The sequence below is a fragment of the Kitasatospora sp. NPDC034023 genome (genome assembly GCF_055575795.1).
In genome coordinates, this window is the sequence record NZ_JBVIRY010000005.1 from 245,345 (window position 1) to 355,203 (window position 109,859).

Annotated in this window: 109 protein-coding genes, 1 tRNA gene and 4 pseudogenes (1 of these 114 cut by a window edge); 57 read left to right on the forward strand and 57 right to left on the reverse strand. The window is 74.3% G+C overall.

The genetic code is table 11. The features are described 5' to 3' along the window. Positions 1-71 precede the first annotated feature (71 nt). Positions 72-1,292: a PP2C family protein-serine/threonine phosphatase gene (locus ACZ52R_RS10260; protein WP_465615050.1), complete on the reverse strand. Its 1,221-nt coding sequence runs from the start codon at positions 1,290-1,292 to the stop codon at positions 72-74. 116 nt (positions 1,293-1,408) lie between these two features. On the opposite strand from ACZ52R_RS10260, the gene ACZ52R_RS10265 reads away from it, so the two are divergent. Beyond that, positions 1,409-1,834 (forward strand): helix-turn-helix transcriptional regulator, encoded by a 426-nt coding sequence (locus ACZ52R_RS10265; RefSeq protein ID WP_360497804.1) that lies wholly within the window; start codon positions 1,409-1,411, stop codon positions 1,832-1,834. 5 nt (positions 1,835-1,839) lie between these two features. Further along, a complete protein-coding gene (locus tag ACZ52R_RS10270; protein WP_360497648.1) occupies positions 1,840-2,256 on the forward strand; it encodes a VOC family protein in 417 nt (138 codons plus the stop codon). 99 nt (positions 2,257-2,355) lie between these two features. Here the strand turns inward: ACZ52R_RS10270 and ACZ52R_RS10275 are convergent, their stop codons facing one another. The 3 genes from ACZ52R_RS10275 to ACZ52R_RS10285 all read right to left on the reverse strand — a co-directional run bounded on the left by ACZ52R_RS10275 (position 2,356) and on the right by ACZ52R_RS10285 (position 4,690). Next, positions 2,356-2,577 carry a hypothetical protein gene (locus ACZ52R_RS10275; RefSeq protein WP_465753301.1) on the reverse strand — a complete coding sequence of 74 codons (222 nt, stop codon included), beginning with the start codon at positions 2,575-2,577 and terminating at the stop codon, positions 2,356-2,358. Further along, positions 2,574-3,347: a MerR family transcriptional regulator gene (locus tag ACZ52R_RS10280; protein ID WP_465753302.1), complete on the reverse strand. Its 774-nt coding sequence runs from the start codon at positions 3,345-3,347 to the stop codon at positions 2,574-2,576. The genes ACZ52R_RS10275 and ACZ52R_RS10280 overlap by 4 nt, the downstream gene beginning before the upstream one ends. Before the next feature lie 107 nt (positions 3,348-3,454). Next, the gene (locus ACZ52R_RS10285; protein WP_465753303.1) at positions 3,455-4,690 is read right to left on the reverse strand and encodes an FAD-dependent monooxygenase; all 1,236 of its coding nucleotides are present in this window, start codon (positions 4,688-4,690) and stop codon (positions 3,455-3,457) included. A gap of 266 nt (positions 4,691-4,956) precedes the next feature. On the opposite strand from ACZ52R_RS10285, the gene ACZ52R_RS10290 reads away from it, so the two are divergent. Then, complete coding sequence (locus tag ACZ52R_RS10290; RefSeq protein WP_465615055.1) at positions 4,957-5,367, forward strand: RidA family protein; 411 nt, start codon at positions 4,957-4,959, stop codon at positions 5,365-5,367. Between the two features lie 42 nt (positions 5,368-5,409). On the opposite strand, the gene ACZ52R_RS10295 is transcribed toward ACZ52R_RS10290, so the two are convergent. Continuing rightward, positions 5,410-6,708: a hypothetical protein gene (locus tag ACZ52R_RS10295; protein ID WP_465753304.1), complete on the reverse strand. Its 1,299-nt coding sequence runs from the start codon at positions 6,706-6,708 to the stop codon at positions 5,410-5,412. A 234-nt stretch (positions 6,709-6,942) separates the two neighbouring features. Next, the gene (locus tag ACZ52R_RS10300; RefSeq protein WP_465663681.1) at positions 6,943-7,752 is read right to left on the reverse strand and encodes an NAD(P)-dependent oxidoreductase; all 810 of its coding nucleotides are present in this window, start codon (positions 7,750-7,752) and stop codon (positions 6,943-6,945) included. A 65-nt stretch (positions 7,753-7,817) separates the two neighbouring features. On the opposite strand from ACZ52R_RS10300, the gene ACZ52R_RS10305 reads away from it, so the two are divergent. Beyond that, the gene (locus ACZ52R_RS10305; protein WP_465615058.1) at positions 7,818-8,726 is read left to right on the forward strand and encodes a LysR family transcriptional regulator; all 909 of its coding nucleotides are present in this window, start codon (positions 7,818-7,820) and stop codon (positions 8,724-8,726) included. Between the two features lie 110 nt (positions 8,727-8,836). On the opposite strand, the gene ACZ52R_RS10310 is transcribed toward ACZ52R_RS10305, so the two are convergent. Further along, the gene (locus tag ACZ52R_RS10310) at positions 8,837-9,685 is read right to left on the reverse strand and encodes an HNH endonuclease (RefSeq protein ID WP_465615059.1); all 849 of its coding nucleotides are present in this window, start codon (positions 9,683-9,685) and stop codon (positions 8,837-8,839) included. Positions 9,686-9,843: 158 nt separating this feature from the next. Between ACZ52R_RS10310 and ACZ52R_RS10315 the strand changes: the two genes are divergently transcribed. The 3 genes from ACZ52R_RS10315 (at position 9,844) to ACZ52R_RS10325 (ending at position 10,826) form a co-directional block, all read left to right on the forward strand. Next, positions 9,844-10,011 (forward strand): hypothetical protein, encoded by a 168-nt coding sequence (locus ACZ52R_RS10315; RefSeq protein WP_360497621.1) that lies wholly within the window; start codon positions 9,844-9,846, stop codon positions 10,009-10,011. Positions 10,012-10,124: 113 nt separating this feature from the next. Beyond that, positions 10,125-10,649 carry a cupin domain-containing protein gene (locus tag ACZ52R_RS10320; RefSeq protein ID WP_465753305.1) on the forward strand — a complete coding sequence of 175 codons (525 nt, stop codon included), beginning with the start codon at positions 10,125-10,127 and terminating at the stop codon, positions 10,647-10,649. 99 nt (positions 10,650-10,748) lie between these two features. Beyond that, complete coding sequence (locus tag ACZ52R_RS10325) at positions 10,749-10,826, forward strand: hypothetical protein (RefSeq protein ID WP_464336931.1); 78 nt, start codon at positions 10,749-10,751, stop codon at positions 10,824-10,826. A 793-nt stretch (positions 10,827-11,619) separates the two neighbouring features. On the opposite strand, the gene ACZ52R_RS10330 is transcribed toward ACZ52R_RS10325, so the two are convergent. Next, complete coding sequence (locus tag ACZ52R_RS10330) at positions 11,620-12,477, reverse strand: hypothetical protein (protein ID WP_465615062.1); 858 nt, start codon at positions 12,475-12,477, stop codon at positions 11,620-11,622. A 427-nt stretch (positions 12,478-12,904) separates the two neighbouring features. On the opposite strand from ACZ52R_RS10330, the gene ACZ52R_RS10335 reads away from it, so the two are divergent. From ACZ52R_RS10335 to ACZ52R_RS10345, 3 genes are all read left to right on the forward strand, one after another. Further along, positions 12,905-13,393: a hypothetical protein gene (locus ACZ52R_RS10335; RefSeq protein WP_465753306.1), complete on the forward strand. Its 489-nt coding sequence runs from the start codon at positions 12,905-12,907 to the stop codon at positions 13,391-13,393. Positions 13,394-13,467: 74 nt separating this feature from the next. Then, positions 13,468-14,448 (forward strand): aldo/keto reductase, encoded by a 981-nt coding sequence (locus tag ACZ52R_RS10340; protein WP_465615064.1) that lies wholly within the window; start codon positions 13,468-13,470, stop codon positions 14,446-14,448. A gap of 148 nt (positions 14,449-14,596) precedes the next feature. Next, positions 14,597-15,493 (forward strand): DUF4253 domain-containing protein, encoded by an 897-nt coding sequence (locus ACZ52R_RS10345; RefSeq protein ID WP_465753307.1) that lies wholly within the window; start codon positions 14,597-14,599, stop codon positions 15,491-15,493. A 32-nt stretch (positions 15,494-15,525) separates the two neighbouring features. Here ACZ52R_RS10345 and ACZ52R_RS10350 read toward each other — a convergent pair whose 3' ends face one another. Next, positions 15,526-17,394: a glycoside hydrolase family 35 protein gene (locus ACZ52R_RS10350; protein ID WP_465753308.1), complete on the reverse strand. Its 1,869-nt coding sequence runs from the start codon at positions 17,392-17,394 to the stop codon at positions 15,526-15,528. A 274-nt stretch (positions 17,395-17,668) separates the two neighbouring features. Here ACZ52R_RS10350 and ACZ52R_RS10355 point away from each other — a divergent pair, with 274 nt between their 5' ends. After that, positions 17,669-17,998, forward strand: coding sequence for a DUF1330 domain-containing protein (locus tag ACZ52R_RS10355; RefSeq protein ID WP_465615067.1), 330 nt, complete (start codon positions 17,669-17,671; stop codon positions 17,996-17,998). Between the two features lie 7 nt (positions 17,999-18,005). On the opposite strand, the gene ACZ52R_RS10360 is transcribed toward ACZ52R_RS10355, so the two are convergent. The 3 genes from ACZ52R_RS10360 to ACZ52R_RS10370 form a co-directional block, all read right to left on the reverse strand. Beyond that, a complete protein-coding gene (locus ACZ52R_RS10360; RefSeq protein WP_465753309.1) occupies positions 18,006-18,995 on the reverse strand; it encodes an NAD-dependent epimerase/dehydratase family protein in 990 nt (329 codons plus the stop codon). 99 nt (positions 18,996-19,094) lie between these two features. Continuing rightward, a complete protein-coding gene (locus ACZ52R_RS10365) occupies positions 19,095-19,391 on the reverse strand; it encodes a hypothetical protein (protein WP_465753310.1) in 297 nt (98 codons plus the stop codon). After that, on the reverse strand, positions 19,384-19,584 hold the full coding sequence (locus ACZ52R_RS10370; protein ID WP_465663691.1) for a hypothetical protein: 201 nt from the start codon (positions 19,582-19,584) through the stop codon (positions 19,384-19,386). The genes ACZ52R_RS10365 and ACZ52R_RS10370 overlap by 8 nt, the downstream gene beginning before the upstream one ends. Before the next feature lie 208 nt (positions 19,585-19,792). Here ACZ52R_RS10370 and ACZ52R_RS10375 point away from each other — a divergent pair, with 208 nt between their 5' ends. Beyond that, positions 19,793-20,314 carry a peptidylprolyl isomerase gene (locus ACZ52R_RS10375; RefSeq protein ID WP_465753311.1) on the forward strand — a complete coding sequence of 174 codons (522 nt, stop codon included), beginning with the start codon at positions 19,793-19,795 and terminating at the stop codon, positions 20,312-20,314. Positions 20,315-20,336: 22 nt separating this feature from the next. Continuing rightward, positions 20,337-20,774: a hypothetical protein gene (locus ACZ52R_RS10380; RefSeq protein WP_465615070.1), complete on the forward strand. Its 438-nt coding sequence runs from the start codon at positions 20,337-20,339 to the stop codon at positions 20,772-20,774. A 10-nt stretch (positions 20,775-20,784) separates the two neighbouring features. On the opposite strand, the gene ACZ52R_RS10385 is transcribed toward ACZ52R_RS10380, so the two are convergent. Further along, the gene (locus ACZ52R_RS10385) at positions 20,785-21,891 is read right to left on the reverse strand and encodes an RICIN domain-containing protein (protein ID WP_465663692.1); all 1,107 of its coding nucleotides are present in this window, start codon (positions 21,889-21,891) and stop codon (positions 20,785-20,787) included. A 54-nt stretch (positions 21,892-21,945) separates the two neighbouring features. Next, complete coding sequence (locus tag ACZ52R_RS10390; protein WP_465663693.1) at positions 21,946-23,112, reverse strand: alpha/beta hydrolase; 1,167 nt, start codon at positions 23,110-23,112, stop codon at positions 21,946-21,948. Positions 23,113-23,366: 254 nt separating this feature from the next. On the opposite strand from ACZ52R_RS10390, the gene ACZ52R_RS10395 reads away from it, so the two are divergent. After that, positions 23,367-24,350 carry a hypothetical protein gene (locus ACZ52R_RS10395; protein WP_465663694.1) on the forward strand — a complete coding sequence of 328 codons (984 nt, stop codon included), beginning with the start codon at positions 23,367-23,369 and terminating at the stop codon, positions 24,348-24,350. Between the two features lie 140 nt (positions 24,351-24,490). Here the strand turns inward: ACZ52R_RS10395 and ACZ52R_RS10400 are convergent, their stop codons facing one another. From ACZ52R_RS10400 to ACZ52R_RS10410, 3 genes are all read right to left on the reverse strand, one after another. Beyond that, complete coding sequence (locus ACZ52R_RS10400; RefSeq protein WP_465663695.1) at positions 24,491-27,262, reverse strand: M4 family metallopeptidase; 2,772 nt, start codon at positions 27,260-27,262, stop codon at positions 24,491-24,493. A gap of 81 nt (positions 27,263-27,343) precedes the next feature. Next, on the reverse strand, positions 27,344-27,997 hold the full coding sequence (locus tag ACZ52R_RS10405; protein WP_465663696.1) for a hypothetical protein: 654 nt from the start codon (positions 27,995-27,997) through the stop codon (positions 27,344-27,346). 166 nt (positions 27,998-28,163) lie between these two features. Continuing rightward, positions 28,164-28,490 carry a cupin domain-containing protein gene (locus ACZ52R_RS10410; RefSeq protein ID WP_465615076.1) on the reverse strand — a complete coding sequence of 109 codons (327 nt, stop codon included), beginning with the start codon at positions 28,488-28,490 and terminating at the stop codon, positions 28,164-28,166. A gap of 71 nt (positions 28,491-28,561) precedes the next feature. Here ACZ52R_RS10410 and ACZ52R_RS10415 point away from each other — a divergent pair, with 71 nt between their 5' ends. From ACZ52R_RS10415 to ACZ52R_RS10440, 6 genes are all read left to right on the forward strand, one after another. Then, on the forward strand, positions 28,562-29,554 hold the full coding sequence (locus ACZ52R_RS10415) for a helix-turn-helix domain-containing protein (protein WP_465615077.1): 993 nt from the start codon (positions 28,562-28,564) through the stop codon (positions 29,552-29,554). A gap of 440 nt (positions 29,555-29,994) precedes the next feature. Next, positions 29,995-30,486, forward strand: a complete 492-nt coding sequence (locus ACZ52R_RS10420; protein WP_465663697.1) for an RNA-guided endonuclease InsQ/TnpB family protein — start codon at positions 29,995-29,997, stop codon at positions 30,484-30,486. A 188-nt stretch (positions 30,487-30,674) separates the two neighbouring features. Then, complete coding sequence (locus ACZ52R_RS10425; protein WP_465753312.1) at positions 30,675-31,607, forward strand: hypothetical protein; 933 nt, start codon at positions 30,675-30,677, stop codon at positions 31,605-31,607. Between the two features lie 71 nt (positions 31,608-31,678). Further along, entirely contained in the window at positions 31,679-32,542 is an 864-nt protein-coding gene (locus ACZ52R_RS10430; protein ID WP_465753313.1) for a hypothetical protein, read from the forward strand. Beyond that, the gene (locus ACZ52R_RS10435; protein WP_465753314.1) at positions 32,539-33,399 is read left to right on the forward strand and encodes a hypothetical protein; all 861 of its coding nucleotides are present in this window, start codon (positions 32,539-32,541) and stop codon (positions 33,397-33,399) included. Before ACZ52R_RS10430 ends, ACZ52R_RS10435 begins: the two co-directional genes overlap by 4 nt. Beyond that, positions 33,396-34,469, forward strand: coding sequence for a hypothetical protein (locus tag ACZ52R_RS10440; RefSeq protein WP_465615082.1), 1,074 nt, complete (start codon positions 33,396-33,398; stop codon positions 34,467-34,469). The genes ACZ52R_RS10435 and ACZ52R_RS10440 overlap by 4 nt, the downstream gene beginning before the upstream one ends. A gap of 49 nt (positions 34,470-34,518) precedes the next feature. Here the strand turns inward: ACZ52R_RS10440 and ACZ52R_RS10445 are convergent, their stop codons facing one another. The 5 genes from ACZ52R_RS10445 to ACZ52R_RS10465 all read right to left on the reverse strand — a co-directional run bounded on the left by ACZ52R_RS10445 (position 34,519) and on the right by ACZ52R_RS10465 (position 41,502). Beyond that, on the reverse strand, positions 34,519-35,064 hold the full coding sequence (locus tag ACZ52R_RS10445) for a hypothetical protein (RefSeq protein WP_465615083.1): 546 nt from the start codon (positions 35,062-35,064) through the stop codon (positions 34,519-34,521). A gap of 47 nt (positions 35,065-35,111) precedes the next feature. After that, positions 35,112-35,534, reverse strand: a complete 423-nt coding sequence (locus ACZ52R_RS10450) for a carboxymuconolactone decarboxylase family protein (RefSeq protein WP_465615084.1) — start codon at positions 35,532-35,534, stop codon at positions 35,112-35,114. A 162-nt stretch (positions 35,535-35,696) separates the two neighbouring features. Then, positions 35,697-36,800 carry an NADH:flavin oxidoreductase/NADH oxidase gene (locus tag ACZ52R_RS10455; protein ID WP_360497544.1) on the reverse strand — a complete coding sequence of 368 codons (1,104 nt, stop codon included), beginning with the start codon at positions 36,798-36,800 and terminating at the stop codon, positions 35,697-35,699. A 144-nt stretch (positions 36,801-36,944) separates the two neighbouring features. Further along, positions 36,945-39,722 carry an ATP-binding protein gene (locus tag ACZ52R_RS10460; protein WP_465753315.1) on the reverse strand — a complete coding sequence of 926 codons (2,778 nt, stop codon included), beginning with the start codon at positions 39,720-39,722 and terminating at the stop codon, positions 36,945-36,947. Between the two features lie 361 nt (positions 39,723-40,083). After that, entirely contained in the window at positions 40,084-41,502 is a 1,419-nt protein-coding gene (locus ACZ52R_RS10465; RefSeq protein ID WP_465753316.1) for an MFS transporter, read from the reverse strand. 457 nt (positions 41,503-41,959) lie between these two features. On the opposite strand from ACZ52R_RS10465, the gene ACZ52R_RS10470 reads away from it, so the two are divergent. The 4 genes from ACZ52R_RS10470 to ACZ52R_RS10485 all read left to right on the forward strand — a co-directional run bounded on the left by ACZ52R_RS10470 (position 41,960) and on the right by ACZ52R_RS10485 (position 46,122). Then, a complete protein-coding gene (locus ACZ52R_RS10470; protein ID WP_465753317.1) occupies positions 41,960-42,751 on the forward strand; it encodes an alpha/beta fold hydrolase in 792 nt (263 codons plus the stop codon). 399 nt (positions 42,752-43,150) lie between these two features. Further along, positions 43,151-44,404 (forward strand): RNA-guided endonuclease InsQ/TnpB family protein, encoded by a 1,254-nt coding sequence (locus tag ACZ52R_RS10475; RefSeq protein WP_465753318.1) that lies wholly within the window; start codon positions 43,151-43,153, stop codon positions 44,402-44,404. Positions 44,405-44,511: 107 nt separating this feature from the next. Further along, the gene (locus ACZ52R_RS10480; RefSeq protein WP_465753319.1) at positions 44,512-44,871 is read left to right on the forward strand and encodes a hypothetical protein; all 360 of its coding nucleotides are present in this window, start codon (positions 44,512-44,514) and stop codon (positions 44,869-44,871) included. Positions 44,872-44,925: 54 nt separating this feature from the next. Then, positions 44,926-46,122, forward strand: a complete 1,197-nt coding sequence (locus ACZ52R_RS10485) for an erythromycin esterase family protein (RefSeq protein WP_465753320.1) — start codon at positions 44,926-44,928, stop codon at positions 46,120-46,122. Positions 46,123-46,357: 235 nt separating this feature from the next. Here the strand turns inward: ACZ52R_RS10485 and ACZ52R_RS10490 are convergent, their stop codons facing one another. Then, the gene (locus ACZ52R_RS10490) at positions 46,358-46,573 is read right to left on the reverse strand and encodes a hypothetical protein (RefSeq protein WP_465753321.1); all 216 of its coding nucleotides are present in this window, start codon (positions 46,571-46,573) and stop codon (positions 46,358-46,360) included. A 300-nt stretch (positions 46,574-46,873) separates the two neighbouring features. On the opposite strand from ACZ52R_RS10490, the gene ACZ52R_RS10495 reads away from it, so the two are divergent. After that, positions 46,874-47,083: a DUF397 domain-containing protein gene (locus ACZ52R_RS10495; RefSeq protein WP_465615092.1), complete on the forward strand. Its 210-nt coding sequence runs from the start codon at positions 46,874-46,876 to the stop codon at positions 47,081-47,083. Positions 47,084-47,093: 10 nt separating this feature from the next. Next, positions 47,094-47,306 carry a DUF397 domain-containing protein gene (locus ACZ52R_RS10500; protein WP_465615093.1) on the forward strand — a complete coding sequence of 71 codons (213 nt, stop codon included), beginning with the start codon at positions 47,094-47,096 and terminating at the stop codon, positions 47,304-47,306. A 61-nt stretch (positions 47,307-47,367) separates the two neighbouring features. Here ACZ52R_RS10500 and ACZ52R_RS10505 read toward each other — a convergent pair whose 3' ends face one another. Next, positions 47,368-47,874, reverse strand: coding sequence for an NUDIX domain-containing protein (locus ACZ52R_RS10505; RefSeq protein WP_465753322.1), 507 nt, complete (start codon positions 47,872-47,874; stop codon positions 47,368-47,370). Then, entirely contained in the window at positions 47,871-48,167 is a 297-nt protein-coding gene (locus ACZ52R_RS10510; protein ID WP_465753323.1) for a hypothetical protein, read from the reverse strand. Before ACZ52R_RS10510 ends, ACZ52R_RS10505 begins: the two co-directional genes overlap by 4 nt. Before the next feature lie 128 nt (positions 48,168-48,295). On the opposite strand from ACZ52R_RS10510, the gene ACZ52R_RS10515 reads away from it, so the two are divergent. The 3 genes from ACZ52R_RS10515 to ACZ52R_RS10525 all read left to right on the forward strand — a co-directional run bounded on the left by ACZ52R_RS10515 (position 48,296) and on the right by ACZ52R_RS10525 (position 49,707). After that, complete coding sequence (locus ACZ52R_RS10515; RefSeq protein WP_465753324.1) at positions 48,296-49,129, forward strand: helix-turn-helix domain-containing protein; 834 nt, start codon at positions 48,296-48,298, stop codon at positions 49,127-49,129. After that, positions 49,129-49,338, forward strand: a complete 210-nt coding sequence (locus ACZ52R_RS10520; RefSeq protein WP_465663711.1) for a DUF397 domain-containing protein — start codon at positions 49,129-49,131, stop codon at positions 49,336-49,338. Before ACZ52R_RS10515 ends, ACZ52R_RS10520 begins: the two co-directional genes overlap by 1 nt. A gap of 147 nt (positions 49,339-49,485) precedes the next feature. After that, a complete protein-coding gene (locus ACZ52R_RS10525) occupies positions 49,486-49,707 on the forward strand; it encodes a DUF397 domain-containing protein (RefSeq protein ID WP_465753325.1) in 222 nt (73 codons plus the stop codon). A 62-nt stretch (positions 49,708-49,769) separates the two neighbouring features. Here the strand turns inward: ACZ52R_RS10525 and ACZ52R_RS10530 are convergent, their stop codons facing one another. From ACZ52R_RS10530 to ACZ52R_RS10540, 3 genes and pseudogenes are all read right to left on the reverse strand, one after another. Then, on the reverse strand, positions 49,770-50,492 hold the full coding sequence (locus ACZ52R_RS10530; RefSeq protein ID WP_465615098.1) for a heparin lyase I family protein: 723 nt from the start codon (positions 50,490-50,492) through the stop codon (positions 49,770-49,772). A 136-nt stretch (positions 50,493-50,628) separates the two neighbouring features. Then, positions 50,629-51,783: pseudogene (locus ACZ52R_RS10535) on the reverse strand (uracil-xanthine permease family protein); the annotation flags it as partial. 13 nt (positions 51,784-51,796) lie between these two features. Continuing rightward, the gene (locus tag ACZ52R_RS10540; RefSeq protein WP_465615099.1) at positions 51,797-53,032 is read right to left on the reverse strand and encodes an RNA-guided endonuclease InsQ/TnpB family protein; all 1,236 of its coding nucleotides are present in this window, start codon (positions 53,030-53,032) and stop codon (positions 51,797-51,799) included. An 85-nt stretch (positions 53,033-53,117) separates the two neighbouring features. Between ACZ52R_RS10540 and tnpA the strand changes: the two are divergent. After that, a pseudogene (gene tnpA / locus ACZ52R_RS10545) lies at positions 53,118-53,428 on the forward strand (IS200/IS605 family transposase). Between the two features lie 101 nt (positions 53,429-53,529). Here the strand turns inward: tnpA and ACZ52R_RS10550 are convergent. Next, positions 53,530-53,781 (reverse strand): annotated as a pseudogene (locus ACZ52R_RS10550) (solute carrier family 23 protein); the annotation flags it as partial. Positions 53,782-54,148: 367 nt separating this feature from the next. Between ACZ52R_RS10550 and ACZ52R_RS10555 the strand changes: the two are divergent. The 6 genes from ACZ52R_RS10555 to ACZ52R_RS10580 all read left to right on the forward strand — a co-directional run bounded on the left by ACZ52R_RS10555 (position 54,149) and on the right by ACZ52R_RS10580 (position 60,401). Further along, positions 54,149-57,073 carry an AfsR/SARP family transcriptional regulator gene (locus ACZ52R_RS10555; protein WP_465753326.1) on the forward strand — a complete coding sequence of 975 codons (2,925 nt, stop codon included), beginning with the start codon at positions 54,149-54,151 and terminating at the stop codon, positions 57,071-57,073. A gap of 130 nt (positions 57,074-57,203) precedes the next feature. Beyond that, on the forward strand, positions 57,204-57,734 hold the full coding sequence (locus tag ACZ52R_RS10560; RefSeq protein ID WP_465663713.1) for a RipA family octameric membrane protein: 531 nt from the start codon (positions 57,204-57,206) through the stop codon (positions 57,732-57,734). Further along, entirely contained in the window at positions 57,734-58,036 is a 303-nt protein-coding gene (locus ACZ52R_RS10565) for a DUF7701 domain-containing protein (RefSeq protein ID WP_465615102.1), read from the forward strand. Before ACZ52R_RS10560 ends, ACZ52R_RS10565 begins: the two co-directional genes overlap by 1 nt. A gap of 170 nt (positions 58,037-58,206) precedes the next feature. Then, positions 58,207-59,109, forward strand: coding sequence for an RNA polymerase sigma factor SigF (locus ACZ52R_RS10570; RefSeq protein WP_465615103.1), 903 nt, complete (start codon positions 58,207-58,209; stop codon positions 59,107-59,109). A gap of 128 nt (positions 59,110-59,237) precedes the next feature. Then, positions 59,238-59,630, forward strand: a complete 393-nt coding sequence (locus ACZ52R_RS10575) for an STAS domain-containing protein (protein WP_465615104.1) — start codon at positions 59,238-59,240, stop codon at positions 59,628-59,630. A gap of 312 nt (positions 59,631-59,942) precedes the next feature. Further along, complete coding sequence (locus ACZ52R_RS10580; protein ID WP_465615105.1) at positions 59,943-60,401, forward strand: ATP-binding protein; 459 nt, start codon at positions 59,943-59,945, stop codon at positions 60,399-60,401. A gap of 76 nt (positions 60,402-60,477) precedes the next feature. Here the strand turns inward: ACZ52R_RS10580 and ACZ52R_RS10585 are convergent, their stop codons facing one another. Then, the gene (locus tag ACZ52R_RS10585) at positions 60,478-60,846 is read right to left on the reverse strand and encodes a PRC-barrel domain-containing protein (RefSeq protein ID WP_465615106.1); all 369 of its coding nucleotides are present in this window, start codon (positions 60,844-60,846) and stop codon (positions 60,478-60,480) included. A 254-nt stretch (positions 60,847-61,100) separates the two neighbouring features. Here ACZ52R_RS10585 and ACZ52R_RS10590 point away from each other — a divergent pair, with 254 nt between their 5' ends. After that, entirely contained in the window at positions 61,101-62,204 is a 1,104-nt protein-coding gene (locus ACZ52R_RS10590) for a mechanosensitive ion channel family protein (RefSeq protein ID WP_465753327.1), read from the forward strand. A gap of 37 nt (positions 62,205-62,241) precedes the next feature. On the opposite strand, the gene ACZ52R_RS10595 is transcribed toward ACZ52R_RS10590, so the two are convergent. Next, positions 62,242-62,865 (reverse strand): TetR/AcrR family transcriptional regulator, encoded by a 624-nt coding sequence (locus tag ACZ52R_RS10595; protein WP_360497478.1) that lies wholly within the window; start codon positions 62,863-62,865, stop codon positions 62,242-62,244. Positions 62,866-62,997: 132 nt separating this feature from the next. Here ACZ52R_RS10595 and ACZ52R_RS10600 point away from each other — a divergent pair, with 132 nt between their 5' ends. Next, the gene (locus tag ACZ52R_RS10600; RefSeq protein ID WP_465753328.1) at positions 62,998-65,196 is read left to right on the forward strand and encodes an MMPL family transporter; all 2,199 of its coding nucleotides are present in this window, start codon (positions 62,998-63,000) and stop codon (positions 65,194-65,196) included. A 42-nt stretch (positions 65,197-65,238) separates the two neighbouring features. Here the strand turns inward: ACZ52R_RS10600 and ACZ52R_RS10605 are convergent, their stop codons facing one another. Beyond that, on the reverse strand, positions 65,239-65,922 hold the full coding sequence (locus ACZ52R_RS10605) for a hypothetical protein (protein WP_465753329.1): 684 nt from the start codon (positions 65,920-65,922) through the stop codon (positions 65,239-65,241). A 97-nt stretch (positions 65,923-66,019) separates the two neighbouring features. Here ACZ52R_RS10605 and ACZ52R_RS10610 point away from each other — a divergent pair, with 97 nt between their 5' ends. Further along, positions 66,020-67,357, forward strand: a complete 1,338-nt coding sequence (locus tag ACZ52R_RS10610; RefSeq protein WP_465753330.1) for a M14 family zinc carboxypeptidase — start codon at positions 66,020-66,022, stop codon at positions 67,355-67,357. 58 nt (positions 67,358-67,415) lie between these two features. Here ACZ52R_RS10610 and ACZ52R_RS10615 read toward each other — a convergent pair whose 3' ends face one another. After that, the gene (locus ACZ52R_RS10615; protein WP_465615112.1) at positions 67,416-68,000 is read right to left on the reverse strand and encodes a TetR/AcrR family transcriptional regulator; all 585 of its coding nucleotides are present in this window, start codon (positions 67,998-68,000) and stop codon (positions 67,416-67,418) included. A 95-nt stretch (positions 68,001-68,095) separates the two neighbouring features. Between ACZ52R_RS10615 and ACZ52R_RS10620 the strand changes: the two genes are divergently transcribed. Beyond that, positions 68,096-68,986: a class I SAM-dependent methyltransferase gene (locus tag ACZ52R_RS10620; protein ID WP_465615113.1), complete on the forward strand. Its 891-nt coding sequence runs from the start codon at positions 68,096-68,098 to the stop codon at positions 68,984-68,986. A gap of 14 nt (positions 68,987-69,000) precedes the next feature. Here the strand turns inward: ACZ52R_RS10620 and ACZ52R_RS10625 are convergent, their stop codons facing one another. The 3 genes from ACZ52R_RS10625 to ACZ52R_RS10635 form a co-directional block, all read right to left on the reverse strand. Next, positions 69,001-71,232, reverse strand: coding sequence for an MMPL family transporter (locus ACZ52R_RS10625; protein ID WP_465615114.1), 2,232 nt, complete (start codon positions 71,230-71,232; stop codon positions 69,001-69,003). A gap of 155 nt (positions 71,233-71,387) precedes the next feature. After that, positions 71,388-73,406 (reverse strand): NHL repeat-containing protein, encoded by a 2,019-nt coding sequence (locus tag ACZ52R_RS10630; protein ID WP_465663716.1) that lies wholly within the window; start codon positions 73,404-73,406, stop codon positions 71,388-71,390. 176 nt (positions 73,407-73,582) lie between these two features. Beyond that, complete coding sequence (locus ACZ52R_RS10635) at positions 73,583-74,803, reverse strand: MFS transporter (RefSeq protein ID WP_465663717.1); 1,221 nt, start codon at positions 74,801-74,803, stop codon at positions 73,583-73,585. A gap of 240 nt (positions 74,804-75,043) precedes the next feature. Between ACZ52R_RS10635 and ACZ52R_RS10640 the strand changes: the two genes are divergently transcribed. Further along, a complete protein-coding gene (locus ACZ52R_RS10640; protein ID WP_465663718.1) occupies positions 75,044-76,141 on the forward strand; it encodes a baeRF3 domain-containing protein in 1,098 nt (365 codons plus the stop codon). Between the two features lie 98 nt (positions 76,142-76,239). Here ACZ52R_RS10640 and ACZ52R_RS10645 read toward each other — a convergent pair whose 3' ends face one another. Beyond that, positions 76,240-76,530 (reverse strand): hypothetical protein, encoded by a 291-nt coding sequence (locus ACZ52R_RS10645; protein WP_465753331.1) that lies wholly within the window; start codon positions 76,528-76,530, stop codon positions 76,240-76,242. Positions 76,531-77,031: 501 nt separating this feature from the next. On the opposite strand from ACZ52R_RS10645, the gene ACZ52R_RS10650 reads away from it, so the two are divergent. The 3 genes from ACZ52R_RS10650 to ACZ52R_RS10660 all read left to right on the forward strand — a co-directional run bounded on the left by ACZ52R_RS10650 (position 77,032) and on the right by ACZ52R_RS10660 (position 79,331). Then, the gene (locus tag ACZ52R_RS10650) at positions 77,032-77,844 is read left to right on the forward strand and encodes a GNAT family N-acetyltransferase (RefSeq protein WP_465753332.1); all 813 of its coding nucleotides are present in this window, start codon (positions 77,032-77,034) and stop codon (positions 77,842-77,844) included. A 31-nt stretch (positions 77,845-77,875) separates the two neighbouring features. After that, positions 77,876-78,100, forward strand: a complete 225-nt coding sequence (infA, locus tag ACZ52R_RS10655) for a translation initiation factor IF-1 (protein WP_360497441.1) — start codon at positions 77,876-77,878, stop codon at positions 78,098-78,100. Between the two features lie 178 nt (positions 78,101-78,278). Then, a complete protein-coding gene (locus ACZ52R_RS10660) occupies positions 78,279-79,331 on the forward strand; it encodes an alpha/beta fold hydrolase (protein ID WP_465615126.1) in 1,053 nt (350 codons plus the stop codon). A gap of 55 nt (positions 79,332-79,386) precedes the next feature. Here ACZ52R_RS10660 and ACZ52R_RS10665 read toward each other — a convergent pair whose 3' ends face one another. Next, the gene (locus ACZ52R_RS10665; protein ID WP_360497435.1) at positions 79,387-80,058 is read right to left on the reverse strand and encodes a TetR/AcrR family transcriptional regulator; all 672 of its coding nucleotides are present in this window, start codon (positions 80,056-80,058) and stop codon (positions 79,387-79,389) included. Positions 80,059-80,337: 279 nt separating this feature from the next. On the opposite strand from ACZ52R_RS10665, the gene ACZ52R_RS10670 reads away from it, so the two are divergent. Together ACZ52R_RS10670 and ACZ52R_RS10675 are read left to right on the forward strand one after the other, a co-directional pair. Next, positions 80,338-80,907, forward strand: a complete 570-nt coding sequence (locus ACZ52R_RS10670) for an NADPH-dependent FMN reductase (protein ID WP_360497432.1) — start codon at positions 80,338-80,340, stop codon at positions 80,905-80,907. Between the two features lie 264 nt (positions 80,908-81,171). Then, positions 81,172-82,164 carry a DUF4232 domain-containing protein gene (locus ACZ52R_RS10675; RefSeq protein WP_465753333.1) on the forward strand — a complete coding sequence of 331 codons (993 nt, stop codon included), beginning with the start codon at positions 81,172-81,174 and terminating at the stop codon, positions 82,162-82,164. A 189-nt stretch (positions 82,165-82,353) separates the two neighbouring features. On the opposite strand, the gene ACZ52R_RS10680 is transcribed toward ACZ52R_RS10675, so the two are convergent. After that, positions 82,354-83,388 (reverse strand): AraC-like ligand-binding domain-containing protein, encoded by a 1,035-nt coding sequence (locus ACZ52R_RS10680; RefSeq protein WP_465753334.1) that lies wholly within the window; start codon positions 83,386-83,388, stop codon positions 82,354-82,356. Positions 83,389-83,646: 258 nt separating this feature from the next. Between ACZ52R_RS10680 and ACZ52R_RS10685 the strand changes: the two genes are divergently transcribed. Next, positions 83,647-83,715: transfer RNA gene (locus ACZ52R_RS10685), tRNA-Glu, on the forward strand. 85 nt (positions 83,716-83,800) lie between these two features. Here ACZ52R_RS10685 and ACZ52R_RS10690 read toward each other — a convergent pair. The 5 genes from ACZ52R_RS10690 to ACZ52R_RS10710 form a co-directional block, all read right to left on the reverse strand. Beyond that, entirely contained in the window at positions 83,801-84,979 is a 1,179-nt protein-coding gene (locus ACZ52R_RS10690) for a serine hydrolase domain-containing protein (protein ID WP_465753335.1), read from the reverse strand. A gap of 180 nt (positions 84,980-85,159) precedes the next feature. Continuing rightward, positions 85,160-87,220, reverse strand: coding sequence for an NAD-dependent DNA ligase LigA (gene ligA / locus ACZ52R_RS10695; protein ID WP_465753336.1), 2,061 nt, complete (start codon positions 87,218-87,220; stop codon positions 85,160-85,162). 224 nt (positions 87,221-87,444) lie between these two features. Then, a complete protein-coding gene (locus tag ACZ52R_RS10700; RefSeq protein ID WP_360497798.1) occupies positions 87,445-87,633 on the reverse strand; it encodes a hypothetical protein in 189 nt (62 codons plus the stop codon). 203 nt (positions 87,634-87,836) lie between these two features. Beyond that, a complete protein-coding gene (locus ACZ52R_RS10705) occupies positions 87,837-88,655 on the reverse strand; it encodes a methyltransferase domain-containing protein (protein ID WP_465753337.1) in 819 nt (272 codons plus the stop codon). A gap of 71 nt (positions 88,656-88,726) precedes the next feature. Next, positions 88,727-90,376, reverse strand: coding sequence for an FAD-dependent monooxygenase (locus tag ACZ52R_RS10710; protein WP_465615140.1), 1,650 nt, complete (start codon positions 90,374-90,376; stop codon positions 88,727-88,729). Between the two features lie 371 nt (positions 90,377-90,747). On the opposite strand from ACZ52R_RS10710, the gene ACZ52R_RS10715 reads away from it, so the two are divergent. Next, positions 90,748-91,779: a glycosyltransferase family 2 protein gene (locus ACZ52R_RS10715; RefSeq protein ID WP_360497411.1), complete on the forward strand. Its 1,032-nt coding sequence runs from the start codon at positions 90,748-90,750 to the stop codon at positions 91,777-91,779. A gap of 56 nt (positions 91,780-91,835) precedes the next feature. Here the strand turns inward: ACZ52R_RS10715 and ACZ52R_RS10720 are convergent, their stop codons facing one another. After that, positions 91,836-92,306, reverse strand: coding sequence for a MarR family winged helix-turn-helix transcriptional regulator (locus tag ACZ52R_RS10720; protein WP_465753338.1), 471 nt, complete (start codon positions 92,304-92,306; stop codon positions 91,836-91,838). 89 nt (positions 92,307-92,395) lie between these two features. On the opposite strand from ACZ52R_RS10720, the gene ACZ52R_RS10725 reads away from it, so the two are divergent. Next, entirely contained in the window at positions 92,396-93,325 is a 930-nt protein-coding gene (locus ACZ52R_RS10725; RefSeq protein WP_465753339.1) for an LLM class flavin-dependent oxidoreductase, read from the forward strand. A 91-nt stretch (positions 93,326-93,416) separates the two neighbouring features. On the opposite strand, the gene ACZ52R_RS10730 is transcribed toward ACZ52R_RS10725, so the two are convergent. Continuing rightward, on the reverse strand, positions 93,417-93,689 hold the full coding sequence (locus ACZ52R_RS10730; protein WP_465615146.1) for a hypothetical protein: 273 nt from the start codon (positions 93,687-93,689) through the stop codon (positions 93,417-93,419). Positions 93,690-93,791: 102 nt separating this feature from the next. On the opposite strand from ACZ52R_RS10730, the gene ACZ52R_RS10735 reads away from it, so the two are divergent. Further along, positions 93,792-94,526, forward strand: coding sequence for a hypothetical protein (locus tag ACZ52R_RS10735; RefSeq protein WP_465615148.1), 735 nt, complete (start codon positions 93,792-93,794; stop codon positions 94,524-94,526). A gap of 112 nt (positions 94,527-94,638) precedes the next feature. Here the strand turns inward: ACZ52R_RS10735 and ACZ52R_RS10740 are convergent, their stop codons facing one another. Beyond that, positions 94,639-95,022, reverse strand: coding sequence for a ribosomal protein L7/L12 (locus ACZ52R_RS10740; RefSeq protein WP_465753340.1), 384 nt, complete (start codon positions 95,020-95,022; stop codon positions 94,639-94,641). A gap of 392 nt (positions 95,023-95,414) precedes the next feature. Between ACZ52R_RS10740 and ACZ52R_RS10745 the strand changes: the two genes are divergently transcribed. Beyond that, the gene (locus ACZ52R_RS10745) at positions 95,415-96,137 is read left to right on the forward strand and encodes a hypothetical protein (protein WP_465753341.1); all 723 of its coding nucleotides are present in this window, start codon (positions 95,415-95,417) and stop codon (positions 96,135-96,137) included. Between the two features lie 152 nt (positions 96,138-96,289). Here the strand turns inward: ACZ52R_RS10745 and ACZ52R_RS10750 are convergent, their stop codons facing one another. Together ACZ52R_RS10750 and ACZ52R_RS10755 are read right to left on the reverse strand one after the other, a co-directional pair. After that, complete coding sequence (locus ACZ52R_RS10750) at positions 96,290-96,988, reverse strand: response regulator transcription factor (protein WP_465615154.1); 699 nt, start codon at positions 96,986-96,988, stop codon at positions 96,290-96,292. Continuing rightward, a complete protein-coding gene (locus ACZ52R_RS10755) occupies positions 96,985-98,259 on the reverse strand; it encodes a sensor histidine kinase (RefSeq protein WP_465615156.1) in 1,275 nt (424 codons plus the stop codon). The genes ACZ52R_RS10750 and ACZ52R_RS10755 overlap by 4 nt, the downstream gene beginning before the upstream one ends. Positions 98,260-98,610: 351 nt before the next feature. On the opposite strand from ACZ52R_RS10755, the gene ACZ52R_RS10760 reads away from it, so the two are divergent. Next, positions 98,611-100,803, forward strand: coding sequence for an MMPL family transporter (locus ACZ52R_RS10760; RefSeq protein WP_465615158.1), 2,193 nt, complete (start codon positions 98,611-98,613; stop codon positions 100,801-100,803). An 81-nt stretch (positions 100,804-100,884) separates the two neighbouring features. On the opposite strand, the pseudogene ACZ52R_RS10765 reads toward ACZ52R_RS10760, so the two are convergent. Further along, a pseudogene (locus tag ACZ52R_RS10765) lies at positions 100,885-101,280 on the reverse strand (pyridoxamine 5'-phosphate oxidase family protein); the annotation flags it as partial. 129 nt (positions 101,281-101,409) lie between these two features. Here ACZ52R_RS10765 and ACZ52R_RS10770 point away from each other — a divergent pair. Next, entirely contained in the window at positions 101,410-101,820 is a 411-nt protein-coding gene (locus tag ACZ52R_RS10770; RefSeq protein WP_465615160.1) for a PPOX class F420-dependent oxidoreductase, read from the forward strand. 110 nt (positions 101,821-101,930) lie between these two features. On the opposite strand, the gene ACZ52R_RS10775 is transcribed toward ACZ52R_RS10770, so the two are convergent. Then, positions 101,931-102,890, reverse strand: a complete 960-nt coding sequence (locus ACZ52R_RS10775; RefSeq protein WP_465615162.1) for an AraC family transcriptional regulator — start codon at positions 102,888-102,890, stop codon at positions 101,931-101,933. A gap of 153 nt (positions 102,891-103,043) precedes the next feature. Here ACZ52R_RS10775 and ACZ52R_RS10780 point away from each other — a divergent pair, with 153 nt between their 5' ends. From ACZ52R_RS10780 to ACZ52R_RS10790, 3 genes are all read left to right on the forward strand, one after another. Next, positions 103,044-103,976: an MBL fold metallo-hydrolase gene (locus tag ACZ52R_RS10780; protein WP_465615164.1), complete on the forward strand. Its 933-nt coding sequence runs from the start codon at positions 103,044-103,046 to the stop codon at positions 103,974-103,976. A gap of 213 nt (positions 103,977-104,189) precedes the next feature. Then, a complete protein-coding gene (locus ACZ52R_RS10785) occupies positions 104,190-104,789 on the forward strand; it encodes a TetR/AcrR family transcriptional regulator (RefSeq protein ID WP_360497380.1) in 600 nt (199 codons plus the stop codon). Positions 104,790-104,890: 101 nt separating this feature from the next. Then, positions 104,891-105,631, forward strand: a complete 741-nt coding sequence (locus tag ACZ52R_RS10790) for a VC0807 family protein (RefSeq protein ID WP_465615166.1) — start codon at positions 104,891-104,893, stop codon at positions 105,629-105,631. A 180-nt stretch (positions 105,632-105,811) separates the two neighbouring features. Here the strand turns inward: ACZ52R_RS10790 and ACZ52R_RS10795 are convergent, their stop codons facing one another. Next, on the reverse strand, positions 105,812-106,081 hold the full coding sequence (locus ACZ52R_RS10795; protein ID WP_465615168.1) for a hypothetical protein: 270 nt from the start codon (positions 106,079-106,081) through the stop codon (positions 105,812-105,814). 440 nt (positions 106,082-106,521) lie between these two features. Here ACZ52R_RS10795 and ACZ52R_RS10800 point away from each other — a divergent pair, with 440 nt between their 5' ends. Next, on the forward strand, positions 106,522-106,770 hold the full coding sequence (locus ACZ52R_RS10800) for a hypothetical protein (RefSeq protein ID WP_465615170.1): 249 nt from the start codon (positions 106,522-106,524) through the stop codon (positions 106,768-106,770). Positions 106,771-106,804: 34 nt separating this feature from the next. Here the strand turns inward: ACZ52R_RS10800 and ACZ52R_RS10805 are convergent, their stop codons facing one another. The 5 genes from ACZ52R_RS10805 to ACZ52R_RS10825 form a co-directional block, all read right to left on the reverse strand. Then, positions 106,805-107,017: a cold-shock protein gene (locus ACZ52R_RS10805; RefSeq protein ID WP_360497374.1), complete on the reverse strand. Its 213-nt coding sequence runs from the start codon at positions 107,015-107,017 to the stop codon at positions 106,805-106,807. Positions 107,018-107,411: 394 nt separating this feature from the next. Beyond that, positions 107,412-107,705 carry a DUF1330 domain-containing protein gene (locus ACZ52R_RS10810; RefSeq protein ID WP_465615172.1) on the reverse strand — a complete coding sequence of 98 codons (294 nt, stop codon included), beginning with the start codon at positions 107,703-107,705 and terminating at the stop codon, positions 107,412-107,414. Positions 107,706-107,896: 191 nt separating this feature from the next. After that, positions 107,897-108,457 carry a carboxymuconolactone decarboxylase family protein gene (locus ACZ52R_RS10815; protein WP_465615174.1) on the reverse strand — a complete coding sequence of 187 codons (561 nt, stop codon included), beginning with the start codon at positions 108,455-108,457 and terminating at the stop codon, positions 107,897-107,899. Between the two features lie 389 nt (positions 108,458-108,846). After that, positions 108,847-109,272 carry a winged helix-turn-helix transcriptional regulator gene (locus tag ACZ52R_RS10820; RefSeq protein ID WP_465615176.1) on the reverse strand — a complete coding sequence of 142 codons (426 nt, stop codon included), beginning with the start codon at positions 109,270-109,272 and terminating at the stop codon, positions 108,847-108,849. Between the two features lie 291 nt (positions 109,273-109,563). Then, positions 109,564-109,859, reverse strand: the 3' portion of a protein-coding gene (locus ACZ52R_RS10825) for a GOLPH3/VPS74 family protein (RefSeq protein ID WP_465615178.1). 358 nt of this gene lie beyond the right edge of the window; the window shows 296 of its 654 coding nt (coding positions 359-654); its start codon lies beyond the right edge, outside the window; it ends in the stop codon at positions 109,564-109,566.

Sequence of the window (109,859 nt, forward strand, 5' to 3'; positions counted from 1 at the left end):
GCATGCACGCCACCGGCTGACGGGCGGGCCCGAGCCCCGGGCGCCACCCGGCCCACCGCGAGCGCCGCGCCCTACGAAGCGCCGCGCAGGGCCAGGACCGTGACGTCGTCGCGGCTGCGCCCGCCGCTCCAGCGCCGGGCCCGCCGGTCGAGGGCCTCGGGCAGGGCGTCGGCGGCCGTCGCGGCGAGCTCGGCCAGACCCCGCTCGACCGGGTAGAACACGCCGGAGGCGTCCTGCGCCTCGGTGATGCCGTCGGTGAGCAGCACCAGCACCCCGTCGGCGGGCAGCGCGAAACGCCGGACCGTGCGCGGCCGCGCCCCGCCGGTCAGCTCGGCCAGCGACGCCAGGCCCAGCGGGATCCCGGCGGGCAGCGCGACGGGCTCCACCCGGCCGTCGGCGCGCAGCAGGTACGGGGCGAGGTGGCCGCAGTTGACGGCCCGCACGTCCTCGGCGCCGCGCAGGCCCAGCACGGTCGCAGTGACGAAACGCTCCTGCTCGCCGCTCTGCACCGCGTACGCGTTGTGCCGCTCCACCGCCGCCTCCAGGGCGTCGGCGACGGCGGTCAGCTCCGCCTCGCGAAACGCCGCCTCCCGGAAGGCGCTCAGCACCGCGAAGCCCGTACCGATCGCGGGCAGGCCCTTGCCCTGCACGTCGCCCACCAGCACCCGGGTGCCGTGCGGGGTCTCGGCGATGTCGTACAGGTCACCGCCCACCAGGGCGTCCTCCTCCACCGGTCGGTACAGCCCGTCCAGGCGCACGTCCGCGGTGGTCACCGGCAGCGGACGCAGCAACTGGCGCTGCAGCGCCACCGCGCTCTGCCGCATCCGCGACAGCTGCCGTTCCCGCCGCACCCGCCGCGCGCACAGCCCGACCACGGCGGCCTCGGCACCGACCACCGCCACCAGGGTGCCCACCCGCGCCTCCACGGACACCGGCGGCCACAGCACCGTGCTGACCACCACCACACCCGCCACCCACACCGAGACGGCCACCGTCTGCGCGACCGTGCCCAGCCCCGCCAGCAGCGCGGGCAGGAACACCAGCAGCAGCACCAGCCGGGCACTGGTACCACTGGCCGCCTGCGCCAGCAGCACGACCGCCGTCGCCGCCAGCACCCCCAGTACCACCGCCCGGTGGCCGGGTGCCCGCGGGACGGTGCCGTTGGTCTCCACCCCGCCGCCCTCTCCGCCGTCCGTCGCGCCCCGGTCCTCGCCCGACCGTCCCCCCAGGGTGGTCGGCCCGGCGGCGCGGGCGCCAACGGGCCGCGCCGGACGGGGGAAGCCGCTTGTCACCGGCGGTCGGTACGGTGGCAGGTGTGTCCTCCCCAGAACCCCGTACGAGCGGTGCGCCCCGTGAGAGCAGCCCGAGCAGTGCGGCCCGAGCGAGCAGCCCGGCCCGTACGGGCCGGGTGCCCCTGGCCGACCTCGTCCGGCTGCGCCAGGCCCGCGACCGGATGGACCGCGACTACGACCAGCCCCTGGACGTGCCCGCGCTCGCCCGCACCGCCCTGATGTCCCCCGGCCACTTCTCGCGCAGCTTCCGCACCGCCTACGGCGAGACCCCGTACAGCTACCTCATGACCCGCCGCATCGAACGGGCCAAGGCGCTGCTGCGGCGCGGGGACCTGAGCGTCACCGATGTGTGCATGGCCGTCGGCTGTACCTCGCTGGGCTCCTTCAGCACCCGCTTCACCGAACTCGTCGGCGAAAGCCCCAGCGCCTACCGCGCCCGCGACCACGAGGACGGCGCCCCGATCCCCGCCTGCATCGCCAAGATCCGCACCCGCCCGGTCCGGCGAACCGAAGCGAAGGGCGGGACCACTCCCGTAGCGTGACCGGCATGAGCATCGAACTCGCCCAGTGCTTCATCGCCGTCGACGACCACGACAAGGCCCTCGCCTTCTACCGCGACGTCCTCGGCTTCGAGGTACGCAACGACGTCGGCTTCGAGGGCATGCGCTGGGTCACCGTCGGCTCACCCGACCAGCCCGACGTCGAGATCGTCCTGGAACCCCCGCTGGCCGACCCGCACGCCTCCGAGGACGACCGCCACGCCGCCGCCGAACTCCTCGCCAAGGGCCTGCTGCGCGGCGTCATCTTCCGCACCGACGACTGCGACGCCACCTTCGAACGCATCCGCGCCGCCGGCGCCGAAGTCCTCCAGGAACCCATGGACCAGCCCTACGGCGTCCGCGACTGCGCCTTCCGCGACCCCTCGGGCAACATGCTCCGCTTCAACCAGCCCCGCACGCGGTAGCGGGCGAGGCGCAGCCCGGTCCACCCCCGTGGGACCGGGCCGGAGCTCGTCCGGGGTCAGGGCTCGTCCCGGGGCCCGGGGCCCGGGGCCCGTCCGGGGTCAGCGGGCGAGGCGGTGGTAGTGCCGGTAGGCCTGGAGGGCCTCGGCGGCGGTGACGGCGGGCAGCACCGTCCAGGGCAGGAGGCCCGCCGCGGCGGCGAGGGTGGCCGGGGTGAGGACGGGGAGGGTGGCCGCCAGGGCGAGGCGCAGCCGCAGGTGGTGGGGCAGGTGGTGGGGCCGGCGGTGGGGGAGCCGGGGGCCTTCGGGGGCGGTGGCGGTCATGAGGCCTGGCGGGCCCGGTCGAGGAAGGCGCGCAGCTCGGCCCAGGCGTCGGCCGGGGCGTCGGGGTCGCCGGACATCGCGGCGGGGGCCTCGCGCCAGGCGGTGCGCACGGCGGTCGACAGGGTGGTGTCGCCGCCGCTGAAGAGGCGCCCGAGTTCGTCGAGGCGTTCGGCGATGCGGCGGACCCGGGGGTCGGTGGGCCCGGCCCCGGCGGTGCGCAGGGCCTCGGCGCTGCGGTAGAGCTGGGGCCATTCGACCTCCAGCAGGTAGTGGGCGGCGGGGCCGAGGGCGGCGGCGTGGTCGGCGAGGGCGTGGATCTGGTCGTCGTCGAGGTGGCGGTGCAGGGCCTCCCGGGCGGCGGGGCCGGTCGGGCCGGTGGCGCCGACGGCCTGGACCAGGCGCAGCAGGTCGGTGGTGGAGGGGGCGCGTTCGGCGCTGAGTTCGGTGTGCACGTGGGCGAGGCGCTCGCGCAGCGCCTGCAGGGAGGTGAGGGAGGCCTCGGTGGCGGCCAGGTGCTCGCGCACCAGGCGCACGGGGTCGATGCCGGCGTCCAGGCAGGTGGCGATGGTGTCCAGGCCCAGGCCCAGGCGGCGCAGGGCGAGGATCTGGTAGAGGCGGACGACGTCCTGCTCGGTGTAGGCGCGGTGGCCGGAGGCGGTGCGCCGGGAGGGGGCGAGCAGGCCGATCCGGTCCCAGTGGTGCAGCGTTCGTACGGTCAGGCCGCTGGCCTCGGCGAGCGGGCCGACCTTCCAGGTCTGTTCGGTGGGCATGGCACGAGCATTCCTCCTGACGTCGGGTGAGGTGCAAGCCCGGTTCGGGTTCGGGTTGTTCGGGGTCGGGGTCGGGGTCGGGGTCGGGGTCGGCTTCGGGTGCGGGTTCAGGGGTGGCCGGGCCGGGCGGGCAGCGGGTAGTCGGGCAGGTCGATGGCGTCGGCCTTGGCGAACTGGGCGGCGAGCAGGTTGCGCAGTGGCCGGCGGCCCATCCAGCGCATGGAGGCGGCGCGCAGGCGGATCATCAGGGCGCTGTCGGGGGCGTAGCCGGGCAGGCCGCCGGGCGGCAGCTCCTGGGCCTGGGTGACGTAGGGCCGCATCAGCTCCTCGTAGCGGGCGAAGGCGGTGCCGAAGTCGCCTTGGGCAGCGGCGAGTTCACCGGCGAGCAGGTAGGCGCCGACGAGGGCGAGGCTGGTGCCGAGGCCGGTGAGGGGGCTGGGGCTGTAGCCGGCGTCGCCGAGCAGGGCGACCCGGCCGCGGCTGTAGTGGTCGAGGCGGATCTGGCCGAAGGAGTCGAAGGCGAAGTCCTCGGCGGTGCGCATCCCGGCGAGCAGCCGGTCCACCTCCCAGCCGGCGCCGGCGAAGCGGCCGGCGAGCAGGCGCTTGAGGGCGGCGGTGTCGCGGCGCTCGTACGTCAGGGGCGCGGAGCGGAAGCCCAGGGAGGCCTTGACCTCGCCGGGCAGCCGGCCGGGGCGGGCGCCGGCGACCAGCCCGCCGGGGGCGTTGTACATCAGGAACCAGCTGTCGAGGTCGCGGGCGAGCGCGGCGTCGTGGACGGTGAACCAGGCGTGGTAGCCGCCGAGGGGGCGGTAGTGGCCCTCCTCAGGGCCGAAGGCGAGGCGGCGGACGGCGGAGTGCGGCCCGTCCGCGCCGATGACCAGGGCGAAGCGGCGGGCGGGGGCGTTCTCGAAGGTGACGGTGACGCCGTCGGCGTCCTGGGCGAGCGCGGTGACGGTGTCGTCCCAGAGGTACTCGACGCCGTCGGTGGACTCCCGGAGCAGGTCGGCGAGGTCGCCGCGCAGGATCTCGATCTCGGAGACGATGCCCTCGCCCCCGAACAGTTCGACGGGCATCCGGGCGCTCATCCGTCCGCGCCGGTCGACCAGGGCGATGCCGCGCTGCTCGACGCAGAGCGCGCGGGCCCGCTCCATCAGGCCCATCCGCTCGACGACGGTGCGCCCGGCGCCGCGCAGGTCGACGGCCTGCCCGCCGGGGCGCGGGCCGGGGGCGCGCTCGACGACGGTGGGGTTGAAGCCGTGGCGGCGCAGCCAGTGGGCGAGGGCGGGACCGGCGATGCCGCCGCCGGAGACGAGGATGTCGCTGGGGTGGTCAATGCTGCTCACGGGGTTCGCTCCGTCCGTGTGTCCGGCGTGTCCGGGGTGTCCCGGCGCGTTCGGGGTGTCCGGGGTGTCCGGGGTGTTCGACGCTGATGAATGTACGCCGTACGCATCGGCTCAACAAGCCATGTACTGCAGGGATTTGGGGACGGTGTACTAGTGCGCCAGGGTGCTCGAGGCCGCGCTCCCGGTGCCCGGTCGAGGGCTTTCGCGCAGGCGGGAGGCGGGCGGGGCGGACGGCGACGGGTGCACTAGTGCGGGACGATGGCGGCATGGAGAACACTCGACAGCTGGTGAGCTCCGGCTCACCCCTCGAACCGCGGATCGGCTTCTCCCGGGCCGTACGCAAGGGCCCGTACGTCGCGGTCGCAGGGACCGCCCCCATCGGCGAGAGCGGCACGGCGGTGGCCCAGGGCGACGTCCACGCCCAGACCGTCCACTGCCTGGACGTCGCCGAGGCAGCCCTGAAGGAGGCCGGCGCCTCGCTCAAGGACGTCGTGCGCACCCGCGTCATGCTCACCGACATCACGCGGTGGAAGGAGGCCGCGCGCGCCCACGGCGAACGCTTCGCGACGATCCGACCGGCGTGCACGTTCATGGAGGTGTCGCGCTTCATCGACGAGCGGTGGCTGGTCGAGGTCGAGGTCGACGCGGTCCTCGACCAGCTCGGTGAGCGCGAATAGCGTGATCAGCGGCCAGGCGGCCGGCCGGCCCGACGGCGCGGGTCAGTCCGTGTAGCGGGCCGTGCGGTAACCGCCGCGGGCCGTGCGCCCCACCTCCTCGGCGCCCCAGGTGTGCGGCACGGCCAGCTTCCAACGGGCCCGCAGGACCGCGTGCTCCGCACGGTCCCTCGTCACGAACCACTGCCCCATGCGGCACCACGCCAGCGGCTCGTCGGCCTCCGTCGCCACCGCCCGCACCAACTGCGCCGCCTGCCGGGCCACCTGACCCTCCAGCCCGTCCTGCGCCTCGGCGGCGTCCTGCGCCTCCAAGTACTGGTTCATCCGGTACGTGGCCTGGTCACCGTGCTGGAACATGGCGTACTCGGAGCCGCCCGCCATGTGCAGCCTGCCGTTCTCCGTGGCCACCGTGCCGCTGCGCACGACCTCTTCCTGGGCGTCGAGTGCGATCCCCCCGTTGAGCCGGTTGAGCAGCTTGGCCTTCTCGGGGGTGGCTTCGGGGATCTGGCCGCCGCCCGTGCCGCCCTGCGCGGAGTACACCTCGTGCAGGTCGTAGTCCCCGGTGTAGAGGTAGTGCTTCCACTGCGGGTCGGCCTTCAGCTGGGCCAGCTCCGGGCCGCCGTCCTGCGCCGCCATGTCGAGCGGCACGTACTGCTCGCCCCTGGCGCCGGTCCGTACGATCCCCAGGTCCAGGACCTGCTGGGGCGGGTGGTCGATCCGGACGCCGATCAGGCCCTGGTCGCTCCAGTGGCCGACGAAGCCGCTCAGGTCGTGGTCCTTCAGCCAGCGCAGCACGGTCGCGGGGTCGCCCTGCGCCTGCCCGGGCCCGGTGCCGTACTTGCGACGGACGGACGAGGGCTTGATGGACTTCTCCAGGATGGTGTGCGGCTTGGGCTTGGCGCCCTCCGCGATGCGCCGGATGGAATGCTCCCCGGTCTCGCGGACGGCGATGGTGTACTTGTGCTTCCGGCACACCTCCGCGATGGCGGCCCAGTGGTTCTCCCACACGATGTTCCGGAGCTCGGACGCCCGTCCGCCGGGTGTGACGGTCCCCTCCTTGTACGTGGCGGCCTCGCAGACCCTCAGCACGTTGTTCGGGTCCAGCTGTTCGCGCACCACGCGCTGGAGTACCGGCACCGTCTGACGGTCCGCCGAGCCGGAGCCGTCCCGGCGCCTGGCGATCATGCGGGACGCTGCCGCGTTGCCGACGGTGCGTTGCAGGGCCGCGCCGGCCTGCGGGGGCACCGTTCCGGCGTCGGATCGTGCACCGGTGCCGGGCCGTCGGGCCGGGCCCGCGTCGCGATGAGGACGCCCGGCCTTCTCCGGCTGCTGCCTCGCGTGCATGCTGAAACCCCCTCGGTCCCTTACGGTCCCCCTCGTCTCCGTTTATACAGGGGCCGTTGGCCGGACGTGGAGGGAAGTTCCGGCCTCACTCGCCGAGAGCCGTGCCCTCGCCGAGCGGTGCCGTCACGGCGCCGCGCCGCGCCGCGCAGGAAGTCGACTCCGTCGACTTCCTGCGCTTCGAAGCGGCCTACAAGGCCGTCCGATGTGGACCTCAGATGATCCGCAGGAAACGGCCTAGCCCCGCCGCAGGGCCCTCACCACCGCCGACAGGTCCTCCTCGGCGATCGACGGGTCCGCCAGCAGCACCTCGCGGGCCGCCGACAGGACCGGGCCGCCGCCCGCCAGGGCGAGGTCCTTGGCGGCAAGGCGGACCGGGAAGTCCGACTCGGTGCTGTGCGCCCGGGCCACCACCCCCGCGAGCGGCCCGGCCGACAGCACCTCCCGCGCCAGCTCCTGCGGCACGCCCAACTCCTCGGCCACCGCCAGTACTTCGCCGACCACCGTGACCGAGGCCACGATCGCGCCGATCACCACCACCTTCAGTGCCGCGCCCGACCCCGGGCCGCCGCAGCGCCGCACCCGGCCCAGACGCTCCAGGACGGGCTGCGCGCGGTCCAGGTCGGCGTCCTCGCCGCCCGCGAAGACCAGCAGGTCGCCGGTCGCCGCCGGTCCCACGCTGCCGACCACCGGGGCGTCCACCAGGCCGACGCCGTCCGGGAGTTGCGCGCGCAGCCCGGCGGTGGCGCGCGGGCCGATCGAGGACATGTCGATCCACAGCGTGCCCGGCGCCAGCTCCGCCGTGAACCGCCCGGCCACCTCGGCGACGGCCGCCGGGTCGGACAGCATGGTGACGACGACGTCCGCGCCCCGCACTGCCTGCGCCGGGGTCGCGGCCTCGGTGAGGCCGTCGGTGAGGCCGTCGGCGAGGGTGTCGATACGGCCGGGGGAGCGGTTCCAGACGGTCAACGGGTGGCCGGTGGCGGCGAGGCGACGGGCCATCGGCAGGCCCATCCGGCCCAGTCCCAGAAATGCGATCTTTTCCATGGCCGCAACGCTAGGCAGCCACAACCCAGGCGACAAGCGAATGTCTCGCATGGTAGGCATGCGGAATGGACATGGCTTGGCTGGACGTCTTCCGCACCGTCGCACACCTCGGCTCCTTCACCGCCGCCGGAGAACGGCTGGGCTTCACCCAGTCCGCCATCTCCCGCCAGATCGCCACCCTGGAAGGCGAGTTGGGCACCCCACTGTTCGACCGCCTGGCCCGCGGAGTGCGACTGACCGAGCACGGCCGGGCACTGCTGCCACACGCCGAAGCCATGCTGGAACGCCTCGACACCACCCGGCGCGACCTCGCCGCACTCACCGAACTCACCGCCGGACAGCTGCGGGTGGGCGCCTTCGACAGCGCCAACGCGGCCCTGGTCCCCGGCGCGCTCGCCGCCTTCCGCACCGCACACCCGCAGGTGGCGATCAGCCTCACCGAAGGCCTCTCGGCCCACCTGCTCGAGCTGCTCGGCAACGGCGCGATCGACCTCGCCGTGGTCGCCTCGTACGGCGAACTCACGGACGAGGCCGAACAGTTCGACCTTCGGCCACTCCTGGACGACCCCGTGCTGGTCGCCCTGCCACCCGGCCACCGCCTCGCCGGCCGACGACGCCTGCGACTGGCCGAACTCGCCGACGAACCCTGGATCGCCGCCCGCCGCCACGCCGAAACCACCCTCCTCGCGGCCTGCCTGCGCAGCGGCTTCCAACCCCGCATCGAATACGCCGTCTCCGCCTGGACCGCCAAACTCGGCCTGGTGGCAGCCGGCTTGGGCCCCACCCTCATCCCCTCCCTGGCCGCCCGCGCCGCCCGCCCCGACCTCGCCCTCATCCCCCTGCACCCCGACGACACCCCGGTCCGGCACGTCTACACGGCGACCCGCAGGGGCCGGCGAGTACCGCCGGCGGTGAAGGGCTTCACGGACTTCCTGCGGGAGGCAGCGGACGCGGGCGCGGGGGCGGGGGAGTAGGGGGCACGCGGGTCCGCGCCCCATCGGACCGGGGCCGGCTCCTCGGTGGAACGTGCCACTTGTGGGGCCGGTGCATTTGCGGGGAGATCCACGAGGGAGAGCGTGGTACGTCAGTCACGCAAGCCTTCGACAAGCTTATCCATGCCGAGATACGGGAACTCCCGCTTGAGATCGTCCGCCGAGTACTCCGGACGGTAATGCTGGAACCGCAGCATCTCGTCCGGACCGCGGGTGACTGTAATGAACCCGATGTCAAAGCGGTAAACCGGATCGAAAGACTCTCGCACGGCGCTCAGGAGGAAGTTCGCCGCCGCTGAAGTCTGCATCGTGAGCAGGTGTACGATATCGCAGTTGTCGTCGAACTCCTTCCCCAGTCTTTCGTACAGTGGCGGATCCCAGGGAATCTCCTTGTACTTGGCATGCAGCTCCAGCTGGCGAGGATCCCATCGGGCGTTCTTGAAATGGATGTCCAGGAACTGCATGAGGTCGCCCCAGGCGAGCGAGAAATTCTTGAATGCCCTCGCGAGCTGCCGGTAGTCGCGAGGCGGAAAGAAGCGACTCTTCACCCAGATATGGGAATTCTGGAGGTGGCTGAACCGTTCCGATGTCATGCGTGGGTGCGGAGAGAGCAGCCACGATGTCCAGGCATCCCAGTCATCAAGCAGAACCTGACGCTCCCACTCGCTCAGGAGTGCCGCCATATTCTCGTCCTTGGCTTGGCGTTCTTGCGAATGGCGATCGCGTTGCCGCTTCACCCGCTCCTCGTGCTCGGATTTCATCACGAGCAATTGGTCGACCGAGAAGAATTTCCCGTTGGCGGAGTCGATCACTTTGTGATGCTCTTCGCACAGCAGGATCATGTTGGCGTATGAGTCGCGTTCGGGCTTGGGCATGCGGGGGTCGGCCCTGGGGCCGCCGTCGTTTTCGGCGACGATGTGTGCTTCCTCGCCCAGTGTCACACCGACTCCCGAGCCGTCCTCCGTATATCCCCCGAGATCCGCCACCAGTTCTCTGGGACACTCAGGGAAGGCGCACTCGTTGCCTGAGCGCCCCCAGAGCATCTTCCTGTCCTTGGCCGAAATCCCCACGATACCCCCGACCGGCGCCCGGCTTGGTGATGGACAAAGCATTCGGCTCTGTCGGGGTAAGCGTACTCCCGGGCAACCTGCCGTTCGGCCGTATCGCCTGTATCGCCCGCTGCTGCCCCCTTTCCGGCGGCACCGCCATCAACATGCTGCGCCGCATGGTGGCGAACCTGGGCGGCAACGGGAACCTCCCCGACTGACCGCCGACTCCTGCGCCATGGCGGGATGCCCGGAGGCCGGAGGGGAATTGACCCATGAAAACGGCCTCTGATTGCCACATGACCATGGGTCTATTCGGCCGTAGATTGATCACATGACGACGACGAAGAACATCCCCGCCACCGCTGCCGCTCCTGTCGCGACCCCCGTCCTGACCCGCTGCGCCGAGGCCGAGACCTGCGCCGACCCCAGCGCCACCATGACCCTCCTCGCCGAGACGGACCCGGGTGCGGGCGGCTTCACCGTCTACCGCTCCACCTTCGCCGAGGGCGCCGCCGGGGCCCCCTCGCACTTCCACACCCGGGCCTGGGAGCTGTTCTTCGTGATCAGCGGCTCGCTGGAGGTACTGGTCGGAGAGGAGGTCACCGTCCTGGGCGCGGGCGACTTCCTCGCCGTGCCCCCGCACACCCCGCACGCCTTCGCGGCCGCGCAGGGGGCCGAGGCCGACGTGCTGTTCATGTTCACCCCCGGCATGGAGCGCTTCGACTACCTGCGCCTGCTGGGCAGCGTCATGCGCGGCGAGACCGCGCCGGCGGCGATCGCCGCCTCCTCCGAGCGCTTCGACAACCACTACGTCGACAGCCCCGCCTGGCGCGAGGCCCTGGCGAGCCGCGCCTGAGCGGCGGGGCTCCCCGGCCGCCGGCGGCTCGACGGGCCGGGACGGCCCGGGTGTGGAACGGTGGAAGACCAGGGTGTCCCGGTTGCGAGAGGAGAGGCCATGTCGTCGAAGCGCCGCCGCAAGAAGAAGGCCCGGGCCAGGCGCGGGGCCAACCACGGCCGCCGCCCCCAGTGCTGAACGGCTGAGCAGCTGAGCGGCTGACCGCGCGGCCGTCGGCGGCATCCCGCCGACGGCCGACAGCTGACGGCTGACAGCCGCGCCCGTCCGCGTTCGGCACCGCCCGCCCGTCACTCGACGGCGCGGGCGGTGCTCCCCCGTGCCTCAGCGCGTGCTCGACGGTCCCGCCCGCGCTCGGCCTCTGGTCCCGGGCGCACCACTCGGCCACGTCCGCCGCCTCGATCCTGGGCAGCACGTCGGTGATGTCCTCCCGGACCACGAAGTAGGCCCGTGCGGAGATCCGGCAGAGCAGTAGCGCATCGGCGTCGGAGAGACTGTGGAGCACGGCAAGGCCGTCCGGGCGGACGGAGAAGTCCCTGACCTGGGTCAGCACGTGCTCGACGCCCTCCACCGCCCCCAGTGCGCCCACCAGTTCCCGGATCCGCTCCCGTTCCGCCGCCCTCGCCGCCCGCGCCCGCGGCGAGTGGATCAGGGCGACCATCCGCCGGTCGGTGGGCCAGTGTGCGCGCAGCGCTCGGAAAGCCTCCCAGAGCCGGGACAGCGGATAGAGGAGGAGGTACAGGATGCTTTCCACCGGCCGGAGGTCCTCTCGGGTCGCGCACGCCTCTGCGCCCACACCCTGCCCCGCCCGCGCCCCGGACCGCAATCCGCTCCCGTACTCAATTCCCCTCCGTGGCCCCACGGTTGCCGAGCGCGCCCACCCCCCCGACCCCCGCGACCCCCGCCACCCCGGGCGGCCTGCGGCTGCGCGGGAAGTCGGAGGGGCCGACTTCCCGCGCAGCGGGCCGGGTCGTCAGGGCTGGGCGAGGTAGGAGGCGACGAAGGCGTCCAGGTCGGCGAGGGCGGAGGCCAGGTCGGTGGGGGCCAGTTGCCTGCCGGCGGTGCTGGTGGCGAGGAAGAAGCCGAGGGCGGCCTGGCAGGTCGGTACGGGGGAGGCGGCCGTCGGCACGGTGCAGCTGATCTCCTGCCCGGGGCCGCCGGGGGTCTGGAACGCCACCAGGGCGACCGTGCGGTCCGGCCCTCCGCTCGCGGGAAGGTTCGGCTCGCGGGTGCCCGCCGGGACGCCGACGGCGGTGAGGAACACGCCCGGGGCGTGGACCGGGAGGGCGTGCAGGCGGTCGGCGCCCTGGCGCGGCGGGGAGTTGCAGATGTTCGGCGCGGCCGCGGCCTGGGGCACGAACGGGCAGGCCAGGTCGATGTTCGTCTGCGCGCCGCCGCTGACGAAGACGGCCTGCACCACCGAGGCGAACCGGGTGCCGGCCGGGTTGGCGACAGGAGCGCCGGGGTGGACGAACGCCTGCTCTCCGCCGTCGCCGCTGAAGAAGACCACGTCACAGGTCCAGTCACCCGGCGCGACGAGGTACTGGACCTCGCCCGGGTACCGGGCGGCGAACACCGCGGCCGAGGACGGCAGCGCGACGCCGTCCGGCACCGCCACCGAGGACGGCGCGGCCGCGAGCGGCGGCAGGCCCGGAGCGAGCGCCTCGGCCGGACACGCCCGCACCGGCGCCGTACCGGCGGCCGCGGCAGGCCACGCCCCGTACGCGAACTGGCCGCCGCCCGCGAGCACCGCCGCCGCGACCAGGACCCCCGCCCGCACCCGCCGCGCCCCCGTCCGGCGCCCGGCGGCCGTGCCACGCGTGCCACGCATACCCCACCTCCAGGGCGAAAAGGTCCGAGCGGCCACGGCGGGTCACCGACCCCGTTCCGGAGCCGCCCGCGAGGGATCCCGTTCCGGAGCCGCCCGCTAGGCGGTCACGTAGGCGGTCACGCCACCAGCGTAGATCCGCCACACCAGCCCCGCGCGCCGTACACCCCGCCCCCGCCCCCCGGGCCCTGCCGCCCCTGGACCCTGCCGTACCCGGCCGTACCCGGCCCCGAAGTGACCATCCGTCAGATTCCCGCGCCCGGGGAATCGCCACGCCCGCACCGGCAACTCCCCGTCCCCGACGATCCGACGCCACCCCGACCCGGCGGCCCCGTCCCGGGGGCGGGTTGAGCCGCCGGGCGGCGTTCGGCCGTAGACGTGGAAGGGGCGCCGCCGGTCGGAGGGGGCGCCGGGGCGTCAGGAGGCGGGCATGCTCAGGTATCACGGCGCGTGGCGGATCACGGTGATCGGGCGCAGCGCCGACTTCGACCAGCGGGCGGTCGTGCGCGGACCGTACGGCAGCCGGGTGCTGGCCGGGCGGGTCGGCGCGGCGCTGGAGGTCGACGAGGAGAGCTGGACGCTGTCCCTGGAACACCACCTGTGGGGGCGCAGCTGGCAGCCGAACCTACGCACCACCCCCGGGCCGGTCACCGAACGCGACGGTGTCCGCAGCCAGTTGCTCACCAGCAACGACTGCCACTGGCCGGGCAAGGCGCTGGACTACGTCAACTTCGTGCTGCGCCTGGACCAGGTCCTCGCCACGACCCCTGCGCCGGTGCGCGCCGTCCGTCTGACCGAAGTGCCGATCGACGCGCCCCTCCAGGCCGTCCGCACCTCGTCCTCGGACTGGTCCGAGCCCGGGCACACCGCCGCCCCCGCGACCCGGCCGGGGGAGACCGCGCGCCGGGCCGCCTGGTAGCCGGCCGGCGCTCGCCCGGGCCGGCACGGCTAAAGTCCCAGGTGAGCACCCGTCGCGCCCGAGGAGACCACGCCATGCCGACCGACCCCGCCCGTCCGGAGCCCGCGCGTCTGGGACTGGGCACCGCAGCCGTCGGCCGGCCCGGCTACATCACCCTGGGGCGCGACGCGGACCTGCCCGCCGAACGCACCGTCGAGGCGCTGCGCGAGCGCACCCACGCCCTCCTCGACGCCGCGTACGCCGCCGGGGTGCGCTACCTCGACACCGCCCGCTCCTACGGCCGCGCCGAGGAGTTCCTCGCCCGCTGGCTGGACGAACACCCCGAGGCGGCGGCCGAGGTGACGGTCGGCAGCAAGTGGGGCTACACCTACACGGCGGGCTGGCAGGCGAACGGGGTCGCCGCGCACGAGGTCAAGGAGCACTCGACGGCGGTGTTCGACCGCCAGATCCGCGAGACCCGCGCCCTGCTCGGCGACCGCCTCGACGTCTACCTCGTCCACTCCGTCGTGCCCGGCAGTCCCGCCCTCACCGACCCCGCCCTGCACGAGCGCCTGGCCGCCCTCGCCGCCGAGGGCGTGCGGGTGGGCCTGTCCACCAGCGGCCCCGCCCAGGCCGACACCATCCGCGAGGCCCTCGCCGTCACCGTGGCCGGCCGCCCGCTGTTCACCGCCGTCCAGGCCACCTGGAACCTGCTGGAGACCTCCGCCGCGCCCGCCCTCGCCGAGGTCCACGCGGCCGGCTGGCTCGTCGTGGTCAAGGAGGGCATGGCCAACGGCCGCCTGGCCGGCCGCAACGCCACCGGCCCCGACACCGCCGCCCTGCGCACCCTCGCCGCCCGCACCGGCACCACCCCCGACGCCCTCGCCCTGGCCGCGGCCGCCGCCCAGCCCTGGGCCGACGTCGTCCTGTCCGGCGCCGCCACCCTCGACCAGCTCGCCTCCAACCTGACCGCGGCCGAGGCCCATCCGACCCCGCAGGACCTCGCCGCCCTCGCCGCCATGGCCGAGCCCGCCGAGGCGTACTGGCACACGCGCTCGCAGCTGCCCTGGGCCTGAGCGGACGCCTGAGCGGACACCCGAACGAACGCCTGATCGGATACCTGATCGGCCGTCGTCGGCGGCGGCGGACGTCGGGCGTCACCGGGCACCAGGGCACCCGGGCGCACCCGCCCCGTTGTCGGTGCCCGCTCCTACGGTGGGCGCCATGACACAGCCACCGGACCTCGACCTCGCCGCCGCCCTCTCCGCCCTGCCCGTGGCTCTGCCGCCCGGCCGCCTCGTCGCCGCAGACGAAGGAGGCGAAGGAGGCGAAGGAGGCGAAGGAGGCGAAGGGAACGGCGGGGACGGGCGGGAGCCGCTGCTGTGGATCAGCGACGCCCCCGCCCCCACCGGCCTGTGGGCGCGACTGCACCGCGCGCACCCGCAGACCGGCCTGTGGCCGCTGCTGCTCAGCCCCCTGGGCGACGGCCCCGACTACCGGCCCTGGCTGTCCGGCGAGCTGTACCCGAGCCAGGCCTGTGCTCCCGACCGGTACGACCCGGCCGCCCTGCTGCACCGCTGGTGGGAGGCGGACGGCGACGGCGAGGAAGAGGCCGGCCACGACGACGGCGGGGTCGGCCACGACGACGGGGACGAGGACGAACTCGCCGAGGCCCTGGCCCCCTACGGCCGCACCTGGCCCGGCCCCGCCCCGGCCGCCGACGTGCCCGACGGCGCGGCCGGCGCCGAGGCCCGCGAACTGGCCGACGTGCTGCAGTCCGTGAAGGACGCCCGCCTCGGCCTCGTCCGGGCCGGCAGCGGCGCCGAGGCGCTGGCGGTGTGCGGGTGGAGCGGACCGGTCAACCACGAGAACGACATCGCCAAGATCGCCGCCGTGCTCGCCGACTGGGAACGCCGCTTCGGCGCCCAGGTCGTCGAAGTCGGCTTCGACACCCTCCGGTTGAGCGTCCCCGTGCCGCCCGCCACGCTCGCCGAGGCGCTCCCGCTGGCCGCCGAGCACACCGCCCTCTGCCCCGACCTGGTCTTCCAGGGCGCCGGCCGCCTCACCGAGTACGCCGAGCAGCTGGTGGGCGCCCGCCAGTGGTTCTTCTGGTGGGACTGACCGGGAAAGCGGCCGGGGGCCGGCCGGGCGCGTCAGTACTCGGAGCTCGGCGCCGCCGTGGTCGGCCCGAGGTCCGGCTGGTCGCGCAACTCCACTGCCTCGCCGTGCCGTTCGAGCTCCAGCACGACCAGCTCATTGCCGCCCGGGCGCCACAGCGGCGCGGGGGCGTAGAGGGTGCGCTGGGGGCCGGCGGCGCAGTAGCGGCCGAGCAGGAAGCCGTTGAGCCACAGCAGTCCGCGCCCCCAGCCGGGCAGGGCGACGAACGCGTCGGCGGGGGAGGGGAGTCGGGCGGTGAAACGGTGGAACACCGGCTCCCCGTCCCGGACCGGCGTGCCCGGCCTGCCCGTCACCCCAGGCCTGCCCGCCGTGCCCGCCGCACCAGGCGTACCCGGCGTGCCCGGGGTGCCTGGGGTGCCCGGGGTGAAGCGCAGCGCGGACAGGTCCGTCAGCGGCAGCGGCCGGATCTGCCAGCCGAACAGCCGCTGGCCGCCGTGCGAGACGCCGCGCGTGATGCCCTTGCGGTCGTCCATGTTCGGGCCGTAGTTCACCCGCCCCAGCGCCTCGACCAGGATGTCCAGGGTGACCCCGTCGGCGCCGGTGGCCAGGTCCAGCGTCGCACCGGGGGAGTTGCGCTCCAGCACCCCGAGCGGGCGCCCGTCCGCGAATACCTGCGCCCGGTCGGCCAACCCTTCGATGCGCAGCGGCAGTTCGGGGCGGGGGCCGGGCACGCGGGTGCGGTAGTGGATCAGGCCCAGGGACTGCCCGAGCTGCTCCATGGGCAGTGGCGCGGCCCGCTCCACCGGCTGCGACAGCGCGTCCAGGCTCTCCAGCAGCGCGGCCCGCCCGTCCGCCCGCAGGCGCTGCGGCGCCACCCGGGGCAGGGGGGCGGGCAGTTCGCGCTCCGGCAGGGGCAGGTACCGGCCGATGACCTCCCGCAGCGCGTGGAACTTGTCGGTCAGCTCGCCGGCCTCGCCGATCGGCGCGTCGTAGTCGTAGCTGGTGACGGTCGGCTCGTACCCGCCGTCCAGCGGGTGCGCACCGAAGTGGTTGGCGCCGGCCCACAGGCCGAAGTTGGTGCCGCCGTGCGCCATGTAGAGGCTGACGGAGGCGCCGGTGGCCAGCAGCTCGTCCAGGGACGCGGCGGTCTCCTTGGCGTCGCGCACGTGGTGGGGCAGGCCCCACTGGTCGAACCAGCCGATCCAGAACTCCATGGCGGTCAGCGGCCCTTCGGGCTGGTGGCGGCGCAGCACCGCCAGCCGCTCGGGGGCGCGCGAGCCGAAGGTCGCGGTGGCCAGGTGCCCGGGCAGGGCGCCGCCCTGCTGCATGGTGTCGTGCGCGCCGTCGGTGGTGAACAGCAGGCAGTCCACGCCGCGCCGCTCCAGCCCGTCGCGCAGGTGCCGCAGGTAGGCCGTGTCGTCGCCGTAACTGCCGTACTCGTTCTCCACCTGCACCGCCACCACCGGCCCGCCCCGGCTCGCCAGCAGCGGCAGCACCTCGGGCACCAGCGCGTCGAACCAGCCGTCCACCTCGGCCAGGTACGCCGGGTCCGCGCAGCGCAGCCGCAGCCCGTCCACGGCCAGCAGCCGGGCCGGCAGCCCGCCGAACTCCCACTCCGCGCAGATGTACGGGCCGGGCCGCAGCACCACGTCCAGGCCCATCTCCCCGGCCAGCCGCACGAACCGGGCCACGTCCCGCCAGCCGGTGAAGTCGACCCGGCCGTCCGGCAGTTCGTGGAAGTTCCACGGCACGTACGTGTCCACCGTGTTCACCCCCAGCGCCCGCACCCGCCGCAGCCGGTCCTCCCACAGCTCCGGGTGGATCCGGAAGTAGTGCACCGCCCCGGCCACCACCCGGTGCGCCACCCCGTCCCGCACGAACCCGTCCGCGTCGTACCCGAGCATGCGCACACCCGCCTTCCGGTCTGGAGAACCCGTCCCGCCCGAGCCTAGCCGGGCCGGCCGGAACCACCCCGGGGCACTGACTCCGGGTGACCGGTTCCCCACTCTCCGAGCTATCGCCGACTTGTGGATGTGGCCTTCCGCACATGGAGATATTTGACCGGCAGGCACGTCACCCCTACCTATACGTGACGGATTCGCCCGCCACCCCCGCGCCCTACCGTCGGGGACGTCAGCAGGAACCACCGACCACCGCGACGAACCCCAGGAGCACCCCATGACCGCCTACGCGATCGCCCAGGTCCACTCGGTCGAGTTCGGCCCCGACATCGTCGAGTACCTGGAGCGCATCGACGCCACCCTCGACCCCTTCGGCGGCCGCTTCCTCGTCCACGGCGGCCCGTCCGAGACGGTGGAGGGCCGCTGGGGCGCCGGCGGCACGATCGTCATCGGGTTCCCCGACGTCGAGCGGGCCCGCGCCTGGTGGCACTCGCCCGCCTACCGGGAGATCCTGCCGCTGCGCACCCGGCACATGAACGCCGACATCATCCTCGTCGAGGGCGTGCCGACGCCCGGCTACCGCGGGGCGGACGCGCTCGCGCACTGAGCCGGTGCTACGGCCGCACCCGCTCGCGCCACCACGCGACCGTCGCCGCGACCTGCTCCTCCAGCGGCGTCGCCCGCACCGTGAACGCCTTCTCGTACGCGGAGGAGTCCACGACGAACGGCCGGTCGAACTGGTAACGGGTCTCGCGCAGTTCGCGCAGCAGCGGGGAGAACAGCCCGGCCGCGCCCAGCAGGACGGGGGACAGACGGCGCACCGCGACCGGCGCGGTGCCGGCCTCGGCGGCCAGGCGATCGACCATCGCGCGCACCGGCTCGGCGGGGACGGTGGGCACGTGCCAGGCCCGGCCCCAGGCCCGCTCCTCGCCCGCGACCTCGACCAACGCCCGTGCCACGTCCGGCAGGTAGGTCCAGCTGTGCGGGGCGTCCGGGTCACCGAGGACGGCGACGGAGCCGCCCTTGAGCACGCCCGGCATCGCGCGCGCCGCCAGGTGGCCGCCGTCGGTGACGCCGGGGCCGAAGAAGTCGGAGGCACGGACCTCCACCGCCCGGATCCGCCCGGCCTCGTGCAGCGCCCGCGCCTGCTCCCACGCGGCCGCCCGCACCCGCCCCTTGGGTCCGGTCGCGGCGAGCGGCAGGTCCTCGGTGATGGGGCGGGCGGGGTCGGCCAGCAGCCCGTAGCCGTACAGGTTGCCGAGCATGACCAGCACCGCGCCGCTCTCCTCGGCCGCCGCGCACAGCGAGGCGGACAGGGCCGGCCAGCGCTGGGCCCACTGCGGCAGCGGCGGCGCGGCGCAGCCGTGGATCGCGACGGCGCCGCGCGCGGCCTGCGCCAGCGCCGTGGGGTCGCTCGCGTCGACGGCGAGGTGCTCGACGCCCTCGACGCCCTCGACGCCGTCAGCGCCCTCGGCGCCCTCGGCAGGCTGGTGCGCGGGGCGTCCGGATCGGGTGACGACCCGGACCTGGTGGCCCTGTTCGGCCAGCAGACGGGCGGTGGCGGCCCCGGCGGGCCCGTATCCGACGACGAGATGGAAGCTCACCCGCCCCACCCTATCCACGTCCCGACCGGGGCGACGCGGCGCGTCAGGCACCGAGGCCCCGGCGTCAGCCGTCGAGGTCCCGCGTCGGACGCCCCGGCCTCACGTCAGCCGCCGGGGCCTCGCGCCAGCCGCCCGGCCGGCGAACCTGCGCGCCTGCCATGCGTGCTGACGGGCCGCATTGCTGCCGTCCAGCTGCCCGGCGAAGGCACGGCGCGCCGCCTCGACCAGGTCCGGCGACACGTCGGGGCGGGCCAACTCGATCGCCCACAGCGCCTCGTCGGTCTCCATGTCCAGGCCCAGGCAGCTCGGCACCCCGCGCCCGGCCAGGGTCCCGGCCAGGACCGACTCGAAGACGGCCCGCAGCCGGTCCCGCTCCACCGCGCCGCCCTCAGTCACCGCTGCCGCTGTTCGTGTTCCGGCGCCGCCGGCTGCGCAGGGCGCTGCGCAGCACCTCCCCGGTGCGGACCGTGAGGGCCGCGACCACGCGGGTCCAGGGCGGCCCGCCCCGGTCGGCCCACACCACGCATCCGCACCCGGCGACGACGAGTACCAGCACCCCGATCAGCACCGCACCGACCACCACGGCCACCGGCCCTTCCGTTACGACCTACGACTAAGACGACGACGTACTACGTGTCACGTGCGGATCCTTCCACCCGGTTCGGCCGTGAACCCCGAGGCTGTGCCAGGATGCCGTAGCCGATCTTCCTGATCACCGCACCAGGCGCACCAGGCACGCCAGCCGCACAAGCGCCGGCCGTACAAGCCGTACAAGCCGTATCCCGAGGAGAGTCCCCGTGGCCACTGCCCGCTTCGCCACCCTGCACACCACGGCGGGCCCGATCCGCCTGGAGCTGTTCCCGTTCCACGCGCCGAAGACGGTCCGCAACTTCGTCGAACTCGCCGAGGGCACCCGCGAGTACACGGACCCGCGCAGCGGTGAGCCGGGCAGCGGCCCGTACTACGACGGCACGCTGTTCCACCGGGTGATCGCGGGCTTCATGATCCAGGGCGGTGACCCGACCGGCACCGGCACCGGCGGCCCGGGCTACGCCTTCGCGGACGAGTTCCACCCGGAGCTGTTCTTCACCAAGCCGTACCTGCTCGCGATGGCCAACTCCGGCCCGGGTACCAACGGTTCGCAGTTCTTCATCACGGTGGGCACTCCGGCCCACCTCAACCGCAGGCACACCATCTTCGGCCAGGTCGCCGACGCGGCCTCCAAGGCCGTGGTCGACGCGATCGCCACCGCCCCCACCGAGGACGAGCGCCCGGTGACGGACGTGGTGATCGAGTCCGTCGAGATCACCTACTCCTGAGCCCGAGGATTCCGAGGACCCGATGAGCGTCGCACCGCAGAGCTTCCCGTCGCACCCGATCCGCGGGGTGCAGGCGCGTTACGTCCGCCAGAGCGGCTGCCCCTGCGACGTGGCGATCGTCACCGTGGACTTCGAGCCGTGGGAGGAGGGCGTGCACCTGGAGGTGGCGCCGGACGCCACGGTGCGCGGCGACTCCGACCCGCACTACCTGGCGCTGTTCCACGCGGCGCTGGCCGAGGGGGTGCGCGAGGAGCTGGCCGAGCGGGCGCCGGGACGGGCGGTGGCGCTGGCGGTGGTGGTGCACTTCACCGTCGTGCACGAGTTGGACTCGCGCGAGCACTCCTTCCGGGTGGCCGGACGGCTGGCCGCGCGCGAGGCCCTGGCCCGGGAGGGCGGCGGTCCCGGGGAGGACGCGGACGGCCGCCGCCCGGTGGAAAGCGGGCGGCGGCCGGAGAGCTGACGGCGGACCGTCAGGTGCAGCTGGTGAACGTCGGGCTGGTGTTGGCGACGTAGAGGGTCGGCCCGGCGTTGGGGTCGGAGGTCACCGGGATGGTGATGGTGTCGTCGGCGGTCCACGGGATGCCGTGGGCATCGAAGGTCCAGGTGCCGGTGACCTTGCGGGCGACCGCGGCCAGCGTCACCCAGCCGTACTGCTGTTGCGGGACGGAGACGGTGACGGCGTTGTTGACGCTGCGCGAGCCGTTCCAGACGTTGGTGAAGGTCAGGCCGACCTTGACCGCCGCGTTCAGGGCGCCCGGCGCGCCGGCGGAGATCTCGCTGCCGATCTCGGAGCCGAGGGAGGTCGACCAGCCGCTGGTGTCGGTGACCGCGAAGCTCTGCTGGACGGTGCCGCTGGTGTTGTTGAACCAGACCGCGGAGGAGCAGATCCGGGGCAGCGGCGCGGCCGGGGCCTCGCTCTGGACGGCCCAGGAGCAGGTGGAGGCGTCCTTCTGGCACTGCTTGGCGGCGTGGTCGACGGCCAGGGTGCGGGCGGCCTGCGGGAAGCCGGTGGCCCACTGCTGGTTGGCGGTGCCGTTGCAGGCGTACTGGTCGGTCCAGGCGTCGTCGTACTGGCCGCCGCCCAGCAGGTCCAGGCAGGTGTTGTCGCCGGCGTGGCGGATCATGAAGGCGTCGCCGCCGCCGGGCGCGGGCTGCAGGAACCAGCGCTGGCTGGCCTGACCGGCGCAGGTCTGCTGGCGCAGGGCCGGGACGAACCAGGAGGCCAGGTCGATGCACTTGCCGGTGTCGTTGTTGACGATGGTGAAGGTGTAGTCGGAGGTGTCGACGTTCAGCCGCCAGGACTGGTGGTAGCCGGGCGCGGAGTTGGTGACGACGTAGACGCCGTCGCCGGTGTTGCCGTTCTGGACGTCGAGTTGGCGTCCGTTGCTCAGCGACTTGATGGTCAGGCACTGCTGCGGCGTGGCGCACGTGGCGGCCGGAGCGGCGGCGGGCGCGGGGGCCGGGGCGGCGTGGGCGGGCGCGGCGCTCAGGCCCAGAGCGGCGCAACAGGTCACCAGGAAGGCCGCGAGCAGGCGCAGCCAGGGCGCCGTACGGCCGGGGTTCTCGGTGGCGGGCAAGGAGGGTGTCCTTTCGTCAGGGGAGAAACAGGGAGGGGAGAGGAGGGGAGGGCGTCAGGGCGCGGCGGCGAAGGCCGCTTCCAGGCGCGGGACGTAGTCCGTGAGGTCCTGCGCCCAGCAGCCCGCGGTGTGGCCGCCGTGGCAGTCGGCGCCCCAGCCGGTGCCGTCGCCGTAGTCGACGTAGTGGTACGGCAGGTGGAGGGCGTCCAGGCGCTCCTTGAGGCGCTTGGCGGTGCCCTCGGCCCAGAACTCCATGTCGGCGGGGTTGCCGTTGCCGTTGCCGGTGTAGACGGCGATGCCGGTGTGGGCGAGCAGGGCCGCCCGGGAGGCCGGGTCGGCGGCGTTCCAGCGCCAGTCGGCGTTGAACACCGGGTACGGGGTGCCGAAGAGGGCGTCGCTGGAGACGGTGGGCCCGTAGTCGAAGCCGCAGGGGCGGCCGTCGCTGGGGCCGCACAGCACGGTGCCGGCGTTGGTCAGCATGGCGACGACGGCGCCGCGCAGGACCATCTGGTCGGCGGACAGGTCGTTGGCGCCGGACATGGTGAGGACCTGGCCGAACAGCTCGGGGCGGTCCTGGGCGTAGTGCAGGGCGCCGAAGCCGCCCATGGACAGGCCGCCGACGGCCCGGTGGGCGCGGTCGGTGCGGGTGCGCAGGTTGGCGTCGACGAACGGGAGGACCTGGTTGAGGTGGAAGGTCTCCCAGTTCTGCGCGCCGGCGGCGGTGCCCTGGTCGAGCCAGTCGGTGTACCAGCCGCGCAGGCCGCCGTCCGGGATGACCGTGATCATCGACTGCGCGGCGGCCAGCGCGGGGTAGGCCAGCGCCGGGTCGCTCGGGTTGTCCGAGGCGCCGTGCAGGAAGTACAGCACGGGGTAGCGCTGGTCGGGGTGCTGCGCGTAGTCGGCGGGCAGCAGGATCCGGATGGTGTGCTGCCCGGCGACCTGGGGGGTGGTGACGGTGATGACGAAGTTGGTGGCGCTGCCGGTGGCGGTGCCGACCTGGGTCAGCCCGAAGCCGTCCGCCAGCGGCGGCGGCCCGGCGGGCTCCCCGGAAGCGGACCCCCCGGAAGCGGACCCCCCGGAAGCAGACTCCCCGGGAGCGGGCTCCTGTGCGGGGACGGCGGCGGCCGCGGGCGCGGCGAGCAGGAGCAGGCAGGCGGCCAGGGCGGCGACGGCCGTACGGGCGCGCCGCAGCCGGGCGGGCAGGAGCCGGGCTGGGGTCATGGGTGGTCGTCCTCGGCCTTCGACGGGGCGGTGGTGACGGGCTGTCCCGGCAGGCGGTTCTGACGATCGGTCCTGATGATCGGTCTCACCTCTCCTGTCTGAACATCGACAACTCTCGTCACATCACCCGCTCCGCGCCAGAGCGCCCGGCGGCGCACCTGGGCCACTGGCGCATGTGAGCCACCCGCCCGGGTAGGCTCCTCCGGCCACCCGGTACGGCCGGGCGGCAGGGGACACGATGACCGGGGGGTGTCGTGCACGACGTCTTGGATCCGGACTCCGAACGCGGCCGCGTCTACCGCGGCCTGGTCGGACGGCCACGCGCCCGCCCGGCCGACCTGGCACACGGCGCGGGCCTGGACGAGGACACCGTGCTGGCCGTCCTGCGCGACCTCGCGGACGAGGGCGTCGCCGTGGCCATCGACAGCACCGGCAGCGCCGACGACCGCGACCACGACTGGGAGGCGCTGCCACCGGGCCGGGTCGTCGAGACGGTGCTGCAACGCGACGCGCTGCGCCAGGCCACCGCCCGCCGGGCCGGGGCCGAACTGGAACGCCTCTACCGCTTCGCCCGGCGCGACGCCGGCAGCTACGGCGCCCTGGAGGTGGTCGAGGACCCCGCCGAGGTGCTCGCGGCCAGCCGCCGCCTGCAGCTGATGGCCCGTCACCAGGTACGGGTCATCGACGTGCCCCCGTACTCCGGCAGCCACGCCCACTACGCCGACCAGGAGGTCCTGCAGCGCCGCCGGATGGCCGCGGGCGTCGTCTACCGCGCGATCTACCAGGGCTGCGCGTTCGAGGACCCGGTGGCCGGGCCCAACATGGCCCGCATGGTCGAGGCGGGGGAGCAGGCCCGCACCCTGGACGAGCCGCCGCTCAAACTCGCCATCGGCGACGACGACCTCGCCATCGTCACCCTGCCCGCCGACGACCGCCCCGGCGTCGTCTCCCTGCTGATCCGCCCCTCCGGCCTGCTGCAGGCCATGACCGGCGTCTTCGAGACCCTGTGGCGCCTGGCGGTCCCGGCCACCGTGGTCGGCGTCGACCTGCGCGTCGACGAACGCGACCGGCGCATTCTCACCCTGATGGCCGGCGGCGCCACCGACGACGCCATCGCCCGCCGCCTCGGCCTGGGCCGGCGCACCGTGGTACGCCGCGTCTCGGTCCTCCTCGCCCACCTGGGCGCCACCACCCGCTTCCAGGCCGGCGTCCAGGCAGCCCGCCGGGGATGGCTCTGAACCGGGGGCCGCAGCCCGGGATGCCGTAGCGCGGGGCCGCAGCACGGCGGCGGGGCCGCAGGGCAGTTCGCCCCGCGGCCCCGCCATCCTGCCGTCCTGCTGTCCCGCCCTCCTGTCGTCCTGCCGTCCGTGACGCGTTCTCAGCAGGCGCCCGCCGGGCGGTCGCGGACCACCAGGTCGGTTCGGCCGGCGGTCGCGTCCAGCCAGATCACCCGGGTGCCCTGGTCGGCGGCGGCCTCGTACTGGCCGCCGCGGTCGCAGGAGAGGCGCTGCGGGGTGCCGCCGGCGAGCGGGACCTGCCACAGCTTGGGCAGCGCGGCGTTGGTCCAGCCGCCGGCGGGCTTGTCGCTCTCGACCCGGTAGGTGACGGCCTGGTCGGAGGCGGTGAGGACGGTGGAGCGCGGGGCGTTCGGGGAGTCGCCGCTCAGCAGGTCGACGATGCCCGAGCCGTCCAGGGCCGCGGAGCGGATGGTGGCGCGCCGGGTGTGGTCGGCGGGGAAGTCCAGCCACAGCAGGCGTCCGCCCGCCAGGGTGAGGGAGGCGGCGCTGCTGGGCCCGGTTCCGGCCGGGGCGTGTTCGGCGTACCGGGCGGTGACCTTCCCGGCGGCGACGGAGTAGAGCGTCGGTACGGTCACCAGCGGGCCGTCGCCGTCGCGCCAGGTCTCGTTCCAGGCGAGGAGGCCGTCCTTGAGGGCGAGTTCGGACGCGTTGTGCCCCTCGGGCACCGGGAGTGCGACCGGCGCGCCGCCGTCGTGGCTCAGGTACGGCCGGGTGTGGCCGTTCTCGGTGAGGGTGAAGGCGATGTCGGTGCCGGAGATCCGGGCGTTGCCGAGCTGCTGGGCGGTGCTGGTGGAGCGGAAGACGCTGCGTACGGGGCCGGCACCGCTCAGCGGGGCGGTCAGCACTTCCTGGCTCGCGCCCTGGGGGCCGCCCATGGCCGCCCAGACGGCGTTGGTGCCGTCGGTGGTGGCCCAGCTGTGGATGCGGCCGTCCTCGGGGCTCAGGCGTACCGGGGTGCCGTGTCCGTCGACGGTGCCGGTGTACAGGCCGGTGCCGGCGGGACCGTCGCCGAGGATCAGCCAGTGGCCGCGGGCGACGGCCGGGGTGGCCATGCCGTTGGAGATGTTCGGCAGCAGGGTGCGGCTGTCGGTGCCGAGCCGCTTCTGCCAGCCGGGGCGGATCCCGTGCGCGTCGAACGCGGCCGCGACGGAGCGCAGTTGACGCTTGGTGAGGCCCAGGTCGCGGCCGGCCGAGAGGACCGCGTCGCGGCCGGCGGTGAAGTCGTCCAGCGGGGTGAGGTAGTCGGCGAGCGCGTGGTAGACGACCCGGTCGGCGGTGAGCGGGTCGAGGGTGCGCCGGATGTCCCACAGCGCCCCGCTGAAGATGGTGGAGTTGTAGTGCGCTCCGCCCTGGTCGATTTCGTAGCGGGTGCCCAGGTAGTCGGCCTCCGTGGTGCGGTGGTCGTCCAGGCGGCGCTGGGCGCAGGCCTGCGGGGTGCCGCCGCGGCACAGGCCCTCGCCGAGCAGTGCGGCGGCTGGGTCGTCCATGGACAGGCCGCGGGCGGTGGCCTCGATGGCGTTGCCGAAGTAGTCGGAGATCCCCTCGTTCATGGCGCCGGGCTGGCCGAGGGCGAAGAGGTCGGCGGTGTGCTCGACGACGCCGTGGGTCATCTCGTGCGCGGCCACGTCCAAGGCGACGGAGAACGGGTAGTAGCCGGGGCCGGAGCCGTAGACCATCTTGGAGCCGTCCCAGAACGCGTTCGGGAACGGCTTGCCGCCGTCGCTCGCGTTCACCACGGAGACGATCGCCCCGCCCTTGCCGTCCAGGCCGTCGCGGCCGAGCCGGTCGCGGTAGAAGTCGTACACGATACCGGCGTTGACGTGGGCGTCGGTGGCGCCGTGCTCGCCGGTGGCGGCGGGGAAGTCGGGGGTGGGGGAGGAGGCGGGGACGGCGTCGGCGGGGACGGGCACGTGGTCGAAGTCGCCCGCGTCGCGGCCGTCGGCGTCGTAGGTGGTGATGGTGGCGGGGCGGGTGAGGTCGGTGAGCTGGTAGGTGCCGTCCGCCCGCTTGGCGATGTTCACGGCGGCGGTGCGTCCGTGGGCGTCGGGGGCGGTGCCGGTGGCGGGCTGCAGGCTGTCGGCGGCGGCGGGGGCCGGGGCGGTCGCCGCCCCGGTCGCCGGGTGGGGCGCGCCGGCGTCGTGGGCGAGGGCGACCGCGCCGGTGGTGGCGTCGACGTACACCTCCCGGACGCCGGCCGCGGCCTTGTCGCGCACGGTGTAGTGCTCGGTCAGGCGGCCGCCGCCGTCGGGCAGGATCACCGCGCCGCGGTCCTCGGCGGTGGCGGTGGCGGTGGTCTGCGGGCTTGCGGGTGCGGCGGCCTGGGGGCCGGTCGGCGCGGTGAGCGCCGCCTGCCGCAGGGTCTCGGCCGGGACGGTGGGGGCGGTGGGGGCGCTCAGGCCGGTGAAGTAGCGCCCGCCCGCCGATTCCACCTTCTGCCCGGCGCCCTGGCCGGACAGGTGCACCAGGTACTGGCCGCCGAGCACCGGGATCCCGCCGTGGCGCTGCTCGAACCTGACGGTGCGCCGGCCGTCGGGGCCCTGCGTGGAGCCGAGTTCGGCCAGCTCGCCGGTGTCGATGTGGTAGCGGTCGGGGTGCGCGGCGAGGTGGGCCAGGGCGGCCGGGGCCGGGTCGCCCTGGGCGGGTTCGGACAGGCCGGTCACCAGCTGCGGGGCGGCGGTGTCGCGGCCGGCCACCAGGGCCGGCACCGGGTCCGCGTCCGGCGCGGGCGCGCCCGCCGCCGGTACGGCCAGGGCGGGCGGTACGGCCAGCGCCAGCGTCACGACGGCTGCGGCGCCAAGGGTGAATGTGCTTGCGGTACGGGGGAGTCGGGGCACGGCGGTCCTCTCGTGCATGGGTCAAGGGTGCGGCGGCACGACGGCTCACCGCACCGACCACAATAGGCAGACCGCCGACATATGTCGACTGGCTGCCCATCAAGGTCCGCGCAGGCCCGCGTCCCGGGCCCACCCGGCCAGGTGGACGGCGCAGGCCGCCGCGGCGGCCAGGCCGGCCAGGGCCAGGACGATCCAGAACGGGATCGCCGGCAGGCTCGGCCGGCCGGTGGCCATCCGCCCGCCGTCCTCCAGCCAGACCTTGACCTCGTGGTTGTCCGGGAAGGGCTTGTCGACCGGGCGCTCCTCGCTGAACCACCGTCCGTCCACGCTCCAGCGGTAGGTGCAGCCGTACGTCCGGTCGCCCAGCCCGCCGCCCTCCACCGGCACCTGGCCGGTCACCCGGCAGTGCGTCACCACGGCCCACACACTGGGCGGCTCGTGCACCCGGGTGCGGACGGTGTCGGCGGCCTGGGCCGCCGCGAACGCCGTGCCCCAGAGGGCCAGCAGGAGCAGCACCGCGAAGGAGGCGACCGGCGCGAAGCCCCGGCCCGCCGCCCGGCGGCTCAGCGGGACGCAGGCGGCGACGGCCACCGCCAGCGCGACGGCGCACACCCACAGCCACGCCCCGCCCACCGGCCGGTCCTGCGACCACGCCCACACCGCCGACGCGCCCGCGACGGCCGGCACCGCCAGCGCCACCGCGGCCGGTGCCGTCCACCCCCGCCCGCGCCCCCCGCCCGTCAGGTCGCCCACGTCGCCGCCATTCCCCCCCGTCGTCCGGCCCTCCCGCCGATCCTCCTACCGCCCGGGGGGCCGCCCACACCCCCGGGCCGGGATCCGTGCCGAGCGGTGACGGGGCCGCGACATCGTCACGGGCTCTCCGGAGGCGGGGCGTTCAGGTGTCCAGGCATCCAGGTGTTCAGGCCTTCATTACGGTGACCCCGAGCATCCGCGCGCCGGTCTCGGTGCGCGGCCGGTGGCTGCTGCCCGGCGCGAACACCACGTAGCTGCCCGCCGGGTGGCGCTCCTCGCCCTCGATCACCTCCCCGCTCAGCACGAAGTACCGCTCCTCGGTGCCGTGCACGTCGACCTCCGGCCACCGGCTGCCCGGCGCGAAGTCGATCAGCCAGCCGCGCGCGTACCCGGTGGCCGTCAGCCTGCGCCGCACGATCCCCGGCGCGACCTCCATCGGCTCCACCTCGTCCACCAGCAGCGATGTCTTGAGTTCCGTGTCCTTGTCGTCCATGCCCCCACTGTGGCCGCCCCCGCACCCGCCGCCCCAGAGTCCGAAAAGACATCCTCAGGTACATTCCTGCCATGAGCGTCGCAGTCCTGAAGACCCCCGCCCCCGCCACCGCCGCGCGCCGCCACCGGGTGGTGGCCCTGCTCGGCGCACCCCAGTCGCCCTTCGAACTCGCCTGCGCCGCCGAGGTCTTCGGCACCGAGCGGCCCGGCCTGGCCGCCCACTACGACTTCCGGCTGTGCACCCGCACCCCCGGCCCGGTGCCCACCACCCTCGGCGTCCCGCTGCTGGTCGAGGACGGCCTGACGGCACTGGAGGAGGCCGACACCGTCGTCATCCCCGGCTGGCAGCCGCCCGGCTCCCCCGTCCCGGCCGACGTCCTCGCCGCGCTGCGCGCCGCCCACGCGCGCGGCGCCCGGATCGTCTCCATCTGCACCGGCGCCTTCGTCCTCGCCCGGGCCGGACTACTGGACGGCCGCAGCGCCACCACCCACTGGGGCCGCACCGCCCAACTCGCCTCCGAATACCCGGCGTTGCGGGTGGACCGGGACGTCCTGTACGTCGACCACGGCGACGTCGCCACCAGCGCCGGGTCCGGCGCCGGCATCGACCTGTGCCTGCACCTGCTGCGCCGCGACCACGGCGCGGCCTACGCCGCCCAGGTCGCCCGGCACATGGTGCTGCCCCCGCACCGCGAGGGCAGCCAGCTGCAGTACGCCGCCGCCCCGGAGCCGGCCCGGGCGGACGAGTCGCTGGCGCCGCTGCTGGAGTGGGCCGGACAGCGCCTGGGGGAGCGGCTGGCGGTGGACGAACTGGCCGCCCGCGCCGGGGTGTCCGGGCGCACCCTGGCCCGCCGCTTCGCCGAGCAGCTGGGCACCAGCCCCGGCCAGTGGCTGCTGGCCCGGCGCATCGACGCCGCCCGGGCCCTGCTGGAGCGCACCGACCTGCCGGTGGAGGCCGTCGCCGACCGGGTCGGCCTCGCCTCCGCCGTCAACCTGCGCCGCCGCTTCCGTACCGCCCTCGGCACCACCCCCGGCGCCTACCGCCGCACCTTCGGCGGCGGCTAGCCGGTCCTGCGTCGCCCCGCCCGGCACACCGTCACCGCCGCCCTGGTCCGCCCCGACGGCCACCTGGCCCGGCTCACCGACGAAGCCGGCCCCCCAGGCCTCGGCCGCGGCCGCCCGCACCGCCGCGGCCGCGTACTGACACCGGGCGGCGCCCGATTGCGGTTGGATCACGACGTGTCCGGTTCGTCAACTCTTGGGCGAATGTGCGGTGATTGATTTGTTGGAAGCCCTGTCAGCGGACTCTCATCGGGGACCTCCGTGGACACCCCCGGCTTTGGCCGGGGGTGGGGGTACCTCCCGCTTGCGGGGGAGAAATGGACTGTCTGCGGAGTGGGTTCGGAGGCGGCGTTCCGCCGTTATGGCGGACCGCCGTGCAGGTGGCCGCAGGTGGTTGTCAGTGCCTGCCGGTAGGTTGGTCCCGTGTATCTCAGGTACTCCTATTGCTCGCCAAGGCGCACGCCAAGGTGGCCGACACCCGCATGGACTGGCTGCACCTGAACGTGCGCGGCCTCGCCCGCACCCGCCTGGCCAAGTCCGTCCACGACGCCGGATGGGCCACCTTCCGCCGGCTCCTTGAGGAGAAGGCCACGCGGTACGGACGGCACGTCGGCGTGATCGGCCGGTACGAACCCACGTCGCAGGTGTGCTCCACCTGCGGCGTGCTGGACAGGCCCAAGCCGCTGGACGTCCGCACGTGGACGTGCGGTGCATGCGGTACCTTCCACGATCGTGACCTCAATGCTGCTCGGAACATCCTGGCCGCCGGGCGGGCGGACAGGCTAAACGCCTGCGGAGGGCCGGTAAGCCCCGGCGTGGCGATCCCACGCCAGGCACGGCCCGTTGAAACAGGAACCCACCGGAACACCGGCCGCACCGGGCGCAAGCCCCGTGCGGCAGGCGCGGCCGGAATCCCCGTGCGTCAGCGCGGGTAGGATGCCAAAATTCCTGCTGACACGCGTGACGGACGGTCCGGAGGACCTGCTGGGGGAGTGGGTCCCGCGAGGGCCCCGGCGCGTGAGATTCCGCATTCTTTCCCTGGGGGAGTCCCTTGCCCGAGCCCGAGAACGAGAGCGCCGCCGCCGAACCGCCGGCACCGGCCCAGCCACCCGTGCCTGTTCCCGTGCCTGTTCCCGCTCCGGCCACCGCGCCGGTTCCGCCGGCGGCCTCCGCTCCGGCCGGGGAGCCCGCTGCCGGCGAGACCGTGACGTCGCAGCCGCAGCCGCAGCCGCAGCCGCAGCCGCAGCCGCAGCCGGAGCTGGAGCCGGAGCCGGAGCCGCAGCCCGCGCAGGCTCCGTCCGCGCGCCGCCTGCCGCGCGCCGTCGGCGTCGCGCTGGCCACCGCCGGCCTGCTCGCCGTCACGGCGGCCAGCGCCGCGGTGACCGTCGCCGTCGGCAAGCCCGACGCCCACCCGGCCGCCGCCGCACCCGCCGTCACCGCCGCCCCGAAGGCGAGCGCGAGCGCCACCGCGAGCGCCTCGCCCACCCCCGAGCCCGTCCCGGCGCCGACTGCCGTCCCGGCCGAGCCCGCCCCGGTCAGCACCGTCAAGGGCACGGTCAGCGGCAGCAAGCACGAGGGCGACCTGCGCTACTTCCTGCTCCCGATCCCCGCCGGCGGCGAGTCGTACGGGCCCGCGGACGGGATGACGATGACCGACGAGGACGTCGCCGACCTCTTCGGCAAGCAGGACGGCATCAAGGACATCCTCGCCTCCTACGGCTACAAGGAGGGCGCGACCCGGATGTACCGGACGGCCGACGGCAAGGCCGAGGTGACCGTCACCCTGCTGCACTTCGGCTCCGCCGCGATGGCGACCGACTTCGTCAAGGGCTACAAGATCAAGTCGCTGGACCCGGTCGACATCGACGGCCTCCCCGACGCCCGCGGCTACCTCAAGAAGCCCAAGCAGCAGGCGTACACCGGCTCGATGACCGGCATCGCCAGCCAGGGCGACGTCCAGTACACGATCGACGTCGATGTGAAGGGCACGCCGGACAAGGCGCTGCTGAGCGAGCTGATGAAGCGCCAGCGCGACTGGCTCGCCTCGGGCGGCTGAGCCCCGCGCCCACGCGCGCCGCCGCCCGCCCTCCGACGCCACCCCTTCCTTCCTCCTCTGGAGCCACTTCCGTGACCACCGAACCCGCGGAGCCGGTACCCGCGCCCGCCGCGCCCGCCGCGCCGCCCGCACCCGCCGTTCCACCGCCGCCCGCCACCGAGCCGCCCGCCGCCGCGCCGTACGCCACCGAGCCGCCCGCCGCCGACCCGTTCGCCACCGAGCCGGGCGACCTGCTGGAGGCCGGCCCCGAGCGAGCCCCCCGCGTCCCGCGCCGCCCCCGCCCGGTGCTGCTGGCCGCCTGCGCCCTGGTGTTGGGCGCCCTGGCCGGCGGCGGCGTCGGCTACGCCGTGCAGGCCCAGCGCCCGCCCACGCCGCTGCCGCCGCTGCAGGCCGCGCGCCCGTCCTACCCGGCCGAGGTGGTCGACCCGGCCGCCCTCGCCGCCGAGCAGCCCGCGCCGCTTGCCATCGACGGCGACCTGACCAAGCTGCTGATCACCGCCCCCGAGGGCAGCACTCCCTGGAGCGAGAACCCGGACAAGCCCAGCTGGATCTCGATCGGCGAGGTCGCCGAGCAGAGCGGCAACGCGGCCTTCGCGTTCCGGGACCTCGCCTCGCGCGGCTTCCGGCGCGCGGCCGAGGTGGACTGGAAAAAGGACAACACCCTCTACCGCGTCTCGCTGATCCAGTTCGCGCCGGACCACGCCGACGAGGCGAAGTCCGCCAGCTGGCCGTCGTTCGCCGACGGCGCCAACGGCGGCTACAAGGTGGAGTCCGAGCCCCGGCACTGGGCCGAGAGCACCGAGCAGTACTACTACGGCCAGGCCGTCGCCAAGCGCGGCTCGTTGCAGATGACGATCGAGGTCTTCGGCACCCAGCAGGTGAACGCCGACCTCCTCAAGGACCTCGCCAAGCGACAGTGGGAGCGGCTGGTATGAACGACGACACCGTGACCGCGAACCCGGCCGCGCCCGCACCCGAGCCCGAGCCGACGCCCACGCCTGACCAGGTGCCCGCCGACGCGCAGGCCGCCGACGCGCAGGCCCCCGCCGCGCCCAACCCCGCCTCCCGCCGCCTGCTGCGCGCGGGCGCCGCGACGGCCGCGGCCGCGCTGGTCGGCGTGGTCATCGGCATCGGCATCATCAAGACCCAGTACGACGACCCGGCCCCGGCCGCCGCCGCCCCGTCCACCGGGCCCACCCCGACCGCGACCGCGACCCCGTACGGCGCCAAGTCCAACGGCAGCCACTTCGGCGCGCTGCGCGACCTGCTGCTGCCCGTCCCGGCCGGCTACGAACTCGGCCCCGACGACGGCGTCTACGGCAACGACACCGAGCTGAACGGCGAGCAGCTGGCCGCCCAGCTGGACGCCGAACTCCAGCAGGTCCCCAAGGAGAAGCGCGACAAGCTCCGCTCCTACTGGGACGGCCTGCACATCAAGGCCACCGGCGTGCGCTCCTACCTCTCCAGCGGGGACGACCTGGTGATCGGCCTGAAGCTGCGCCAGTTCAACCAGCAGGAAGTGCAGCGGATCAACGAGTACACCGCGGTCTTCACCGGCGACACCGGCCTCTTCCGGATCGGCCCGGCGATCCCGGGCCACCCCGAGGCGCACTGCTACCTGATGCCGGCGGCGCCGTCCGCGCCGATCGACTACCTGGAGTGCTCGGCCGCCGAGGGCGACCTGCTGGTCGTCATGAACGCCGAGGGCGTGGCACCGCTGCCCAAGGACAAGATCGTCGCCCTCTTCACCCTGCAGCTCGACCGCCTCGCCCGCCCGGGAGCGTCCGCATGACCGACCACGCCACCCCGCCGCAGCCCGCGTCGGACCCGCTCCCGCCGCCGCCCGCGCCGCCCGTGACCCCGGCGGCACCGACGGCCCCGCCCGCGCCGCCCGTGACCCCGGCGGCACCGACGGCCCCGCCCGCGCCGCCGCTGCCCGAAACCGCCATCGGGGCCGTCGAGTTCACCGCGCCCGCCCTGACCCCCGAGGCCCTCGCGGAGCAGGAGGCCCGCCGGGCCCGGCGCCGCAAGGCCGCGGTGCGCTGGAGCTGCGCCGCCCTGGTGTTCGCCCTCGCCGGCACCGGCACCGCCCTGGCCGTCACCGCCCCCGAACGCACCGACATCCCGGGCCTGGCCACCGCGAGCGACGGCCGCTACACCTTCCCGCCGCTGACCCTGCCGCCCCTGCCCTCGGGCAAGGCCGCGCCGGACGCCAAGGGCAAGTCCCTCCACTACGCGGACCTGCGCTACCTGCTGCTGCCCGCCCCCAAGGAGGCCGGCGGCTCCGTGACCGCGCCGACCTTCCCGGCCCCCACAGCGAGCCCCACCGCCTCGGGATCCCCGACGGCGTCGCCGACCACGCCGCCGGCCGCGTCCCCGACGGCAGCCCCCACCCCCGCCCAGGCCGCCGCAGCCGCCGCGGCCTGGGTGCCCTGCGACGCGATCCTCACCGAGCAGCAGGACCCGGCCAAGCTGCGCGAACTGCTCCTGCAGAACGCCTGCCGCGCGGCCACCGTCCGGGAGTGGACGGCCTCCGACGGCACCCGCACCCAGATCCGGCTGCTGCGCTTCGGCTCCACCGGCGAGTCCTGGGACACCTACACCTCGCTGCGCTCCAAGGGCCGTTCCAAGGCCGCCCCCGACACGAAGTCCACCGCCCACACGGACTGGGACACCGTCGACGGCGTGGAGCTGACCACCCTGGAGTCCACCGCGAGCGCCCCCAAGGGCAACCCCACCGCCCGCGTCGCCTACCTCTGCGCCTCCGACATCCTGGCCGTCGTCACCATGACCAATCCCAACGGCGTGCCCACCGCCCCGTTCCGCCAGGTCGTCACCCTGCAGTCCGACATCCTGGCCTGAGCCCGGGCGTGGCCGAGCGCAGGAAGTCGGCCCGGCCGACTTCCTGCGCTCAACCACACGGCGGCCACACGGCGGCGCCAGGCAGCGGCGGACGGCGGCACGGCGCGGTCAGACGGCCTCGGACGGCGTCAGGCCTGCGCCTGCGCAGCGTCCCACGGCCGGCGGGTGCCCGCCGTGAAGCCCGCCCGCGCGGCGACCGCGAGGGCGGCGCCGGCCGCAGGTCCTGCGGATCGGCCAAGCAGGCCAGGACCGGCGCCAGCTCGCCGACGGTCAGGCGCTGCGCGCGGGCGGCGTCCAGCAGTTCCGTCAGCCGCCGGCCGAAGCCGGCGACGTACGCCGACTCGTCCGCCTCCCCCTGCGGGACCCGCTCCCGGACCCGGTCGGCCAGGTGGTCCTCGACGTTCTCCACCGCGCCGGTCAGGCGTGCGCCGGGGTCCGTCTCGCCGGGTGCGCTGCGCCAGTTCCCGCCGTCCGGCTCCCACCAGAAGCAGAACCCGGCCCGGTCGGCCGGCGCGGGCACCCAGTCCGGCGCGCCCGCCAGCAGCTGCGCCTCGTCGCGCTCGGTGCTGAAGTCCACGTCGAAGCCGCTGATCACCGCCCGGCCGCCCGGCAGCCAGGCCAGCTGCCAGCCGTTGCTGCTCGTCAGGCGCCGGCGACCGGCAGCAGGCCACGCTCGCCGAACACCTTCTTGGCGACGAAGGTGGCGTTCAGCGCCTTGGGGAAGCCGCAGTAGCCGGCGGAGTGCAGCAGCGCCTCGACGATCTCCTCGGGGGTGAGCCCCACGTTGAGGGAGGCGTTGATGTGGACCTCCAGCTGCGGCTCGCACCCGCCGAGCGCGGTGAGCATCCCCAGGGTGACCAACTGGCGGTCGCGCGGGGCGAGTTGGGGGCGGCTGTAGATCTCCCCGAATCCCCAGGCGACGATCTGGTGCCCGAGTTCGGGGCTGATGTCGTCCAGCGACTGCACGACCCGGCGCCCGACCTCGCCGTCGATGCGCTCGAGCACCTCCATCCCGTGCTCGAAGCGCTCCCGGCGGACCTCTGCGTCGTTCGCGGCCGTGCTCATCGCGGCACTCCTCTCCCGGCTGCCCCTACCGGCGGCCCTCGTCCCGATCCCGACCGGTCCCGCCCGCCGAGGTCGGCGGGCGGGACCCACGGCAGAACCGTAGGACTTGGAGTGCACTCCAACTCAAGCCCGACACTCCGGGGCCGCGGGCGTCAGGGACGCTCAGGAGCGGTGGTACTGGACGGGGGAGGGGACCTCGCCGCCGAGTTCGGCGGCGGCGCGGCGGGCCCAGTACGGGTCGCGCAGCAGTTCGCGGCCGAGCAGGACGGCGTCGGCGCGGCCCTCGGCGACGATGGCCTGGGCCTGGGCGGGGTCGGTGATCAGGCCGACGGCGGCCACGGGCAGGCCGGCCTCGGTGCGCACGGCCTCGGCGAAGGGCACCTGGAAGCCGGGCGCGGCCTCGATCCGGGCGTCGGGGACGAGGCCGCCGGTGGAGACGTCCAGCAGGTCCACGCCGTGCGCCTGCAGTTCCTTGGCGAGGCGGACGGTGTCCTGGGAGGTCCAGCCCTCGCGGCCGTCCTGCGGGTTCTCGGTGAGCCAGTCGGTCGCGGAGACGCGGAAGAAGACCGGCAGTTCCTCGGGCCACACCGCGCGCACCGCGTCGACGACCTCCAGCGCGAAGCGGATGCGGCCCTCGAAGGAGCCGCCGTAGCCGTCGGTGCGGCGGTTGGTGTGGGGGGAGAGGAACTCGTGGATCAGGTAGCCGTGGGCGCCGTGGATCTCGGCGACCTGGAAGCCGGCGTCCAGCGCGCGCCGGGCGGCGTCGGCGAACCGGCGCACGATCGCGCCGATCTGCTCCTCGGTCAGCTCCTGCGGTGTGGTGTGGGCGGGGGAGAAGGGCGCGGCGCTGGGGCCGACCGGTACCCAGCCGTGCTCCTCGTCGGCGGCGACGGGGCGCCCGCGGTCGACCCAGGTCCGCTCGGTGGACGCCTTGCGCCCGGCGTGGGCGAGCTGGATCGCGGCGACGGTGCCCTGGGACTTCAGGAAGGCGGTGATCCGCCGGAAGGCCGCGGCCTGCTCGTCGTTCCAGATCCCGAGGTCGTACGGGCTGATGCGGCCCTCGGGGCTGACGGCGGTGGCCTCCGTGATGATCAGCCCGGTGCCGCCGGCGGCGCGCGCCGCGAGGTGGGTGAAGTGCCAGTCCGTCGGGACGCCGGCCGTGTCCCCGCCCGGCACGGCGCTGTACTGGCACATCGCCGGCATCCAGATCCGGTTGGGGACGGTCAGCGCCCGCAGGGTGTACGGGGTGAAGAGGGTGGTGCTCATGTCGGACTCCCGGTGGGGTCGGCGGCGCCAGGACGCAGGGGCGCACCCGCAACTGATTGCAGCTGCAACTTATGACTCCAAAGATAGTTGCGCGCGCACGCATCTGCAAGGTCCATCCCCATCCCCCCTGGCCCCCGCCCCGCCTCAGCCCGCGCCCAGCAGATCGCGGGCCCGGGCGGCCAAGCCGTCGGCGTCGCACCGGGTGGCCAGCTCCAGCCCCCGGGTGAGCGCCGTGCGGGCGTCCGCCGCGGTGCCCAGCGCCTCGCCCAGGTCGACCAGGGCGAGCGCGTGCTCGTAGCGGGCGGGCGAGCGCTCCAGCCGACCGACCGCCTCCGCCAGCAGCCCGGCCCTGCGGGGCCGCTCGTGCACCGCGGCGCACAGCCGCAGCGCGCTGCCGACGGCCGAGTCCGTGCCGGACTCCCGGGCCCGGCGCACCGCCTCCGCGCCGAGGTCGCGGGCCCGGTCCGGCTGCTCGGCGGCCACCGCGCGCGCCAGGTGGCCCAGCCACGGCGCCCACACCGTGTTGCGCCACCCGCGCGCGTCCAGGGCCGCCCCGGCGGCGGCCAGCGTCGCGGCCGCGCCCGCCGCGTCGCCCCGGGCCAGCAGCAGGCGCCCGTACAGCGTCGGGGCGTCGGGCAGCACCATCACCGTCGGGTACGGCGGGCCGAAGGCGTGCTTGTGCGCGAGCTCCAGGGCCTCCGCCACCCGGCCGCGCGCGGCCAGGGTCTCGGCCAGCGCCCCGACCGCGTCCCAGTGCAGCGGGATGCCCGGGCCGATCCGCTCGGCGATGCGCAGGGCCCGGCGCAGGTAGTCCTCCGCCGCGGCGAGGGCGCCGCAGCGGAAGCGGAGCATGCCGGTCAGCAGGTAGGCGAAGCCGAGGTGGCCGCCGCTCCACCCGGCGACCTCGTAGGCGCGCACCGCCTCGCCGAACAGCTCCTCCGCCCGGTCGACCCGGTCGGCGTACAGGAAGCTGATGCCCAGGATCCCGGGCAGCTCGAAGCCCCAGGTGGTGTTGGTCCAGCCGAGGCTGTGGGGCAGCCGGCCGCCCGGCAGCGCGGACTCGCCCAGGGCGATCGCCTCCGCGCTGTCGACGCCGCGCAGCGTGAGGTCCCAGCAGCGCAGCACGGCCACCGCGTGGGCCAGACCGTCGCGTTCGAACACGCCCTCGCCCGGGGCCGCCGCCGCGTCCGCGTCGGCGCCTTCACCGCCGCCGCCGAAGTCGGGGTCGGGGTCGGCGTCGGTGAAGGCCAGGCCGACCGTGCCCAGCATCCGGTCGAACTCCGCGAGCCGCCGCGAGCGGCCCGGGCCGTCCGCGTCCTCGGACTGGAACGCGGCGAACATGAAGTGGGCGACCTCCAGGCGCAGCCGCCCCGGCCCGGGCCCGGTGCGCGCCGCCTCCTCGGCGCACAGCGCGGCGGCCTCGCCGAGCCGGTTGCTGTGGGCGAGGGCCTGGGCGAGCCGGAAGGTCGCGTCCACCCGCAGCTCGGGGTCCAGCCCGTACGGGTCGGCGAGCGCCAGGCGCAGCTGGTTGACGGTGGTCGCCGGGTCGGTGAGCAGCGCCGAGCAGCCGAGTTCGTAGAGCACCGAGGCCCGGTCCAAGTCGGCGGGCGGCTCGCTGATGGCGCGGCGCAGGCAGCGCTGCGCGGCTTCGGGCGCGCCGATGGCCAGGTGTTCGCGGGCCGCCCGGCGCAGCTTGTCGACGATCTCGCCGTCGCCTTCGGGCAGGATCTCCAGCAGGTGGCGGGAGGCGGCCAGCAGGCCGAGGCCGGCGTTCTCGAGCTCGACGGCGGCGACCCCGTGCATCCCGGTCCGGGTGGAGGGCGACATCGACTGGTAGACCGAGGTGGCGACCAGCGGGTGGACGAACTCCAGCCGGCCCGCCGCGGTGCCGGTCAGCACCCGGTGGTGGCGCAGCTCCCGCACGGACTGGGCGGCGGTCTCCGGGCCCTGGGCGCAGATGGCCGCGGCGAGGTCGGAGCGGATGTCGGTGTCCAGCACGGACGCCGCCCAGGCGAAGCGCAGCGCGGTGGGGCCGAGCCGCTCCAGCCAGTGCCGCAGCGTCATCCCCCGGGCGGTGGCGGCGAGTTCGCGCAGCTGCCCGGTGCTCTCCTCGACCGGGTCGAGTCGCTGGTCGGCGACCTCGCGCAGCAGGGTGGCGGTCTCGTACGGGTTCCCGCCGGTGACGGCCCAGACGTGGCGGCAGAAGGCGTCCTCGGCCGCCGCGCCCAGGGCGGCGCGGACCAGGTGCGCGACCGAGGCGGGCTGGAGCGGGCGCAGTTCGTGCCGGCGGTCGGCCCGGTCGGCGAGGCCGCGTTGCAGCGCCAGGGCGTCGTCGGGGAACTCGTCGCGGCAGGCGAGTACCAGCAGGGCCGGCAGCTCCCGGGCGCGGACCGCGAAGCCCGCCAGCCAGCCGAGCGACTCCGGGTCGGTCCAGTGCAGGTCGTCGACGATCACGGCCACCGGGGAGCGCAGCTGCACGAGGCGGGTGAGGACGAAGTCCAGCCCGTCCCGCACCCCTTGGGGATCGAGCTGCCCGCGCGGCGGCAGCAGCCCGGCCGCCGGGCCGACGACGTCCTCCCACGGCCCGAAGACCTGCGCCCGCTCCTCCTCGGACAGGGCCGCCAGCACCGGGCGCACCAGCTGGCGCACCACGTGGAACGGCTCGTGGCACTGGCGCTGCCCGCCCCGGGCGAACAGCACCGTGCAGCCCGCGCGCCGCGCCGCCCGCCGCACCTCGGTCAGCACCGCGGTCTTGCCCAGCCCCGCCGCGCCCGTGTAGAGCAGCAGCTCCCCGACCCCGGCGCCGGCCGGCCCGGTGAGCGCCTCGATCGCCCGCCCTGCCGAGCGGATCTCGGCCTCGCGCTCGTGCAGCGGACCGCCCTCCCCGCCGGACCCGCCGCCCCCGGGCTTTTCCTCGGTCACCCTCGCCTCCAATTCACCGTGTCGGAACGGTTGTTGAGAGGCCGACGCTACTGCCGTGCGCCCGGCTCCGGTGCAGGCTTGACAAAGCCGGCCGCCGCACCCCGAGTGCGGGCGGGGGGGCGGCTCTGCCCGGCCCGGGCCCCGTGCCGCCCCCGCTCGGAAAAGTCGGGTACGGACGACCCGTTCGTGTCGCACCCCTGGGGTTTCCGGGCCCCGAACGGGGGCCCTACCGCCGCACCCCGGAACGCCTCGGGCACACGGCGGTCGACGGTCGGTGAACCGGCGACGGCGCCGCCCGGGAGGACCGGGCGGCGCCGTCAGCGGTTCACGCGGTGGCCGTCAGCAGGCCGTCAGCACACCGTCAGCGCACCGGCTGCGGGAGGCGCTGGGCCGGGACGCCCGGCTCCGGGCTCGTCGCCGACGAGGCCTGGTCGGAGGCGGCCGACGCAGCGGACGCGGCCGGGGCGGCGCCGAGGGAGGTGCCGCGGGTCTCCTCCGCCCACAGCACGCACACCAGCAGGCCCAGCGCGGTGGTGCCGGCGGCGATGAGCATGGTCGGGCCGGTGCCGAGCCCGGTCAGGGACAGCGGCAGCAGGTAGGTGCCGACGGCCGCGCCGATCCGGCTCACCGAGGTGGCCACACCCACGGCGGTGGCCCTGATCTCGGTGGGGAACAGCTCGTTGGGGTACGTCCAGTCGAGCACGTTGGGCCCGCCGCACAGGAACGCGTACGCGCACAGCGCCAGCAGGGCGACCGCGGCGGGGGCGGTGGGCCACACGCCCAGCAGGGCCAGCGGGACGGTCATCAGCGCGAAGGACCAGATGATGACGGGGCGCCGGCCGCGGCTGTCGATCAGGCGCAGCGCCGGGTAGCAGCCGAGCAGGAAGACCAGGCTGATCAGCCCGGTGCCGAGGGTCTCCATGACGGTGCCGCCCGGCAGGCCGAAGGAGGAGAGGATCTGCGGGCCGAAGGTGAGCATCGCGAACAGCGGGCCGACCTGGCAGAGGAAGAACAGGCCGCAGAACAGGGTGCGGCGCCGGTAGGGCTGGGTCATCAGCAGGCGCAGCCCGGCGGGCCGGCCGCGTTCGGCCGGGTCGGGCATCAGCTCGCGGCCGTCGACCCGGACCCCGAGGTGCTTCTCGACCACGCGCACCGCGTCGCCGACCCGCCCGTTCGCGGCGAGCCAGCGCGGCGACTCCGGCGAACCGCGGCGGATCACCAGGAAGACCACGCACAGCACCGTGGAGCTCGCCAGCATCCACCGCCAGCTGCCCGGCCCGGCCAGCTCCAGGAACAGGTAGCCCACCACGTAGGCGAGCACGGAGCCGGCGTACCAGGCGACGATCTGCTGACCGAGCAGCCGCCCGCGCTGCTTGGCGGGCAGCCACTCGGCGAGCAGCGAGGTCGCGATGGGGTAGTCGGCGGCCACGGCCATGCCGAGCACGAAGCGCAGCACGGCGATCGCCCACACCTGGTCGACCCAGAAGGAGAGCACCGAGCAGGCGACCATCACGAGCAGGTCGGCGGTGTACATCACCTCCCGGCCGATCTTGTCGGTCAGCACGCCGAAGAGCGCGCCGCCGACGAACATGCCGACCAGGGCGGCGGCGCCGATCAGGCTGACCTCGGCGGTGGACAGCCCGAGCTCGGGACGCATCCCGATCAGCGCGACGCCGACGATGCTCAGGATGTAGCCGTCCAGCAGCGGCCCGCCCGAGCAGGCCAGGGCCAGTCTGCGGTGGAAGGCGGTATACGGGGCGTTGTCGATGGTCTGGGACATGTGCTTGGGGTCCTCCGGAGCGTACGGAGGCGGGCGGGCCCGCTCACCGTGCGCCGGGTAGACGGCAGGTGGACGACGCCGCCCACCTCGGACGGCGCCACCGCCCGATCACACCGGGCGACCGTCCACGGTTGCCCGGGTTCGCCACCGTCACCACCGGGCCGAAGGTCGGCCGGATTCATGACCAAGGTCCCGAAGCGGACGGGCCCTCCGCCTGTGCCGATCAACGGCTCGTCCAGTCCTGCCGGGGCCGAGCGCCGTCCGGGCGCCCGATCGCGCACGCGGCGTGACCCTGGTCACTCCGGGGCCCTCAACCGGCCCTTATGTGTGGCCCGTGCCACATCGTCAGCCGTCGGCCCTCGGCCGTTCGCCGTTCACCGTTCGCCGTCCGCGCTGGGCCCGGGGCCTGAGCGGGATAGCCTGACGGCCGACACGGGAACGAGGGGGGCCGAGGCCGATGACGCACGCGATGACACCGGACGGCGTCCGCATCGCCTACCAGCTCCAGGGCCAGGGGGCGCCGCTGGTCCTGCTGGCCGGCCAGGCCAACAACCACCACTGGTGGGACGCGGTCCGCGCCGACTTCCACCCCGCCCGCAGCACCCTCACGCTCGACTACCGCGGCACCGGGGACAGTGACAAGCCCGACGCCCCCTACAGCACCGAGCTGTTCGCCCGGGACGTCATCGCCGTCCTCGACGAACTGGGCATCGACCGGGCCGACGTCTATGGCGCATCCATGGGCGGACGGGTGGCCCAGCAACTCGCGGCCCGTCACCCGCGCCGGGTCGGCGCCCTGGTCCTCGGCTGCACCTCACCCGGTGGCCCGCACGGTGTCGAACGCGGCAACGATGTCCGCCGAGCCCTGGCGCAATCCCAGCCCGGCGCCGCCCGGCAGGCCCTGCTGGAGCTGATGTACACCCCACGATGGCTCGACTCCCATCCCGGCCCGCACCACACCCTCGGCGACCCCGACATGCCCGCCCACGCCCGGCGCCACCACCTCGTGGCCAGCAACCGGCACGACGCCTGGGACCTCCTGCCGCAGATCGGCGCACCCACCCTGGTCGTCCACGGAAGCGACGACCTGCTCAACCCCGCCGCCAACGCCCCCCTGCTCGCCGACCGCATCCCCGGTGCCCGGCTGCACCTGATCCCCGAGGCCCGGCACGCCTACTTCGAGGAGTTCCGCGCCCAGGCCGGCCCCCTCGTCCTGGACTTCCTCACCACCGCCCCGCGCAGGCGGTAGGAGGGCGCTCCTCCCGGTCCTGGCCGGTCAGCCGTCCGGGACCGGAACGCCCCGGACGAGGAGGGGGAGGCCGGAGCCCGCACTCGCACTCGCACGCGCGCTCGGCGGACTGGCGGGCGCGTTCGTGGATCTCCGTTACGGTTCCTCTCACCGACGCGGGTCCGAAAGGTGCGGCTTTGCCCATGCACCACGCCGGCTGACGCATCGTTCGCGAGGTTGACCGAGGAGCTGGGCGTTCGGGTGCCGGTGCGCTTCCTGTTCACCTTTGATCTCCCAGGACGCCCCGGCCTTCGGGCCGGGGAGGAATGGGGCTTGGCTCGGAGCCGGGTAGCGCCGGAGTGGTCTCCGGAGGTTGTGACGTGAGCTGTTGATGTCAGTGCCTGTCGGTAGGTTGACCGTGTGCACCTGAGGTACTCGTATCGCATCTACCCGACGGCTGGTCAGCGTGCTTCGCTGGCCCGGACGTTCGGGTGTGCCCGGGTGGTGTACAACGACGCGTTGGCGGCTCGGAAGGAAGCCCGGAAAGCCGGGCTGCCGTTTCCGAAGAGCGCGGATCTTCAGAAGCTGGTGATCACCGGGGCGAAGAAGACGGCTGAGCGGGCGTGGCTGGCCTCGGTGGGGGTGGACCCGCTGATCCAGTCCCTTCGGGATCTGGACACGGCGTACCGGAACTTCTTCGATTCCGTCTCCGGAAAGCGGGCCGGCCGCCCGGTGGGTCTTCCCCGGTTCAAGTCCCGAAAGGACAGCCGGCAGTCGTTGCGGTTCACCCGCAACGGGTTCCGTCTGCGGTCCAACGGGAAGCTGTACCTGGCGAAGGTCGGCGATGTGCGGGTGAAGTGGTCGCGGGCACTGCCCGCCGATCCGTCGTCGGTGACGGTCGTGCTGGACCCGGCCGGGCGGTACCACGCCTCGTTCGTCGTGGACGTCGAACCCGATCACCTGCCCGAGGTCGATGCCGAGGTCGGCATCGACCTCGGGCTGACCACCTACGCCGTCCTCTCCGACGGCAGCGTGATCGACAACCCGCGCTTCCTCCGCAAGGCGGAGAGGAAGCTCAAGGCCGCGCAGCGGGAACTGTCCCGCAAGGCCAAGGGCAGCAAGAACCGGGCCAAGGCCCGCCGAAAGCTCGCCAAGGCGCACGCCAAGGTGGCCGACACCCGCATGGACTGGCTGCACAAGCAGACCACCAAGATCATCCGCGAAACCCAAGCGGTGTACCTGGAGGACCTGAACGTGCGCGGCCTCGCCCGTGGCCCTCTGGCCAAGTCCGTCCACGACGCCGGATGGTCGACCTTCCGGCGACTGCTGGAGGAGAAGGCCGCCCGGTTCGGGCGCGCCGTCGGGATCGTGCACCGCGCGTTCCCGTCGTCCCAGCTCTGTTCGGCGTGCGGGCACCGTGACGGTCCCAAGCCCCTCGTGGTGCGCGAGTGGGCCTGTACGGCGTGTGGTGTGCGGCATGACCGTGACCTCAATGCTGCTCGCAACATCCTGGCCGCCGGGCAGGCGGACAGGTTAAACGCCCCTGGAGGGCCGGCAAGACCCGGCGTGGCGATCCCACGCCAGGCACGGCCCGTCGAACGGGGAACCCACCTCGGCGACCTGCCACGCACGGGTATCCGTGCCGCAGGCGCGGGAGGAATCCCCGTCCTTTAGGGCGGGGAGGATGTCAAGCACCTGCTGTAGCTCGTGCTCCGACCGCACGGGGTTCCGCCGGATCAATTCGGTCGAGACGGGCCCAGCGGTCCCAGTAGCCTCGCCCTGTGACGGAACATGAGCGGTACGCCCTGTACCGGGAAGAAGCGAAGGTGCTGGCCGAGATCGGGGATCACGTCCACGCCCAGGTCGGCCGTGTCACGGTGCGACTGCCCAGGGCCGTGGCCCAGGCCGCGGTGGACGCCTGGGAGCGGGACGACTCGGACGGCGAGCTCGGCGAGGAGACCCGTGAGCAGTACGAGGTGCGGGACCAGGCCGGCAACCTGGCGCTGATCGGCCTCGCGATCTCGGAGGGCGGCCGCTGGGAGGGCGATGAGGTCGTCGTCGACCTGCATGTCCACTCCGCGGGGGCGGCCTGGCTCAGTTACGCCGAAGCCGCGGGGACGGCCTATCGGGTGCAGGAGTAGCCGGCGATCGAGAAGCTTGACCTCAAGTCAGCTTGAGGTACAAGACTGAGCGGCATGCCGAACGACACCGCACCCCTCCGCCACCCCGCCCCTTCGAACGCTGACCACACCCGGGTTCTCCCGCTGTCCGACACCGTGCTCGACGGGATCGCCGCACAACTGGCCGCCGGGGCGACGGTGGTGGGCATCGGGGAGTCCACGCGCTTCTCCCGGGAGACCTTCGGGGTGCGGGACCAGCTGTTCCGCCGGCTGGTCCGGGACCACGGCTTCCGCGCGCTGGCCGTCCAGGACAGCGCGGGTGCCGCCGCGGCCCTCGACGCGTACGTGGGCGGTGGCGGGGGCTCGGCCGCGTCCGCGCTGGCCGGCGCCTGGAGGCCCTGGCGCACCGAGGAGATGGCCACGGCCCTGGAGTGGATCCGGGCGTTCAACCGCGGCCACGCGGACGACCCGGTCCGGATCTTCGGCGTGAAGCCGGCCGAGGCGGCACCCGCCGACTACGACGCCGTCCTGGCGCACGTGCGCGCGTCGGCGCCCGAGCGGCTCGCGCAGCTGGCGGCCCACCTGGACCCCATCCGCACCGCCCACACGACCGACGAGCACGTGCAGCGGGCGCGGGGCCTCCACCCCGGACGGCCGTTCGCCGAACACGCCCGCGACGCACTCGCGTTGGTCGAATCCCTCCCCGATGTCGGGGATGCCGGCGTGGTCGCGAGGATGCGCCTGATCGTCGAGTTCCACGAGCACAGCGTCGCCGGGCGCGGCAGCTACGCGGGCGACGCCGAGGCGAGCGCCGACATCGTCGGCGACTTCCAGCACGCCACCGGGCTGCGCACCGTCTACTGGGACGGCATCGCGCACACGTCGGCGGCCGAGACGGTGCTGGGCCTGGCCCCCGAGCGCGGTCCGCAGAGCACCGCCGGCACCCTGCTGCGCGAACGCTACGGCGCGCAGTACGTCTCCGCGGCGATCGGCTTCCACCACGGCGCCCTCGGCGTCGCCGTCCTCCCGGCCCCGGGCGCGGACCTGGTCGACGCCAAGCTCGGCGCAACGGACCTGCCCGCCCGCTGGCTGGACCTGCGCCACGACGACGTCCGCGGCCAGTGGGACGGACCGGCGAAGGCCCGCGTCATCAGCGGCGTCTACACCCCGGACCGCGACGCCGCCGAACACCTGGCCGTCGCCTCCCTGGCCGAAGCCTTCGACGTCCTCATCCACATCCGCGAGGTCACCCCGGTGCGCCGGCTGCCTTGAGCCCGTCGGCCGGACGACCGGAAAACCCACGACGGGCGCCAGGAACGCCGTGACGAACGGGATACCGCGGGCTTGCGCAGGCCCCACGGCTTGGGCGAGAGGGCCGGGCCGGGATCCGGAGAACCTCCGAACACCGACGCAGGCCCGGACCGTTCGCGGTCCGGGCCTGCGCTTCATCCTCCGGACGCGAGGTCCGGCAGCTGCGGCGACCGGCGGCCACCGGCTCGGTGATTCGTCACCGGGCCGCCAGCGCACCGGCGGCGCGACGCATGTCGGCGAGGGCTGAGGCCAGCCGGGCAGAGCCAACGGTGGCCGCAAGCGCGGCCGCCTGGGCGGCGTGGTGGTCGGCTTCGGCGCGGTCGCCCTGCCGGTAGAGCACGGTAGCCAGGCGCGTGGTGGCCATCATGCTGCCCGCCGGCAGCCGACAGGGCTTGCGACAGGCCACCAGCACCGGCGCCGTCATCCTCACCCCCGGCCCGTTCCGGGCTCTGTTCGAGGAGTACGTCCAGCGTCAGGCCCGGCCCGACGAGGCCTCCCCGCCGACATCATCGAGCCCGGCCGTGTCCACGCCACGGAGGAGTCCAGCCAGCCCACAGGGGGAAGGGTGGACGGGGCGGGCGGCTCGGCACTCCGCCAGCCTCGGTCGAACAGTGACGATTCGTCAGTCGGATTCGGCGGCAGCCCCCTTCGGGCGCCGCCGCCGTTCTACGCTGGAGCCGAGATGTGACTGCGCTGCTTCGGAGGTGATCGCATGGCTGATCTCGACTTGGCTACCGCATCGTGGATGAAGTCGACGTACAGCCAACAAGGCGGGGACTGCCTTGAGGTTGCGCGCGGCTTTTGTGAGTTGATGCCAGTCCGGGACTCCAAGGACCCGAACGGGCCGGCCCTGGTCTTCCCGGCCGAGGCCTGGGTGTCGTTCGTCGCCGCTGTTCGCAGCGGCGAGTTCGGCGAGGTTTGAGAAGAGCGTCATGGCCGAGCACGTAGATCTGACCGGCGGCAGATGGCGGAAGTCCTCGTACTCCAACAACGGTGGCGACTGCGTCGAATTCACCGCGGACTTCCCCGGTCTTGTTCCCGTCCGTGACTCGAAGGCTCCCCAGGGTCCGGCCCTGCTCTTCCGGGCTCAGGCGTGGGGGGCATTCATTGCCGCTGTCCGCAGCGGCGAGTTCGGCGACGTCTGACCTCGACAAGCCGAAGGCCCGGACCGCCCCCAGCGGTCCGTCCCGGTCCCTGCCGTCTTGATCAGCCGACCGGGACCGGGACGCCCCGGACGAGGAGGGGGAGGCCGGCGCCGTGCTCCCACGCGTCCCAGGCGTCCTCGACGCGCCGGTACTGGTCGTCCGTCATGACCCTGCGCAACTTGGCCGGGGGCGCCCAGTGCAGGGCGCGGACGTCCTCCGGCGGCCGGTGCGGGCGGACCGCTGCGGCCTGCCGGGAGGTGACCACCCCGCCCGCGTACACGAAGTCGAGGCCTTCGCAGAGTTCGCCGGCGGGGGAGTAGTCGACCGAGAGGATCGTCCGCAGCGGCAGGACGAGCCCGGTCTGCGTTTCGAGGTGACGCCGGGCGGCGAGGTGGGGGAGCTCGTTCTGCTCGGCGCTGCCACCGGGCATGACCAGCCCGTCGTGGTGGACGGAATCGACCAGGAGCACGAAGAAGTCGCCCGACCCTCCGGGGTCCTCGCGCAGAACGAAGACCTGCTGCCCCGACCGCCGGCCGGGAGGCTTGCTGTGGAAGAGGGACTTGCTCAACTCTGCTCCCGGGGTGATGAGTTGATGTCGGAAGGAAGCGGCCACCCGCCGAACGGCCGCCGACGCGACTTCCCGCAGGTCCCCGGCGCGGTCTCCCGGGGGTCGAGCGACCGGATCAGGCCCAGGTCGACCCGCCGCTCGGGCCCGGTGGACCCCAGCGGCCGAAGCACCGCCTTCCCGAACGCCACCTCGACGAAGACGCCCTCGCACGGCTTGCCGCTTTCGAGGCTGCTGAAGTCCCGCACCACCTCGTGGAGTTGGAACCAGGTATCGGGTCTCTGCACATCGGGCATGGGGGTCTCCGTAGGTTGCGCTGCGCTTCCGATGAATCACCGGGTGTAGCCATGGTGGCGCTCCACCCCCTACGATCGGAAGCCGATCTGAAGCTTGAAGTCAGTGCTCGGCAAGTGGGTGAAGGTCAATGAACCTCAAGGAACTTGATCCAACATCAGGCCCGTGGGCGCCGTTCGGAGTGCAACTTCGCAGGTCGCGCAAGGCTGCTGGTCTCACGCAAGCTCAGTTGGCGAGGCGCGTGGGAGTCGATCCCTCCTATGTCTCCTACGCCGAACTTGCCCCGCCCGACCGAACCCCGCCAAGCGAGAAGTTCGCACGTGACGCCGATCGTGTGCTTGAGACGGGCGGAACCTTGCTGCTGATGTGGCTCCAGGCCAAGCACTCGGCATTGCTGGAGGGGTTCCCCGAGTACGCAGCTCAGGAGCAGAACGCCACCGAGATAAGGATCTACGAGGCTGGAATCATCCCAGGCCTCTTCCAGATCGAGTCCTACGCCCGGGCTCTGGCAGCCAGCGATGTCCGTCGGGGCACGATCACACCGCAGCAAGCGGACGAACGAGTAACCTACCTGCTCACGCGGCAGCAGCTACTCCAGCGCGCCCGACCGCCGCTGGTGCATGCTGTACTGGACGAGAGTTGCCTGCATCGTCCTATCGGCGGTCGCGAGGTGATGATGGCTCAGCTCTCCCGCCTGGAGGAGCTGTATGCCGTCAATAACGTGATCCTTCAAGTTGCACCGTTCGCGCTGGCGGAGGAACGCCCCTTCGCTTTGCCGATGGTGCTCCTGACTCTCCCCGGCCAGTCTCTCCTGGGCTACTCAGAATCCGAGGGCCGAAGCCACCTGGAGCGGGACACCGAACGGCTCGCCATCTGGAGGAAACACTACGATCGACTCCAGGTGGGAGCGCTGGCCGAGACGGCGACTCTCGAATGGATGCGCGCTGCTCGGAAAGGGATCTAATGTCCGACATCAACTTGACCGCCGCCCATTGGGTGAAGGCGAGCTACAGCCAGCAAGGCGGCAATTGCGTTGAGGTAGCCCCGAGCTTCCCCGGTCTTGTTCCGGTCCGTGACTCCAAGAACCCTGAAGGTCCGGCCCTCGTGTTCCCGATCGAGGAATGGCAGTCATTCGTCGCCGCTGTCTGCAGCGGCGAGTTCGGCGGGGTCTGAGTCGAAGCCGGAAGCGAAGGCCCCCGCTTGGGGCGGTTTCAGGGGCGTTGGTTGTCCGGGGCCAGGCTACGAAGAATCAGTCAGGACGCTCGGCTGGGGTTCCCCAGCCGAGCGTTTTGCGTGAGCGAGGGAGGGCACGGAAGGGCTATGAACGCTACGGACGTTGACCTGACCGGCGCCGGGTGGCGGAAGAGCACGTACAGCAACGGGCAGGGCGGCTGCGTTGAAGTTGCAGATGGCTACCTGGGTGTCATGCCGGTTCGTGACTCGAAGGACCCGGAAGGGCCCGCCCTGATCTTCCCCTTCGCGGCCTGGGAGTCGTTCGTCTCCGCCGTCCGCAGCGGGGAGTTCGGCGACATCGGAAGCTGACATGCCGCAGGCCCGGGCCGCTCCCACATGCGGTCCGGGCCTGCGGACGTCTTCGCGTCCCCCTACGAGCCGGCGGTGGCCGCCTCCAGGGTGGTGGCCATCACCGGGCTGGTGAAGGTGTTCGTCGCGTCCGCCGTGGACTCGTGGTACGAGCCCCACTTGAGGTAGTTGCGGTCGCCGTCCCAGGTGGTGCCCTTGAAGGTGCCCGACCCGGTGGTGAAGGTCTGCTTCTTGCCGTCGAACCAGAAGTCGATGGTGCCGTCGGTCCGCCCCAGGCGGATCTTCAGCGCGTAGGAGTGCCACTGGCCGTTCGCGGTCGGCGCGGTCCACAGCGTGTGCGACACGTGCTCGGTGTCCCACTCCTGCAGCCGGATGCGGCCGTTGGTCGCGTCGATCTCGATCGGGTGGTTGGCCGTATCGGTGCTCGGCGAGCACTTGAGCTGGAAGACGTACCGGCTGTTGTCGTCCTTGATGTCCACCTTGGACGACCAGCCGAGGTAGAAGGTGTCGCCGTTCTTCAGGTCGGGACCGACCGTCTCGCAGCGCTCCTCGCCGGCGGCCTGGTGCGCCCGCCACACCTTGCCCTTGGCGGCGTCGTCGACGACCTTGAAGTTGCCGGAGGCGCACTGCACGGAGGCGAAGGAGGACGCCCCCTTGCTGGTGTTCGGGGTCCAGAGGACCTTGCCCGCCGCGCTGCTGGGCGTCACCGAGACACAGGTGATGGCGAGAGTGGCGGCGGCCACGCCTCCGTAGGAGAGCTTGCGGCGGCGGGACGGACGGGACATGGGTCTCCCCGGGGTCGAAGGGGCGGACATGGGCGTACGCAGCGATTCGACCATCCTCCGGGCCCTGTGACCAGGCGGAACAACCGGCGGAAGTAGCCATGGGGCCACTTCCGCCGGTCGACTCCGGTACGAGCCGTCAGCGGTCGGCGCCGGTGCCGGCGTCGGCCTGCTCGTCGTACGAGGAGGTGCCCTCGTCCAGCAGCGGTTCCTGCGTCTTGAGGTGGGCGGGGGCCAGGGCCCGCAGCGCGTGGTAGCCGGTGATGACGACCAGGGTGCCCAGGGCGATGCCGCTGAGGCTGAAGGTGTCGGTGAACTTCAGGGTGACGTTGCCGATGCCGATGATGATGCCCGCCGCGGCCGGCACCAGGTTGAGCGGATTGCGCAGGTCCACGCCGGACTTGGTCCAGATCTGCGCGCCGAGCAGGCCGATCATGCCGTACAGGATGACGGTGATGCCGCCGAGCACCCCGCCGGGGATGGCGGCGACGACGGCGCCGAACTTGGGGCAGAGGCCGAAGAGCAGCGCGAAGCCGGCGGCCGCCCAGTAGGCGGCGGTGGAGTAGACCCGGGTCGCGGCCATGACGCCGATGTTCTCCGAATAGGTGGTGTTCGGCGGGCCGCCGACGGCGGTGGAGAGCATGGAGGCGACGCCGTCCGCGGAGATCGCGGTGCCCAGCTTGTCGTCGAGGTTCGAGCCGGTCATCTCGCCGACGGCCTTGACGTGTCCGGCGTTCTCGGCGACCAGCGCGATCACCACGGGCAGTGCGACCAGGATCGCGGACCACTGGAAGGAGGGGCCGTGGAAGGTGGGCAGGCCGACCCAGTCGGCCTTGCCGACGCCGGACAGGTCCAGGCGCCAGTGGTCGGTCATGTGGCCGCCCGCGTCCACCGAGTGGATCTTGCCGAAGACGCGGTCGAAGACCCAGGAGATCCCGTACCCGAAGACCAGTCCCAGGAAGATCGCCACCCGCGACCAGAAGCCGCGCAGGCCGACCACGGCCAGCCCGGTGAAGAGCATCACCAGCAGCGCCGTCCACTGGTCCTGCGGCCAGTACGTGGACGCCGTGACCGGGGCCAGGTTGAAGCCGATCAGCATGACGACCGCGCCGGTGACGATCGGCGGCATCGCCGCGTGGATGATCCGCGCCCCGAACCGCTGGACGGCGACGCCCACCAGGAACAGCGCCACGCCCACGACGAACACCGCGCCGGTCACTGTCGCGCTGGTGCCGCCCTGGGCCCGGATCACCGCGGCGACGCCCACGAAGGACAGCGAGCACCCCAGTTGACTTCCGCTCCCCCGGCTAGGGCCGGGGGATTCCTGCCACGGTCGTCTGACCGTCTCGGTGGGTTCCTGCTTCTTCGCGCTGTGCCGGAACAGGTCCCGGTCTTACCTGCGCTCGACAGGCTGTCACCGCCAGTCCGGCGGCCTTGGCTGTGTTGACGGCGGCGTTGATGTCCCGGTCGAGCCACACGCCGCATGCCCGGCACTGCCAGACGCGGACGCCCAGGGGCTTGGGGCCGTCCTGGACGCCGCAGTTCGAGCAGACCTGCGAGGTAGGTTCGAAACGGCCGATGCGGGTGAAGGTGCGCCCGTAGCGGGTGGCCTTGTACTCCAGCATCGTGACGAACGCCGACCATCCGGCGTCGTGGACGGACTTGGCGAGCCTGGTCCGGGCGAGTCCGTTGACCGCCAGGTCCTCAACGGCAACCGCTTGGTTCTCGCGGATGATCTTCGTTGAGAGCTGGTGGTGGAATTCGCGCCGGGCGTCGGCCACCCGCGCGTGCGCGCGGGCGACCTTGGCACGGGCCTTGTCCCGGTTCTTGCTGCCCTTCTCCTTACGGGAGAGATCCCGCTGTGCCTTCTTGAGGCGCTTCTCGGCCCGGCGCAGGAAACGGGGGCTGTCGATCTTCCGGCCGTCCGAGAGGACGGCGAAGTGGGTCAGGCCGAGGTCGATCCCGATGCGCCCGCCCGTCTCGGGCATGCGCCCGAGGTCGGAGGCCGGATCGGTCTCGATGACGAAGGACGCGAAGTACCGGCCCGCGCTGTCCCTGACCACGGTCACCGTGGACGGCATCGACGGCAGTGCGCGGGACCACTTCACCCGCACATCGCCGATCTTCGGCAAGGACAGGTCACCGCCCGGCGTGATCTTCCACCGGGCGTTCGCGGTGAACCGGACCGACTGACGTGTGTCCCGCTTGGCCTTGAAGCGGGGCGCGCCGGGCTTCGGGCCCTTGCGGGTGCCTTTGAGGCCGGCGAAGAAGTTGGAGTACGCGGTCTCCAGGTCCCGGAGGGACTGTTGCAGGACGACCGCCGACACCCCGCCGAGCCATGCGCGCTCGGGGGTCCTCTTCGCTTCGGTGATCAGCAGCTTCGACAGGTCGCCGATCGTCGGGTATGGCAACCCGTCCGCACGGGCTGTCTCACGAGCCCGAAGGGCGTCGTTGAACACCACCCGCGCGCACCCGAACGCCCGTGCCAGCGCAGCACGCTGAGGCCCGTTCGGGTACAAGCGGAAGCTGTACCGAAGCTGCACGAAAAACACTGTACTAACTAAAGTTCCTTTATGGCCGGGTATCAGAACATCACTTCGCTTTCCTCATGCCCACTCGGTTCTTGTGATGAAGCACCGGCGTCGCGCGTTCACCGACGCCCACCTCAAGCGCACGGAAGAGATCATGCCCGCGGCCTGTGCGGACTTCGAAACCGAGCCGGTGGAATTCAACGGCAAGGCCAACCACGTCCACCCGCTGGTGAAATTCCCGCCCAGGTGGCGATCTCCAAGGTGGTCAACAGCCTCAAGGGCGTCGGCTCCCGCCGTCTACGCCAGGAGTATCCCGCGCTGTTCAAGCACTACTGGCGCGCACAGTGCCTCTGGTCCGGGTCGTATGTCGCCGGATCGGACGTCGAGCAGCAGAACCGACCCGTCTGAGCCGAGGCCAACAGCGCGGGAGACCGCCGGATTCAGCGGAGAGCAGGGTTCGGAATCGCTTCGCCACCGGGCTGAGGCCCGGCGCACTGCGATTAATCCCGGTAGCTGGGCACCCGGCCGCGGGTGGACAGCAGGAAGATGACGGTCGCCACGCCGGACATCATGATCGCGAGGTTCGGGTCGAGCCCCATCAGGACGGGCGCCACGAAGCTCGCTCCGAACATCGCCACCACGTGCTGGGCGCCGAGCCCTGCCGTGCGGGGCCAGGAGAGCCGTTCGTCGGGGCGGACGACCGCCCCCGGCGCGGGTGTGCGCCCGTCGCCGTGCAGCTTCCAGCGGACGCCGAGATCCATGATGGGGTTTCGCTTTCTGTACTTCCGAAGATCCGTCCGCACCATTCTGGTGGCCGCCGCGGGTTCCGCCGAATCCCCCCTCGTCTCGGCCCCGCGTTCCAGGGGCCCGGCATCCGCCCTGGTCAGCGCCTGCCCGGGCGTTCCGCCGTCCCGAACTGCCGGTGATCCCTGGCGGCCGGGAGGGATCACCGCGCAAGCTCTCACCCGAGGCCGCGGACCCCGTCACGCACCGGCAACGGTCCTGCGCCCAGGGGCCCGTGACGCCCAGTCGTCATTGTGCGGTCACCTGGGTGTCGCCTGGGCGACACCCTGTGATCAGCGGATCGCCTACTGTCATATGCTTGTCACATTGAATGGGGAGCGGGTTTTGGATTTCCGATTGCTGGGCTCGGTGGCCGCGGTGGCCGCGGACGGCCGGGAGCTGCCGGTCGGGTCCGCCAAGCGCCGCAGCCTGCTGGCCATGCTGCTGCTGAACCCCGGCGCGCCGGTCGCCGTGGACCGGCTCACCAAGACGCTGTGGGACGAGGAACCGCCCCGGCACTCGCGCACCGTCATCCACAACCACGTCTCGGGCCTGCGCGCGCTGCTCGCCGCGCACGACGCGCCCGCCGGCGGCGTCGAGCTGGTCACCGACGGCGGCGCCTACCTGCTGCGGGTGCCCGACCTCGCGGTGGACACCGCCCGCTTCGAACACCTCCTGCGCTCCGCCCGCTCGACACCCGACACCGCCGAGACGGTCGCGGCGCTCCGGGAGGCGCTCGCGCTGTGGCGCGGCCCCGCACTGGCCGGCACCGCGCCCAGCGTCCCGCTGCAGTGCGCAGCGCACGCCCTGGAGGAGCTGCGGCTCGCGGCCGTGGAGGAGCTGGCGCGCGCCCACGGCCGGCTCGGCGACCACGGCGCGGCGGCGGGCGTGCTGTCCACCGAGGCCACCATGAACCCGCTGCGCGAGTCGCTGGTCGCGGCGCTCATCCTGGCGCTCGGCCGGGCCGGGCGGCGCTCGGAGGCGCTGGACTGGTTCCACCGCACCCGCCGGGCGCTGGCCGAGGAGCTGGGCATCGACCCCGGTCCCGAGCTCGTCGAGGCCTACGACTCCCTGCTGCGCACGGACGCCGCCTCCCTGCGGCCCGACCGGGTCCCGCCCCCGCGGGTGGCCACCGTCGGCGGCCTGGCCTCCGTCCCCGACCCGGTCCCCGCACACGCCCCCGCCCCTGCCGCACCGGCCGCGGCGCCCGTCCCCGCCCCCATGCCCACCCCGGCCGCCGGAGCCGCCGCCACCGCCGGACCCGCTACCACCGCCGGGCCGGCCGGCGCCGCGCGCCCGCCGCGCGCCACACCCTGGCCCTTCCCCCGCCGCCCGCGCGGCTTCTCCGGCCGGGAGGACGAACTGGCCGCGCTCGACCGGGCCACCACCGGCCCCGGCGCGATCGCCGTCGTCACCGGCGGCGCCGGGATCGGCAAGACCACCCTCGCCCTGTACTGGGCCCACCGCCGCCAGGACGACTTCCCCGACGGTCGGCTGTTCGTCGACCTCTGCGGCCACAGCCCGCTGCCCGAACGCTCCACCCCCGCCGTCCTGCGCGAACTGCTGCTCGGCCTGGGCCTGCCCGCCGAGCAGATGCCCGCGACCCCGGAGGCCATGGCCGCCCGCTACCGGGAGCTGACCGCCGACCGCCGGATGCTCATCGTCCTGGACAACGCCCGCCGCTCCGACCAGGTCCGCCCGCTGCTGCCCGACGGCGAGGACTGCGTCACCCTGGTCACCAGCCGCGACCGGCTCGGCGGCCTGGTCGCCTCCGACGCCGCCCGCCCCGTCCCGCTCGCCGAACTGTCGCCCCCGCAGGCCGTCACCCTGCTCGCCGCCACCCTCGGCGCCGACCTGGTCGCCGCCGAACCCGAAGCCGCCGCCCGGCTGGCCGGCCTGTGCGACGGCCTGCCGCTCGCGCTGCGCCTGGCCGCCGCCCGCGTCGCCACCGGCCCGGCCCGCGACCTCGCCGTCCTCGCCGACGAACTGGCCGACGAACAGGGCCGGCTGGGCATCCTCGACATCGAGGACACCAGCGTCGCCGCCGCCCTCGCCCTCACCGTCCAGCACCTGTCCGATCCCGCCCGCCGGATGTTCCACCGCCTCGGCGCGCACACCGGCACCACCCTCGACAGCCGTACGGCCGCCGCGCTCGCCGACTGCCGCCCCGGCGAGGCCTCCGGCGCGCTCGGCCAGCTCGCCACCGCCCACCTCATCGTCGAGATCGGCCGGGACGCCTACACCCTGCACGACCTCGTCCGCCTCTACGCCCGCAGCCTGCCCGGCGAGGTCGACGACGAGGTGCTGCCGCGTCTACTCGACCACCTGCTGAACACCCTGCTCGTCGCCTGCGACGCCGCCGAACCCGGCAGCGAGCCCTGCTGCACCCCGCCGGCCGGCAGCCGGCGCCCCGCCGACGTGCGCCCGTTCCCGGACCGGGAGAGCGCGCTCGCCTGGTACGCCGCCGAGCGCGACACCCTGCGCGGCGCGGTCGAGGCGGCGGTCGCGGCCGGACTGCACGACCGGGCCTGGCGCCTGGTCCTGCTGCAGTGGCCGCTGATCGTGTGGCAGGTCCGGGACGGCTGGGTGCCGCTGCTCGAACACGGCCTGGCCGCCGCCGAGGCCGACCACGACCCGGCCGCCCAGTCCCGCGCCCGCGCCCTGCTCGGGTGGGTCCTGCTGGAGGAGGGGCGCCACGAGCAGGCCCTCGTCCACCTGGAACGCGCCCCCGATCTCGCCGCCCAGGCCGGTGACGGCACCGCGCAGGCCGTCGCCCTGATGAACCTGGCCGTCGCCCTCGGCCGCTACGGCAGGAACGCGCGGGTGCGCGGCCTGCTGGTCCGCGCCCTCTCGCTGTCCGAGCGGGCCGCCCGCGCCGACCTGGTCGCCCTCGCCCGCCAGCACCTCGCCCAGGAATGCCTGACCGCCGGCGCCCCCGAGGAGGCCGCCCACCACGCCGCCCGCGGCCTGGCCGTCGCCGAACCCCCCTTCCCCGCCGCCCGCCGGGTCCTGCTGCTGACCCTCTACGGCCGGGCCCTCGCCGCCACCGGCCACCCGGAGGAAGCCGCCCACCACCTCGACGCCGCCGTCCGCGAGGCCCGCGCCCACCGGTTCGGGGAGGGGGAGGCGGGCGCCCTGGCAGCCCTGCACGCCCTCCCGGCCGCGGCGGCCACGGCCCTCGCGACGGTCACCGCGACGGTGCCGGCTCCCGCGACGGCCACCGCGACGGCGAGGGCCACCGCCGGGGCGCCCGCCCCGGGCGGCCGCTGACCGCGGCGACGCCTACCGCCTGCGGCCCGCCCCCGCGCGCTGACCCGAGGCCGGTAAAACCCTCCGCCACCGGTAGAACCGTCCGCCACAGGGAAAGTGACGTCGCATCAGTGTCGGCGGGGGCGGCACCGTGCCCGAACGGTTCGTCCTCGCCGCCCGCCCGACCGAGGGAAGCGCGATGACCGTGCCGCCGGAGTGGAACCGCCAGACCGAACTGCTGGAGCTGTACAAACTCGCCGTGGAGATGGCCGACCGCGTCTCGGCCCGCCGGGGCACCGCCAACACCTTCTTCCTGTCCGTGCAGACCGCCCTGGTCACCCTCATCGGCTTCGGCATACCCAGGCTCTCCGAGTCCCCGTGGTGGGTGCCCACCGCCGTCGCCCTGGCCGGCATCACCCTCTCCGTCGCCTGGTGGATGCAGCTGCGCAGCTACCGGGACCTCAACGCCGCCAAGTTCAAGATCATCAACGCCCTGGAGGAGCAACTCGCGACGCGGATCTACACCGACGAGTGGGACACCCTCAGGAACGCGACCCGCAGCGGCCGGTGGCACAAGCACTACACCGAACTCGGTACCACCGAGCGGGCCGTGCCGGTCGTCTTCGCGGCGGCCCACCTGATCCTGCTCACCGGCACCCTGGTCACCGGCACACTGGCCTGATGAGCCACCTCGATCCCATCGCCGATCTCATCCGCGCCTGCCTGCCCTCGGAGGCGAGACCTCCCGCCGGCTCCGACGACCTCTTCCGCCTCTACGCCGTCCTGCTCCAGGCCAAGGGCGACCAGGTCACCGACGAGGACGTCCACAACGCCTGGACCGCCTGGACCCAGTCGACCGACGACACCCACCAGGCCCTGGTGCCCTTCGACGAACTCGACGCCCCCACCCGCGCCCTGGACACCCCCTACACGCTGGCCATCCGCACCGCCGCCCGCAAACTCCACCACCCCACGGCCCGCTGAGGACCGGGGCCCGCGGACGGGGCAGTGCCGCCGCCGCGGGCCCGGGCCGCCGGTCACGCCGGGCAGCCGCCGCCGGGTTTCACGAAACCTCCACCCCGGATGGCCGCATCGACCGGCTGTCACCGGGTAACCGGGCGGTTCGACCGTGCCGACACGAGGAAGGGAATCCGATGGCCGTGCCCACTGGTGAACTGCCCGTTTCCGCCGAGCCGTCGACGGGTGAGCCGTCGGCCCCCGCGGCCGTGCCCGACGGGGGGCTGCGGGACCTGCTCCCACCGCAGCTCGCCGCGGCCGACGATCCGCGCGAGATCGCCCCGGCCGACGCACGGCAGCTCACCCGGGTGCTGCTGCGCCGGCTCGCCACCCTGGAGGAGGGGACGCGGGAGTACTCCTACGTCCGCGCCACCCTGGTGGAGATGAACCTGTCCCTGGTGCGGTTCGCGATCCGCCGCTTCACCGCGCACCGCGAGCCCCAGGAGGACCTGCTGCAGGTCGGCGCGGTCGGCCTGATCAAGGCCATCGACCGCTTCGACCCCGGCCTCGGCGTCGAGTTCACCACCTTCGCCATGCCGACCGTCCTCGGCGAGATCCGGCGCCACTTCCGCGACACCACCTGGGCCGTCCACGTGCCGCGCCGCCTCCAGGAGCTGCGCATCGTCCTGGCCCGGGCCCAGGAGAGCCTGGCACAGGAGCTGGACCGGGCCCCCACGGTCGCCGAACTCGCCCGCCACCTCGACCTCTCCGCGGAGGAGGTGGTCGAGGGCCTGACCGCCGCCAACGGGCACACCGCCGGCTCCCTGGACACCGGCACGGAGGACGACGAGGGCCCCGGCCCGCTGGGCGAGCGCCTCGGCGAGGACGACCCGGACCTCTCCCTCGTCGAGGACCTGGTGGCGCTCAAGCCGCTGGTCGCCGCCCTGCCCGAGCGCGAGCGCCTCATCCTCTCGATGCGCTTCTGCGAGGACCTGACGCAGTCCCAGATCGGCGCCCGCCTCGGGCTGTCCCAGATGCACGTCTCCCGGCTGCTCAGCCGCACCCTGCGGCAGCTGCGCGAGGGACTGGAGGACGCCTGACCGTGCGCCGCGGCGAACCCGCCCCGGGCGGGCAACCCGCCCGGGGCGGCACCGATCCACGACCCCCTGCTTGGCCGACGGGCGCGACCTCCGTATGGTCGAAGGGCACGGACAGGGAGGGGACGACGATGACGCCATCCGACGACCAGAGGGAGATCGTGCTGGCGGCCTCCCCGCCCCGGCCTGAGCTGGCGGTGCGGACCCGTCACGAGGCCTGCGGCGCGGTGGTGTGCGTCCTGGTGGGCGACCTCGACATCGAGACGCTCGCACCGGCCGCCGACGCGCTCACCGCCCTGGTCGCGCAGCGCCCCCGCGCGGTGGTGATCGACCTCGCCGGCGTGGGCTTCTGCGACTCCTCCGGCCTGAACCTGCTGCTCAAGACGCGCCTCGCGGCGGGGGAGGAGCGGGTGGCCCTGTACCTGGCCGCCGTGTCACCCACCGTCATGCGGGTCCTCGAACTGACCGGCGCGCAGGCCGTGTTCTCCCTTCACGAGTCGGTCGCAGCGGCCCTGGAGGCCTGAGCCGGGGCGGTCGGTCCTCCCGGCGCGGGCGGCGCACCGGGCGCGCCGTCCGGGCCGCGGCCCGGGTGTGCCGTTCGCGCCACGGCCCGGGGCCGTGGCGGTGCATAATCCGGAAAGCACCGGGAATCCGACCATGCGAACCGCCGTCGATCCGAAAGGGTGCCCTCACAGCAATCCGTGTGACTACCTGACGGATGATCACATATCAACATGCTGTTCCGCCCTGGCGGCGAAACGGCTGTCCATGACCCGCTACGCGGGCGATCCATTTCCTTCCCTGGCTGAAGCCGGGAGTATCCACGGAGATATCAGATGAGCCGGGGAACCCTCGATGGTGATCCGCACCGGGCCGGGACCGCGCTGCCCGTCGGCGGCCAGCGCAGACGGCTGACCCTGGCCGGGCTCCCCAAGCCGGTCGCCCACGCCAGGACCTTCACCGCCGGCGCCTTGGCCGACTGGTACGCGTGCACCGGCGAGGGCGCCGCCGCGGACGTCGTCCTGCTGGTGGCGGAACTTGTGGCCAACGCCATGCTGCACGGAGGCGGCCCGCTGGAGCTGGTCCTGGACGCCACCGGGGCCCGGCTGCGGGTCGAGGTCAGCGACCGCAGCCCGGCCATGCCCGTCCCGTGTCTGCCCCACGTGCCGGCCCTGCCCGGCGGCCACGGCCTGGTCATCGTGCAGCGCATCGCCGACCGCTGGGGCGCCGAAGCGCACAGCCAGGGCAAGACGATCTGGGCCGAGTTCGACGCCCGGCGCCTGACCCGCGCCTGACCCGGCCGCCCCTCCCGCGCACGGCGGGCGGGCGGCCGGCGGTCAGCGGACGCGGGCGCGTTTCAGAGGATGCGCCTCAGAGGATGCGACCGCTGTAGAACGGGCCGTAGTAGAGCCCGTACCGGTCGCGGGCGTCGAGTTCCGCCTCGGCCGTCTCGTCGCCGAGGTCGGGGCTGTTACGGATCTCCGCCTTGGTCCGGTCGACGTACACCTTCTGCTCCCCGACCTCGATGCGGGCGACGGTGCCGGCCGGCAGGAGCACCCGCTTGCCGAAGATCCAGGGGCCGGTGTCGACCACCAGGTACTGGGCGCCCACCTCCTCGGACAGCTTGTCCACCTTGCCGATCGGGCCGTCCTCGGCCTCCACGTGGAACCCGATGAGGTCGGTGCCGGCGGTGTGGCCGCTGGCGCTGCGGAACTCCCAGATGTCGACGTCCCCACTCATGTCCCGTTCCCTTCCCTTTCGTGCCGTGGTGCGGGCCGGACGGGTGCCCGGCCCCGCGCGTACGCGCGATGACCGCGTGCCCCGCAGCGCCGCTTCCATGCCGCGCCCGCGCCCGGGCCCGCCCGGGTCCGCCCCCTGTCGTCGCGCCGGCAGGAATGGTTGGGCCGCGCCGGGAAAAACGAGCAGGCGGCACTGGGCCGGGCGGCGTGGACCGCCCACCCGTCGGGGCCCGGGGCGGAAGGGAAGAACGGACGATGTGGTGGAGTCTGGTACGCCTGGCACTCGCGGGCGCCGCGGCGGTCCTCGCCGCGTACGGTCTGGACCGGATCGCGCAGTTCGCGGTACGGCGGCTGGCCGCCCGCGGGGGCACCACCGGCGTGCCGAAGCTGGTGCGCAGGTGCCGGCTGCCGATCCTGGCTCTGACGGCGTGCCTGCTCCTGCTCGGCGCCCTCCCGTGGGTCGCCGCGCCGGCCGCCGCCCGCGAGGGGCTGCGCCACCTGGCGGTGATCCTGGCCATCGCCGCCGGCGGGTGGCTGTGCGCCCGGGTGGTGGCGCTGCTCGTGGACAGCACCCTCAGGCTCGCCGTGCACCGCCGCGACCCGGCGTGGGCCGGCCGCGCCCGCACCCAGGCCGACCTGCTCGGCAGGATCGGCCAGGCGATCGTCGCCCTGGTGACGCTGGGCGCGGTCCTGATGACCTTTCCGGCGGTGCGCGGCATCGGCACGAGCCTGCTCGCCTCCGCCGGCCTGGTCGGCGTGGTGGCCGGTGTGGCGGCCCAGAGCACGCTGGCCAACGTCTTCGCCGGCGTCCAGCTGGCCTTCGGCGACCTCGCCCGGATCGGGGACGTGGTCGTGGTGGGCGGCGAATGGGGGACGGTGGAGGAGACCACCCTGACGGCCGTGGTGATCGAGACCTGGGACCAGCGGCGACTGGTGATGCCGATGTCCTACTTCGTCGGCCGCCCCTTCGAGAACTGGTCCCGCCGCTCCAGCCGGATCACCGGCACCGCGCTGCTCCACCTCGACCACCACGCCCCGGTCGCCCAGCTGCGGGAGGAGTTCGACGCGTTCCTGGCGAAGAACGAGCTGTGGGACGGCGAGGGCAGCGCCCTACAGGTGGTCGACACCACCCCGACCACCATCGTGGTCAGGGTGCTGGCCACCGCCGCGAACGGCGCCGACGCGTTCGAACTGCGCTGCGAGCTGCGCGAGCACCTGGTCGGCTTCCTGCGCGACCACCACCCGTACGCCCTGCCCCGCCTGTCCGTGGCGCAGGCCCCCGGCCCGCGCCCGCAGGTCCCGGACCCCCGGGCCGCCGACGAGGCGCCCCGCCCTCCCCAGGGCCCGCCCCGGCCGTGACCGGCACCGGGCCGGGCGGCCCGGACGGGGCGGCGGTTCATCCCCGCGCGGGCGCCCCGGCGGCGGCGAGGAGCGCGTGCACGGTGGCGGCCATGGTGTGGCGCGCCTGTTCGACGTCCAGGCCGCAGCCGCGCCAGTGGTGCCAGGTGCTCCACGTGGTCACCGCGTCCAGGCCGTTGAGCAGGTCGGTGCGGGCGGGCTCGGGGAGCGGGTCGAGTTCCGCGGCGAAGACCTGGGTGAGGCGCAGGCGTGCGAAGTCCAGCATCTGCCGGACGGCCTCCTGGATCCGCGGGGAGGGGTTCTCCAGCCGCATGACGGCCAGTCTGGCCGGGGTGACGCCCTCCAGGATGCGGGCGCGCTGTTCGGTGAGGGCTGCCACGCGCAGCTCGCGCGGCCCCTCGGTGGGAAGCGGCCTGATCTGGGCCGCGAGCTGTTCCAGGCGCCGGTCGACGGCCACTTCGGCGAGCTCGGCCATGTCCGCGAAGTGGTGGAACACCAGGCGGCGCGAGACGCCTGCCCGTTCGGCCACCTTGTCGGCGGGGAAGTGGGCCTGGTTCTCGTCGAGCAGTGACAGCACGGCGTCGGCGATCTTCTCGCGGGTCTGCCGCCCGCGTTCCGTGCGCCCGTCGGGGACGGGCGCGGCGGCTTCGGACCGTTTCACGTGGGCTCCTCGCCCTCTCGTTGACATTTTTGCACCGCGAGTGCAAGTGTACGCATTGCACGAGGAGTGCAATAAGTTTGGCGGGGGTCGGTCGAGGCTGCCCGCCGCACGGGAAAGGGCTGTCCGCCGCCGATGTTCACCACTGTGGGGCGCTGGTGCGCCCGCAGACCCAAGCGGGTCCTCGCGGCCTGGCTGCTGCTGACGGCCGCCGCGCTCACCGCCCTCGCCACGTTCGGGCGCGTCACCAGCGAGGCCGTCTCCATCCCCGGCAGCGACAGCCAGGCCGCCAAGGACATCGCCGACCGCGCGTTCCCCGGCTCGGCCTCCGGCAAGCAGCCGGTCCTGCTCCACACCCCGGCCGGCGCCGCCACCCTGACCGACTCCGGCGCGGCCGCCGCGGTGCGCAGCGCGGCCGCGGCCATCACGGCGGTGCCGCACGTGGTCGCCGTCACCACGCCCGACGACCCGGCCGGCGCGGGCAGCATCAGCGCCGACGGCCACACCGCCTACCTGTCGGTCGAACTCGACGTCTCCGGACGGGAGGTGACGCCCGCGACGACCGATGCCGTGCTCGCCGCGGCGGCCCCGGCCACCGCCGCCGGCATCGAGGTGACCCCGGGCGGCTACCTGGCCGCCGCGGTCGACAAGGGGAGCACCGGGCGCAGCGAGGCCATCGGCCTCGGCGCCGCCCTGGTGATCCTCACCCTCACCCTCGGCAGTCTCGTCGCCGCCGCGCTGCCGCTGCTCGCCGGCGTGATCGGCCTCGGCATCGCGCTGCCCGTCCTCGGCCTGGTCGGCCACCTGATGGACGTGCCCGAGGCGGGCGAGACCATCGCCGCCATGATCGGCCTGGGCGTCGGCATCGACTACACCCTCTTCGGCCTAACCCGTTTCCGGGACCTGCGCGCCGCCGGGGTCGGGATCGAGGACGCCGCCGTGCGCACCACCGCCGGGTCCGGCAAGTCCGTGGCCTTCGCCGGCAGCGCCGTCGTCGCCGCGCTCGCCGGACTGGCCCTGGGCGGACTGCCGCTGCTGTACGCCCTGGCGCTCGCCCCCGCGATCGCCGTGGTGACGGCGCTGGGCGTGAACCTCACGCTGCTGCCCGCGGTCCTCGTCCTGCTGGGCGGTCGGCTGACCCCCCGGCCCGCCGCCCCCGCCCCCGAGGGGCGCCCGCGCGGCTGGGGGCGGGTCGCCGCCCTGGTCGCGGCCCGGCCCTGGCCCCTGTTGCTGGCCGGCCTGGCCCTGCTCGGCGCCCTCGCCGTCCCGGCCGCCCGCCTGCACCTGGGCCGGCTGGACGCGGGCAGCAAGGCCGCGGGGAGCATGAGCCGCACCGCCTACGACCGGATGGCCGCGGCCTTCGGCCCGGGTGTGGGCGGCGTGCTCCAGGTCGTCGACGTGCTGCCCGCCCCGGCGGCCGGGGGAGCCGGCGACCCGCGGGCGGCGGCCATGACCACCGCGCTGCGCGGGGCGGAGGGCGTGGCCGCCGTCAGCCCGCCCGCGCTCGCCGCCGACGGCCGCACCGTCCGCTGGCAGGTCACTCCGGCCACCGCCCCCTCCGACCCCGCCACCACCGCCCTCGTCCACCGGCTGCGTTCGGACGTGCTGCCCGCCGCCACCGGGAGCGGCCAGGTCCTCCACGTCGGCGGCACCCCCGCCGCCCAGGCGGACCTCAACGCGCGGATCGCGCAGCGCATGCCGCTGGTCGTCGGCTTCGTCCTGACCGTCGCGGGCCTGCTCCTGCTGCTGGCCTTCCGCTCGCCGGTCGTCGCGGCGAAGGCGGCCGTGATGAACCTGGTCTCGGTCGCCGCCGCCTACGGTGTGCTCACCGCCGTCTTCCAGCAGGGCCACGGTGCCCGGCTGATCGGCCTGGACGGCGCCGTGCCGATCCCCGGCTACGTGCCCCTGCTGATGTTCGCCGTGCTCTTCGGGCTGTCGATGGACTACGAGGTCTTCCTGCTCAGCGCCGTGCGGGAGGGCTACCTGCGGGAGCGGGACAACCGGCGCGCCGTGGTGGCCGGCCTCGCCGGCACCGGACGGATCATCAGCTCGGCCGCCCTGATCATGGTCGCCGTCTTCCTCGGCTACCTGCTCTCCGACGATCCGGTCGTCAAGATGTTCGGCATCGGCCTGGCGACCGCCGTCGCCCTGGACGCGACCGTCGTCCGCGGCCTGCTGGTCCCCTCCACCATGGTCCTGCTCGGCGACGGGAACTGGTGGCTGCCCCGATGGCTCGACCGCCTCCTGCCGCACGTCGACATCGAGGGCGACGGCCACCGGGAGCACCCCGCCGCACCGCACACCGTCCCCGCGGCGGCCGCAACCGGGGCGTGAGCCCCCCCGTGCCCGCGCCCGCCGCCGGTCCCGCCTCGCTGCTCAGTCGGAGTCCGCCGCCTCCAGCGCGGCGTCGACGGCCTGCCCGGCGGCGGCCTGCTCGACGCGCCGGGCGAGCATCGTCGCCAGCTTCCGCAGCTTCGGCACGTCCGCCGAGTCCTCCAGCATGGCGCCCGCGAAGGTGGTGCCCACCCGCATCAGGATGACGTTGCGCGCGCTGCTGCCGTGCGTGCCGCTGAAGGCGACGGTCTCGTTGCCGATGGTCGGCACCGACAGCTTGGAGGCCGTCTTGCCGGCTTTCGTCTCGAACTCCTTCGCGGTCATCGCGAGGTAGGCGTCGGCCTGGTCCTTGGTGGCGAAGGTGGTGATCTTGAACGTGGCCGTGACGGGACCGTCCTCGAAGTCGGCGGTCCCGTCGAGCTTGCAGCCCGGGCAGTCCTTGTCGGTGCCGTCCTCGACGGAGACCCGGTTGTTGTGGACCTCCCAGCCGGGCATGGCCGCACGGCCCGGCAGGGTCTGCTTCAGCGCGACCTTGTCGGAGAGCGCGGTCTGGAAGTCCGGCCACTTCTGCGCACCGGCGGCCAGTTCGCCGGAGACCGGGCCGGAGCCGCAGGCGGTCAGCGCGCCGCCCAGTACGACCGATGCGATGCCGATGCCCAACCCCCGTGCGGTGGTGCCGATGTGCGCGGCCATGCCGTACTCCCCGTCCCTGGCTTCCAAGATCATCGGATGATATGTCAACTCAAGGGTCGTGCGGACAACTCCCGCCGCGCCCCCGTCCGTCGTACGCTCCGAGCCCGGGGAGACGACCACAGGGGGCCGGATGCTGACCGACACATCGACCGGCGCGGGCAAGGCGGTACTGCTCCACGACCGCTGTCCCACGCTCGCCGAACTCGCCGCCACCGCCCACCGGTTGGCCGCCCTGCGACCCGACCTCTGCCGGGTGCGCACCGTCGGCACCTCCCGGGCCGGCCGCCCGCTCACGCTCCTGTCGGTCGGCCGCGCCGAGCGCAACGTCCTGGTCGTGGCGGGCGCGCACGCCGACGAGTTCGCCGGCCGCGCCAGCACCGTGGAACTCGCCCACCGGGTCCTCGCCCGCCCCGCCCTGCGCACCGCCGCGACCTGGAACTTCCTGCTCTGCCTCGACCCCGACGGCGCACACCTCGCACGCGGCGCCCTCACCGCCCGCACCCTGCCCGAGTACTTCGCCGGCTACTTCCGCCCCGCCGCCGAGGAACAGCCCGAATGGGCCCCGGCGGTCGGCGGCCGCCTCCCGGAGAGCCGGGCCCTGCTCGACCTGATCGACGAACTGCGGCCCACCCTCCAGTTCACCCTGCACAGCATGGACGTGGGCGGCACCTTCCTCCAGGCCACCCGCGACCCGGCCCACCTCGCCGCCCCGTTCGCCACCTCCGCCGCCGCCCTCGGCATCCCGGTCGAGACCGGCACCTACGACACCTTCTGGCTGCGCGAGTCCGGCCCCGGCGTCTTCCTGATGGAGCCCCACCACATCGACCGCCAGGAGAGCAGCACCGGCATGCTGACACCGCACCGCGCCGAGAGGGCCGGTGACACCGGCGGCGTCCGGGCCTCCACCTGGTTCGCCCCGCAGCGCCACGGCGGCGAGACCGTCATCGTCGAAGTACCCGCCTGGACCAGCGACCGCCTCGGCGACACCCGCCCGGCCGACGACGCCCCCGAGCGCCTGACCGCCAGCGCCGACCGGCTGCGCACCCGCACCGCCCTGCTCGCCGACCTGCTGGACGCCGCCCTGCCCCACCTGCCCGACCGGGACACCGCCCTGCTCCGCGCCGTCCGCAGCCCGCTGACCGCCTCCCGGCAGCTCGCCGACGAATGGGACCCGCGGGCGCTCGGCCGGCGTCTGCTGGGCCCGGGGCTGATGACCCGGGCGAAACTGGCCGGCATCGACCTGTGGGCGCACCGCATCCCGGTGCGCGCCGCCGCCCTGCTGCGGCGCGTCGTCGACCCGGCCGGGGCCCGCCTGGCCCCCGACACCGCCCGCCTCGACGCCCTCCTACAGGACTGGTGCGCCCGCTACCAGCGGCGCTTCCGGCCCGCCTGGCTGCCGGTGGCCCGCCAGGCCGAGCACCAGGCCAACATCGTCCAGGCCGCCGTGGAGCTGCGCCTGACGGCCTGACCGGCCCGGCCGTCCCGGGCGGAAGGGCCCGGGCGGGAGGGCGGCCGGGGCCGTCGGGTCAGGCCTCGGTGACCAGCGCGGCGACCAGTCGCCGGACCAGCTGCGCGCCGTCGGCCGACCGGTCCCCGTACATCAGCAGGTGGTGGACCGTGCCCACGAGGGCGAGCGCGAGCATCGCGCAGTCGGCGTCCGCGCGGACCCGGCCCAGGCGCTGCTCGGCCTCCAGGTAGCGGACGACCGCGCCCTCGACCGCGTCCGGTCCGGGCGCGCCGGCCTCCCAGGCCAGCCGCACCCGCTGCGTGGCGCCCTGCCGGGCGAGCGCGGCCGCCGCGATCACCGGCCCGGTGGTGCCGAGCAGGACGAGCGCGGCGCCGGTCAGGTTCTCCCGCACCTCCCCGCTGCCCGCCCGCCCGGGCAGCGGGGCGACCTCGGCGGCGATCCGCGCGAAGCGGTCCAGGACGAGCTGGGCCATGAAGTCGTCCAGGTCGGCGAAGTGGTTGTACAGCAGCCCCTTCGCGCAGTCGGCCTCCTCGGTGACGGACCGGTTGGTCAGCCCGGCCGGCCCCTCGCGGGCGAGCACGCGCTCGGCCGCCGTGAACAGCCGTTCCCGCACGTCGGGGATCGCTACGCCGCGTGGTGACATCCAGGTCCTCCGGAACGGGTCTTGCACAGTATGGGCGAGTGCCCATACCTTGCTATGGGCGATCGCCCATACTAGTGTCCGACAGGAGCGAACCCATGCGCACACCCGTCAACACCGCCCAGTCCCACGCCTGGAACGGCGACGAAGGCCAGCACTGGAGCGACCACCACGACCGCTGGGACGCCGTCAACGAAGGCTTCGACCCGCTGCTCCTGGCCGCCGCCGCGATCACCCCCGCCGACCGCGTCCTCGACATCGGATGCGGCGCCGGCCACACCACCCGCCGCGCCGCCCGAGCCGCCACCCACGGCTCCGTCCTCGGCCTCGACCTCTCCGCCCCGATGCTGGCCCGGGCCCGCGCCCTGACCGCCGACCAGGACCCGGACCACACCCCCTCCGGCCGGATCGCCTTCGAACAGGGCGACGCCCAGATCCATCCCCTGCCCACCGCCGCCTTCGACGTCGCGATCAGCCGCTTCGGGATCATGTTCTTCGAAGACCCCGTCGCCGCCTTCGCCAACATCGCCCGCGCCCTGCGCCCCGGCGGCCGCCTCGCCTTCGTCTGCGTGGCCGACCCCGCCCGCACCGAATGGGTCCGGGTCCTCGACGAGACGCGCGCCGCCCTCCCTCTCCCGAAGCAGCAGGACGCCCCGCCCGCCGGCCCCGGCATGTTCTCCCTCGCCGACCCCGCCGAGATCCACCGCGTCCTCGGCTCCGCCGCCCTCACCGACATCCGCACCGAACCCGCCGAGGCCCACGGACACTTCGGCCGCGACACCGCCGACGCCGCCGACCACCTCCTCGGCTCCGGCCCCGCCCGCGACCTGGCCGAACAACTCGACCGGACCCACCCGGGCGACACCGACACCCCCACCGGCACCGACCGCCTCCGCGCCGCCCTCACCACCGCCCTCGCCCCCTACGAACGACCCGACGGCGTACGGCTGCGCACCGCCGCCTGGCTGGTCACCGCCACCCGCCCCTGACCGCCCCGGGCGCCCTACGCCTGCTCGCCCTCGCCCTCGGCGTCGATGTGCGGCAGGATCCGGTCCAGGAAGCGCGGCGTCCACCAGGCCGACGCGCCCAGCAGCGTCATCACCGCCGGGACCAGCAGCAGCCGCACGATCGTGGCGTCCACCAGCACGCTCACCGCCAGGCCCAGCCCCATCATCTTGATCACCACGTTGTCGCTGACGATGAACGCCGCGAACACGCTGACCATGATCAGCGCGGCGCAGGAGATCACCCGGGCCGTGATCTCCAACGCGTGCGCCACCGCGTCCTGGCTGCGCCCGGTGCGCAGCCAGGCCTCGTGCACCCGCGAGAGCAGGAAGATCTCGTAGTCCATGCTCAGCCCGAAGACGATCGCGAACATCATCATCGGCACGTAGCTCTCGATCGGGACCTTCCCCGCCACCCCGAGCGCCGGCCCGCCCCAGCCCCACTGGAAGACCGCCACCACCACCCCGTACGAGGCCGCGATCGACAGCAGGTTGAGCACCGCGGCCTTGACCGCGACGAGCGGGCCGCGGAAGACCGCCAGGATGATCAGGAAGGCCAGCCCGACCACCACCGCGATGATCAGGACCAGCCGGCTCGACACGATGTCCAGGAAGTCGACCTGGGCCGCGGTGTTGCCGGTGACGTAGGTCTTCGCGCCGGTGCCGGCCACCGCGTCGGGCAGCACGGTGTCCGACAGGTGGTTGACCAGGTCGGTGGTGGCGCGGTCCTGCGGCGCGCTCGCCGGGATGACGGTGCCGAACAGCACCGCGCCGTCCGGGCTGGTCTGCAGCGGGGTGGCGCTGGCGGCGCCGGGCAGGCCGGTGAGGGCCTGCTGCACCGAGGCCGACACGGCCGGCCGCGTCTCGGCGGGCACGGCGCTCTGGTCCACCACCACCGTCAGCGGCGCGTTCGAGCCCGGACCGAAGGCCTGGGACATCAGGTCGTAGGCGCGCCGGTCGGTGAAGTCGGTGGAGTCGGCGCCGTCGCCGATGTGGCCCAGCTGGATGGAGAACAGCGGGATCGACAGCACCCCCAGCACCACCACCCCGGCCACCAGGTACCGCCAGGGGCGCGCCTCCACCCGCCGGGCGTAGCGGTGCCAGCTCCCGCCCTCCGCGCCCTCGGCGCCGCCGGACTCGGCGATCGGACGGCGCACGGCGAAGCGGTCCATCCGCCGCCCGATCAGCCCCATCAGCGCCGGCAGCAGGGTCAGCGCGCCGAGCACCGCCGACACCACGGTGACGGCCGCCGCGGCACCCAGCTTGGCGATGAAGGAGATCCCCGACACCGACAGCCCGGACAGCGCGATGATCACCGTGCAGCCGGAGACCAGCACCGCGCGCCCGCTGGTGGCCACCGCCTGCCCGGCCGAGACCACCGGGTCCACGCCGTCCATCAGGTTCTGCCGGTGACGGGTCAGCAGGAACAGCGCGTAGTCGATGCCCACCCCGATGCCGATCATCGTCGCCAGGGTCGGCGCGACCGTCGCGAAGGTGGACAGCGCCGCGATCAGCCCCAGCGCCCCCAGCCCGACCACCGCCGCGAACAGCGCCGTCACCAGCGGCAGCCCGGCCGCGATCGCGCTGCCGAACCCCACCAGCAGCACCACGATCGCCACCGCGAAGCCGATCGCCTCGCTGGAGCGGTCGTCCGGCGCCGGCCGGGCCAGCTCGCCCAGCGGACCGCCGTACTCCACCTGCACCCCGGCCTGGCGCAGCGGCGCCACCGCCTCGTCCACCCCGGTCAGGTAGTCGGTGCCCAGCAGCGTCGGCGTGGTGTCGAACCGGACGGTGATGTACCCGGTCAGCCCGTCGGCGGCCAGCGGACCGCCCGGCGCCACCGGCTGCCCCGGCGGCGGCAGCGGGCTCTGCACCGCGATCACGTGCGGCAGCTGCTGCAGCGAGGCGACCGCCTGGGCGATCTGCGGCTGGAAGCCGGTCAGCGGCGCGGCGTCGTGCAGCACCACCTGGGAGCTGGTGCCCGCGGCGGCCGGCTCGTGCGCCTGCAGGACGTCGCGGCCCTGCTGCGCCTGGGTGCCGGGCAGCGAGAAGTCGTCCGAGTAGGTGCCGCCGACCGTCTTGTTGGCGGCCTGGATGCCGGCCAGGGCGACGATCCACAGGACGATGACGATCAGTGAGTGGCGCGCGCACCACTCGCCCAGGCGGCGCAGCGCCGCCCGCCTGGTCGGGCGCTCGGCGGCCGAGGGGACGGGGCGGGCGGACAGCGGCATGGACGGCTCCCGGGTCTGCTGCGCGCTGGTGCGCCGGATCGGCGCAGTGTTCCCGGCGGGGCCGGACCGCCCCCGGGTACCGGCGGGTAGTCGTCCCGACGGCCCCGGCGTGGCGTCCGGGGCCGTCGGGAACGGCGGGCTGGTGGGCTGGGGGGTCAGGGCCGGGCGGGGCCGCCGAGCCCGGGGGTGGTGACGGGGGCGGCGGCGCCGATCAGGACGACCAGTTCGTGGCCGCCGGGGTTGGTCCGGACGGGGACGGTGCGCCAGTTGTTGGCCAGCCAGACGTTGCCCGAGGGATCGATCTGCAGGCCGGTGTTGCGCTCCAGCCCGTCGCTCGGGTAGCCGGTGTCGGGCGGGGAGAGGGGCTGTCCGGTGCGGTAGCCGGGCGGGCAGGCGGTGAGGTCGGTGCCGCACAGGCGGGCGACGCGGTGGCCGCCGAAGTTGGCGACCCAGACGGTGTCGTCCCCGTCGACGGCGATGCCCCAGGGCAGGAACAGTCCGCCGTCGGTGAAGGGTTCGGGGGCCGGGGTGCCGTCGGGCCCGATCAGGGTGACCGAGGCGCCCGGGCGCGGTCCGGCCTCGGCGGCAACGGCGTCGGCGAAGTCGTCCGCGGTGGTGTCCGCGCAGGGGACCGGCAGGATGCCGCTGTTGCTGACCCAGGCGTAGCCCTTGCTGTCGGTGGCGACGGCGAGCGGGCGGCGCAGGCCGCCGCCGGTGACGGTCCGCTCCGGGGTGCCGTCGGGGGCCAGGACCTGGACGCTGTCGTTGCCGTTGCCGCTGACCCACAGCCGCCCGGCGGGGTCGACGGCGGCGCCGAAGGGCTTGCTCAGCGCGGGGGTGGGCACCTCCCGGGCGCGGGTGGCGTCACCGTCCGGGATCCGGGTCACGCTGTCGCCGCCGCAGTTGGCGACCCAGACGGTGCCGGCCCGGTCGGCGGCCATGCCCTGCGGCTGGGCGATGCCGCCGGTGCGCCATCCTTCGGGCGGGGAGAGCGGGGCGCCGTCGGGGGCGAACTGGGAGACGCTGCGCTCCAGCGGGGTCGGGTCGACGGGGCAGCCGCGGCCCTGGAAGCCGAAGTTGCCGACCCAGGCGCTGCCCCTGGCGTCGACGGTGATGCCGAAGCCGGCGCCGTACAGGCCGCCGCCGCGGTGGGGCGCGCCGGGGGCGTCCCGGCCGGTGGGGGTGAACGTGAGGACGGTGCGGCCGCCGCAGACCGGGACGGCGGGGTCGGCGCCGTAGCGGTAGTTGTTGGTGACCCAGGCGTTGCCGTCGGCGTCGAAGGCGAGGTTGCCGGGGCCGTCGAGCTCGTGGCCGTTGCCGTCGTAGCGCAGGGCGAGGGTCCAGGCGTCGGGGGCGGCGGGCAGGGCGGGCCGGTAGCGGGGGGTGGTGTCGGCGAGGGCGAAGAGGGCGGCGGCGTTGTGGCCGGGGTCGTGGGCGATGTCCACGGCGGCCCGCAGGGTGTCGCGCGGCCGGTCGTGGCCGGGGCGGCGGGCCAGGTCGAACAGCTGCTCGCAGGCGTCGCCGGTGACGCACGCGGCGAGCAGGTTGGCCAGGGTGTTGAACTCGGCCATGGTCGAGGTGAGGGCGCCGTTGGGCGCGGTGGCGAGGGGGGCGGCGATGTCGCCGGTGCCGGTGTCGGCCAGATTGTGGGCGACGGCGGCGGCGTTCGGCAGCCCGGGGCGGGGGCCGGAGACGCCGGCCGGGCCGGTGAAGCGGGCCAGGGCGTAGGCGACGGCGACGGTGGTGCGCTCGTTGACGACGAGTTCGGGTGGGGCGTCGGCCCCGCTGAGCACGGCGGCGAGCACGGCCGGCCCGTCCTGCGGCGCCCCCTCCAGCGCGGCCCCGTCCTGCGCGGTGCGTTCCCCCGGGTGCCCGAGGCCGGCGAGCACGTACAGCACGGCGCGCGGGTCGTGCGGGCGGCGGTAGTCGAGGGTGAAGCGCCCGTCCTCGGCGCTGCGGGTGCGGGCCAGCACCCGTGGCGCGGCGCCCTCGCCGTCCCCGGCCTGGTAGAGCGTCACCTCGGCGCCGCCGAGCGGGGTGTCGCCGCTGCGGACCACCCCGCACCGGTCGACGGTCTCCCACCCGGCGGGGGCGGCGGCCGCCGCGTGGGAGGGTCCGGCGGCGAGCTGGGCCAGGAGGGCGGCGGTCAGCAGGACGCCGCGGCGTCGGCGCATGGGGGGCTCCGTTCGGTCGCAGGGCAACGGCGGCCCGTGCGCCCGTCACGGGCGGGGCCGCCGCCCTCCTGCCTGCCACATCCGGGGGCCGCCCGCGCGCGACCGGCCGCGGGACGCGGCGGAAATTGCCCGGTACGGGCGAGGCGGCGGCGCGGGCGGCCCCGGTGGACGGGGCGTCAGCCGAGCTGCGCCGGGGCGGCGCCGGCGAAGGAGCGGTCCTGCTCGGGGGCGGTGGCCGTGGCGGCGCGGGCCTGGTCGCGGCGTTCCAGGGCGGCGGACCAGAGGGCGAGGACGAGCGCGGCGGCGGCGAGGGCGGCGCCGACCCAGTTCGGGGCGGTGTAGCCGAGGCCGGCGGTGATGACGATCCCGCCGAGCCAGGCGGCCAGCGCGTTGCCGAGGTTGAAGGCCCCGATGTTGACGGCCGAGGCCAGGGTGGGCGCGCCGTGGGCCTGGTCCAGCACCCGCTTCTGCAGCGGGGGGACGGTGGCGAAGCCGAGGGCGCCGACGAGCAGGAGGGTGACGGCGGCGAGGATCCTGCTGTGCGCGGTCAGGGTGAACAGCGCCAGGACGACGGCCAGGCCGCCGAGGGCGGTGTACAGCATCGGCATCAGCCGGCGGTCGGCGAACCTGCCGCCGAGCAGGTTGCCGAGGAACATGCCGACGCCGAGCAGCACCAGCAGCCAGGTGACCGCGCCGTCGGAGTAGCCGGCGACCTGGGTCATCATCGGGGCGATGTAGGTGATCGCGGCGAAGACCCCGCCGAAGCCGAGCACGGTCATCGCCATCGCGAGCAGCACCTGCGGGTTGCGGAAGGCGGTCAGCTCGCGGCGCAGGTGGGCGCCCTCGAGGCGCGGCATCGCGGGCACCAGTCTGGCGATGCCGAGCAGGCCGACCACGCCGAGCGCGGCGACGACGCCGAAGGTGGTGCGCCAGCCGACGGCCTGGCCGATGAAGGTGCCCAGCGGCACGCCGACGATGTTGGCGACGGTCAGCCCGGTGAACATGGTGGCGATGGCGCCGGCCTTCTTCTCGGGGGCGACCAGGTCGGCGGCGACGACGGAGCCGATGCCGAAGAAGGCGCCGTGGGCCAGCGAGGTCACGATGCGGCCGGCCAGCATCAGCGGGAAGCTCGGCGCGAACGCGGAGAGCAGGTTGCCGACCACGAACAGGCCCATCAGCAGCATCAGCATCGTCTTGCGGTTGATCCTGGTACCGAGGGCGGTCATCAGCGGCGCGCCGATGACGACGCCGAGGGCGTAGCCGGTGACCAGCAGGCCCGCGTGGGGGATGGAGACGCCGTAGTCGCCGGCGATCCGGGGCAGCAGGCCCATGATCACGAACTCGGTGGTCCCGATCCCGAATGCGCCGATGGCCAGGGCGAGGAGAGCGAGAGGCAAAGGCCCGAACCCTTCTGTGATTGCTTGAGTGAGCGGCTAGCGTGCTTCGACAATAGTTGCACGCGCGCAATAAGTGCAATCGCGAGTAGGGTGCGCGCGCCGTGACCGTCCGGCCAGTGGTCCAGACCACTGACGCGCGCCGTAAAAGCCGCACATCGGTACATTGAGGGCGATCGGGAGCAGCGCCAGGCTTCGCGCGTCCACGCACAGAAGGCCGAACCGCCTTCGGAAAGGGTCTCCATGCACCCCGCCCTCAGCCCCGCCGTCCTCGCCGAGCTGCGCCGGCCCCGGCCCTACCCGGCGGTGTCGATCCTGATGCCCACCCACCGCCGGGAACCGGACAAGACGCAGGACCCGGTCCGGCTGCGCAACCTGCTGGCCGAAGCGAAGGAGAAGGTCCAGGCCGACCCCGCGGTCTCCCGCGCCGAGCGGATCGACGTCCTGGAGCAGCTCGACCGGGCCCTGAGCGAAGTCGACCTGGTGCACGCCGAGGACGGCCTGGCGATCCTCGCCGCGCCCGGCGAGCACCGGATCTGGTCACTCGGGCGCACCGCCCCCGCCCGGGTGGTCCTGTCCGACACCTTCCTCACCCGCAACCTGGTCGCCGCGCACGCTGCCGAACGCCCCCACTGGGTGGTCGCGATCGCCGCCGACCGGGTGGCGCTGTGGGGCGGCACCCAGGAGCGGGTCGCCGAGGAGACCGGCAACGGCTTCCCGCTGGTGCGCGTCCACGACAACCCCGACCCCGAACGGCAGGAGCAGATCGGCGACACGCCCAGCACCTTCCGCGACGAGGAGACCAAGACCTTCCTGCGCCAGGCCGACGCCGGGATCGGCAAACTGCTCGCCGCCGACCCCCGCCCGCTGTACGTGGTCGGCGAGGCCGCCGCGCTCGCCCTGCTGGACACCGTCGGCCCCATCGCCCAGCAGGCCACCGCGCAGATCCCGCACGGCGGCCTCGCCCAGGCCGACGCCGAGACCGTCCGCCGGGTGGTCGAGCCCGCCGTGCGCGCCCGCGCCGAGCGCGAGGTCGCCGACGCCCTCGCCCTGCTCGACAAGGCCCGCGGCCGCCAGGGCTTCGCCGCCGGCCTGGACGAGGTCTGGCGGGCCGCCGGCGAGGGCCGGATCGACCTGCTGGTGGTCGAGGAGAACTACCGCGCCACCGTCCGCGACGACGGCGAGCACCTCGTCCCCGCCGAGGCCGGCCAGGCCGGCGTCCGCGAGGACATCGTCGACGAGGTCATCGAGCGCGGCCTCGACACCGGCGCCCGGGTCAGCTTCGTCCCCGACGGCACCCTCGCCGACAGCGACCGGATCGCCGCCGCCCTGCGCTACTGACCCGCCTTCCGCGCGTCGGGCCCCACGCGCGTGCCGGGCGTGCCGGTCCCAACCGGCTTGCCAGGAGAGCGGATACGCGACACCGGCGGCGGGGTCGGCTACCCGGCGGCCGCTGCGGCGGGGACCTGAGGGGCCGGGACCCGGGAGGCCGCGCCGCCGTCGGGGCCGGCCGGCTCCAGGGCCACGTCGAGCACGTCGACCATCCTGCGCAGCTTCTGCTGCACCCGTACGGCCTCGCGCCGCGGGACACGGACGACCGCCCGGGCCGAGGCCGGCGCCACGGTGCTGAAGGCGAGGTCCAGGACCCGGTGGTTGTTGAGGGTGGAGGCGAGCCGTGCGAGCGTCCCGGTGGTGGGGCGCAGCGTGACGGTGATCCGGGTGTGTTCCATGGCGGCGGTCCTGTCGGTGGATGGGACGGGCGGGCCGGAAAAGCAGAAAGACCCCTCGCGGAGTGCGAGAGGTCTGCGTGCGGGCGGTGGGCCGGGGGAGGGTCACTCCTCCCGGCGCGGTGCCGGCACGCTGCCGCTGGTAATCAGCTGCTGCTGCATGCCCCGCATGCTGGCAGAAACCCGCCGGGGTGGGACAAGGCGTCTCACCCTGCGGGACGGCCGCGGTGACCCGGCGGCGCAAGGCCCGCGGCCCGGACGTGGCACCCGGTCGGCGTCCCCGCGCGGGCCGCCGTACCGCCGCCGCACCGCCGCCGCCCGTAAACCGGTTGGCCGGGCACACCGCCGACTGCTACGGTCTGCGCAGCCGTGAGAAAAACGCGAGGAGGTGTCACCCATGAAGGCTGTATCCGTGTGGGTGCTCCCCCTTTCCGCCACGGCGGGCGATTGACACAGGTGTCGCCCGGGAGCGCCTCAGACCAGGCACTCCCGAAGGGCAACACCATGAACACTTCGCACCCCACCCCCGACATCCCCGCCGCCGACGACCACGCGCTCGCGGTCACGCGGATCTCGGACACCCAGTGGCACGCCGTGGAGGACGACCGCGTGGTCGGCCACGGCGACGCCTCACGCCGGCCCGACGGCCGGCTCTTCGTCAGCGTCGACGCATGGCAGGGCGCGGTCTTCGACCGCATCGCCGCCGCGATGTCGGCCGACCTGCCGGAACCGCTGCACACCGTCACCGACGAGGTCGACCACGACACCACGGCCGCCTGGCAGCGGGCCGGCTTCACGACCGTACGCCGCGAGTGGTGCTACCTCCTGCCCACCGACCCGCAGGCCACCGGGCTCGGCCCGGTCCGGCCCCCGGCGGGCGTGACGATCGTGCCCGCCGGCGAGGCGCAGGAGGATCCGCTGCGCGCCCTGGACCGCGTCATCCACGAGGAGGTCGAGGCCGGCATCGGCTGGCCGGCGATGCCGGCCCAGGTGCTGCCCCGGCCGGCGTGCAGCACCGTGGTCGACCCCGCCAAGTACGCGGTGGCACGGCAGGACGGCCGCTACGTCGGGCTGCTCCGGATCGCGCCGCTGCGCCGGCCGCGGATCGGGCTGCTCGCCGTCCGCGCCGACCACCAGCGCCGCGGCATCGCCCGGGCGCTGCTGGCCCACGCACTGGAATCGCTGCACCGCGACGGCGTCACCTCGGCCTGGGCCGAGGTGACGGAGTCCAACACGGCCGCCACCGCCCTCTTCGAGGGCATCGGCGCCCGCCGCGCCGGCAGCACCCTCGAACTCGCCCGCCACCGAAGCCATTGACACCCCAACACCGAACGGAGAGGTGAGAGCCATGAGCAAGACCGCAGACGGCATCGAAGTCGAAGGCACCGTCACCGAGTGCCTGCGCAACGCCACCTTCAGGGTGGAACTGCCCAACGGGCACATCGTGCTCGCCCACATCAGCGGCAAGGTCCGCAAGAACCACATCAAGATCCTCCCGCACGACCGGGTCCTCGTGGAGCTCAGCCCCTACGACCTCACCCGCGGCCGCATCCGCTACCGCTACCGGTCATAGCCGGTGGCTGCGGCCGGCGGCTCAGGTCGGTGACCGCGGCCGGTGACGGTGGCGTCAGTCGGTGACTGAGAGTCAAGTGACTGATGTGCTTGACCGTTTCGCGGGCCACAGTGGGTGGTGCCGGCCGCCGGTCCGCGGTGGCATCGGCTGACGCCACCGCGCGACGGAGGAAACGAGCATGATCGACAGGCGCACCTTCACCAGGGCCGTCGGGCTGGGGGCGGGCGCGAGCGCCCTGTCCCTGGCCGCCCTGTCCCAGGCCGCGGAGGCCGCACCGGCGGCCCCCGTCCTGGAGGCCGTGCCGGGCGGCGCCGCCGCCGGGCGGACCGGGTTCGCCCGGCTGGCGCAGGTCCGCGCCGGAGTGCTGGACATCGGCTACGCCGAGGACGGCCCGGCGGACGGCCCCGTGGTCATCTGCCTGCACGGCTGGCCGTACGACATCCACAGCTACGTCGACGTCGCCCCGCTGCTCGCCGCGCAGGGCTACCGCGTCATCGTCCCCTACCTGCGCGGGCACGGCTCGACGCGGTTCCTGTCCGCCCGTACGCCGCGCAACGCGCAGCAGGCGGCGGTCGCGCTGGACATCGTCGCCCTGATGGACGCGCTGGGGATCGGCCGGGCGGTGCTGGCCGGTTTCGACTGGGGCTCGCGCACCGCCGACATCATCGCCGCGCTGTGGCCCGAGCGGGTCAAGGCGCTGGTGTCGGTCAGCGGGTACCTGATCACCGACGTGGAGAAGCAGAAGGAGCCGCTGGCGGCCGCCGCCGAGCACACCTGGTGGTACCAGTTCTACTTCGCCACCGAGCGCGGGCGCCAGGCCATGGAGGACCGGGACAAGCGGCGCGACCTGTGCCGCCTGGTCTGGGAGAGCGTCTCCCCGACCTGGGCCTTCGACGACGCCGTCTTCGCCCGCACCGCCGCCGCCTTCGACAACCCCGACTACCCGGCGATCGTCATCCACAACTACCGCTGGCGCCTGGGCCTGGCCGACGGCGAGCACCGCTACGACCGCGTGGAGCAGCGGCTCGCCGCGCGGCCGCGCATCGCCGTCCCCACCGTCACCCTCGACCCCGGGCGGGACCCCTTCACCGCCCCCGGCGACGGCTCCGGCTACCGCCCGTACTTCACCGGCCCCTACCTGCACCGCACCCTCGCGGACGTCGGCCACAACCTGCCCCAGGAGGCGCCCGACGCCTTCGCCCGGGCCGTCCTGGACGCCGACCGCCTCTGACGCCGGCCGCCTGTGACGCCGGCCGCCTGTGACGCGTCGCCGGGCGGCCGCCGGGTCAGCGCTTCGCGTACTCGGCCAGGAACAGGTCGACGCCGGAGCTGATCGTCCGCCACGTCTCCGCCTCGTCCGGCCCGGCCCCGGGGCTGAAGGTGTGCACCAGCTGCAGCACGCCCACCGTGCAGGCCACCAGTTGCTGCACCGCGAGCTTCGGGTCCGGGACGGCGAGCAGGCCGCGGCGGTCCAGTTCGGTGAGGGCCTCGACCAGCGGGGCGTTGTTCATCTCGTAGCTGACCTGGTACCAGAGCCGGCCCAGCTGCGGGAAGCGGTCGATCTCGCCGATCACCAGGCGGCGCAGGGACATGATGTCGGGGCGCAGCACGATGCGGGCCCAGTCGTGGGTGAGCGTGATCAGTGCGGAGCGCAGGTCGGCGGCTTCGGCGATGGTGGAGTTGTGGGGCTTGAGGCCCTCGTAGGTGGTGGGCAGGAAGCCGCCGATCACCGCGAGGAAGAGCCGTTCCTTGTTGCCGAAGTGCTTGTAGATGGTGGCCTTGGAGACGCCGGAGCGTGCGGTGATGGCGTCCATCGAGGCGGCGGAGTAGCCCTCCTTGAGGAACTCGGCCAGGGCGGCGTCGATGATCGCCCGCCGGCGCCGCTGGGCGGCGTCGGCGGGGCCCGGGATGATCGGCAGGCCGAACTCGTCGGTGGGCCCTGCGGTGTCGGCGGCCATCGGGTGCTCCTCGGAGGGGGTCTGCGGAGGGCGGAGGAAACGGTACTGATCAGTATAAGAACTGAACTGTCCGGTACAAGTCCATGCGCGCGACGCGCCGCCCGGACTGAACCATACGATTCAGTTCACCGAAAAAGACTGAACCGTATGGTTGACGCACTGAACTGAACCGTTTAGATTTCTCGGCGTCGGGACGACGACGAGCGGCAGCCGCCCACCAGCGAACGCCGACGAGTTCGGCCTGCCGGTCACACCCGTACCCATTGCAAGGAGCACGTCATGAGCGCGTCCAAGGTCTTCGCCATCTCCGGCTCGCTGCGCGCCGACTCGCACAACACCCAGCTGCTGCGCGCCGCCCGCACGTTCAACCCGGCCGGCATGGAGATCGAGATCTACGACGGCCTGCGCGAGATCCCGCCGTACGACTACGACCTCGACCACCCCGGCAAGCGCCCGGCCGTCGTCGAGGAGCTGCGCCGCAAGGTCACCGAGGCCGACGGCCTGCTCATCGCCACCCCGGAGTTCAACTACTCCATCCCCGGCGTCCTGAAGAACGCCCTGGACTGGCTGAGCACCGACTGGACCAAGACCGAGGGCCTGCCGCTGCACCGCAAGCCCACCGCGATCATGGGCGCCGCGCCGACCAACTTCGGCTCGGTCCGCGCCCAGCTCGCGCTCCGTCAGGTCTTCGTCTGGACCGACAGCGACGTGGTGGTCAAGCCCGAGCTGGTCGCCTTCCGCTCCCACGAGCGCTTCGACGACCAGGGCGAGCTGACCGACGAGGTCACCATCGGCATCCTCAAGGACCTGCTCATCGCCCTCCAGGGCAAGATCGACGCCCGCTCCTGACGCCCGCTCCTGACGCCTGACTCCTGACGCCTGACGCCTGACGCCTGACGCCCGACGGCCCGGCCCCGGCCCCCCGGAACACTCCTGGGGGGAGCCGGGGCCGCCCGCGTGTGAACTGCCCTGCCAGGCACCTGGGCTGACGAACCGTCCGATACGGCCGGCCGCCGCGCCGCACACCCGGAACCCCGGACCATTGCCGACCTGTTGCACGGGGAGTGGCCCGGCTCACAGCCGTTCGAGGGCGAAGCGTGATCGACTCGGCCGATGCGCGAGTCCGAGAAGCCCACCCCGCCGCCGTCGGCCCGTCGGCCCGCCGCGGCCGTCACCCTCGCCGTGGTCGCCGCCGCCCTGCTCACCGCCTGCGGCACCCGGACGACCGGAGCGAGCGGCGCGGCCGGGGCGTTCGCCACCCCGGCGGCCTCCGCCGGCGCCACACCCTGCGGGGCGCCGCTGCCCGCGCCCGCCGGCGGCGCCCAAGCGCCGTCCGGACTCGCGCGGGACGGCGTGCGGATCACCGCCGCCAGCCCGGCCTGCGCCGAGTACGAGGTGACCAACCCGAACGGTGAACCGTCCGACGTCACCGTGGTGTTCAACCGGCTCTCGGCCGCCGGAGCCGCCCTGGACACCGTGACCCACACCGTCGCCGCGCTCGCCCCCGGAACCACCGAGAAGAGGCGGATCGACCTGTCCGGCCCGGGCCCGGCCCTGCCGGGCGCAGCCGCGTCCCAGGTGAAGATCGTCAAGGTCCGCAGCGTGCCCAGCGCCGAAGCCCCGCAGCCCGACGGCCCCTGCCCGGCCTCCGGCCTGCGCCTGTACGCGGACGAGGGCGACGCCGCGATGGGCCTGCGCGTCGCCGGCCTGCACCTGCGCAACTGCGGCACCGCCACGCTGGCCCTCGACGGCTACCCCACGCTGCAACTGCTCGACCCCGAGCACCACCCCGTCGACGGGGTCCGGCTGCTCTCCGGCGGCGCCGAGATCGCCACCGGCACCGGCGCCGACAACCCGCCGCAGAAGATCGCGCTGCGCCCGGGCGAGGGCGCCCGCGCCACCCTGGTGTGGCGCAACACCACCGGGGACGGCACCCCGGTGAACATCCCCTACGTCCGGGTCCGCGCCACCCCGGACGCGGCCCCCGTGATGGTCACCCCGGAACTCGACCTGGGCACCACCGGCCGCCTCGGCGTCGGCGCCTGGGCCAGGGAGGACGCCGGAGCGAAGCCGCCCGCCACCCGGCCGCCGGCCCAGGGCGGCTGACCCCGCCCGCAGCCCCCCGGCACGGCGCACCACGGCACGGCCCGGCCCAACACGACACAGCCCGGCACGACCGGCGGCCCGGCACGCTCCCCCGTGGCGTGCCGGGTCGCCGGTTCGTCTCCTCGTGGAGGATGCCAGGGCGCGGCCCGGCCGAGTTGGCGCTGCGTCGACAGTCCCTTGGCGCTGCGTCTACTCTCCGGCGCCTCCGCCGCCGGTGTGCTCGGACAGCGCCTGGCGGCGGTGCTCGCCGGGCGGGAGTCCGTACGCGGCCCGGAAGGCGCGGCTGAAGTCGGAGGCGCGGGGGATGCCCCAGCGGGCGGCGAGGGCGTGGACGGGCACGGCGCGCAGGGCCGGGTCCGTCAGGTCGCGGCGGGCCTTGTCCAGCCGCTGGCGGCGGATCCAGACGGCGACCGTCTCGCCCTGCGACTGCTGGGTGAAGAGGCGGTGCAGGTAGCTGACGGAGATGTGGTGCGCGGCGGCGATCACGGGCGGGGACAGCTCGGGGTCGTGCAGGTTGCGCAGGATGAACGTCCGTACGCTCTCCAGCAGGGCCCGCTGCCGGGTGTCGTCCGGCACGGCCGCCTCGGCGTCGAGTTCCCGGGCCAGCCAGGCGGCCACCAGGTCGACCACGACCGTGCCCAGCCGGGGCGCCTCGGCCGGTCCCAGGGCGGCGGCCTGCCGGTCCAGGCCGACGATGAACTCGGTGAGCAGCGCGCTGGTGCCCTCCCGTCCGGAGAACGCCCGCCCCATCAGGGTGCGCAGGCGGTGGGGCGGCAGCGGCAGCGCGGACACGGGGAAGTCGACGCCCACCGCTTCGACCCGGCGGGGGCCCCGGTCGGTGGCGCGTGCGCCGAGGCCCCGCACGTCGTACGGCTGCGAGCTGTCGAGCACGTACAGCTCGCCCGGGCCGAACACGGCCGTCCGGTCGCGGTCGCCGTGCGTCAGCGACAGGCCCCCGTCGAGGACCATGGTCAGGTGGTACACCCCGGGGTCCGAGCGCCGCACCCTGCCGGCGGTGCGCCGGAACCGCGCGGGCGGGAACGACGATCTGAGGAGGGTCACCGGCCCCAGCTCCAGGCGCCGCATCTCCGCCGTGAAGTCGTCGGCGTGAGCGCTGGTCATCTCGCTGTCCCGGGTCCGTCCGATCAGCTCCCGCCAGCAGTCGAACCGTTCCTTCGCGGGCACGTCCTCGCCCCGGAACACACTCGCCGTCCTCGCGCTCACGCTCCCGTTCCCTCCTCCGTGCTCGTCCTGCGGCCCGCCGACGAGGCCTGCCGCTGACGGCGCCAAACCCTGCGGCGACTTGCCAGAGCGTAAGGGGACGGTGACGGTACGACGAGTGCGGGGGTGGCGGTCGGGAGGTGGGCGGGTGGCGGTCGGGAGGTGGGCGGCCGCCGATTTTCCTCTTCCGATCATGGGCTGGTAGCTTCTTCCCTGTCGGCGGGACAAGATCGCGGAAGCGGTCGGGGAACCGCCGGACAGGCGTCGGTGGTGCAGTGGTAGCACGCCCGCTTTCAGCGGGAGGGGTTCGTTCGATCCGAGCCCGGCGCTCCCATCGGTAGGGGCGGAAGTCGCATGCGACTTCCGCCCCTACCGCGTTCCTCCGCGCCCCCGGGCCGGCCGGCGGCTCCGGGCCCTAGCCGGCCAGCAGCGCGCAGACGAAGTCCTCCTCGACCGCGCGCAGCTGTGCCAGCAGGTCCGGGTTGCCGGTCTGGTTGACCTGCTCGGTGACGGAGACGGTGACGCTGCGGCGGCCGTCCGGGGTGCCCGCGCCGAACTGCGTGTAGCCCGCGGTGTTGCCCGTGTGCCCGTACACCACGCCGCACCGGGTGGTGTACTCGAAGATCGCCAGCCCGGCGCGGTTGGCCCCCGGGCCGGCCGGCTCGGAGGCACCCGCGACGAACGCCCGCTGCCGGCGGCGGGTCGCGTCGCTGATCAGCGGGCCGCCCGCGTACCCGGCCGCGAACGCGCTGAAGTCCTTCGGGGTGGACACCAGGCCGCCCGACGCCCAGGCGCCCGAGGCGCCGAACAGGGTGCTGACGTCCTGCGCGGGCTCGGGCGGCTGGACGGCGTAGCCGTGCAGGTACGGCTCGGGCAGCCGGTAGCCGGAGGGGAGGCTGGTCTGTGTGAGCCCCAGCGGCCGGTAGACCTGGGAGTCCAGCAGGCCCTCGTAGCGCTGCCCGGTCGCGGCCTCGGCCATCAGGGCCACGGCGATGTTGTCGGAGTTGGAGTAGTGGTAGCGGGAGCCGGGGGCGAACTCCAGGTCCTGGCCGGCGACGAAGTCCAGCAGGTGCCGGGAGTCGAACCGGTGGTGCGGGTCGGCGCGGATCAGGTCGACGAACTCCGGTGCCGCGCTGTAGTCCGGCAGCCCGCTGGTGTGGTTCAGCAGCTGGCGCAGCGTCACCGTGCCCCAGGCGGCGGGCAGCGCGGGCAGCCGCTGGGCGAGCGTGTCGTCCAGCCCGAGCAGCCCGCAGTCGACCAGGCGCAGCGCGACCGCGCCGCTGAACGCCTTCGCGGCGCTGGCCAGGCGCATGTGGTCGTCGGGCCGGGGCGGCCGGCCGGTGCCGACCTCGGCCACCCCGGCCCGGAACACCCGCACCCGCTCGCCGTCGCGGAGCACCGCGATGGCGCCGGGCGGGCCGTCCGGGCGGTCGACCAGTTCCTGCAGCCGGGCCCGCAGTGCGAGGTCGTCGTCGTCGCGGGGCGCGGCCGCGGCGGCCCCGGCGGGCGCCAGCGCCAGCGCGGCGGTGAGCAGGGCGGCGACCGCGCGCCCGGGGCGGCGGGACAGCGGCGAACGGCGGGAGCGCAGGGACACGGCGGGGCCTTCCGGACGGCTCGGGTGGATCGGGGTGGCTCGGCGGCGGGGGTGCACCGCCGCCCCGGCCGCAAGGGATCACCCGCCGACGCCCGGCGGAAACGGCCGACGGCCCGCCGTGACCCGCCCAGCCGAGCGCCCCGGCCGCCGTGACCCGCCGGGCGCCGGCCCGTCCGTCCGTCAGCCCTGGGGCAGGTGGTCGGCGACCAGGACGGCGAAGTCGTCGGGGGTGACGACGCGGATGCTGAGCTCCTCGGCCTTGGCGCGCTTGGATCCGGCCTTCTCGCCGGCGACGAGCAGGGTGGTGCGCTTGGAGACGGACGAGGAGGCCTTGCCGCCGGCGCGTTCGATGAGCTCGTTCATCTCGTTGCGGGACAGCGCGGCGAGCGGGCCGGTCATGGAGCCGGTGACGACGACGGCCTCGCCGGTGAGCGGGCCCGAGGCCGCGTCCTGCCCCACCGGGCCATCGGCGTCCGCCGCGTCGGACGCCGCTGCGGGCGCCTGCGGCACGGTGACGGCGGTGCCCACGCCCCGGGCCGCGAGGCGGTCCAGCAGCGGTGCGAGCTCGGCGAGTTCGGCGACGATGACCCGGGCCTTCTCCGCCCCGATGCCGTCCACCGCCGCCAGGGTGTCGGCGTCGGCGGCGCGGATCGCGGCCATGGAGCCGAAGTGGGCGGCGATGCGCCGGGACATGGTGCGCCCGGTGCCGCGCACGCCGAGCGCGCAGAACACCCGGTTGAGCGGCTGCGACCGGGCGGTCTCGATCGCGGCGAGCAGGTTGTCGGTGCTGGTCTCGCCCATCCGCTCCAGGCCGAGGAGCTGCTCGCGGGTGAGGGAGAACAGGTCGGCGAGGTCGGTGACCAGGCCGGCTTCGACGAGCTGGACGGCGCGGGTGCCGCCCAGGCCCTCGATGTCGAGCTGGCCGCGGCCGGCCGCGTAGATCACCGAGGCGACGGCCTGGCAGTTGCGCCCGCGGGCGCAGCGCCAGCGCTGCTCGGTGGTGTCGATGGTGTCGCCGCAGCGGGGGCAGGCCTCGGGGAAGGCGATCGGCTTCTCGTCGCCGGTGCGCTCGTCGACCAGCGGCGCCTCGACGCGCGGGATGACGTCCCCGGCGCGGTAGACGAAGACCCGGTCGCCGAGCATGAGGCCGCGCCGGGTGATGTCGGCGGGGTTGTGGAGCGTCGCGTAGGTGACGGTGACGCCGTCGATGACGACCGGTTCGAGGACGGCGCGCGGGGCGATGATGCCGGTGCGGCCGACGTTCCACTCCACGTCGAGCAGCCGGGTGACCTTGTGCTCGGCGGCGAGCTTGCGGGCGACGGCCCATCGCGGCGCGCGCGAGCCGGAGCCGGCGTCCTGCTGGTCCACCGAGGAGTCGGCCTTGACCACGACGCCGTCGATGCCGAACGGCAGCTCGGAGCGGAGCGCGGCGATCTCGCCGACCCGCTGCTGGGCCTCCTCCAGCGTGGCGCAGCGCTGCGGGTGGGCGGCGGTGGTGGCTGCGGTGTTGGCGCCCAGGGCGGCCAGGCGCTCCAGCAGGGCGCTGTGGGTGAGGTCGTCGTCGAGGCCGACCGCGCCGTAGCCGAAGAACGTCAGCTCGACGCGGTAGGGCCGGTCCTTGGCCCGCAGGGTGCCGGCGGCGCCGTTGCGCGGGTTGGCGAAGGGGACCGCGCCGTGGGCGGTGCGCACCTCGTTGGCGTGCTCGAACTGCTCACGGGTGAGCAGGACTTCACCGCGCAGCTCGACGTCGACGGGCTCGGCGAGCACGGCGGGCAGGCCCAGCACGGCGTCGGCGGCGTGGCTGATGTCCTCGCCCGCCAGGCCGTCGCCGCGGGTGATCAGCCGGTGCAGGCGCCCGGCACGGTAGCGGGCGGCCACCGCCAGACCGTCCAGCTTGGGCTCCACGCACCAGGCGGCCACCGGCCGGCCCAGGCGCCGCTCCAGCCCGCCCGCCCAGTCCGCGAGCTCCTCGGCCGAGAAGACGTTGTCCAGCGACAGCATCGGCACGCTGTGCGGCACGTCGCCCCCGACCGCACCGCCCGCGACCTTCCCGGTGGGCGAGTCCGGCAGCACCTCGCCCGGGTGCGCCTGCTCGTAGGCCGCGACGGCGCGCAGCAGGGCGTCGTACTCGTCGTCACCGAGCGGCGTACCGCCGTCGGTGTAGTAGGCGGCGGCCGCCCGGACGGCGGTGGCAACGGCATCGGCGTAGTCGCCGGGGGTGAGCAGAGCGGCGTCGTTCATGGGCAGCATCATCGCCACTGGCACTGACATTCGACGGCGGCGGGCCGTACCACCGGCGCGACCGGCCGCGCCCCGCTCCCGCCGCCGCGTCCCCGGCCGTCCCGGCCCCGCCCTTGCGGCCGGCCCGTCCGGTCATGGGAGCCCGTCCGGTCACGGCGGGCAGAGGGCGGTGCCACCGGCGAACGGGCGCACCACCGCGCCGCGTCCGCCGGCCCCGCCTGCGCTCAGGGGAGGTAGCGCTCCAGTGCAGCGGCGCCCTTGCGCTCGATCTCCTGCCGCGCCCACTCGAGGCGGCCGGGGGTGACGTCGCGGCCCGACACCATCACGAGGTCCTCGGGATCGAAGGGACGCTCCGATCCGGTGTAGAGCTGCCGCTGCATTCCGGACGCCGACTCCGGCACGCCCTCGTTCATCGATTCCCGCATGTCCATCACCTCATCGCCTGGTGGCCCGTACGCACGGTCCTTCGATGGTCGTTCCGACGGCCGGACCATGACGGGTGGAACACGACCAAGTTACTCCGTTCGAGTGAATGCGCGGCCTGGGACGACTCCGGCTAACCGCCAACGGCCCGGCCGTGCCCGCCGCGCCCGCCGCGCCCGCCGCGCCCGTACGGTCAGCGGGGGCGGTGGGCGACGGCGGCGAACATCGTCACCGACAGGTGGAAGGCGCCCTGCCCGGCGGCGGCCTCGAGGCCGGCGTAGAGCCGGTCGCGCTGCTCCTCGGTGATCAGGTCCCGCCCGAGGGCCGCCGTGGCGAGCCCGCGGACGATCGGCCGGCTGACGGTGCGCGGGTCGTGCAGGAGGACGTCGGAGCCGAGCCCGTCGACGGTCAGGCCCGCCGCGGTCAGCCAGCCGGCCAGGCGGCGTCCGGCGTCCGGGGTGGCGGCGGTGGCCTGGGTGACGGTGGCCAGCGCGGGGCGGATCTCCGGGTCGGCCGGGTGCAGGACGAAGGTGGCCCAGTCGGTGTCGAGCAGGGCGACCCGGCCGCCGGGGCGCAGCACCCGGGCGATCTCGGCGACGGCCCGCGCCGGGTCGTCCAGGTGCTGCAGGACGCGCTCGCACCAGACGACGTCCACGTCGGCGTCGGGCAGCGGCAGCGCGAGCGCGTCGCCGTCCACGAACCGGGCCGGGCTGCCCGCGTCGGCGGCGCGCCGCTCGGCGACGGCCCGCAGGCCGGGGTTGGGCTCGAGGCCGGTCGCGTCGCCGCCCGGCGCGACCGCCGCCGCCAGCACCCGGGTCTCCGAGCCGGTCCCGCAGCCGACGTCCAGCGCCCGCTCGCCGGGGCGCGCGGCCAGGCGCGCGTGCGCCCACTCGCGCAGCCGCCGCACACCGGCGTTGGCGCCCTGGACGTCCAGGGCGGCGGTCAGCCGGTCGGTGGCCGCGGGGTCGGCGTTGGCCGCGTGGAAGGCCGAGGTGGGGCGCGGGTCGCTCATGGCGCCCACTCTAGGCAGCCGCCCGCCCGCCGCAGGGCACGCCCGGGAAGCCCTCGGCGCAGGCCGGGCGGTCAGGCCGGGGCGAAGGTGCGACGCAGGTGGGCCACCAGACGGGCCGGGTCGGCGGCGGGCAGGCGGGCGGCGAGGTAGCCGTCGGGGCGGATGAGGACGGCCTCGCCGTCGCCGGGCCGGTAGGCGGCGTGGAAGGCGGCGCCGGTGTCGCGGACGACGGGCAGGCGCAGGCCGTCCGGGGCGGCGGGGGACGAGGCCGTGGGGGACGCGGGGGCGCTGGGGGAGTCCGGGGCGAGGACGGCGTACACGTCGAGCAGGCCGTGGGCGGCGGCGTGGGCGGCGGCCGCGCAGGCGCGCAGGGTCCGCGTGTCGGTGGCGGGGCCCGCGGACAGCAGCAGGATGTGGTGGGTGCCGCGCAGCAGCTCGTGCAGGCGCTGCGGGTAGGCGGTCAGGGGGCGGGTGAGGCCGGGGCAGTCGGGGGCGCGGTCGCCGGGGGCGGGGCGGGTGCCCGGGGCGGGCTCGGTCAGCGGTCCGTCGCGGTAGCCGACCAGGAGCTGGGCCTCGCGCAGCAGCGGGGTGGCGGGGTCCTCGGGGTCGGCGTCGAAGCCCGCGCGGGCGTGGCGCACCGTACGGGCGACGACCTCCCGGCCGACGGGGTGGCGTTCGGCGTGGTAGCTGTCGAGCAGGGTGTCGGCGGCGGCACCGCGGACGGTGAGGGCGAGCTTCCAGGCGAGGTTCCAGGCGTCCTGGATGCCGGTGTTCATGCCCTGGGCGCCGGTGGGCGGGTGGATGTGGGCGGCGTCGCCCGCCAGCAGCAGGCGGCCACTGCGGTAGCGGTCGGCGAGGCGGTGGCTGATCCGGAAGACCGAGGACCAGCGCAGCGCGGAGGCGGTGACGGGGCGCGGCGCCAGCCGGTCCAAGCCCTGCTGGATGTGCCGCAGTTCGGGGGCGTGGCCGCCCTCCAGCCCGTGCGCGACCCCGCGCACGGGGTCGGCGGCGGTGGCGAGTTCGGGCGGGACGGTCATGGACACCCGGTAGCGGCGCCGACCGGGCAGCGGGACGCACACCAGTACGTCCGCGGCGGTGCCGTCGGCGGCGGCGCGGGTGGCGCGCACGGCGTAGCCGGGCGGCAGGTCCCAGTCGAGTTCGACGTCGCCGAGCATGAACTGCTCGGGGAAGGCGTCGCCGCCGAAGCCGATCCCGGCGGCGTGGCGCACCGTGCTGTGGGCGCCGTCGCAACCCACGACGAAGCGCGCGGACAGCTCGCGCGGCCCCCGGGGGGTGGCCAGGGCGGCGTGCACGCCGTCGTCGTCCTGCCGCAGGCCGAGCACCTCGGTGCCGCGCTCGACGACGGCGCCGTAGCCGGCCAGGTGCTCGGCGAGCAGCCGCTCGGTGGCGTCCTGGGGCAGTGCCGCGAAGCGGTACGGCACGTCGGCGGGCAGGTCGAGGTCGATGCGCGGGCCGGGAGCGCCGTCGACGAAGGCGAGTTGGCCGAGCAGGGGCACCGCCTCGTCCAGGACGCGGCGCACCAGCCCCATCGCGTCCCAGACCTCCAGGGTGCGGGGCTGGATCCCCACCGCCTTGGCGTAGGGCTGCGGGGCGTCCAGCCGGTCGACGATCCGGCACCGCACGCCGCGGCGGCACAACTCGGCGGCGGCGGTCAGGCCCACCGGTCCGGCCCCCACGACCAGTACGTCGGTGTCGTCCACGCGCGCTCCTCGGCTGCCCGGCACCGGCGGTGCCGCCGTATCCCCAGGCTGCCCTCCGCCCTGGTGTTCCGCCCGGCGGGGCCGGCGGACGCCTCGGCCGGGCCCGCCGGGGGCCTCGGTGTCCAGGTCCGGTGTCCAGGTCCCGTGTCCGGGCCCGGTGGGCGGGGTCCTCCGTACGAGTACCGGGCGTCGGCGAACAGTGAACGCCGGACACGGCTGCTCCACCGATCCGCACCCTGGACTCCACTCATCGTTCGACCAGCGGCCTTGTACAATCCCTACATTCGGGCCACTGCCGGTGATCGGCCGTCGGCGGTGCGTACCCGCCCGGGCCGTCCGGCCCCGTCCGCTTCTGAGCGAAAGGCCGCGTGATGGCCCCCCGCCTGTCCGTCGTCGTCCCGATCTACAACGTCGAGCGCTACCTCCAGGAGTGCCTCGACTCGATCGCGGCCCAGACCTTCGAGGACTTCGAATGCGTCCTGGTCGACGACGGCTCGACCGACGACGGCCCCGCCATCGCCAAGGCCTACGCCGACCGGGACCCGCGCTTCCGGCTGGTCCGGCAGGAGAACAAGGGCCTCGGCGCCGCCCGCAACACCGGCTGGCGCCACCTCACCCCCGGCACCGAGTACCTGACCTTCGTCGACAGTGACGACACCCTGCCCCCGCACGCGTACCAGCTGATGATCCGCACGCTGGACGAGAGCGGATCCGACTTCGTCACCGGCAACGCGCTGCGCCTGCGCACCACCGGCCTCACCCCCTCGCACGGCCACCGCCGCGCCTTCCGCGAGAGCCGGCTGGGCACCCACGTCAGCGAACTGCCCGCCCTGGTCACCGACCGCACCGCATGGAACAAGGTCTACCGGCGTTCCTTCTTCGACGCCGCGGGCATCCTGTACCCCGAGGGCATCCTGTACGAGGACGCCCCGGTCAGCGTGCCCCACCACTTCCTCGCCAAGCGGGTCGACGTGCTCGCCGAACCGATCTACCACTGGCGGGTGCGCGAGGACGGCGACCTGTCCATCACCCAGAAGAAGACCGACCCGCGCGGCCTCGTCGACCGGGTCCGCTCGATGGAACTGGTCCGGGAATGGCTGCTCGCCCGCCCCGAACCGGCCTTCACCGAGCACCTGCGCGCCTACGACCACAACTGCCTGGTCGAAGAGATCCCGATGTTCTTCTGGTCCGTCCCGGACGGCGACCGCGCCTACCGCGAGGCCTACCAGCAGCACGTCAGCCGGCTGCTGCGGGCCATCGGCCCCGAGCGGCTGGCCGGGCTCAACAGCCAGCTGCGGCTCAAGTACCGCCTGACGCTGGCCGACCGGATGCACCGCTTCGTCGCCGTCCAGCGCCTGCACCGCCTCGCCCGCCGCACCCGCCAGGCCGCCGCCCGCACCTGAGGCCGGGGGCGCGGCCACGGCGACGGCGACGGCTATGGCCGCCGTGCCGCGCGGTGCTACCGGCCGTCCGCTCCGCCGCCGTCCGCCTCGCCGCCGTCCGCCTCCGGCCCGGCGCCGAGGGTGCGCAGGGTGCGCAGGAACAGGTCCGCCTCGGCCGGGGCCAGCGGCGCGAGGAAGCGCGCCTCGGCCTCGACGCGGACGCGCTCGGCCCGTACCAGCAGCTCCCGTCCCTGCGGGGTGAGCCGCACGACATTCTTGCGGCGGTCCTCGGGGCTGCGGGTGCGCTCGGCGAGGCGCTTGGCCTCCAGGGCGTCGACGAGGGCGACCATCGTCGTGCGGTCGACGCCGAGGAGGCCGGCCGCGTCCTGCTGGGAGAGCGGCACCTCCGCCCCCAGGACGGCGAGGACCGCCAGTTCACGGCCGTCGAGGCCGAGCGGCGCCAGCGCCCGGGCCGACGCCTCGGCGTACCGCAGGTGGGTGTGCTTGAGCAGGTAGCCGAGGCGGGCCGACAGGGGCCCGGAGTCCACATCGCTTGACATATCCGTTGACATATCCGCGAGAGTATCTCAGCCCCATTGATGGTCAGCATGGCTGACGATCAATTAGGCTGACGATTATGACGCCGTCGACCGCACCACCCGCGCAGCCGATCACCTTCGGCCTCAAGACCACCCCCATGCGCGTCCCCTACACCGACATCCTCCGCGTCTGGCAGGAAGCCGACGACCTCAACGACATCGCCGACGCCTGGTTATGGGACCACCTCTTGCCCATCGCCGGCCCCAAGGACAGTGACGTCCTGGAAGGCTGGACCCTCCTCAGCGCCCTCGCCGCCTCGACCCGCCGACTGCGCCTCGGCCTCCTGGTGACCAGCAACCGCCTGCGCCACCCCGCCCTCCTCGGCAAGATGGCCACCACCGTGGACGTCATCTCGCACGGACGCCTCGTCATGGGCCTCGGCGTCGGCGGCACCCACCAACCGCCCGGAGCCGGCGGCATCGCGGGGGAGAACCCCGCCGCCGCGGAGTACGCCGGATACGGCCTGAACCTCGTCCCGCCCCGCGAAGGCATCGACCGGCTCGCCGAAACCCTCACCGTGCTGCGCGGCATGTGGACCCAGGACGTCTTCGACTTCGACGGGCGCTACACCTCCCTCCACGGGAACCGCAACCACCCCAAGCCCGTCCAGCGCCCGGGCCCACCGATCCTCATCGGCGGCTGGGGAACGCGCCTGCTGCGCCTGGCGGCCGAACAGGCCGACATCTGGAACATCCCCGGCCCGCCCCACAACACCGTCGACCACCTGCGCGAACGCAGCCGCGTCCTCGACGCCCACTGCGCCGCGATCGGCCGCGACCCGCGCACGATCACGCGCTCCGTCCAGTACATCGTCTCCTACGACGACCCGGCCCAGGACCGGGCCGCCCTCGCCGAGTTGACCGCCGCCGGCTTCACCCACCTCGTGCTCAGCCTGCGCAGCCCCTACCCGCCGGGCGCGGCCCGGTGGCTGGTCGACGAGATCATCCGGCCGCTGCGCAACGGCTGACCCGGGGGAGCGGGGCGTCGGCCGCGCAGCGCGGGGGCGTGACCGACCCCGCCCCGGCCCGCACGGCCTCCCGCCTCAGCCGGTGCCCGCCTCAGCCGGTGCCCGGCCGGACGGCGCGCGGTCCGGCGCCGTCGAGCGTGGCGAGCAGGCGGGCGCGGACGTCGGCGGCGGCCTCGCGGGTGACCGGGTCCGCGCTCTCCAGCTGCGGGGCGATCAGCTCCGCGGCCGCGGCCAGGAGCGGGAGGGGTACCTCCGCGGTCCGCAGGTGGAGGAGCTGCGAGGCCGCCCGTTCACCGGGCGTGGCCGGGGCGGGGGCACTGGGGATCAGGGCGGTGATGCCTCGGGGGAGCTGACTGTCGGTCACCCGTCCATTCTCGCGGGTGCGGACCGGTGACGATCACCACGGCCGTCGCCCGGCGGGGCAAGGGAGGTGCCCCGGGTGGCCCGGGGCGGGATGATGACCGCCATGAGTGCGATCATCAGCTTGGACTTGGCCGGTTTCGTCCCACGCGCGGACGAGGGCGGCGCCGGGGGCACGAACCGGGTGTGGGACGACGCGCGAGGGGTGGTCCTGTCCGTCCACGACTTCGCGCTCGTGCCGGACCTGGTGGCCCCGCTCGACGCGGGCGAGCGACTGCTGCGCGAACTGGCCCGCAACACCGCGCAGAGCGGGGCCGCGCTGATCGAGGCGCAGGTGCGCGAGCTGGGCGGGGTGCCCGGCCTGTGGCAGCTCGTCAAGATCCCCAAGGCGGCCGGCCGCGGGCAGGTGTTCGTCGGGGCGTGGACGGTGCCGCGCGACCGGTGCAGCGTGGTGCTGAAGGTGCAGGCCGCCGAAGGCCCGGTCAGCGGCATGCGCGAAGCGGTGGTGGCCGACCGGGTCGGCTTCGACGCCTTCGTCCGCCCCCACCCCTACGACCCCGACCTGCGCGGCCCGCTGCCGTACCACGTCGCCGACCTCCAGGAATGGGACGCCCACTTCCCGACACACCCGCTGACCCTCGTCCGGGAAACGCTCACCCGGGTCGGCGCGAGCACCGTCCTCGACGACAGCTTCCGGACCCTGCCCCCATTCCCCGGCCCGACCCCCGCCGGCCCGGCTCTCGATGGCCCGCCCCCCTCCGGCCCGACCCCTGCCGGTCCGACCCCCGACAGCGCGCCGCCGGCGGAGGCCCCACGCCGACGGTGGTGGCGAGGCCGCTGACCGGCGCCGTACGTGAGGTGGATGGCAGCCGGTTGCGTCGCGGGCCGCGAACCCGGCCGTCGGGCCGGGGCCCTGTGGCCGCAGGCTGCCTCTGCTTCAGGCTTCAGCGGCTTCAGCGGCCGGCGTGGCCGGGCAGAGGGCCGTATTCGACGCAGAAGCCGCAGTCGCAGCTGGTCAGGGAGTTGGCCTGGCAATGGGCGGCGGGCCAGTACGGAGACGCGCACGGGCCGGGCTCGACGGGGGAGTCGTCGTCGGGCAGGGTGCGCCGGCACCAGCCGCACCGGATGACGGCCGGTACCCCGGCCTCGCGCAGCCGTTGCGCCGCGGGGGCCGCGAGGTCGTACGGGACGCCCGACGCGACGGTGGTGGGCGCGCCGTCCAGCAGCTGCTGACTGCGCCACAGGCCCGGCCCGGTGACCGCGTGGACCGCCTTGAGTGCTTCCGCGCCGCCGGGGGAGGGACCGGTCAGCAGGACGGTGAAGTCCGGGTCCTCCATGGATCCCTCCTCGTCGGGTCGGCGCCGGTGCCCGCCGCCAGTCAAGCTTCCTGGCGGACCGTCGGCCACGGGTTTTCGCGGCAAGACGGGCGTCCACGTGACCACCTACCGCCGCGCCGCCGGCGCCGGCTCCCGCGCGTAGGGCCCGCCGAACCCGCGCAGGAAGTCGGCCCGTCCGACTTCCTGCGCACCTCCCGCCGGAAGGCGGACGGGCCGCACCGGTCGTACGAGCGTCCGCCCCGGGTGTTCTGCCCTGCCGATCGGCAGGGCAGAAGGGCGGGAAGAGCGGGACTTTTATGCCGATCGGCACATGTCCGCGAGGGGGTGCGGCGGCCAGGCTTGGGGGCATCGAGACGGCGGCCACCGGGCTGCCAGGGGGAGGGAAGTCCACCATGTTCCGCATTCGTACCCGCGCCCGCGTCGGCACCCGCATCACCCGCATCACCCGCGTCACCCGCGTCACCCGCGTCACCCGCGTCACCCGCGTCACCCGTGCCGCCCGGGGCGCCGCCGCTGCCGGGCTGGCCCTGGCGGCGCTCACGGGCGTCGCCCCGGCCTCCGCCACCGCCACCAACCCGCCCGCTCACCAGGACGGACGGGCCGCGCGCCCGGCGAGCGTCAGTGGCACGGCCCGGATCTCGTACGCCTTCGCCCCGGCCGACGAGATCTGGTTCACCGTCAACGCCCAGGCGGCCCCGTACACCCACCGCTTCCCGGGCACCCAGGTGGCCGACGGCCTGCCCACCGACGCCCGGGGCACCGTCCGCTTCTCCCACCGCACGGCCGACACCGGGAAGGTCTACAGCGCCGAGGCCGAGGTGGACTGCCTGACCACCGGCGGCCCGGTCGCCACGCTGACCGCCGTCGTCACCACGTCGGACGTCGGCAACGTCGGCCAGCGGATCGGCCTGAGCATCTACCAGGGCAGCGGCCACGACGACGGCCGACTCGGGTTCTCCTGGGGCATAGCCAACATGGACGTGGACGCCGACGGGAAGCCCTACCAGCCGGTGGTGGGCACCTGCATGGCCCCGGCCCCGTTCGCCCCCGTCCTGCGGGGCGGCTTCACCGTCCACCACACCGAACTGGAGGCCCCGAAGACGGCCGGCCGGTAGCCGGGGCCGCCCGGCGGCGAGGTGCTCAGGCGGACCAGACGAGGAGCCCGTGCCGGCAGCGCGCGGCGGTGCAGGCGAAGGAGGTGAGATCCGCGTGGTCGCCGGCGGACCGCGCGGTGGACTTCCTCAGCCAGGCCATGCTGCGTTCCCCGCTACCCGCGGCCCCCCGCACCGCCTCCCGTATGGGCGGTGACCAGGCCGGACTCGTAGGCCGCGATGACCGCCTGGGCGCGGTCCCGGACGTCGAGCTTGCCGAAGATGCTGGTGATGTAGTTCTTCACCGTCGACAGGCTGATGTCCAGGGCCCGGGCGATCTCGGTGTTGTCGAGGCCGGTGGCCATCAGCCGCCACACCTCGACCTCCCGGGGTGTCAGCGCGCCCGTGTCGGTGACCGGCGGCGGGGAGCCGAGCGGGGCCCGGACGTAGGTGGAGATCAGCCGGGTGAGCAGGCGCGGGGCGACCACCGCCTCGCCGGTGTGGACGGTGCGGATCGCCGCGCCCAGCTCCTCCGGCGAGACGTCCTTGGGCAGGAACCCGTGGGCGCCGGCGCGCAGCGCGGCCACCACGTACTCGTCCATGTCGAAGGTGCTGAGGGCGAGGACCCGGCAGGAGGGCAGCGTGCGGGCCAGCTCCCGGGTCGCGCCGACCCCGTCCAGCACGGGCATCCGGATGTCCATCACCACGACGTCGGGGCGCAGCAGGCGGGCGGCGGCGACGGCCTGCTCCCCGTCCTCGGCCTCGCCCACCACCTCGAAGGACGGGTCGGGGGAGAGGATCAGTGACAGGCCGCGCCGCACCAGCGGCTGGTCGTCGGCGATGAGGACCCGGATGCCCGGTGCCGCCGCGCTCACCGGGCCGCCGCCGTTCCGTGCTGGACGGCCGCGTCGGCCGTCTCGTCCGGGGCCAGTGGCAGGTCGGCCAGTACGGCGAAGCCGCCCTCGGGCTGCGGGCCGGTCCGCAGGGTGCCGCCGTGCAGGGCGACGCGCTCGCGCATGCCGATCAGGCCGTACCCGCTCCGGCCGCCGGTCGGCGCCACTGCCCGGGGCGTGGTGTCGCCGTCGCCCGTTCCCCCGTCGTCGCGCACCTCGACGGTGACCCGGTCCGGACCGTAGGTCAGGCGTACGGTCGCGCGGGCGGGCCCGGCGTACTTGCGGGCGTTGGTGAGGCTCTCCTGGACGATCCGGAACACCGTCAGGCCGACGGTGGGCGGCAGCGGGCGCGGGGGCCCGTGGACGCTGAAGTCGGTCGGCAGGCCGGCCACGCGGGACTCGTCCACCAGCCGGCCGAGGTCCTCCGCCCCGGGCTGGGGCGACGGCGGGGCGGTGTCCGGCTCGTCGCCGGCCCGCAGGACGTCCAGAAGCTGGCGCATCTCCCGCAGGGCCAGCCGCCCGGAGGACTCCAGGGTGACCAGGGCGTCCCGGACCACCTCCGGGTGGGCGAGGTTGGCCCGGGCGCCGCCGGCCATCAGCTGCATGGTGGTGATGTGGTGCGCCACGATGTCGTGCAACTCCCTGGCGATGCGGCGGCGTTCGTCGGCCACCGCTTGGTCGGCCAGCAGCTTGCGGTTGGCCGTCACCTCCCGCTGCCAGCGCGACACGGCGAGGCCGGCGCCGGCCACGAGCAGGCAGGAGCATGGGGTGGCGGCGAGCGCCTGCCAGGACGGGACGCGCAGGTGGCTCTGGCTCAGAACGGTCAGCACCGTCGTCGCCGCCGCGGCGGCGGCCGTCGCCGGGCCCGTGCGGGCCCGGGCGACCGAGTACAGGCCGACGATCAGGACGGCGCCGAAGTGGGTGCTCGCCGGTGCGGACAGGTCGAGCGCGGCCTCGATGGCCAGGACCGCGGCGAGCGCCGGCACCGGGTGGCGGCGCCGGACGAGCAGCGGCAGGGCCGACAGCGCGATGAGGAGCAGGCCCGGGGCGCTCACCCTGCGCACCCCGTCCAACTCGCTGAAGAGCAGGTAGTTGAGCAGGTCGAGCGTGCAGGCGCCGACGGCCACCAGCGCATCGGTGTGGGTCCACGGCGCGCTGTCGGCGTCCGGTGGCGGGTCCACCACGCCGCCGGGCCCCGGGCTCCGGCCCGCCCCGTGTGCCGCATCCGCGGCGGGGCGCTGACGCCCGCCCATCCGTTCCCCCTCCGTGCCCGGCCTCCGCCGCGCCTCCGACACCCGATACCCGATACCGCCACCGGTCCCGACGCCGAGGCCGGTCCCTCATCAGCCCTGATCAGGGCCGATGACCGCCATTGTGGCATCGGCCCACCCCGCCCCGGCATGGTCCCCACGGCCGATCACGACAGCGCGGACCAGGACCACGGTCCCGGGTCCTGGCCCGGCCGAGGAGCTGGGGCCCCGGTGCGGATCGTCCGTCGCAAGGACGTCCGCACCCCACCCCGGGTGATGGTCTGGAACCCGGCCGGGAACCCCCGGAGCCGAGACTGACCTTGCGGACGCTCGCGTCCACCGCCGGAGGAAATCGTGATCCGCGCACTGACCGGATACTCCACCAGGAACCCGTGGAGGGTGATCACCCTCTGGGTGGTGCTGGGAATCGCCCTGGCCGGGCTGAGCCCGATGCTGCTCGCCCGCGTCACCCAGTCCCAGACCGGGGACTTCCTGCCCAAGAGCTACGACTCGGCCGCCGCGCTGCGGATCGCCGAGGAGAACTTCGGGATGAGGCCCGACGCCACCACGGTCACCGTGCTGGTCGCCAGGACCGACGGCAAGGCGCTCGGCGCCGCCGACCAGCAGCGGATCGAGGCCGAGGCGGCGAAGCTCGCCCAGCGCCGGGTCGTCATGCCCAGGAAGGACGACCAGCCGGCCTTCCTCGTCCCCGACCACTCCCAGACCCCCCGGGTCGCCCCGGCCATGGTGGCACCCGACCGGAGCTTCGAACTGCTCGCCGTCGAACTGACCGGCAACGCCGCAGACGAGGGCGTCCAGGGCGTCTACCGGACCTTCCGGGACGCCACCCGGGCCCAGCTCGCCGAGGCCGGGATGCGCACCGGGTTCACCGGGGGACTGGCCGACGCCGCGGACACCGCCGACTCCCACCGCACCGCCGCGACGATCGGCAGCGCGCTCCTCATGGGGCTGATCGTCCTGCTCAACGTGCTGGTGTTCCGCAGCGTGGCGGCGGCCCTGCTGCCGCTGCTCGCCGTCGCCATGATCGGCGGCGTGGCCGGCGGAGCCGTGGCCGGCGTCGCGACGCTGACCGGCCTCAAGCTCGACGCCTCCACCCCGGGGCTGGTCTCCGTGGTCCTGCTCGGCATCGGCATCGACTACCTGCTGTTCCTGCTCTTCCGCTTCCGCGAGCACCTGCGGGCCCGGCCCGAGCAGCCCGCCCGCGAGGCCGCCGCCCAGGTGACCGCCCGGGTGGGCACCGCGATCACCTCGGCCGCGCTGACCATCGTGGCCGCCTTCGCCACCCTCGGCGTGGCCAGCTTCGGCCAGTTCCGCTCGCTCGGCCCGGCCATCGCCGTCGCCGTCCTGGTCATGCTGCTGGGCAGCCTCACCCTGATGCCCGCCCTGCTCGCCGCCTGCGGACGCGGCATGTTCTGGCCCTCGCGCAGCCTGCGCCGGCAGCCGGGCGAGGGCTTCGCCGCCCGCTTCGGCGCGCTCGTCGCCCGGCGGCCGCTGCCGATGCTGCTCGCCGCCGTCGCCCTGCTCGGCGCGCTGGCCGCCGGGATGACCGGGATCCGGATGGACTACGGCCTGGGCGGCGCCGGCGAGGAGACCCCGGCCGCCGCCACCGCCGCCGAGATCTCCCGCACCCTGCCGGCCGGCGTCTCCGACCCGACGAGCGTCTACGTCGTCACCACGGACGGCACCACCCTCGACCCCGGCCGGCTCGACGGCCTCTCCCGCGCCCTCACCCAGGTCGACGGCGTCGGCAAGGTGGGCGGGACCGTCCTCAACGGGGACCGGCGCGCCGCCCGGATCGACCTCTACCTGACCGCCGACCCGCGGAGCGGGCGCGCCCGCGACCTGGCCGCCGGCCCGGTCCGCGCCACGGTCGCCGCCCACACACCCCCCGGGACCAGCGCCCACGTGGGCGGCACGGCGGCGATCTTCGCCGACATCTCCACCGCCGTCGACCACGACCTGGCGGTCGTCTTCCCGGTCGCGGCCGCCCTGATCGCCCTGATCCTGCTGCTGCTCCTGCGCAGCCTGCTCGCCCCGGTGGTCCTGATGCTCTCCGTCGGGCTCGGCTTCGCCGCCACCCTCGGCGCCGCGACCCTGCTGTTCCAGCACGGGCTGGGCGAACCGGGCGTCAGCTTCACCCTCCCGCTGGTGCTGTTCCTGTTCGTCGTGGCGCTGGGCACCGACTACAACATCCTCATCACCGACCGGATCCGCGAGGAGATGCACCGCCCCGGCCCGCCCCGCACCGCCGTCGCCCGCGCCGTGCGGCACACCACGCCCACCATCGCCACGGCCGGCCTGGTCCTGGCCGGCTCCTTCGCCACCCTCGCCGCGACCCCGGGCAGCGAGCAGGTCGCCTTCGCGTTGACGCTCGGCATCCTGCTCTCCGCCGCCGTCCTGTCCCTGGTCCTGGTGCCGGCCCTCGCCGCTCTGCTCGGCCGCGCCCTCTGGTGGCCCGTCCGCCCGGCCCGCCACCACCACCGGGCCGAGCCGGCCCCGGAGCCGGACCGCGTCCCGGTGCCCTGACCGGCGAGTGGGGCGCTGACCGATGAGCCGGGGGCGGGACCGCCCCCGGCTCGCGCCCGCTCGACCGACCGCCCGCCACACCAGCCAGCGGCCGCCGCGCATCAGCTCCCGACCGGCCAGCTCGTCCGCCTCGCGCCACGCCTGGACGCGGCGCGGGGTGATGCGGAACCAGCGGTAGGGGGTGGCGAGTTCGCGCGGGTCGAAGCCGGTGCGCGCGGCGAACCGGTCGCCCCCCGGGCCGGGCAGCGCGTCGATCGCGAGGACCTCCACCTCGCCGTCGACCACGGTGACGTCGCGGGTGTGGCCCAGGGTCAGCCGGGCGGTACGGCCCGCGGCCAGGTTGCGGCCGGTCGGACTGTTCGCGGGGGTGGCCACCAGCAGGGCCTCGCCGTCCCAGTCGAAAGACAGCGGCACCAGGTACGGGACGCCGTCCGGCGAGGCGCTGGCGAGCCACAGGTCCACGTCCCCGGCGAGCCGGCCTCACACTCTCTCCTGCCCGCCTCCGTGCTCACCGCGGAAAGCACCACGGACGGCGAACCCGGACGGCGAACCCGAGGCGGCCGAACCCGGCTGCGCGCAAGGCCGGACGACGCTAGCCTCGCCCGGATGACCACCACACTGAACGATGCCGTCCGCGCACTGCTCGACGCGCCGATTCCCGCCGTCCTCGCGACCCTCAACCCGGACGGAAGCCCGCAGACCTCGGTGGTCTGGGTCGGCCGCGACGGGGACGACGTGCTCGTCTCGACCGCCGCCGGGCGCCGCAAGGAACGCAACCTGCGCCGCGACCCCCGCGCCAGCCTCACCGTCTACGACCCCGCCAACCCGCTGCGCTACGTCGAGATACGCGGCCTCGCCACCGTCGCCGAGGACACCGGCCGCGCCGTCGCGGTCGCCCTCGCCGAACAGTACGAGGGCCCGGGCGCCGGCCAGGAGTACCTCGACCTGCCGGAGGAGGTCCTCCGCGTCGTCGTCCGGATCACCCCCACGAAGGCGGTCGGCACCGCAGCGGCCTGACCGGCCGCCTGACCGGCCGTCACCGGGCCGCCCGCGCGCCGCGCGCCGCGCCCCGTCCACCCCCGCCGCGCGGGCACCGGGCTCCCGCCGTTCGCGGGGGCGGCGCGGGATCAGGCGACGAGGGCGGTGCGGGTGGTGCGGTAGCGGCCGGGGGTGGTGCCGAACTGGCGGGTGAAGGCGTGCGAGAGCGCGTAGGGGCTGGCGTAGCCGACCTTGCGGGCGACGGCCTCCAGCGGGTCGGCGGTGTCGCGCAGCAGGCCTGCGGCCCGGGTCATCCGCCACCAGGTGAGGTAGGCCATCGGCGGGCGGCCGGTGAGCGTGGTGAAGCGGCGGGTGAGGGTGGCGCGCGAGACGCCGGCGCGGGCGGCCAGGGCTTGGGCCGTCCACGGGTGGGCCGGGTCCTCGTGGACGGCGGCGAGCGCGGCCGCCACCACCGGGTCCGTCAGTGCCGCGCCCCAGCCGTCGGCGCCGCGCCGGGTGGTCCAGGCCCGCACCAGGTAGACCAGCAGCAGGTCGATCAGGCCGGGTACGGCGAGCTCGCCGCCGGGCCGGGCGGTGGTCAGCTCGGTGCTCAACAGCTCGACGGCGGACCGTAGTTCGGGGTGTTCGCCGGTGCGGGTGGGCAGGTGGACGACCTCGGGCAGCTCGCGCATCAGGGGGTGCCCGAGCCCGTGGTCGAGGCGGTACTTGCCGCACAGCAGGTCGGCCGCACCGGGGACGTCCGGGACGTTCGCGGCGGGTGCGGCCTCCGGCGCGGGCGCGCCGCCCGGGCGCCGGTGCGGGCCAAGCAGGGAGTCCAGCTCCGGCAGGCGCGCCGCCCCGGCGGCCGTCAACTCCTCGTCGGACAGGGCGTGTCCGCTGCCGTGCGGCAGCAGCACCGCGTCGCCGGGCCCCAGCCGCAGCGGCTCGCCGCCGTCGGCGAGCAGCCAGCAGTCGCCGGCCAGCACCACGTGGAAGCCCGCGCCCGCGTAGGAGGGGACCCGGACACCCCAACGCCCCGCCACCCGCAGCCGGTTGGAGGCGGGCCGGCCCGCCCGTACGGCGGCGATCGCGTCACTGACCACGTCCACCCGGCCATCGTAGCCGTGGCGCCGTCCCCGGAACGCGACCGCCGGGCACCGAGGATGAGCCGTTCGCGTATCGGAGCGAGCCATCAGCGCATTGAGCGGCTCACCCGGGCTTCCTAGGCTCGACGAGCAGACAGCGAACCGACGGATCAACAGATGGAGGGCCGAACCGTGGAGCGGATCGTACTGGGGGACGTGGAGATCATCCGGGTGCTGGAGTTCCAGGGGCCGTTCGCGCCGGCGGCGGCGATCGTGCCCGACCTCGGCGAGCCGGCCTGGGTCGCCGCCGCAGACAGCGACGCCGCCCTGGCACCCGAGCACTACGACCCGGCCTCCGGCGCCTACCTTGGCGCGCTGCAGACCTGGGTGGTGCGCAGCGGCGGCCGGACGGTGCTGGTGGACACGGGGGTGGGCAACGGGCGCGAGCGCCCGGCGACGCCGATGTTCCACCGGCGCGAGGGGCGCTTCCCGGAGCTGCTGGCGGCGGCGGGGGTGCGGCCGGAGGAGGTGGACGTGGTGGTGAACACCCACCTGCACGCCGACCACGTGGGGTGGAACACGACCGAGCAGGACGGAAGTTGGGCCCCGACGTTCCCGAACGCGCAGTACTTTCTGCCGGCGGCCGACCGGGAATTCTTCGACCCGGCCGCCGGGCACCCGGCCCGCAGCGGCGGCGCGGCGGACCCGGCGCGGTGGGCGGAGTGGGACCTGGTGTTCGAGGACAGCGTGGCGCCGGTGCTGGCGGCCGGGCAGGCCGTGGAGTGGTCGGGGTCGCTGCGCATCGACTCGGCGCTGGTGCTGGAGGAGGCGCCGGGGCACACGCCCGGCTCGTCCGTGCTGCGCGTCGAGTCCGGCGGCGAACGGGCGGTGTTCGTGGGGGACTTGATGCACTCACCGGTCCAGCTGGCACACCCCTCGTGCAGCAGCTGCTTCTGCCTCGACCCGGCGCAGGCGGCGGCCAGCCGGCTGCGGATCCTGGAGCGGGCCGCAGCGGAGCGGGAGTTGGTCATCCCGGCGCACTTCGCGGGGGCGGGAGCGGTGAGGGTCAGCCGGGCGGGCGCGGGTTTCGCGGCCGACTGGGTGCGCTGACGGGCCGGGCGGCCGCGGGCCCCCGCGCGCCCGCCCCGACCCCGGCTGCGGCGCCCCGCGCGCGCCCCCCGGCACCTTCCGCCCGGCACCTCTTCCCGCTCATCCGCACGTCCCTTTGCTCGCCTGCGCAAGTTCTTGCTCAGGCGAGCAAATTGCTCTACAGTCTTGCTCAGGCAAGCAAGAATCAGCTTGCACGGGCAAGGAGGCGTGGGGATGGGGCGGACGTTCACCGAATCGGGGCGCCGGGCGCAGATCGTGCAGGCCGCCATCGACGTGGTCGCCGAACTGGGCTACGCGAAGGCGTCGTTCAGCCGGATCGCGAAGCAGGCCGGGCTGAGCAGCACCGGGATGATCTCGTACCACTTCGCGGGTAAGGACGACCTGATGCACGAGGTCGTCGCCGAGGTGACCCGGGTGTCCACGGGGTTCATGGCGCCCAGGATCGGCGCGGCCGAGGGGGCGCGTGCCCGGCTGCGGGCGTACATCGAGTCCAGCGTCGAGCTGCTCGCGCTCTGGCCCCGGCACCTGAAGGCGCTGATCGAGGTGCTGCCCAACCTCGGCGGGGACGATCCCACCGCGGCGGACTACCGGGCCTCCCAGCAGCTGACGATGGAGGGCCAGGAGCAGGTGATCCGCGCGGCCCAGGAGGCGGGCGAGTTCCGGGAGTTCGACCCCCGGCTGATGCTCGTCGCGCTGCGCGGGTCGATCGACGCCGTGGTGCTGCGCTGGGTGGGGGATCCGGACTTCGACGTCGCCGAGGCCGGCCGCGAGCTGGCGGACATCTTCGACCGGGCCACCCGCGCCGAACCGTAGCGGAACAGCCGGAACGGCCGGACAGCCGGAGAAGCCGGAACAGCGGGAACAGCGGGAACAGCGGGCTCGACAGGTCGCAGCAGGACAGGGGAGAGACAGCCATGGGAAGGTCGAGTGTGATGGGGGAGATCGTGAACAAGCAGGCCGACCAGGGGACCGACCAGCAGGGAACCGACCAGCAGGGAACCGACGGGCAGGGCGCCGCGCCGGGCGCGGACCGGCGGGGCCGTGCCGCCAAGCGGGCGCTGGCCAAGTCGCTGGTCTTCGAACTGGCGCTGCCGCTCGGCGGGTTCTACGTGCTGCACGGCGTGGGGTTCAGCCAGTGGGCGGCGCTGCTGATCAGCGGCCTGCTGCTGGTGCCGTGGCTGGTGCTCGGGATGGTGCGCAGCCGCCGGGTCGAGGTGATGCCGGTCTTCACGCTGCTGATGATCGTGGTCGGCACGCTGATGTCGATGGTCAGCGGCAGCCCCCGGGTGCTGCTGGTGCGCGACAGCTGGGTGTTCGGGGTGCTCGGGCTCTGGGTGCTGGGCACCCTGGCGACGCGGCGGCCGTTCATGCTGACCGCGGCGCGTTCGATCGTCGCCGCCAAGCTCGGTGAGGCGGGCGCCGAGGAGTGGGCGGGGAACTGGGACCACGACGCGGTCTTCCGCCGTCATCTGCGCACGCTCACCGCGGTCTGGGGCCTGGGGTTCGCCGTGGACGCCGGGATCCGGGTGACGCTGGCCTGCACCCTGCCGGTGGACCTGGTGCCGCTGGTGAACTCGCTGCAGTGGGTGGCGGTGCTGGGCGGGCTGTTCGGCTTCCACTTCTGGTACGTCAACCGCCACGGCCTGAAGGTCTGACGGCAGGAGGTCCGACGGCAAGCCGTCGGCGGGGGCTGGGGCGAGGGCCGGGGCGGCGCGCGGATCGATCCCTTCGGGGTCCGCGCGTCGCCGTCCGCCGTCCGCCCGCCGTCCGCCGTCCGCCCGAGCCTGTCCGGCCGGGCGGTGAACGGTCTCGGACCGCCGGCGGCGCGGGTTTCGTCAGCCGTTGTTCCAGCTGGCGCCCGAACCCGTGAACGAGCCGGAGACGCCGTTGTCGTCGGCCCAGATCCAGAAGGCGGCGTGCGAGATCCCGTCGGGGGAGACGGCGGATTCGACAGCGCCGACGCCGGCGCCGTTCTGGTTCGCGATGAACCCGCCCTTGCCGAAGTCCGCGCTCAGGCCCTCATGGGCCGAGGCCAGACCGGCGCAGCCGATGACGAGCGGTGTGGTGAGAGCGGCGACGGCCAGAACACGCTTGAAAGCACGCATGGGAAATCTCCTCCACGGAGTTCACGTTGAAAGGGGCGGCGCCGATCGGCCCGCCACGACTTCAGACAGCCATGCGCGCGACCCCCCCCCCGCAAGCGCTGCCGCCGTCCGACCGGACCTTACAGCTCGTCAGAAACACCGAGCCGACCTGCGGGAATGCGGATCCGACGGGCGCCTCCCGCGGATCAGTCGGGCGGAGCAGACGCGTGGGCCCTTCCACGTACCCGGGAAAACGACGGGACTGGACGCCGGGACCGCGGCGCCGGGACTGCGGCGCCGGCACCGGCGGTCGCGGGCGGGTCAGGGTTCCTCGGAGTCGAGATCGGGGCCGGCCCGGAGGCATCGACGTCGCCCGCGGCCCTAACGTCGGCCGGCGCCGACGCGGCGGGAGTTCGCCCTGCTCGGCCCGGCCGGTGCGAGGTGCGGCCGGATCGTGAGGGGTGGCCGCGGCCGAGGCAGCCGGCGCGGTGGTCGTCGGCACCGTCCTCGCCGCCGTGGCGACCGTCCTGGCCGCGGTGACCCAGCACGCTTCGCCGGGCAGGCTCGCGGCCCGCGCGTCGACGGTGCTCCCGTGGGCGCGGATCGGCGGGACCGCCGCGCTGTGCGCCCTCGTCACCGTGGTCACCGCGGCGGCGGCCGGGCGCGTGACCCGCCGGCGGGCGGTCGAAGCCGCGGGCGCCCGTGCATAGGACACGGCCGCGACCGCCCGCTCGGAGCAGGCGCCTACTGCACGACCTGGACCTTGTCGGCCTGCATCCCCTTCTGGCCCTGGACGGCCTCGAAGGTGACCTTCTGACCCTCCACCAGGGACTTGAAGCCGCCCCCCTCGATCGCACGGAAGTGAACGAACAGGTCGGGCCCGGACTCCGGGGTGATGAACCCGTACCCCTTCTCGTCGTTGAACCACTTGACCGTGCCGTTCTGACGCTCCGCCATGTCTTCCCCTAGCCGATACGAACCATTGCCGACCGCGATCCTTTCACGTTCGGTGAGGGAACGGGTGCCAAAAGTCATGCGCGTCCTGGCGCCGATCACGCGCCGCCGGGGCCGCGGGCGGACCGGCGCGGCACATCGGCGCGGCGCCGACTCACGGGTGCCCACGGCGATCGGCCCGCGGTCGTGCGCCCGTCGGGAAAACATGAAAGTAGCCCCGACGGGTCACACGGCAGACGGATGCCGGACGTGCCGCTGGGCATCAGATCCGTTGGCTCGCTGGACCGATCTGTCGTACGAGTACCGGTTCGCGGTTCGCGGTTCGCTTCGGGTGAGCGTGAGTTCTGCCGACGAGGCCGGCGGGGCCGCCAGGCCGGCCTGAACGTCAGTGCGGCGGTCAGTCGACGCCTTCGATGATGCGGAAGTCGCGCTCGACGGCGTCGGAAAGAGTGACCAGCGCCTCCTGGTACGCCGCGCTCTCGCGTGCCGCGACCGCCTGTTCAAAGGTGTCGAACTCGACCAGGATGGTGCGCTCGGCGATTCCGGCGTCGTGGGCGAGGACCCGGCCGCCACGGGCGAGCACCCGCCCGCCTCCGGCCTGGACGGCCGGACCGGCCAGCTTGTTGTAGGCGGCCAGCTTCTCGGGGTCGGAAATGGTGCGGTAGACGCTGACCCAGTAGCCCTTGGCCATGGAAACCTCCTGTGTTCGGACAAGCGTGCCAGGCTTCGAGTCGACACTCGGATTGATCGGCCCCGGCGACGGATCACCGGGCATTTCCGAGGGCGGTTCGCAAGGGACTGGCTGATTGTGGTGGGCCGTTGAGACAAGACGATGTATCGGTTGGCGATGGAGCCCTGCCTGCAACCTCGTTTGGAAAGGGCTCACTGCGCCGGGAACGGGGCGCCCCAGGGCTCTTCCTCCAGGAGGAGCCCGTTGGCCAGGTAGCTGATGGTTCGGTACCAGCCGGCCAGCACGAGGAACTCCAGGAGTTGGGCGTCTTCGTAGTGGACGGCCAGGGAATCCCAGGCGGGTTGTGAGAGCTGTGCGGTGTCGTGCAGTTCGTCGACGGCGTTGAGCAGTGCCGCATGACGAGGCAGCCACGCTGTGTTGGCTGCGACGTCGATGGCGGTGGTGGCCCGGAGCTGTTCCTGGCTCAGTCCGGCCTGCTGGGCGAGGGTCGCGGCGTGTGCCCCCCATTCGTAGGCGCAGCCGGTGCGTGCGGTTACTCGGGCGATGATGATCTCGCGGTCGATGGCGGGAAGAAGTCCGTGGCCCAGCAGGCCGGACCCCAGGGCGAACATGCGTGAGGCCAGTTCCGGGTTTCGGTGCAGTACCCGGAACAGTGTGAGTGGCTCGTGTGTCACGCCGGGAGGCATCCATCGGCGCAGTGCCTGGTCGACGGGCGCGGGATAGGGCGGGGTGAGCGGTTCGATGCGCGGCACGAGCACCTCCTGCTTCGGTTTTCGAATCACTATGGTGCTTCGAAACCCAAAGCGCAAGGAGGAGATACGGAAGCCGGAACGCCTCGGCCGGGTTCACCGGTACGAGGGTCCGATTCAGGGCGCCCGGTCATGGCTGCACTCGATCTGCTCGGGCGGCGCCGGACGCTGCGCATCCGGTGGGAATCGAGCCAAGCCCCGGCAGGCTTCCAGGAGTTGCAGCGCCGTTGTGAACGCATGTCATCGAGCGTGCTCGGCACCCGGCCGGGCGAGCCGACCGGCGCCCGCGTGCCCACTCTGCACGGCGACGCCTGTCACCTCACCCGGCGTGGCGAGGACCTGGGTGCCGGGCGGAGGTTCCGGGTGCGCCGTCAACCCGGGCCGGGCGGGCGTCAGCCGGCAGGACCCCTCTCGAGCGTCCCGTCGCCCACGGCGTCGGGACGCGAGATGCCGTCGGCGGGCCGCTCGCTGTTGCGGTGCGCCGGTTGCGGGTCGAGCATCGCCGCCCAGCGCTCCGACCACTGGGCGAGGGGGCCGAGTGCGAGGCAGGCATCCCGCCCCAGTGGAGTGAGCTCGTACCGGCTGTCGGGTAGTTGGTGAACCACGTGGGCATCCAGCAGTTCGGTCAGGCGCTGCCGCATCACGCTGGAGGACATGTCGTCGCACTGCTTCTGCAGGGGGCGGAACCCGAGGGGGCCCCCGCGCAGCTCCCAAAGGATGCGCAGGCTCCACCGCCGTCCGAACAGGTCGAGTGCGGCCATGAGGGGGCGACCGGTGGTCGAACCACGAACTGGCTTGCCGGGTTTGGGGGTTGGCATGGCGTGGAGTCCAGCCTCCAAGATTGATGCTTCGGATTCCGAAACGCTACCATCGGAGATTGCTTCGGAAAACGAAACGAAGGGGACGTCGTGGCTCCGCCTGGACTGCTCGGGAACCACAGAAGCTCCTGGTCCGCGGGATCCGCCCAGGACAAGACGCAGTGACCCGTCGGGGAATGGTCGGGGCGCAGCACCACGCCCGACGGTCGGTCGGCCAGGGTCCGCGCGGCCAGGCCGTCCTCGTCCCGGAACACCCGCATCACCGCGAAGGAGAGGGCGCCGGGGGTGCGGTCAGCCGCCGCCCATTCCGCCCTGGGCGGCAATCATGGTCAGGCCCAGCCCGCCGACCGCCCCGGCCAGGTGCGGGGCCTCGTCGGCGAGCCGCTCGGTGAGCGCGGCGATCCGCCCGGCGTGGGCCCGGCGGTCGTGCCGGGACAGCACCAGCCGCAGGTGCCCGTGGGCGGCCAGCGCCGCGAGGACCGCGTCGGTGAACGGCGCCCCGGCGACCGGGGCGCCGCCGCGGACCAGCTCGGCCACCCGCACCTGGAGGTCCAGGGCTTCGCGCGGGTCGTCCATCGCCACCGTCC

Coding starts and splice junctions, on each gene's coding strand:
- ACZ52R_RS10270 (WP_360497648.1), top strand. CDS start 1,840: ATGAGCATCGAACTCGCCCAGTGCTTCATCGCCGTCGACGACCACGAC.
- ACZ52R_RS10275 (WP_465753301.1), bottom strand. CDS start 2,577: ATGACCGCCACCGCCCCCGAAGGCCCCCGGCTCCCCCACCGCCGGCCC.
- ACZ52R_RS10280 (WP_465753302.1), bottom strand. CDS start 3,347: ATGCCCACCGAACAGACCTGGAAGGTCGGCCCGCTCGCCGAGGCCAGC.
- ACZ52R_RS10290 (WP_465615055.1), top strand. CDS start 4,957: ATGGAGAACACTCGACAGCTGGTGAGCTCCGGCTCACCCCTCGAACCG.
- ACZ52R_RS10295 (WP_465753304.1), bottom strand. CDS start 6,708: ATGCACGCGAGGCAGCAGCCGGAGAAGGCCGGGCGTCCTCATCGCGAC.
- ACZ52R_RS10300 (WP_465663681.1), bottom strand. CDS start 7,752: ATGGAAAAGATCGCATTTCTGGGACTGGGCCGGATGGGCCTGCCGATG.
- ACZ52R_RS10305 (WP_465615058.1), top strand. CDS start 7,818: ATGGACATGGCTTGGCTGGACGTCTTCCGCACCGTCGCACACCTCGGC.
- ACZ52R_RS10315 (WP_360497621.1), top strand. CDS start 9,844: ATGGACAAAGCATTCGGCTCTGTCGGGGTAAGCGTACTCCCGGGCAAC.
- ACZ52R_RS10320 (WP_465753305.1), top strand. CDS start 10,125: ATGACGACGACGAAGAACATCCCCGCCACCGCTGCCGCTCCTGTCGCG.
- ACZ52R_RS10325 (WP_464336931.1), top strand. CDS start 10,749: ATGTCGTCGAAGCGCCGCCGCAAGAAGAAGGCCCGGGCCAGGCGCGGG.
- ACZ52R_RS10330 (WP_465615062.1), bottom strand. CDS start 12,477: ATGCGTGGCACGCGTGGCACGGCCGCCGGGCGCCGGACGGGGGCGCGG.
- ACZ52R_RS10335 (WP_465753306.1), top strand. CDS start 12,905: ATGCTCAGGTATCACGGCGCGTGGCGGATCACGGTGATCGGGCGCAGC.
- ACZ52R_RS10340 (WP_465615064.1), top strand. CDS start 13,468: ATGCCGACCGACCCCGCCCGTCCGGAGCCCGCGCGTCTGGGACTGGGC.
- ACZ52R_RS10345 (WP_465753307.1), top strand. CDS start 14,597: ATGACACAGCCACCGGACCTCGACCTCGCCGCCGCCCTCTCCGCCCTG.
- ACZ52R_RS10350 (WP_465753308.1), bottom strand. CDS start 17,394: ATGCTCGGGTACGACGCGGACGGGTTCGTGCGGGACGGGGTGGCGCAC.
- ACZ52R_RS10355 (WP_465615067.1), top strand. CDS start 17,669: ATGACCGCCTACGCGATCGCCCAGGTCCACTCGGTCGAGTTCGGCCCC.
- ACZ52R_RS10380 (WP_465615070.1), top strand. CDS start 20,337: ATGAGCGTCGCACCGCAGAGCTTCCCGTCGCACCCGATCCGCGGGGTG.
- ACZ52R_RS10390 (WP_465663693.1), bottom strand. CDS start 23,112: ATGACCCCAGCCCGGCTCCTGCCCGCCCGGCTGCGGCGCGCCCGTACG.
- ACZ52R_RS10400 (WP_465663695.1), bottom strand. CDS start 27,262: ATGCACGAGAGGACCGCCGTGCCCCGACTCCCCCGTACCGCAAGCACA.
- ACZ52R_RS10410 (WP_465615076.1), bottom strand. CDS start 28,490: ATGGACGACAAGGACACGGAACTCAAGACATCGCTGCTGGTGGACGAG.
- ACZ52R_RS10415 (WP_465615077.1), top strand. CDS start 28,562: ATGAGCGTCGCAGTCCTGAAGACCCCCGCCCCCGCCACCGCCGCGCGC.
- ACZ52R_RS10435 (WP_465753314.1), top strand. CDS start 32,539: ATGAACGACGACACCGTGACCGCGAACCCGGCCGCGCCCGCACCCGAG.
- ACZ52R_RS10440 (WP_465615082.1), top strand. CDS start 33,396: ATGACCGACCACGCCACCCCGCCGCAGCCCGCGTCGGACCCGCTCCCG.
- ACZ52R_RS10450 (WP_465615084.1), bottom strand. CDS start 35,534: ATGAGCACGGCCGCGAACGACGCAGAGGTCCGCCGGGAGCGCTTCGAG.
- ACZ52R_RS10455 (WP_360497544.1), bottom strand. CDS start 36,800: ATGAGCACCACCCTCTTCACCCCGTACACCCTGCGGGCGCTGACCGTC.
- ACZ52R_RS10465 (WP_465753316.1), bottom strand. CDS start 41,502: ATGTCCCAGACCATCGACAACGCCCCGTATACCGCCTTCCACCGCAGA.
- ACZ52R_RS10470 (WP_465753317.1), top strand. CDS start 41,960: ATGACGCACGCGATGACACCGGACGGCGTCCGCATCGCCTACCAGCTC.
- ACZ52R_RS10485 (WP_465753320.1), top strand. CDS start 44,926: ATGCCGAACGACACCGCACCCCTCCGCCACCCCGCCCCTTCGAACGCT.
- ACZ52R_RS10495 (WP_465615092.1), top strand. CDS start 46,874: ATGGCTGATCTCGACTTGGCTACCGCATCGTGGATGAAGTCGACGTAC.
- ACZ52R_RS10500 (WP_465615093.1), top strand. CDS start 47,094: ATGGCCGAGCACGTAGATCTGACCGGCGGCAGATGGCGGAAGTCCTCG.
- ACZ52R_RS10510 (WP_465753323.1), bottom strand. CDS start 48,167: ATGCCCGATGTGCAGAGACCCGATACCTGGTTCCAACTCCACGAGGTG.
- ACZ52R_RS10515 (WP_465753324.1), top strand. CDS start 48,296: ATGAACCTCAAGGAACTTGATCCAACATCAGGCCCGTGGGCGCCGTTC.
- ACZ52R_RS10520 (WP_465663711.1), top strand. CDS start 49,129: ATGTCCGACATCAACTTGACCGCCGCCCATTGGGTGAAGGCGAGCTAC.
- ACZ52R_RS10525 (WP_465753325.1), top strand. CDS start 49,486: ATGAACGCTACGGACGTTGACCTGACCGGCGCCGGGTGGCGGAAGAGC.
- ACZ52R_RS10530 (WP_465615098.1), bottom strand. CDS start 50,492: ATGTCCCGTCCGTCCCGCCGCCGCAAGCTCTCCTACGGAGGCGTGGCC.
- ACZ52R_RS10565 (WP_465615102.1), top strand. CDS start 57,734: ATGAGCCACCTCGATCCCATCGCCGATCTCATCCGCGCCTGCCTGCCC.
- ACZ52R_RS10570 (WP_465615103.1), top strand. CDS start 58,207: ATGGCCGTGCCCACTGGTGAACTGCCCGTTTCCGCCGAGCCGTCGACG.
- ACZ52R_RS10575 (WP_465615104.1), top strand. CDS start 59,238: ATGACGCCATCCGACGACCAGAGGGAGATCGTGCTGGCGGCCTCCCCG.
- ACZ52R_RS10580 (WP_465615105.1), top strand. CDS start 59,943: ATGAGCCGGGGAACCCTCGATGGTGATCCGCACCGGGCCGGGACCGCG.
- ACZ52R_RS10585 (WP_465615106.1), bottom strand. CDS start 60,846: ATGAGTGGGGACGTCGACATCTGGGAGTTCCGCAGCGCCAGCGGCCAC.
- ACZ52R_RS10590 (WP_465753327.1), top strand. CDS start 61,101: ATGTGGTGGAGTCTGGTACGCCTGGCACTCGCGGGCGCCGCGGCGGTC.
- ACZ52R_RS10600 (WP_465753328.1), top strand. CDS start 62,998: ATGTTCACCACTGTGGGGCGCTGGTGCGCCCGCAGACCCAAGCGGGTC.
- ACZ52R_RS10605 (WP_465753329.1), bottom strand. CDS start 65,922: ATGATCTTGGAAGCCAGGGACGGGGAGTACGGCATGGCCGCGCACATC.
- ACZ52R_RS10610 (WP_465753330.1), top strand. CDS start 66,020: ATGCTGACCGACACATCGACCGGCGCGGGCAAGGCGGTACTGCTCCAC.
- ACZ52R_RS10615 (WP_465615112.1), bottom strand. CDS start 68,000: ATGTCACCACGCGGCGTAGCGATCCCCGACGTGCGGGAACGGCTGTTC.
- ACZ52R_RS10620 (WP_465615113.1), top strand. CDS start 68,096: ATGCGCACACCCGTCAACACCGCCCAGTCCCACGCCTGGAACGGCGAC.
- ACZ52R_RS10625 (WP_465615114.1), bottom strand. CDS start 71,232: ATGCCGCTGTCCGCCCGCCCCGTCCCCTCGGCCGCCGAGCGCCCGACC.
- ACZ52R_RS10630 (WP_465663716.1), bottom strand. CDS start 73,406: ATGCGCCGACGCCGCGGCGTCCTGCTGACCGCCGCCCTCCTGGCCCAG.
- ACZ52R_RS10640 (WP_465663718.1), top strand. CDS start 75,044: ATGCACCCCGCCCTCAGCCCCGCCGTCCTCGCCGAGCTGCGCCGGCCC.
- ACZ52R_RS10645 (WP_465753331.1), bottom strand. CDS start 76,530: ATGGAACACACCCGGATCACCGTCACGCTGCGCCCCACCACCGGGACG.
- ACZ52R_RS10650 (WP_465753332.1), top strand. CDS start 77,032: ATGAACACTTCGCACCCCACCCCCGACATCCCCGCCGCCGACGACCAC.
- infA (WP_360497441.1), top strand. CDS start 77,876: ATGAGCAAGACCGCAGACGGCATCGAAGTCGAAGGCACCGTCACCGAG.
- ACZ52R_RS10660 (WP_465615126.1), top strand. CDS start 78,279: ATGATCGACAGGCGCACCTTCACCAGGGCCGTCGGGCTGGGGGCGGGC.
- ACZ52R_RS10665 (WP_360497435.1), bottom strand. CDS start 80,058: ATGGCCGCCGACACCGCAGGGCCCACCGACGAGTTCGGCCTGCCGATC.
- ACZ52R_RS10670 (WP_360497432.1), top strand. CDS start 80,338: ATGAGCGCGTCCAAGGTCTTCGCCATCTCCGGCTCGCTGCGCGCCGAC.
- ACZ52R_RS10675 (WP_465753333.1), top strand. CDS start 81,172: ATGCGCGAGTCCGAGAAGCCCACCCCGCCGCCGTCGGCCCGTCGGCCC.
- ligA (WP_465753336.1), bottom strand. CDS start 87,220: ATGAACGACGCCGCTCTGCTCACCCCCGGCGACTACGCCGATGCCGTT.
- ACZ52R_RS10700 (WP_360497798.1), bottom strand. CDS start 87,633: ATGAACGAGGGCGTGCCGGAGTCGGCGTCCGGAATGCAGCGGCAGCTC.
- ACZ52R_RS10705 (WP_465753337.1), bottom strand. CDS start 88,655: ATGAGCGACCCGCGCCCCACCTCGGCCTTCCACGCGGCCAACGCCGAC.
- ACZ52R_RS10715 (WP_360497411.1), top strand. CDS start 90,748: ATGGCCCCCCGCCTGTCCGTCGTCGTCCCGATCTACAACGTCGAGCGC.
- ACZ52R_RS10725 (WP_465753339.1), top strand. CDS start 92,396: ATGACGCCGTCGACCGCACCACCCGCGCAGCCGATCACCTTCGGCCTC.
- ACZ52R_RS10735 (WP_465615148.1), top strand. CDS start 93,792: ATGAGTGCGATCATCAGCTTGGACTTGGCCGGTTTCGTCCCACGCGCG.
- ACZ52R_RS10740 (WP_465753340.1), bottom strand. CDS start 95,022: ATGGAGGACCCGGACTTCACCGTCCTGCTGACCGGTCCCTCCCCCGGC.
- ACZ52R_RS10745 (WP_465753341.1), top strand. CDS start 95,415: ATGTTCCGCATTCGTACCCGCGCCCGCGTCGGCACCCGCATCACCCGC.
- ACZ52R_RS10755 (WP_465615156.1), bottom strand. CDS start 98,259: ATGGGCGGGCGTCAGCGCCCCGCCGCGGATGCGGCACACGGGGCGGGC.
- ACZ52R_RS10770 (WP_465615160.1), top strand. CDS start 101,410: ATGACCACCACACTGAACGATGCCGTCCGCGCACTGCTCGACGCGCCG.
- ACZ52R_RS10780 (WP_465615164.1), top strand. CDS start 103,044: ATGGAGGGCCGAACCGTGGAGCGGATCGTACTGGGGGACGTGGAGATC.
- ACZ52R_RS10785 (WP_360497380.1), top strand. CDS start 104,190: ATGGGGCGGACGTTCACCGAATCGGGGCGCCGGGCGCAGATCGTGCAG.
- ACZ52R_RS10790 (WP_465615166.1), top strand. CDS start 104,891: ATGGGAAGGTCGAGTGTGATGGGGGAGATCGTGAACAAGCAGGCCGAC.
- ACZ52R_RS10795 (WP_465615168.1), bottom strand. CDS start 106,081: ATGCGTGCTTTCAAGCGTGTTCTGGCCGTCGCCGCTCTCACCACACCG.
- ACZ52R_RS10805 (WP_360497374.1), bottom strand. CDS start 107,017: ATGGCGGAGCGTCAGAACGGCACGGTCAAGTGGTTCAACGACGAGAAG.
- ACZ52R_RS10810 (WP_465615172.1), bottom strand. CDS start 107,705: ATGGCCAAGGGCTACTGGGTCAGCGTCTACCGCACCATTTCCGACCCC.
- ACZ52R_RS10820 (WP_465615176.1), bottom strand. CDS start 109,272: ATGCCAACCCCCAAACCCGGCAAGCCAGTTCGTGGTTCGACCACCGGT.